Here is a 115,343-nt window from a genome sequence, read left to right on the forward strand (position 1 = left end):
TCCGACCACATCGGCCTCACAAGCGCTGGCCAGTAACGCACTGTATAGACAGCGGTTTTCCAGATACTCACCCGGTGTATCGATGGCATTGTCCTGCCAGATAATGGACTGGGTTTTCTGGTAATTGAGCGCCTCGCCCTGCAAGCGCTGAATCAGCGAGGTTTTGCCACACTGACTAGGGCCAATTAACATGATGCGCTGCATGGCATCAGGTCCGAGTCATCGGGCAAGCAGTAAACTTCATCATGTCGCCCAAAGTGTGAATCACCTGTTTGAGTGCATACTCCACCGCAGAAACATCGCCGGTAAACACTACCGCACCAGTAAAACGGTCGATAAAACCAATCTCAACTGCGCCGGATTTAGTGGCAATATCACTGGCAATAATCGAGGCTTCACTGGGGGTGATGGTCAAAATACCAATGGCGCTGCTGACATCGTTTAACCCCAATTTTTTATAAAGTGCCTTATTGGGATTGGCTATCAGATGCGCGAGGGTTATCTGTTTGCCGGGAACATATTCCTGAATTACGCGCTCGGGGGTGCTGTTCGCTTCCATCATGCCTCCTGAACTAACTGACGCCACAGCGCCTCATGGGGCCGTGGGATCACGGCGCTGTAAACCAATAATCCCTTTTCACCAGCACACTGACTGGCCACATCCACGGCGGTTTGCACATCGGCAATATCACCACTGAGCACTTGGTAGCATTTTCCGCCAATGCCAAACGCCATATGAATACGCACCAAAGTGACATTAGCCGCCTTGACTGCGCGATCGGCTGCGGTAATACAGGCCGCCACGCTCCAGGTTTCGACAACGCCTGCCGCTTGACGGTTTTCCACCGGATTCAAGCCGCTGATGGCCGGTAATACGGAGGGATGAAGGTTGGGGAGCACGATGCTATCGACTAATAAATGGCCGCTGTGTCGCTCGCCATTTTGTACTGATTGGCTGACTGCGCCGATATCACCTCCCACCATCAGCAGATACTTGCCGGGGCACAGGGTTTTGCTTACCAGCAGGTTGACGTTGGCACTTTTTAGCATCAAATCGCAGACTTCCATCCCTTTGGCGATACTGCTTAATTCAACAATTCCAATGGCTTGTGACATGCCCATTCCTCTTTAAGAAACCCGGTCAATGGTGATGGTGAGACTATTGATGGAGCTGATAACACCGCTGATACTGGCGTGTAATGGCGCACCCAAAGCACTATCTGGGATCTGCCCGATCAGTTGACCTTGCGCGACTCGTTCACCCACAGTGACAGTGGCCTCGGTGGCTGCACCGATATGCTGGCGCAGCGGCAAAATGACCTGCTGTGGCTGATAGGTATCCTCGCTAAATGGAGCGGCTTGATACCAGTCAGTCAGATCCAACCGGGCAATCAGTCGGGATGTCGGCACCATACGGTAATTGGCCATCGGGTCAGCTTCGCGCAGCTCCCCTTGATAACGAGCACCTTGTGCCCGCAACTGGGTTTTCAGCAGGCGATTAATGCGCATTGGCGAGATATCTACCGGGCAGGCATAGCTTTCACACACCCCACATTCTGAGCAGGTGAGGGCGCTGAGCAAGATATCTGGGGTTGCGACTTGTTGATAGATAATCGCCCGCACCAGCAAATGCGGCGGTAATTCATGGCCGATCAAGTGGCGTGGGCACAGCTCGGTGCACATGCGGCACTGTTCACATACCGTGCGGGCAATGGCTAACACATCTTTATCACTGCGGGCGCGGCGAGTGATGAGCAAATGGTCAGCCGGTAGCACCAGCAAGCCGCCGGTGGTTTTAGTCACGGGTTGGTCAAGGTCATGCAGGGCATGGCCCATCATTGGGCCGCCATTGATATAAGCCGGATTATTTATGGTGACGCCGCCAGCTAGCGCCAGGACTTCCCGTAGTGGTGTACCCAATGGCACCGTTAGGGTTAATGGCCGCGCCACTGCCCCATTGACTGTCAAAGTACGACGAGTGACCGGCCATTGTTGCTCAACCGCACGCGCCACATTGAGCAGGGTTTGTACATTATTGACCACCACGCCAATACTGATGGGCAGAGCCGCAGGCGGTACCCGGCGACCGGTGGCCAGCCAGATAGTAATGACTTCATCACCAGCGGGGTAAACGTCAGGCAAGATATGCAGGCGAATCTGTGCAGGCAGCAAAGGTGTCAGTGCCGCAATCGCCTCGGTATATTTGGCTTTTAGCGCAATAATACCTTCTCGTGCGCCGGTGGCGGTCATGCCATACAGCACGCCACGTACCAGCCGCGCGGCCTGGCGCGGGATCAATTGCTGGTCCACTTTCAGCATCGGCTCGCACTCAGCGGCATTGACCAGAAAAATCTCTGCTTGCGCCTGAAGTTTCACCGCCGTTGGGAACCCGGCTCCGCCGGCACCGACCACACCGGCATCACGTACCCGCTGCTGGACGGTGGCTGCGTCACATTGGGCCAGTTCTCCATAAGCGGGGGGAGCGCGCATTAAGGGGTTATCAGGCATCTGAATATCACTCATAAAGTGCCTCAATAATTGTGCGGATGTCATTACCGTCAGCCGGACGTGGATTAGTGCGCAGTGTGACGTCTGCCAGTGCGGCGGTTATCATGTCCGGAATCCGTTGCTGTAACTGGCGTTCGTCCACTTTCATCGCCGCCAATGGTTGCGGTATTCCGCACTGGCGTTTCAGCAGTTCAATTTGATGAATGAGCTGGTTGACGGCACCTCGTTCATCACCTTTTACCGGGCTGAAATGGCATATTTTCGCCAATCGGGCATAACGTTTACGTGCCCGCGTGTCGGCAGCATTAAAACGAATGACCGGCACTAACAGCAGTGCATTCGCCAAGCCGTGGGCAATGTGAAATTGCCCCCCTAACTGGTGAGCGATGGCATGATTGATGCCAAGCCCGGCTTGGCTGAATGCCATGCCAGCCAGCGTTGAGGCATTGTGCATTTTGCCGCGGGTAATCAGACAATCACCTTTGCGGCAAGCGGTGGGCAGATGACGAAACACCAATTGCACCGCTTTCTCTGCCAGTGCATCAGTAAAATCACTGGCGCGCGGCGATACATAAGCCTCTAGCGCGTGTGTCAGCACGTCCAATCCGGTATTGGCGGTGATAACCGGAGGCACGGTTGCCACCAGCGCCGGATCCAAAATGGCGATATCCGGGTAAATCTCATCGTCAAATAGGGGATATTTAATACTTTTTTCCGGGTCACTTATCACGCAGGCACTGGTGACTTCCGAGCCAGTGCCGCTAGTGGTCGGGATGGCGATACAGGTTTCTATCTCCAGACCTTGTTGGCGGCTAAACCAGACAATCGCTTTGGCCGCATCCAGCGCCGAGCCACCACCAAAACCGATGACAATATCCGGGCTTAGCGCATGCATTTGCTCGATACCCTTGACCACGGTGGCGATATTCGGGTCCGGCGTGATATCACTGAACAGGCTTATGTGATTGTCAGCGGGCAAGGCTTCTTTTAGGCGATTCAACAGAGGTGAGGTCGCCAGAAAGCCATCGCAAATTATCCAGATTTTGCGCTGATGGAAGCGTTGCAGCACTTTGAGGCTGCCTTCCCCGCTATAAATGCGGGTTTGCAGGAAAAAAGTCTTCATACGTCCTCGCTCAGCGAATAGAAAAACCGTTAGTCAGCACACAACGCCGTTGGCGCGCAAAGGTGCGAGCTGAAGTGGTGCCCTCTCCGGTTGGGGTGGCGATAGTAAAGGTGGTAAAACCTTCGCCACCGACGCCAATCCCGGCATAGGACGGGCCGTTTTTGACAAAGATTGAGGTCTGCAATAGACGCGCTGCCAGATTCAGGCGCGAAACATTTTGCGAATGCATAGTTGCCGTATGATGCAGGCCCGCTTCCACTTGCAGTGCCAGTGTCAGGCCGGCATCAAAGTCCTTTACCCGAACGACCGGTAACAGCGGCATCAATTGTTCAGTGGTGACCAGAGGATCGTCACCGGCCACTTCAACCAGTAACAGGCGCGGTGCTTTTGCCGGGCAGGTGAGTCCGGCAGCTTTCAGCAATTCAATTGGGCTCTTGCCGACCAGATTTTTATTGGCGTGGCCCTGTGGTGTCAGGCAAGCTTTGCGCAGGCTGTCGACATCTTGTGGGTTGCTGATAAGCAAGGCATCGAAAGCCTGCATTTGTTGCAATAGGCGGTCGGCGACGCTCTCCACCACAATCAGGCTTTTCTCTGCAATGCAGGGCAGGTTATTGTCGAAGGATGCACCTGCCACAATATCCTGTGCCGCCTTCACCAATTCGGCAGTTTCGTCCACTAAACAAGGTGGGTTACCGGCTCCGGCACCAATCACTTTTTTGCCGCTTTTCATGCCCATGGCAACAATGGCTGGCCCGCCAGTAATGGCTAGCAAGGCAATTTTGTCGTGCGCCATCATCTGTTGAGTGGCTTCAAAACTGGGGTCTTTCACCGTCACTACCAGGTTGCGGATGCCGCAACTGTTGAAGATTATCTCTTCAATTTGGGCAATTAAATCCAGTGATACCGCTTTGGCTCCGGGATGTGGGCTGAAATACACCGCATTACCGGCCGCCAGCATGCTGATGCTGTTGTTGATGATGGTTTCCGTCGGATTGGTGCTGGGGGCGACGGAACCAATCACGCCAAAGGGCGAGTATTCAAATAACACCATGCCACCGTCACCGGTCAGGGCTGTGGTGGACAGGTCTTCAATACCGGGGGTGTTTTCCAGTGCCGCTTTGTTTTTCAGGAATTTGTCTTCTTTATTCCCCATACCGGTTTCACTGGCACCGCGTTCAGATAAAGAGGCTAACTGCGGTTTGAGTTGCTCACGGAGAGCACTGATAATGGCGCTGCGAGTTTTCATCGGGCTTTGCTGATAGCGCAAGAATGCGCTATGGGCGGCATTGACAGCTTCATCCACGCTGGCAAAAATAGCGCTGGAGGCAGACGTAGTTGCGGGCGTCAGTTGCTCGGTGAGGATAGTGCGAATGAGAGATTCAAGGTTATTAATGTTCATTATTCATTCCTCAGATGTAAAGCCGATATGGCCGCTTCTGCTATGTGCATATCTTGTTCGACGCTACCGCCGCTAATTCCTAAACCGCCCACCAGTTGGCCACTGCGCCACAGAGGGTAGCCACCACCAAAACTCACCACTTTGCCGCCGGTGCTGGCTTCCAGTTGGAATAGGTCGGCCCCCGGCTGAATAGCCTGGCTGAGCTGGTGTGTCGCGGTTTTCATCGCCACCGCAGTCCAGGCTTTTTTCGGAGCCAGTTCACTGCTCACTAGCAGGGTATCGGGCATACGGTAGGTCATAATCATGTTGCCGTGGCGGTCAGCTAGAGCCACGACCACCGCGACGTGTAATTTCATGGCGGCATCGACAGCCAACTTAACCAGTTGATGGACATCAGCAAATCCGAGTCCGGCAGTGGTGGGCGGTGTGGTTTGCGCAGCCGCAGTCGGGGGTGCTTGCATGGCTGATACCTCAGTGGCTGCCAGATAACGGGCTACCACGGTTTGAGCGGTTTGTTGCAGTTGTTGGCGCTGGTCTTCATCACGAGCCAGTGCGTACAGGCAATCAGATAACCGGTTCAGATACTGCAATAGCACCGGGCGTACCGGCACTTGCTCTGCCAGTTCAATCAGCCGCCGCTCGCAGCGCCGCGCCAGAGTGCGGGCAAAATGCAAACGGCTGCCGGCTTCGGTATTTCCGGGCAAGATAAAACCGTGCACTGGCGGTAACTGCGCCATACAGCGGTCGACAGCTTGTTCCAGTGCATGAATGTCTTGTTCATGAATACTTTTGCGTCCAACCGGTGGCGCCTCAATCCCTTCGCTGGCCAGTTCGGCACTGAAATAAAACAGCTGATGTTGTACGGCATCGAGTAACTGAAGGTTTTCCTCACCTTGTGCCGCACGGGCACACAGACTCAGCGCAGCATTCAGTTCATCAAGGGTGCCGTAGGTTTCTACCCGTGGGTGGCTTTTTTTCACCCGTTGACCAGTGAACAGGGCTGTGGTTCCTGCATCACCGGTTTTGGTATAGATGCTCATAAAATCACCTGCTCAATCAGTAAGAACACTCATCGACGATGGCGACGATCGCCAGATCGATGGCATCATTCGGCTCGGCAAAGACCCGCCGGGCACTGGACCCTCCTGATAACAGCACCAACTCACCCTGACCCGCACCCACCGAGTCGACCGCCACTTCATCCGGCGTCTTGCTATCCGGTGGCAGTGAGCCATCACCGGCAACGCGGCGCACCAACAGCAGTTTTTTCCCAATCAATGTTGGTGATTTTTGCGTTGAGACCACGGAACCTACCACTCTGGCCAGTTGCATGATTTACTCCTGCCTTAACAGTTGAATGTGACCGGCTGACAACTGGTCTTGTGCCAGCGGTGTCACCAGTGTGTGGTGGTCAATGAGCAACCAGCCGGGGCCAAGCGTGGCAATATCGCGATAACTCAGCACCTTACCTGCATGGAGTCGCACGGCGACACCGCGGCTATCACTGAATGTCAGTGGCAACGGACGCAATGCAGCAGCGGGCAGTGCGGGTAGCAACTGGCAATGCAGGCTGATATGGACTTTCATTCCCCATGACCATGCTTCGTTCAGTGCTGCTACCGCCGGGCAACGCGTATCGGATTGCGCCAAGCGGCAGATAAATGCCAAATCCGGTAGCATCAGGTGCAGATTGGCATGTTGCACGAATACCGCGGGATCAAGCCCGGCGCGCAGCTGAGGCAGCAGCAGGGCGTGAACCCGGCGTTCGCGCTCAGCTAACCGCGTGACAATCTGGCTGACCAGTTGTTCGGTTTGCGCCTGAGTCAGATTCATGGCTGCGTTGTCCGTGGTGGCGTCAACAACGTGGCAAAAGCGGCAGGGTCGTCGGCACCAGCGGCATTGGCCTCGTCAGTATCGATATGCATTTCCAGTTTCATTTGGGGTGAAACGCGAATAGCAACATCGTCCATGATTAAGCGGCGGCCACTGCCCTGAATGGCAACCTGTACCCGGTCGCCGTGTTTTACCCGATAGATAAGGGCATCCAGTGGGGACATATGAATATGTCGCAGTGCCACAATCACGCCATGAGGCAGTTCCAGCTCGCCGTAAGGGCTAACCAGCCGGATAGCCGGGGTGTTGTCCAAGTTGCCTGACATGCGCAGGGGAGCATTGATCCCTAAAGTGCGAGCATCGGTGCGGGAGATTTCCACTTGGCTACGGCTACGTAACGGCCCAAGAATACGGACGTTTTTTAGACTGCCCTTTGGCCCGACCAAGGTTACCGTCTGTTCGGCGGCAAACTGGCCGGGTTGTAGCAGCGCTTTTTTCTCGACCAGCAACTGGTCTGGGAATAATTGTTGATAGTCCTGCACCGAAAGATGCAGGTGTCGATTGGAAACCCCAAGCGGGATCGGACGAAGACGCATTTCGTCGAGGATCTTACTGACAACGGGCTCCAGTAACGCTTTTTCCATCAGACTTTTCCTCGTTTACCCAAGTGGATACAGCGAAAGCGAGGCTCACCTTTATGGCGTCGGCAAGCCGGATCGAGGCAGAGATTGCAGCTCACACGGAGAGCTGGCTGAGTCTCACTTTCATTGGTGCTAACTGTGGGTTCGTCAACGCTAGCGGCCTGTTCGGACGCATCATCGCTGGCGATATCAGCCGGTGGCTGGGTCTCGGTTTCTTCCGTCTTCTCAACCAGTGAGAGGATTTCTACTGCCGGTTCGACAGCCATCACCTCAACTGCGGCCACGGCAGCAGTAGGAGCCAACCAATATTCCATCAGAGCGGCTGCCGGACGGGCCAGCACCGCGCGCGAGACCAAGCCATGATGCTGTTCGGCAAAGGCGGCACCGGTACTGATTGCCGCCTGAACCGAGGCCACATCACCGGTCAGGCGGATTAACATCCAGCCGGAACCGTTGGTTTTTTCTATCCCGATCAGGTTGACGGATGCCGCTTTTGCCATGGCATCCGCCGCGCCGATCGCCAGCGCTAGACCGCTAACTTCAAGTAAACCCAGTGACGTTTTCACGCTGTGCTCCTCTTCTTACCCTTAGGCAGAGGTCGGTAAAATGGCTTCTACATCGCTATGTGGGCGCGGGATCACATGGCAGGATTTAACTTCACCCACCGCGCTGGCTGCTGCAGAACCGGCATCAACCGCCGCTTTTACTGCGCCGACATCGCCGCGAACCATGACAGTGACTAAGCCGGAGCCGATTTTTTCGTATCCCACCAGCTGTACGTTGGCAGACTTGACCATGGCGTCAGCCGCTTCGATAGCCGCGACCAGGCCTTTGGTTTCAACGAGTCCGAGTGCGTTGTTCATATTTCTCTATCCTTCTAGGAGTTATGGAGTGACTTTAGGGTGAAAACTTAAACGGTAAACCTTTAACCAACCGGGCGGCGTTGTTACCGAGTCGCCGTAATTGGTCTTCGTCTTGTGCCCACACCTGCCGGAACAGCGGGTTGGCGGGCGGTAAATTACGGTAATGCACCACCACTTCGTCGGCAGAACATGCCAACCCGACCAAAAGCGGAGAGCGGGTTGCCGCCTGCCAGGCGCGCTGTATGGCATCTGCGTCATCATCTTGCTGCCATTGCCAGGGAATGCCTTCTTCCTCTATACCCAGCAATACCTGATGCCAGATGGCTTCTGGTGTTTGTGAGGTCCGGCTTATCACGATGGCGGGAGCATCATTGGTGAAATTCATCAGTAACTCTCCCGCTGATAGGCCAGAATTAGCCCGGTTGCCACTGCATTGCGCGGGCCTTCACAGGCGCGAATATTGCCGCGCCCCGCCACCAGCTTGTAGTGGGAGAGGGCATCGGTCACCAATTGAGGGATTTCAAAGTCCAGTGACGAGCCGCCGACCAGCACCACGAAGGGGATATCGCGGATATTGCCGGTTGGGCTGACTTGACGCAGGGCGCGTAGTGCATTGGTAACAAACACCCGTTCTTTCGCCGAACGGCGGATATTGCGCACTTTTTCCAGCGCGTAATCCCCGGGCAGTGGCACCAGACCTTCAGGTTTGACGACCACCAGCCGGGCAAAAACCTCGGGCGGCAGTGGCTGTGGGAAGAACTGCACACTGCCGTCTTCATGGCGCAGGTGGAACAAACTTTCCACTTTTGCCAATGGGTGTTTTTTGATGTCTTCGGCCAGATAGCGGTCTTGAAGATCCAGTTCAGAGGCAATGATCATCGTGACCATGTCTCCGGCGCCTGCCAAATGGGTCGCTACGATTTGGCCTTGGGCATTGATGATGGAGGCATCGGTGGAACCCGCGCCCAAATCGAGGATGGCGAGTGGCCGTCGCGTTCCTGGTGTGGTCAGTGCGCCGAGTATCGCCGCTTCGGCTTCCGCCCCCCCGACCTGTACATCAATATTCAGGGTTTTCTCGATTTCACTGGCAATATGCGCCATTTGCAGACGATCAGATTTCACCATGGAGGCGATACCGACTGCCTGCTCGAGTGAGAACTCGCCCGCCAGACCCCCAATGACATTGACCGGCACCGCGGTATCAACCGCTAGCAAGTCTTGAATAAAGATTTCATTGGTCGGTTTGTTGGTCAGTTCTGCCATGGTTTGACGCACGTGCTCAAGCATGCCGCCGATATTGGTGCCGGGCTCACCGCTGACATTGTCCAGATGCCGGAAGCTATTTACTGCAGTCATAATGGCTTCACTGCCGCTGGCAACATCCACGCGGACAGTCCGGCCCTCGGCAAATAGCTCCAGATGACCGGCCGGTATGGCCCGCGCTTTAACATCCCCTTCAGGCGTTTTGACCACCACCGCTGAACGAGTGCCAATCAAGGCGCGCGCGACCGGAACAATATTTTTGGTTTCTTCGGCACTGAGTTCAAATACAGTGGCAATACCATAAGGGTTAGAGAGGGTTTCAATCACCTGACCCGGCATGGCAACTTCAACTGCCGCCAACATGCCCATTGGGATGCGGTCGATATGCAGCACCTCATCAACAATTGGCAGTGGATGGTTTAGGCGGTTGCTGACCAGTACGCCATCATCCCGCTGCAAGATAATCGCCGTAATATGGTATCCGGCACCGTTAGCGGCGTTGACCACCGCAGCGGCATCAGCAAAATCAACAGCTGCGGGCACGACCAGAATGTAAGGTTGGGCAGGGTCACGTGTTACCAGCTCATCAATAGTGATGGTCAGTCCGACCCCAAGCCCCAGCCCTCCAGGGGTTTTCGGGTTGTGGCCGATCATGGTGGATTCAGTGATTATGGTTTCAGTGATGGTTTCCATCGCCACATCACCAATTACCGGGGTCGCCTCATTGATGCGGATCAGACTGATATCACTGAGAGTGATACCGGCCTTTTCCACTAACATATTCAGCGCCTTATTGATGCCGAATATGTTGCGCTGCGTCCCCTTGACTCCGGTGGTCTCCGTCAGAGTGCTGGCAACAAACTGTAACTGACCGTCAGCTGCGCATTGTGCCAATGCCACTTCTGTTGATGAGTTGCCGATGTCCACGCCTGCTATGTAACGCATTTCCCTTACCCCATACCCTTTATCTTTCAATTCGCCGATGTGTTGGCTGTCTTTACATCCCCCAGTCACTGACTTGAGTCAGTGACTGGGGATGATTTCTCGTGCCGCCTTCCTGCAACTTGACATCTATTGGGTATAATCTGATTAATTAATCGTCGCCTTTCAGCTTCTTACGCTGGACATACAAAACGGCAGCTTCGCGCACAAAAGCGGCGCAAATAGTGGCTTTGTACGTTTTTTCCAGATCATCAGCGATGGCATTTAATTCATCTTTGCTGGAACGGAATGGGCGCAGAGCGTTATAGATATCCAACACCTTGTCATCTGGCACCGCCGTCAGCTCTGCCGCACGTTCGAAGTTCATTGCCAACAGTGGGCGACCCGCATCTTTGGCTATAGAGGCCTGAATACGCAGGATTTCCGGTGTAATACGCAAATCCTGTGAGGTCACACTGCCGTTCAACACGTTAGCTAACGTCAGGTCATCCAACGTTTTATTGGTGGCGGTTTTAACCCAGTCAGGGTGTTTATTTGCCAGCGGATAGTCAGAGACTTTGGCATCACTGCGCGAACTGGCCGCCGGTGCCGGGCAAGCCGCAGCAGGCGACTGACCTTGCAAGCTGTTCATCTTGCTCAACACATCGCGAACCATGGATTCAATAGCTTCGGAATTCATTGTGTTTTCCTTTGTTAAAGCGCTACCCGGAGTTCCTGGGGATTCTTGCCAGTCACCACATACTTGGTTTCTTTAATGTGCAGAATCGCTGATTTGGCCTGATATTTTGGCCGAGCCATTTGGTCATTCAGGGTCGGAACCGGTTGTGGTGATTCCCGTTTGGCATAGCGGGCGGCGTTTTTGCCAATCAGACGGTAGGTTTCCAGCGTCAACAGTGGTGCCTGCGGGAACAACTCCAGATTGGAAAGTGGCGGCAGACCTTGCTGATGAATAACCGTTGTGCCTTTTGATTGGATACCGATAGAAATTCCGGAGCCACTCAGGCGGTTGCCTTCTACCGCAACAAAGGCCACGTCGGAGGATTTAAAGCAGCGGATAACGCGCGCTTTAATTCCTTCTTCTTCGATACCAGCAATCAGCTCGCGCAGAATGTTTTTATGCGGTATTCCAACGATGTTGGTGGTCTGTGACAAACCAAATGCCGGGCCAACCGCAATAATCACTTCATCCTGATGAGTGCCGGGGCGAGCTTCACCCACTTCAGTGAGAAAATCCCCTGACGCCGTGGTGTTAACTGCGGCTGCGGGTTGAGTCTCTTGCTTAAAGGAGACGGTATTCTGGTCTCCCTGCATTTCCTGCAATACGCCTTCAATAATCTGGCGTAACAGTTTTTCGTTAATATCGACCATCTCGTGAACCCCTTAGCCAAGCTCATTCGGATCAAGCGCGTTTGGAATATTTTTGATCTCTTCCCAACGTGCACCTTCCAGCCGGTAACCGGTCGCTGGCCCTGCGTAGTCATTGACGTCATTCACTGCCGATAACACTTGGTTGTCGCCTTTGATGATCGCCGAGGTATGCAGGTAGTCACCGGCAATCTTGGCTTTTTGGATGTTGAGCATGTCTTGCGCCACATCTTCGAAACCGCCTTGTGCCAAGGCTTTAACCACTTCCAGACCGGTGCGGTTTTTGCTGATGATCTCCTGCGCGAACTTGATGTCTTCGACGATGTTACGTTCCGGCATATCTTTTGAGCCGTGGGCATAGGTCGCCGCAATGACTTCTTCGTCAGTGATTGGTGGCAGGCCCATACCGGCGAACACGGCTTGCAGGGCGCGTGCGGCTTTATTACGAATGGCTACTACGTCTGCTTCCAACACCGGACGCAGGCCACCATCGACTTTCAGGTCGCGTTGCATCACGTTGTAATCGTCAAAGTCTTCAGCATCTTCGTTGGAGCCGGCGAACATGTTGTCGTAGTTCGGCACCGCGGAATAACCTGAGGAGATGAAGTCAGTACCCGGCAGGAACTGCATCAGCAGGCGAGCAGTACGGCGCATATCTGAGTGGGTAAAGGTCTGGTCGTTACTGGAGGCACACTCCAGATCCAGTGCTGAACAGATCAGGTTCTCTGCCAAAATAGCGCGAATACCGGATGGCACCGCCGATGGCACACCGACACAGCTAACTGAGCCGTTTTGCAGCCCCTGAACCCCGGCAGCTTTGGTGATGTAAATACAGCGCGCTTCCAGATACAGCATGGATTTGCCTTCGGCATAACCCATTTGTACTTCAGAGCCGGAACCCGAGGTAAAGCGCATTTTCAAGCCGCGTGATGCATAGGAAGAGGCCAGGAAACCTTTTGACCATGGGGTGTCATCGCCATCGGTAAACACCGGTTCAGTGCCATAAACCGAAATGGTTTCGGCGTAACAGGTGTGGCCTAGCATCCCCAGTTTCAGTTCAGTGGCTTCTTCCAGAGAGCATTGCGTCAGTACCCCCGGGCGACCCACTTGCGACCCCACTAACAGGGCGATGGCATTGAAAGGGGCGTAACGAGCTACCGCCACGGTGGTTTCTTGCTCATCGAAGCCACGGAATGCACCTTCGGCGGCGTCAGCGGCAATCTGCACCGGGTTATCTTTCACGTTAGTTACGTGGGCTTGTTGTGATGGGGTACGACGAGCGCGCATTTTCTGCATCGACATCATCATTTCCACCACGTTCATGTGGGATACCACCTCGACAATTTTGGCCGGTGTCATGGCGGTGGTCAGTGGCACAATGGTGCGGCGCGACACATTTGGGTCACACAGCATATTGGCCAGCTTGATGGAGTCCATCTTCATCACTTCTTCCGCATGCTCCAGATTGATACCGTAGCGGGCGATAAAGTGGTCGATCAGGTCGAAATTACTTTGTGGCTTGCCGTCCAGCTCGGTTACCACACCATTAACAATCTTGATGGAAGGTTTCGGATCATTCGGGCTTTCCATGGCAATAAAGCCTTCCTCGATCCACTCTTTGACAAAGCCGTCCTGATTAACCGGGCGTTTCGCCAATGCTTCAAATCTTTTCGATTTCATGAAACAGCCTCACTGTGGCGTCAGATATAAGAAGGGCGGTCGTTTTTCGGTTCAGCACCCAAGGTCGCTAATACCGTTTTGCCGATCTCACGAGCAGAAATCACTGCCTGACGAACTGCGCCAGAATCACCGGAGATAACCAGGATCACTTCGTTGCTGAAGCTGGTGCCTTGGGCTGGGGAACTGTAAGCCACCACATCAACATTGGCGGATTTAACGGCGGTATCAGCCATCAGAACGCCAATAGATGCCGGTGCACCGACGATCACACCGCAAGAGCGGCCCAGTGGGGCGCCGAATGCTTTTTCCAATGCATGACTGGCTCGGGCGCTGTACTGCAACTCAATGTGACCCGCTTCATTGGCGTAAACGTCACCGAAGGTCCGGTCTAACTCTTTCAGCGCGACTTCGACGGCGCGTTTTACATCTGAAACATCGTCACCACCGAAAATAATCAGTGAACCGTGACCCGCACCGCCTTTGGTATCGCGCGGCAATTCAATGCTGACCACTTCGGTATTGGTGGCTTTTACCGCTTCATCTGCCGCCATAATGTGTGGTCCAGCACCGGTACGTGCGCCCAAAATACCAATAGAGCGATAACGTTTTTCCAGCTTCATTGCGTCTAGTAGGGCGCTGTCGACGTTGGCGATTACCAGTCCGACCGTGTCACCGATCGCGGTACCAACAAATTCCGTTAAACTGCAAGTTTTCTCAGCCATAGCCGTATCTCGTTGTTTATAGGATGGTTGTTTATTGAATGATGGTTTATCAAATGAGGGTGAGGAAGACGCCGGAGCGTGTTCGCTGACTTTCGCTATCACCTGCGCCATGATTTGGTCGATCAGGTCATTGCTTTTCATTAGCTATTTCCCTTAGGTAAAAACTTCTCAACATCAGTGTGTGGGCGCGGAATAACATGGGTTGACTTCACTTCACCCACGTTAGCGGCTGCAATGGCGCCAGCATCAGTGGCAGCTTTAACTGCCCCCACGTCACCACGTACGATGACGGTAACCAGACCAGAGCCTATTTTTTCGTAGCCCACCAACGTCACATTGGCCGATTTCACCATGGTGTCAGCAGCCTCAATGGCAGCGGTCAGCCCTTTGGTTTCCACCATTCCTAGTGCTTCTTGTTGCATAAATACCTCGACGGAATATCAGGTGCCTTGTTCTGGCTTGAATTGTCATGTTCAGAAATAACGTTGTCAGGTTCGTGCTGGAACTGAATATACAAACAAGCAATGAAAAAGAATGGCTGTAATGAATTTACTGGCGAGAATGGTTAGTGATGAAATAACAAAATATTGTTATTAAATATGTTAACTTATTATTTTTTAAGTCTATTATTTAATTGAGGTGTAAGAATAATTAGTTATGGCATATTCAGAATTACAATTAATGCAGTGACATTGGCTATTATCTTTGGTATTTGCGCGCATGAATAAGAAAAGAGGGGTGGCTCACATTAAATGAGAAACTGCGAGCTTGATAACAATAATAGAAAGAATAAATGACAAGAAAATCATATTTATTAATTATCCGCTGAGTTGCTTATTTGTAAGGCTTTGGGTGGTTTTTTTGACCATAAAATAGCAATAATTTGTTATTGGCAGTCTAGTTTTTGTTTAGCTAATGGCAGTTTACGACAACACTTTCATTATTCGTCTCTTTATAGTGAGTAGGTCATGGGCCGTGCATTCGATACAGAACGTCATATAACTTAATTAATCACAAGCAGGGTAACCCTATGAACGACTCGCTCAAAGCTCAGTGTATTGCGGAATTCCTCGGTACCGGGCTGTTTTTATTTTTTGGTATTAGTTGTCTAGCTGCGATGAAAGTGGCGGGTGCCAGTTTTGGTCTGTGGGAAATTTGTATCGTATGGGGGCTAGGGATTTCACTGGCCGTCTATCTCACCGCCGGTATTTCTGGTGCTCATCTCAACCCCGCCATCACTGTTGCTTTATGGCTGTTCGCCTGTTTCCCTGGCCGTAAAGTTATTCCTTACAGCATTGCACAAGTCGCGGGTGCTTTTGGCGGTGCCGCTTTGTCATATATGTTGTATCACAACTTATTCACTGACTTTGAAACTGCTCATCAGATGGTGCGTGGTAGCTTGGAAAGCCTGCAACTGGCCAGTATTTTCAGTACCTTCCCATCACCGGCTATCAGTGTCTGGCAGGCCGCCTTTGTTGAAATTATTATCACCTCGATTCTGATGGGGCTGATTATGGCACTGACTGATGATGGTAATGGTGTGCCGCGTGGGGCATTAGGCCCACTATTGATTGGTATTCTGGTGGCGGTAATCGGTGCTTCTACCGGCCCGTTAACCGGGTTTGCTATGAATCCAGCACGTGATTTTGGTCCTAAATTATTTACCTTCTTTGCGGGTTGGGGAAAAATCTCGATGACTGGTGGGCGTGATATTCCTTATTTCATCATTCCTATTGTGGCACCTATTATTGGTGCGTGCCTGGGGGCGGCAGTTTATCGCGTCTTTATTGGTAAAAATCTGGCTTGTAATACTTGTAAGTTAGATGATGAAAAAACAGTGAATGAGTCATAACAATCAATGATGTCTTCCTCATCTTGGTACTGCAAACAGGTATTAAGATGAGGGAATTTCGTGATCTGTTCTAGTTAATGCACTGATTATAGTCCCCTGTTGATTATGACTCTGGTAAGGTTAATTGTTATTTCTCTCCGATGTACCGGAGAATAGACCGCCACAGGGATATTAGGTTTTCATATTGTTAATGGGAATTAAAATATAACAATGCAGTAACACATTTATCATTTCAGGGATGATTTATAGCAATATACGAAACTTAATAACAATAAATTAAAATTAACTGAGAGGTTTTATCATGATTTCTGCCAGTTCTCTAAACTCAGAGCTCATAAATAAAATCGCGCAGGATTTTGCTCAGGCAACCGGGCTGGCTGTGGTGGTGGTAAATATTCACGGCGAAGAGATTTCTGATCTATTTAATTTCACTCCGTTTTGTCAATTGATGCGCCAGGATCCGGTTAATCACCTTCGCTGTCGAATGAGTGATCGTTGCGGTGGCCTTGAGGCTTCCAAATCTAATGAACCTTGTATCTATCGCTGCCATGCCGGGCTAACAGATTTTTCTATCCCACTGGTTATTGCCAGTCACTTGGTGGGTTTTGTTTTATGCGGCCAGGTGCGGCTGCATTCAGATGTTTACCTCATTGATATCCTTAATATTGATAATAATTGGAAACAGAACCCGGTACTGTTAGATGAATACCACAATGTGCCTATTATGGATTTCTCGCGAGTGATCGCTTCGGCAGATTTACTGAAGTTGATCGTTGAGAACTGCTTGAAAAAGCATCTCAACTTTGTGGTGATTAATGACAATATGGGCAGTAAGGAACCCGGAAAAATACGCCCGGTACACCCTCATGACAGTAAAATGAAAAAAGCACTGCGCTATATTGATACTCATCTATCAGAAGAGTTGCGCCTTGAAGAGGTAGCCGCCAAGGTCTATCTCAGCCCTTACTACTTCAGCAAATTATTTAAAAAATATCAGGGCATAGGTTTTAATGCCTGGGTGAATCAGCAACGGATGGTCAATGCGAGAGAAATGTTGCAACACAGTGATTGGAGCATTGCCAGTATTGCCAAAAACCTAGGGTTTTCACAAACCAGTTATTTCTGCAAAGTATTCCGTCAAGCCTATAATGTGACGCCGCAGGTATTTCGCTCACTTTCTTCTGAACGCAACAAAATGGAATGACAGTTATTGATTTAATATCAATTGGTCATGTTTTTAATTCATATTTTCTTATTTAAAAATTAAAATAGTAATTGGTTTTAAAATTAATTAATGACAATTTTTTGTTATTAAACCAAAGGGGGAAGTTAACCTAACAAACTGTTACTAAGTGATTTTTTCAGGGTGGATGGCAATTTTTTGTTATGGTTGCACAAAAAAAATAGCAAATAAAAAATGAAATTAACCATTTTTTATTTGTGGAAAAGAGTATATTAACCTTAATCAAATTTAATAAGTCACTTGACGTTAAAACTGTGTAAATAAAGAGATAAAATCTATAACGAAATAGAAATAAAATAACAGAATCTAACATAGTGTAGTTACTGAGATGGTTATGCCAAAAGTTATTGGAGTTGCAGTTAACATCTTGCGGCTTCAAGAATAAAAGGCATGTTATGCACTAAAGCATAACTGGGAAGGGGGTGACAATCCCCCGCAGCCCCCGCTGCTGTGATGCTGACGAACCCGTAGAAACCACTGATCCACAAGATTGGGAAGGTGCGGGAGAGGATGACGCTAAGCCAGAAGACCAGCCCGCTCAGTAAAAGATTTTCAACTCCTTCGGTGGGAAGCGGGTTGTCATCAGATGCGCGCAGCGGTGACGTTGCGCAGATGCACCTTTTTGACACTGCATATCCCGCTTGAAATGGCGGGATTTTTTATGCAACGATCAGGCAAACAAGCATTTATCATCGCAGGAACCGGCAGTGGCTGCGGTAAAACCACCGTGACGCTGGGTATTTTGCGGGCGCTGATAGCGCGTGGATTGTCGGTGCAACCGTTCAAAGTCGGGCCGGATTATTTGGATACCGGCTGGCATACCGCTGTCAGTGGTGTGACGTCGCGTAACCTCGATGCTTTTATGCTGCCACCCGTTACCCTCAATGGGCTGTATAACCAACATCTGCGCCATGCCGATGTGGCAGTGATCGAAGGCGTTATGGGGCTTTATGACGGCTACGGCACAGACCCAAATTATTGCAGCAGTGCGGCCATGGCTAAACAGCTTGGTTGCCCGGTTATCTTGCTGGTAGATGGCAAGGCGGTATCGACCTCAGTGGCCGCCACGGTGATGGGGTTTTGTCAGTTTGATCCCAATCTGCAGATTGCGGGTGTCATTATTAACCGCGTCAATTCAGATAATCACTATCAGCTTATCCGTCATGCCATTGAACACTATTGTGGCATTCCAGTTTTGGGTCGTTTACCGGTGCTGGACGATGTGGCATTGCCATCGCGTCATTTAGGACTGATTCCGGCGCAAGAGCGCGGCGGGCCAATCGGCAAACAGCCGGATAATGCCCCGCGTTGGCAACGGCTGGCGCAACAGGTTGAAGAGTTTATCGATCTGGACCGATTACTGGCATTGACGCCTTGCACCAAACTTCCTGCGGGAACCTCGCCGGAGTTACCTCCTCATGCCTTAGCCCATGGTCTGACACTGGCGCTGGCCGAAGATGAAGCCTTCAATTTCTATTATCCCGACAACCTTGATCTGCTAGAGCAGGCCGGGGTGCGTATCCAACGTTTCAGTCCCTTACATGACCGCCAGCTACCTGCTTGCCAGATGGTTTATCTGGGGGGCGGCTATCCAGAAATTTACGCGGCTAAGCTGGCGGCCAATACCGCCATGCACGCGGCATTACAACAGGCACACTGTCAACAAATTCCACTGTATGGCGAATGTGGTGGTTTGATGTATCTGGGAGATGGCTTAACCGATGAAGAGGGGCAACGGCATCCAATGGTAGGGATTTTGGCTGGGGAAAGCCGAATGGGAAAACGCCTGACCCGCTTTGGTTACTGCCAGGCCGAGGCTCGCAGTGACACGCTATTAGCGGCGCAAGGTGAAATTCTGCGTGGTCATGAGTTCCATTACTCCGATTTTACCAGCCCGCTGACACCGGTATTTGATAGCAGTAAGTGGCGCGATGGCGAGGTTATTCAGCGCTGGAGCACCGGCTATCAAGTGCAACGGACACAAGCCAGTTATCTGCATATTCATTTTGCCCAGCGCCCCGGTTTATTAAATGGCTGGCTGAACGCCGCCCGGAGCCTGTTATGACTCTTGCAGCATGGTTTGTGGCTTTTCTACTTGATAGCTGGCTCGGTGACCCGCCGCACTGGCCGCATCCAGTGCGCTGGATTGGCAACTTGATCACTGTGCTGCAACGGGCTATCCGGGCAGTTTGTCGCAGTGAACGAGCGTTGAAATGGGGCGGAGCCGTATTGTGGCTGGCAGTAGTGGGTATCACTTGGCTGACCTGCTGGGGATTTTTATGGCTGATGACTGAGATTAATCCGTGGCTCGGTTGGTTGGCGCAAGTGTGGATGATTTACACCTTGCTGGCCGGGCGCTGCCTGAGTGACGCGGCACTGGCGGTGTTTGATGCACTACAGCAGGGTTCATTGGCGCAAAGTCGCGAAAAGCTGTCATGGATTGTTGGGCGTGATACTTCGCAATTGGAAAAGCCGCAAATTACTCGCGCCGTGGTGGAAACGGTGGCTGAAAACAGTGTCGATGGTGTGATTGCACCGCTGTTCTTCCTGCTGCTTGGCGGCGCACCGCTGGCGATGGCGTACAAAGCGGTTAATACCCTGGACTCGATGGTGGGCTACAAAACCCCGAAATATCGGGCTATTGGCTACGTCTCGGCACGGATGGATGATCTGGCTAATTGGCTGCCTGCCCGCCTGAGTTGGTTACTGTTGAGTGCCGCAGCCTGGTTGGTTCAAGCCGATTACCGACAGGCGCTGCGCATTGGTTGGCGTGACCGTTATCAGCACTCTAGCCCGAATTGTGCCTGGTCAGAAGCCACGGTTGCCGGTGCGCTAGGGGTACGACTTGGTGGCCCGAATGATTACTTTGGTGAGCGGGTAGAAAAGCCCTGGATGGGTGATGAACGGCGCGACGTGGTGCTCGGCGATATTCCGCGCAGCATCCATTTGATGATGATGGCGTCGTTATTAGCCCTGTTACTGTTTGCCCTGATCCATCTGCTGCTGGTTGGCATCTAACTAGGATAACCCAATGAACTATATAAAAAATCCGCAAGAAATAGAGCAAAATAGCTTTGCCATCATTGGCGATATTATTGCCCATGAACGGCCCGATTATGTGTTTGTTAGTGAGATGCACGAAGCGGTGATCAAACGGGTTATTCACACCACCGCAGATTTTGATTGGCTGGATATTCTGCATTTTTCACCGGAGGTATTGAGCCGTATTGTTGAGGCGATCAGCCGGGGTTGCACCTTGTACACCGACACCACCATGGCCATGTCCGGTATCAATAAAACACTGTTACAGCAGATGGGCTGTGAATGCCGCTGCTATATCAGTGATTCGCGAGTGGTGGAAAGTGCGCCAAAGCTGGGCATTACCCGCTCGATGGCGGCGGTGGATATCGCGCTGGCGGAGCCGGGGGAGAAACTGTTTGTGTTCGGCAATGCGCCCACTGCGTTATTCCGTTTACTGGAGCGGCAAGCCGCGCCGGTTGCCGTCATTGGAGTACCGGTCGGTTTTGTCGGGGCAGCGGAGTCCAAAGATGCACTGGTAGAAAGTGATTTGCCCTGTATTGCAGCACTGGGGCGCAAAGGCGGCAGCAATGTGGCCGCCGCGATTATTAACGCCATCCTTTATCAATTAAGGGGGGCGTGATGAGTGACAGTCTGCTCCATGCAGAGCCGGTGAGTGATGACGCGGCATTGCAAAACCAGCAATTAGACAGCATTTGGCATAACGGTAAGCAATACCGTAAAGGCTACACCACCGGCTCCTGCGCCACGGCGGCGGCTAAAGTCGCGGCGCTGATGGTATTGCGCCAGCAAGTGATTGATCAAATTTCGATTGTCACACCGTCCGGTATCACCTTGTGCCTGAATGTCGAACAACCGCTGATTGAGGGCCAGCAAGCCACTGCGGCGATTCGCAAAGATGGCGGTGATGATATCGATGCCACCCACGGCATGTTAATTTTCGCCCGAGTGACACTCACTAAGCAGACCGACATTAGCTTACGTGGCGGCGAAGGAGTAGGAACTGTCACTCGCAAGGGTATTGGTTTGCCGGTGGGCAGTTGCGCCATTAATCGTACACCTCGCCAGACAATTGAAGCCGCAGTGCGCGAAGTCATCGGTCCATTACGTGGGGCTGAAGTCGAGATTTTTGCGCCGGAAGGGGAGGATCGGGCGAAAAAGACCTATAACGGGCGGCTGGGTATTCTGGGGGGAATCTCCATTATTGGCACCACCGGCATTGTCACGCCGATGTCGGAAGAGAGCTGGAAACGCTCTTTGGCGTTGGAGCTAGAGATGAAGCGCGCTGCAGGAGAAGACCGCGTCATTCTGGTGCCAGGTAACCATGGCGAGCGCTTTGTTCGTGACCATCTGGGCCTTGATAGCCAACGGGTGGTGACCATGAGTAACTTCGTCGGTTATATGCTGCAAGAAACTGTGCGATTAGGGTTCCGCCACGTACTGTTGGTTGGGCACCCCGGTAAGTTAGTCAAAGTTGCCGCCGGTATCTTCCACACTCACAGTCACATTGCCGATGGGCGCATGGAAACTCTGGTGGCTCATCTGGCGCTGATGGGGGCTCCACACGCACTGTTACTGGCGGTCAATCAGTGTGATACCACTGAAGCGGCCATGGAACTGATTGCCGAACAGGGTTGGGAAGGGGTGTATTCCCGCATTGCCGAGCGCATCTGCCAACGTATTGCCGAGATGATGCGCTTCTCCGTTAATCCCCCTCAATGTGACGCTATTTTGTTCTCCTTTGATAATCAGGTGCTGGGCAGCAGCCGTCCACTGGCAGAAATTGTGGAGGCGCAACAATGATTACGGTTGTCGGCATTGGTCCTGGTGATACTGAATATCTTACGCCAAATGCACTGCGGGCCATTGAACAGGCTGATGTGTTGGTGGGCGGTAAACGCCATCTGGCGACATTTGCTTGCAAGATCAAAGAGTCTCGCCTGCTGGATGCAGATCTGTTGGGGCTATTAGAGTGGCTGGATAGCAACAAAAACCGTGGCATCGTGGTGCTGGCCTCCGGCGACCCTTTGCTATTCGGCATTGGCAAATTGCTGGCCGCGAACTTCAGTGCTGACGAGTTGCATATCGTCCCCGGCATCAGCGCGATTCAATATCTGTGTGCCAAAGTGGCACTGGATATGAACGACCTTTTCCTCACCAGCAGCCATGGGCGAGAGCCTGATTTTGACTGGATTTTCCAGCACGACAAAGTGGCAATGGTCACTGACGGTTTTATCGGCCCGCGCGCAATTGCCGATGCTTTGCACCAGCGCGGCCTGTCTCGCACCTTAATTATTGGCGAAAACCTCTCGCAACCTAACGAACGAATTCACCGTCTGCCTATCGAGCAGGTGGCGGCCCGCTATGACATGAATGTGGTGGTGATCCTCAATGAAAGATGAGCTGTTCTTACGCGGGCAAAAAGTCCCGATGACCAAAGAAGCGGTGCGCGTGTTGGCATTGGAACGGCTGGAGTTACCCGGTGCCAGCCATCTGATTGATGTGGGGGCAGGCACGGGCAGTGTGGCTCTAGAGGCCGCGTTGCGTTTTCCTCATCTTAGGGTGACCGCCATTGAGCGTAACCCGGCAGCCCTGGAGTTGATTACTGAAAACCGCCAACGGTTGGGATGCCACAATGTGGCGATTATTGCGGGCACCGCGCCGCTGCCACTGGCAGATAAAGCCGACGCCATTTTTATCGGCGGCAGCGGCGGTCATTTGGCTGAACTTATCGACTGGGCATTGATGACGCTAAACCCCGGTGGTCGTCTGGTATTGACCTTTATTTTGCTCAATAACCTAAATGAAGCGCTAAGTCATTTAGAAAAACTGGCTCACAGGCAGGCCGATGCCATCTGTCAGTTGGACTGCGTTCAATTGCAGCTCTCCTCTCTGACCCCCTTGGGCAGCGGACACTATTTTAAACCGAATAATCCTACTTATCTTATTTCCTGCCACAAGGAGGCGCGCAATGTCTGAGCATCCTAATACTGTTTCACCCACCGATACACCTGCATGGGATACACAAAAAGTCTGGTTTGTCGGCGCAGGGCCGGGTGATAAAGAGCTGATTACGCTCAAAGGCTACCGCTTGCTGCAACAGGCACAAATCGTCATCTATGCCGGATCACTGATTAACACCGAACTGCTGGAGTATTGCTCGCCACAGGCGCAGTGCCACGACAGCGCGAGCTTGAATCTGGAACAAATTATTCAACTGATGGTTGATGGTGTGCGGGCTGGCAAGCTGGTGGTACGGCTGCAAACCGGCGACCTCTCTTTATATGGCTCGATTCGTGAGCAGGGGGAGGTTTTAGGTGAACACGGCATTGGCTTTGTGTCGGTACCGGGGGTCAGTGCTTTTCTCGGGGCGGCGGCACAGTTAGGGGTGGAGTACACGGTACCGGAAGTGGCGCAGAGCTTGATTATCACCCGTATTGAGGGGCGCACGCCGATGCCGCCACTGGAGCAACTGGAATCTTTTGCCGCCCATCAAACCTCAATGGCCATTTTCTTATCTGTCCAAGAGATGGACCGGGTGGCTGAGCGCCTCGTCGCCGGGGGCTATCCGGCTACGACACCGGTGGCCGTCGTGTACAAAGCAACCTGGGCCGAAAGTCGCACCGTTCGCGGCACTTTGGCGGATATTGCCGAGTTGGTCCGGGCGGCGAGTATTCATAAAACCGCACTGATATTAGTGGGGGCTTTCCTGGGTGATGAATACCACTATTCCAAACTTTATGACGCGGGGTTTAGCCATGAGTATCGTCAAGCCTGAGTCGATAGCTGTTTTTTGTCTGACTCCCGGTGGGGTTAGGTTAGCGCGGCGTTTGCAAACCCACCTGCCACTGACCTGTTTTACCAGTGACAAACTGATGGAAGCGGAATTCCTGCCATTCAATGGCAGTTTTGGCGACACCCTACGTGAGGCCTTTAAACAGTACTCGGCGCTAGTGGTCGTCGGGGCCATCGGCCTAACCGTGCGGGTTATCGCGCCATTGGTTAATGACAAGATGACGGACCCTGCGGTGGTGGTAATTGATGAACGCGGGCAGCATGTCATCAGTTTGTTGTCAGGCCATGTGGGGGGGGCTAATACCCTGACGCGCTATTTGGCGGGAATTTTGGGCGCGGATCCGGTTATCACCACGGCGACTGACGTTAATGAGATGGCTGCGCTGGACACCTTAGCCACCCAATTAGATGCCGAAATGCACGATTTCCGCCACGCAGTCAAAGTGGTTAATCAAATGTTGGTCAGCGAGCAAAAAGTTGGGCTGTGGTGGGATATGCCATTGGTGGCGGAACGCGATCGCTGCGACACCCGCGGTTTTGTGCCGGTGGATTCGTTGGATGCCTTGCCACCACTGGATGCGCTGGTGTGCGTCACCCTGCGCGACACTCTGCCGTCACTGCCATTGCCGGTTTATAAATTGGTGCCGCGCCGCGTGGTCGCGGGCATTGGTTGCCGTCGGGCGACATCACTGCAAACACTGGTTGAATTGCTGCAACAGCAAATGGCCGAAAATCACTTTGATCTCATGGCGTTGCGGGCTATCGGCAGTGTCACCATCAAAAAAGATGAACCGGCGCTACATCAGTTGGCTCAATGCTGGCGGGTGCCATTCGAACTGTTCAGTGTCGGCGAACTGAGCCGCCACGAGCAACGTTTCCCTGCTTCTGATTTTGTCCGCCAAACGGTGGGAGTCGGCAGCGTTTCACAACCGGTCGCCTGGCTGATGAGCGACGGTAAATTGGTTGGCAATACTCTGCGCCAGCAGGGCGTCACCATCACTTTGGGAGTTTCGCATTAATGTTAACCGTGATTGGCATTGGGCCGGGCAGTGAATCGATGATGACACAGGAAGCTATTGCGGCAATCCGTGAGGCTGAGATTATCGTCGGTTATAAGACCTATACCCATTTGGTAAAGCCCCTGACCGGGGATAAACAGGTGATCAAAACCGGCATGTGCAAAGAGATTGAGCGCTGCCAGACAGCGATTGATCTGGCACTGGCCGGGCATAACGTGGCGCTGATCAGCAGTGGTGATGCGGGCATTTATGGTATGGCTGGATTGGTGTTGGAGTTGGTCACACAACAAAAATTAGAGTTGGAAGTGCGGTTGGTCGCCGGGATCACCGCCAGCATTGCCGCCGCCTCTTTGCTTGGCGCGCCACTGATGCATGATTTTTGCCATATCAGCCTGAGTGATTTGATGACGCCTTGGGCAGTCATTGAAAAACGGATTATCGCGGCGGCACAAGCCGACTTTGTTATCTGCTTCTATAACCCACGCAGTCGTGGCCGTGAAGGGCATTTGGCGCGTGCGTTCGAGTTAATGCAACCCTGGAAAAAAGCCGCAACACCGGTCGGGGTGGTGAAAGCAGCTGGACGCAAGAAGCAGGAAAAATGGCTCACCACCTTGGGTGACATGGATTATGAACCGGTCGATATGACCAGTTTGGTGATTGTCGGCAATCAGGCAACGTACTGCCGTGATGGGCTGATGATCACCCCGCGGGGCTACTCATTATGACGGCTTATTCACTATGAAGAGCTATCTATGATGATTAACGGCTATTCGCCCATTCATGTTTTCGGTGGTACCAGCGATGCGCGGCTAATTTGCCAATTACTGGATGCGGCCGGTGAACGCTATAGCCTGTCGGTCGCCAGTGATGCGGGTCAGCAACTGGCGGGAGATATTCAGGGCGAGGTAGTGGTCGGACGGATGGACGCGGCGGCAATGGTCGATTTTCTTATCAATCGACAAGTGCAGTGGGTGATTGATGCTTCGCACCCTTATGCCGAGCTGCTCAGTGACAATGTGGTCGCGGCCTGCGGGCAAGCGAATGTGCCACTGACTCGCTATTTGCGCCCGAGTGAAATTGAGGTGCTCAATCACCCCCTGTTGCATAAGGTGGACAGTGTCGCGGCGGCTTGCTCAGTGGCGAAAAGTCTGGGGCCACGAGTCTTACTCACCACCGGCAGCAAGCAGTTGGCTGAATATCAACAGGGGCTGATAGGTAAAACTCTGTTGGTGCGGGTGCTGCCTACCGCCGAAGTCTTGCACCAATGCGAGGCTTTAGGACTGGGAGTGGACCAGATTATCGCGTTGCGTGGGCCATTTAGCGCGCAATTCAATCAGGCGCTGTATGAGTTTTGCCAACCGGATATCGTCATCACCAAAGAGTCTGGTGCACAAGGTGGCTATCAAGAAAAAGTAGCGCCCTGTCTGGCGCTGAAGATTCCCTGCATTGTGATACGTCGCCCGGCCACCGCGCAATTAGGCAATATTGGGCAGCAAGTGACTTCATTAGATGAATTTACCCAGCATCTGATGCACTGGCAGCAACAACGAGGACAATAAAATGAAAAAAGCACTGTTGGTGATCAGTTTTGGCACCAGTTATGAACAAACCCGGCAAAAAAATATTGATACCTGTGAGCAGCAACTCGCTGCCGCCTACAGCGACCGTGATGTATTTCGCGCTTTTACCTCGGAAATGATCATCCGCAAGCTGCGCAACCGCGATGGCTTGTTGATTAATAACCCTCGAGAGGCACTAAAACTCTTGGCTGAGCAGGGTTATCAGGATGTGGCTATTCAATCCCTGCATGTGATTAATGGCGATGAATACGAGAAAGTGGCCAATGAAGTTCGTGCTTTCAGTGACTGTTTCCATCACTTGGTGTTAGGCACTCCGCTGCTGAGCAGTTTTGCCGATTACCAGCAATTGCTGGTGGCGCTGCAAGCACAAATGCCGCCGTTGGCCGTCGATGAGCGTGTGGTATTTATGGGGCACGGTGCCAGTCATTATGCCTTCTCGGCTTATGCCTGCCTTGACCATTTAATGACGTCACTGAACTTCCCGGCGCTAGTCGGGGCGGTTGAAAGCTACCCGGAAATCAGCCATATCATCACTCGGTTACAACAGCAGGGCGTGCGCAAAGTGCATTTAATGCCATTGATGCTGGTAGCGGGTGATCACGCCATCAATGACATGGCTTCTGATGAGCCGGATTCGTGGCGATCACAGCTGGAAGTCGCGGGGATTAGCGCCCAGTCATGGCTGCAAGGATTGGGTGAAAACCCATTGATTCGCCAGATGTTTGTTGAGCATTTAGACCATGCTTTACAACAAAAACAGCAGGAGGCAGCGTAATGAGCGGCAGACTTTATGCATTGGGGGTGGGTCCCGGAGCGAGTGATTTAATTACTGTGCGTGCCGCGCGGCTCGTCGCCCAACTTGATGTGCTGTATGCCCCCGCCGGGCGTAAAGGCGGTGACAGCCTGGCCTTGTCTATTGTGCGCGAGTATTTATCGCCCAACACCGAAATACGCACCTGCCATTTCCCGATGAGTGCTGATGATAGTGAAAAACAAGCGGTTTGGGATGAGGTGGCGCAGCAGTTACAGGCGGAAGTCGCTAAAGGCCGTCAGGTCGGATTTATCACCCTCGGCGATGCCATGTTATTTAGCACTTGGGTATTTTTACTGGAACGCATTGGTCGGCCCGATTGGTTGGAAATTGTACCGGGCGTGACCTCCTTTGCGGCAATAGCCTCGCGTGCAGCTTTACCGCTGGCAATGGAACAGCAATCACTGGCCATTATGTCTTGCACGGCTCCGGAAGCGGAGCTAGAGCGGGCATTGCGTGACCACGACTGCGTGGTATTGATGAAGGTTTATGGCCGCTTTGCCCAAATACAAGCGCTGTTGGCGCGGTTGAATCTGTTCCCGCATGCATTGTTGATGTCGGAAGCCTCATTACCGGGGGAAGTGTGCTGGCGACAATTAGATACCGTTGCTCCTGACCAGTCACTGCCCTATTTCTCGACTATTTTAGTGAATAAACAACAGGTTATTAGTTAAAGGCTGGGTTAATTAACTTAACAATACATTCCCAGATTAATTGGCATTGTCAACCACGAGTATATCTCGTCACGACATCAAGTAAGAAGGGGATAAGGGGTTACCGATGGAAATGGAAAAGCAGCTAAAGAAACTCTCGTTAACTGGGGTTGCCATGGCAATCTTGCTAACGCTGGCACCGAATGATGTTTTTGCTATGCATATTATGGAAGGCTTTTTACCACCGATGTGGGCACTGGCCTGGTGGATACTGTTCTTACCCTGCCTGTTTATGGGGCTGGTTCGTTTGAAACAGATTGTCGCTGAAGACAGCAATCAAAAAGTCCTGCTGGCATTGTGTGGTGCCTTTATTTTCGTGCTGTCCGCGCTAAAAATTCCTTCAGTTACCGGCAGTTGCTCTCATCCGACCGGTGTTGGGTTGGCGGTTATCCTATTTGGGCCGGTAGTAGTGGCCGTCTTGGGGGCCATTGTGCTGTTGTTCCAGGCTCTGTTACTGGCACACGGCGGGTTGACGACTCTGGGGGCGAATGGCATGTCGATGGCGGTCATTGGGCCGGTAGTCGGTTATCTGGTATGGAAAATGGCCTGCAAAGCAGGATTACGCCGTGATGTCGGGGTATTTCTGTGTGCCATGTTAGCGGATTTAACCACTTACTTTGTCACCTCGGTACAGCTAGGTTTAGCTTTCCCCGACCCGCAATTTGGTGCCAGCGGCTCAATTATTAAATTTATGGGGGTGTTCTGCATTACCCAGATCCCGATTGCCATTGCCGAAGGTTTGCTGACGGTGATGATTTACGACCAGTTAACCAAACGCAAACTTATCACCGCGGAGACTCACTAACATGAAAAAGACGCTTATTCTGCTGGCGATGGTTATCGCCCTGGTTATATTGCCATTCTTTATCAATCATGGTGGTGAATACGGCGGCTCGGACGGTGAAGCTGAAACCTTGATTCAAGTGACAGCGCCACATTATAAACCTTGGTTCCAACCCTTGTATGAACCGGCCAGTGGCGAGATTGAAAGTCTATTGTTCACCTTGCAAGGCAGTATTGGTGCGGCGGTGATCTTCTATATCTTGGGCTATTACCGGGGGAAACGCGGTGAGCATGCTGGGGATTGATAAACTAAGTTATCAAAGCCGCTGGCGGCAGGCCGACCCGATGGGAAAACTGGTGCTATATGGGGTTTTCCTACTGTTAGCCATGCTCAGCCCACCGATGTATCAGGCGCTGTTGCTGGTATTTATCGCCGGGTTGACATGCTATCTGCTGCGGGTTGGTCCACGCCGTTATCTGCGCTGGCTGGCGATACCGCTCTCTTTTCTGTTGGTAGGCTTGGTCACCATTGTGTTATCCCTCTCCCGTCAGCCGGAGAGTCTGTGGTGGGGAGTACAGATTGGTCATTGGTGGCTGGGGATTGATAGGGTTGGGTTGGAGACCGCCAACCAAACACTGTGGCGCAGCCTGGCGGCATTGGCGGCAACTTTCTGGTTTGTACTAAATACGCCATTTCCACAACTCATTCAGATACTGAAACGTTGCCATGCTCCGCGTTTGCTGACCGAGCAAATCCTACTGACCTGGCGTTTTATCTTTATCTTGCTTGAAGAGGCGGCAGCTATTCACCATGCGCAGTCTCTGCGATTTGGTTATATCTCACTGCGAACTGGCTACCACTCGCTGGCAATGCTGGTCAGCATGCTATTTACCCGGGTGATGATTCGCTATCAACAGATGGTTATCTCACTGGATATGAAACTTTATCAGGGTGATTTCCACCTGTAAGGCAGGATTTGATGTTAGCCACCCAACAGTTAGGTTTCAGCTATCAGGATGAACAGGTATTGCATGATTTGACACTGGATTTCAGTCAGCATGCAGTCACCGGCGTCTTAGGCGCTAATGGCTGTGGTAAATCGACGCTGTTTATGAACCTGACCGGCATCCTGCAACCCCAACAGGGGGCCGTGTTGTGGCAAGGTGAACCGCTCAGTTACAAAAAGCCCCATCTTCGTGAGCTACGCCAGCGGGTGACCACGGTTTTTCAGGACCCAGAACAGCAAATTTTTTATACCGATATCGACAGTGATATTGCTTTTAGCTTACGCAATCTTGGTATGCCGGAAGCCATCATCGCCGAGCGAGTTGACCGGGCGCTGACCTTGGTCGATGCGCAAAGCTTTCGCCACAAATCTATTCAACATCTGAGTCACGGGCAGAAAAAACGTGTGGCGATCGCCGGTGCGTTGGTGATGGAAGCGGAGTACCTGCTGTTGGACGAACCCACCGCCGGACTAGACCCTGCGGGGCGGCAGCACATGATTACTATTATTGAACGCATTGTCGCGGAGGGAAAACGAGTTATTCTCTCCAGCCATGATATCGATTTGATTTATAAGGTTTGTGATTATCTTTATGTCTTATCACATGGTCGTCTGATGATTGCGGGTGAAACAACCGAGGTGTTTCTGCAACAGGATAAACTGCAAGCCGCCGGGCTGGTTCAGCCGTGGTTGGTGAAAATGCACAGTGAGCTGGGTTTGCCTCTGTGCAAAACCGAAGAACAATTATTTGCGCTGATGCGTCAGCGCGAAGCGGAGGAAGTGCAATGAGTCAGTCTGCGATGAAGTTATCGATAATGGTGCAAGGCACGGCATCGGATGTCGGTAAAAGTGTGTTAGTGGCAGGGCTATGCCGCATTTTTATGCAAGATGGTTATCGCAGCGCACCCTTTAAATCGCAGAATATGGCACTCAATTCGGGTATTACGCCGCAAGGTGAAGAGATGGGGCGCGCGCAGATTTTTCAAGCGGAAGCGGCCGGAATTGTACCGGATGTCCGTATGAATCCGGTTCTTCTCAAGCCTACCAGTGACCGCAAGGCGCAAGTGGTATTGATGGGCAAAGTCGCCTGCAATATGGATGCAGTGGAATACCATCAGTATAAACCACAGTTGCAACAGCAAATCAGCGAGGTTTACCACAGCCTGGCCCGCGAGTATGACATCATGGTGCTGGAAGGGGCGGGAAGCCCGGCAGAAATTAACCTGCGCGACCGTGATATCGTCAATATGGGTATGGCTGCGCTAGCCGATGCGCCTGTTTTATTAGTGGCTGATATCGATCGCGGCGGTGTCTTTGCGTCTATCTATGGCACATTGGCACTATTACATCCTCATGAGAAAGCGCGGGTCAAAGGGGTCATCATCAACAAGTTTCGCGGGGATATCGCGCTACTGAAACCCGGTTTAGAGCAGATTGAAGCTCTGACCGATGTACCTGTTTTAGGTGTGATGCCGTGGCTGGATATTGATTTGGAAGATGAAGATGGCGTAGCGCTGCAAAATGGGAAATATCAAGGGGCGGCGGAAAAGGCACTGGATATTGCGGTGATCCGCCTGCCACATATTGCCAACTTTACCGATTTTAATGCACTGGCCGCCCAGCCAGATGTGCGCCTGCGTTATGTTTCTCACCCCTCGGCTTTGGGCCAGCCGGATCTGATTATCTTGCCGGGCAGCAAAAACACGCTGGGTGATTTGCAATGGCTGCACCATTGCGGGCTGGCGGCTGCATTGCTGGCGCAACATCAAGAAAATGTGCCAGTTATTGGTATTTGTGGCGGCTATCAAATGTTGGGTAAACGGATTATTGATGGCGTGGAGTCAGGTCTGGATCAAATGGATGGCTTGGGGTTATTGGATGTCGAAACCCAGTTTGCACAAGAGAAAGTCACCACTCGGGTGAGTGGTTATTGTCAGGCTGACTTGCCGGGAATGCTAAAGAGTTGTAATGAGCAACAACTGGAAGGTTATGAAATCCACATGGGAGTATCCCATCTGGGGGCCGGTGCCACGCCCTTTGCGCGTTTGACATTACGTAACGGGCAGGCGGAGCAGTGGGTGGATGGCGCGGTGAATACCGAGGGCTCGGTATTGGGTAGCTATATTCATGGTTTGTTCGACCGCCACCAATTTACTCGGGCACTGCTGGATAATTTGCGGCAACGTAAAGGGCTCCCTGCCTTTGACGGTGAGACGGTAGATTATGCTGAGCACAAGCAACAACAGTTTGATATTCTGGCCGAACAGATGCGGCAGCATATTGATATTGATAAGATTTTAACCTTAATGAAAACACATCAACAGGAGCGCGCACAGTGATTCTGATTACCGGAGGGGCGCGCAGTGGCAAGAGTTCTCTGGCGGAACGCCTGGCAGCGCAAGCGGGTGAACGGGTATTTTATATCGCCACTTCGGTGGTCACTGATGCTGAAATGGCTGAACGAGTGGCACTACATCGCGCTAGTCGCCCGGCACACTGGCGCACTTGGGAAGGGTATCGCCACCTCGGCGCAGTGCTAGATAAGCAAGTCGAACCCGGTGAGGTGGTCATGCTGGAGTGTATTACCACTCTTATCACCAATCTGCTGTTTGAGTTGGCGGGTGATACTCCGCCGGAGCAGATGGATTTTGCCTCGCTCGAAGTGGAGATTGGGCAACAAATTACCGATCTGCTGGCAGCTTGTGCGCGTAGCCGTGCGCCTGTTTATCTCGTCACCAATGAATTGGGGATGGGGATTGTGCCGGAGAACCGTTTGGCGCGGCACTTTCGTGATATTGCGGGCCGGGTAAATCAGCGTTTGGCGGCGGCGGCCAATGAAGTGTTTTTAGTGGTTTCTGGCATTGAGGTAAAGATTAAATGAGTCTGCGACTATTTCTCGCAACATTGCAGTTTATGACCCGCATTCCGGTGCCTGAGCGCTGGACACAAGGGCTGGCGATGGATAATTACGAGCGCGGTATTGTGGGTTTCCCCTTCATCGGCCTGATTGTCGGCGTAATCGGTGGGGGCGTATTTACCTTATTGGCACCTTGGTGTGGAGTGCCGCTGGCAGCGCTGGGTTATGTCTTGGCACTGGCTCTGATTACTGGCGCTTTTCACCTCGATGGGTTGGCAGATACCTGCGATGGAGTATTTTCGGCGCGTAAGCGTGAGCAGATGCTGGAGATCATGCGCGACAGCCGGCTCGGTACTAACGGCGGTTTAGCACTGATTTTTATCGTAGTAGCAAAAGTTTTAGTGGTCAGTGAGCTAGCGCTGCGTGATGTGTCGATGTTTGCCATGTTGACGGTGGCCTCGGTGGTCGGGCGCACGGTGATTGTCCTGCTGATGTACCGCCAGCGCTATGCCCGTGAAGGTAATGGGTTGGGCAATATTTATATCGGCAAAGTCACCGGCCGACAAACGGCAGTGACCTTGGCTGGTGGCGCGCTATTAACTCTGTTAATTGGTCACAGTGCGGCGGTATGGGCGCTGGTGATAACCATGGTGGTCGTGCTGCTATTGGCAACCTATCTGCGCCGTCGTTTAGGTGGGCAAACCGGTGACACACTGGGTGCAGCGGCTGAAATGGGTGAATTAGTGTTCTTGCTGGCGCTGTTGTAATCACTATTTATGGAGTGTGTATGCGACTTTTTTTGGTGCGCCATGGGCAAACTGAAGCCAATCTGCGCGGTGTTTTTTGCGGTCTGACTGATTTGGCTCTCACCCCACAGGGGGTGGAACAGGCCGCAGAGGTTGCGGGCAGACTAGCCAATGTGGATTTCGCACAAGGTGTCAGCAGCCAACTCTTGCGCGCCCGCCATACCGCCGATATCGTGCTGGCTGGCCATCAATTAAATGCCAGCATTGATAACCAATTGAATGAAATGCATTTTGGTGAGTGGGAGATGCGCCATCACCATGATTTACAACGTGAAGACCCTGATGCGTGGGCGGCATGGGTGGCAGACTGGCAGCAAGCCAGCCCCACCGGCGGGGAGTCTTTTTCACAATTTTCAGCCCGGGTGGAAGAGGTGGTTCAGTCTCTGCTATCCACATCGAGCAACTCACCACAACATTCAGATAATAATCAGTTACTGGTAGCCCATCAGGGAGTTTTAAGTCTGATGTTAGCGCGCTTGTTGGCTATGCCAGCGGCAGCTATGTGGCATTTCCATTTTGAACAGGGGGCATACAGCGTGTTGGATATCCATGATGGATTTGTCACGCTGCGTGCGTTTAACAGCCGGGCTGTTTGGCAGCCCGCAACCAGAGATTAAACCCATGCAAACACTTTCATCAGTCCTACGTACCATTGCACCGCTCGATAATCGAGCCATGACCCGCGCTCAACAGCGGCTCGACGGCCTGCTTAAACCCCCTGGTAGCTTAGGCCGTCTGGAGCAGCTAGCTGTCCAATTGGCGGGGATGCGTGGCCTGTACGGTCATCAAGTTGATCGTAAACAAGTCATTGTTATGGCAGCGGATCATGGCGTTTATCATGAAGGTGTAGCGGTCTCGCCACAGGTAGTGACGATGGTCCAGGCACTGAATATGGTGAAAGGCATTACCGGGGTTTGTGTGCTAGCGGCCAATGCCGGTGCCGAAGTGAAAATTGTTGATGTCGGGATCGATTGCGACGAGTTACCCGGCGTACTGAATATGAAAGTGGCGCGCGGCAGCGGCAATATTGCCCGTGAAGCGGCAATGACCCGCCAACAGGCCGAAGATTTGCTGCTAGCCAGTGCCATGCTCACATTGCGACAGGCTGCAGATGGAGTGAAAGTCTTTGCTGTGGGGGAACTGGGAATGGCAAACACCACACCTGCAGCGGCGATGGTCAGTGTGTTTACCGACAGTGACCCACAACGGGTAGTCGGTATTGGGGCTAATTTCCCTACAGATCAGCTGCATCACAAGGTGGCGGTCGTACGACGTGCCATTGAGACCAACCAGCCGGATGCGAGTGATGGCATTGACGTGTTGGCTAAAGTGGGGGGCTTTGACCTGGTGGGTATGACTGGAGTGATGCTGGGGGCTGCGGCTGCCGGGTTACCAGTTATTTTGGATGGTTTTCTCTCTTATGCATCGGCGCTGGCTGCTTGTCGCATTGCGCCGGGTGTCCGTGATTATCTGATTCCTTCGCATTTGTCGGCAGAAAAGGGCGCGGTGATTGCATTGAACCACTTACAACTTGAGCCTTACTTGCAAATGGGCATGAGATTAGGCGAGGGCAGCGGCGCGGCACTTGCCATGCATTTAGTGGATGCGGCCTGCGCGATGTACAACAATATGGGGTCGTTGGCGGAGAGTAATATTGAGTTGCCAGTATCAGGATCATAGCCCTCTTTATCCTTAAAGTTGCAGGGGTGCATTAGCTGCTCAAACCTGCAACTTTGACATATATATATTGGTTTTTACTTATTGAATTATCAGATGATGTTACTATTAAAATAATAACTCAGATTAAGTAATAAAATAATTGGATATTGGGTATGCAAAAGCTTCTTTTCTCCGGGCGCATCAATTTAAAGATGATTCGCTATTTTCTCGTTGTTTCGGAAGAACTGCACTTCGGAAAAGCCGCTGAACGTCTTCATATCTCCCAACCCCCGCTAAGCTTGCAAATTAAAGAGTTAGAAGATGCCTTAGGATTCCCTTTATTTATACGGGATAGCCGTAACGTGGTGCTAACCTTGGCTGGTGAAATGATGCAGGCAGAAATGAAAGAGGTTTTCGAGAATATAGAAAACTCATTAAGCCGTGTCTCCTATATTGCTCGTCATGAACAAAGCCACCTGAATATAGGCATCATTGGCTCAGCCCTGTGGCATCAGCTATTAGAGAAGTTCAAGAATTTTAAGCAGCTTAATCCTAATACCACCTGGTCGCTACATGAGTTTCCACCCAGTAAGCAATATGACGCATTATTAAATAAGAAGCTTGATATTGGTTTTTGGCGCTGTGCTTCTTTGGAGCAAAATTCAGCGTTGGTGTATAAACGAGTGGAAAAACAACGCGTAGCCGTCGCGGTATCTCATGAAAGTGTGTTGGCTGACCGTGCGATACTTTCTCTGAAAGAGTTATCTGGACAAAACCTGATATTCCTCACTTTCACTAACTCCGGCTACTCTAAAAGTTTATATAATAGCTGCCTGGGTGCGGGTTGTAAGCCGCAGACTATTTATCAATTTGATGAGCCTCAAACCCAGCTGGCATTTGTAAACAGTAATCTTGGTATCGCCTTGGTTCCTGAAAGTATGCAGGAAATCCCTTGGCCAAATATCAAATTTATCCCGCTGAAAGAAGAGCTCTCTGCCGATTTATTCGCTGTTTATCATCCCAGTAGCATGACTCAGGCATTAGAGCGCCTGCTCGATTTATTTTAAATGTGCGGTACTAACTAATATCACTTAGCTTTAACCAAAATAGCCATTGCGATAATCACTAACGCCGCGCCACTGGCTATTTCTTGCCAATTTATTGTCTGTCCTAACATCGCATTAGTCACAATAACTGATAATGGAATAAGATACACATAGCCTGATACTTTGGCTGGGGATAGCACAATGCAGGCTTTTTGGAACAAGAAGAAACTCAATGCAGTGGCAAAGGTGGCAAGATAGAAAATACCGCTCCATGTGATTAGACTGATATTATGCCATTTAATTTCTGGTAGTTGATAGGCGACCACACAGGTCAGTAATAACGTGGCACAAATTAAACTCCAGCCAGTCAACACCAGCGCTTGTTCACCGCGATGCAATTTTTTCACCAGGATGGGATTCAGCGCCATACCTAAGCAACCAAACAGAAAGAGATAATCAGAGGGAATTAGCGATAATTGCAATAGCTGGGATAAGTCACCTTTAAAAATGATCAATAATGCACCAAAAATACCTATTAATAGTGCAGCGAGCACGGACCATGTGGATTTTGAGTTCAATAACACCATGCTCATGATCATGCTCATTAACGGCACGGTGGTGTATAACGCGCTCGAATTTAATGCACTGGTGGTTTGAAGTGAGAATATCATACAGGCGAAATAGAGCAGAGGCGGCAGGCTAATCAGAGTATAACGGACTAAGTCGCGATAGTGGGGGAATTTCAGTAACCCCTGACTGACCAGCAATACTATAAAAAATAGGCTGGCAATCGTATATCTCAACCAGGTGATCACCATTGGCGGTAAGGTATTGCTGATGGTTTCACTGGCAATAAAAGAACCGCCAAGTAGTGCAGTAAATCCCAGCATCTGCAAATGTGCTTTAAGTATTCTAGTTGTCATGTGCATACCTATTACCATCTTGTGATCGACGATAATTACGTAGAAATACACTCTCAACCATTACATTTTAAGTATGGATAAGCGGTATTTTAGTATTGGTTGTGTAATTACCCACTACATATGATGAGTTATCCCCTTCGTACCCGAAGTCGCGGAGTACCTAGCTATGGCTTCAATAACTTTGGGTATAGATTACCGACAACTCTACTGTATTTATTATTTAACAGGTTTATTTAATCGATACTAAATTAAAATAATTAAGGGCTTTATTATGACAATCGTAAATTCAAATGTTGATACTGATTTTAGTGAATTACCCTTTCAAGCTGTCGAGTATATTCAGAAAATAAAGCCCGGATTTAAGCCTCAGGTTGCATTCATTTTAGGTTCAGGACTAGGCGACTTAGTCGCGCAAATTAGCAATGAAACCACTATTAGTTATGCAGATATTCCTGGCTTCCCGGTAAGTTCCGTCCATGGACATGCCGGTGAATTGGTATTAGGCACCTTGTTTGGTGTTCCAGTGATGTGCATGAAAGGCCGCGGCCACTTCTACGAAGGCAAAGGCATGAGTATCATGACCAATCCGGTGCGCACATTTAAGCTGATGGGCTGCGAATTTCTTTTTTGTACCAATGCCGCCGGCTCATTACGCCCAGAGGTTTTACCGGGCTCAGTGGTTATGCTGAAAGATCACATTAACACCATGCCCGGGACGCCACTGGTTGGGCCTAATGATGATCGTTTTGGTCCGCGTTTCTTTAGTTTGGCGAATGCCTATGATAAAGGTCTGCGTGCTGATATGGCCAAGATTGCCCAACAGCTTGATATTCCGCTGACCGAAGGTGTGTTTGTCTCTTATCCTGGTCCTTGTTTTGAAACCCCAGCCGAAATTCGCATGATGCAGATTATTGGCGGTGATGTGGTGGGAATGTCGGTGGTGCCAGAGGTGCTCTCTGCGGCTCATTGTGGTTTAAAAGTGATTGCACTGACTGCAATTACTAACTTGGCTGAAGGCCTTTCTGATGTAGTTCTGTCTCATGAGCAAACCTTAAAATGCGCAAAATTGGCTTCAGTGAATTTCACCAAGTTGATTGAAGCTTTTTTGAAAAGCAAAGCAGCGCATTAATCAATAGAGAATTATAAAAGTTCTTGTCAGTCCCCTATTTGCTAACGTGCGAATACTCAGCAACTAGGGGCTACCTCAGAAGAGGGAAGTACCCTACAAACTCCATAAGCAAATATATTCCCTCGACGCGTTTAGTATCACGGAGAATAAAAATGATAATAAAAAAACGGCTTAAAGTGATGTTCTTCCTACAGTTCTTTATCTGGGGAGCCTGGCTGGTTACGCTGGGAGCCTATATGATGAATACACTGAACTTCACTGGCGCACAGGTCGGGCTGGTTTATGGAGCCAAGGGTATTGCCTGTATTTTAATGCCAAGTATTGTAGGTATTATTGCTGACCGTTGGGTTAAAGCCAATATTCTCTATGCTTGCTGTCACCTGTTAGGCGCCATCGCATTGTTGATTGCGGCCAATATTACAGACCCTAATATCATGTTCCTTGTCATGCTATTTAATGCGATGGTTTATATGCCGACCATTGCATTAGCCAACACAATTTCTTATATCTGCTTAGAAAAAGCTGGATTGGATACGATTAAAGACTTCCCGGCGGTGCGAGTTTTTGGCACGATTGGTTTTATTTTTGCTATGTGGGCGATCAGTTTATCTGGGTTCGAATTAAGTAATATTCAACTCTATATTGCCTCCGGCGCGGCATTAGTGTTGGCGATGTACGCATTTTCATTACCTAGTTGCCCGACCTCTAATGTTAAAAAAGACCGCACTTGGGTTAATATGTTAGGGCTTGATGCTTTTGTATTATTTAAACAAAAGAAGATGGCTATTTTCTTCCTGTTTGCCATGTTGCTTGGTGCTTCACTACAGATTAGCCATACTTTCAGCAGCCCATTCCTGCATGATTTTGCAAAAAATCCTATCTACCATGACAGTCTGGTGGTGCAATACCCGTCAATTTTATTGTCGATGGCACAAATTGCAGAAGTGTTTTTCATTCTGACCATTCCTTTCTTCTTATCTCGCTTTGGCATTAAGCGCGTCATGATGATCAGCATGATTGCCTGGACGCTGCGCTTCACCTTATTTGCTTATGGTGACCCGTCTGCCACTGGCATTGTTTTATTACTGCTATCAATGGTGGTATATGGTTGTGCCTTTGACTTCTTTAATATTTCTGGCGCAATTTATGTTGAGAAAGAAGTAGACCGTAATATTCGAGGCAGCGCACAAGGCCTGTTTATGACAATGGTAAACGGTGTTGGGGCTTATGTCGGCGCAATAAGTAGCGGGCATGTGGTCGATTTCTTTACTGTTGATGGTGTAAAAGACTGGAACAGTATTTGGTTATCTTTTGCCGCTTATACCGTGGTTCTGGTCATCGTTTTTGTCTTCGTATTTCAATATAAACATGATCCAGCTGAACTGAAAGATCGGCAGTTATCACATTGATCCCTAACTGGCTGAATACTTTTGGTCATTCATCCAAGATACTGATAGTTGAAATAAAAAAACCGCGCTATAGGCGGTTTTTTTATTTTGCGTTGGCGTAAGAGAATAATTACTGACTTTTATCCTGCAACCCACGAGCACTCAGATTGTTATTATCTACTTGCGGCAAACCGGTGGTCGCAGAGGAGGATAACAGCCCGGTCTCAACATAGTTAAGCAGCTTCTCACGGGTATCGGTAATATCCAGATTGCGCATGGTCAACTGACCGATACGGTCATCTGGTGAGAATACGGAATCACCTTTCTCCATGGTCAGACGCTCTGGTTTATAAGTCAGATTGTTAGACACAGTATTCAGGATGGAATAATCATTACCGCGACGCAGTTCCAGTGTTACTTCACCGGTAATCTCGCTGGCAACCCAACGTTGGGCTGAATCACGCAGCATCAGCGCTTGTGGATCAAACCAACGGCCTTGATACAGCAAGCGGCCCAGAACCCGGCCATTAGCATGATATTGCTCAATGGTATCTTCGTTATGAATACCGGTCAGCAGGCGCTCGTAAGCAATGTGCAGTAAGGCCATCCCTGGGGCTTCATAAATACCACGGCTCTTAGCTTCAATAATACGGTTTTCGATTTGGTCGCTCATGCCCAGACCGTGACGGCCACCAATGCGGTTGGCTTCCATCATCAGCTCGACGCTGTCATCAAAAACGACACCATTTAAGGCCACTGGATAGCCGCGCTCAAAACGAACAGAAACTTGTTCCGCTTTCACCACGACATTTTCGTCCCAGAATTTCACGCCCATAATCGGGTTAACGATTTTGACGCTAGAGTTCAGGAATTCCAGATCTTTGGCTTCGTGAGTCGCCCCCAGCATATTGGAGTCAGTGGAATAGGCTTTCTCGGTCGACATTTTGTAATCGAAACCGGATTGAATCATAAATTCAGACATTTCATGACGGCCACCGAGTTCATCGATAAAGTCGGTATCCAGCCAAGGTTTATAAATCTTCAATTCAGCGTTGGTCAGCAGACCGTAACGATAGAAACGCTCGATATCGTTACCTTTATAAGTACTGCCATCACCCCAGATATTCACGCCATCTTCTTTCATGGCGGCAACCAACATAGTACCGGTTACGGCGCGGCCCAGTGGGGTGGTGTTGAAATAGGTGACACCGGCGGTGGTGTTATGGAATGCACCACATTGAATCGCGGCAATCCCTTCAGCAACTAGCTGTTTGCGACAATCAATCAGGCGAGCTTTCTCTGCACCATATTCCATCGCTTTACGCGGGATAGCATCGTAATCTTCTTCGTCAGGCTGACCCAAATTAGCCGTGTAGGCATAAGGAATTGCCCCTTTTTTCTGCATCCACAGCAGTGCTGCGCTGGTGTCTAAACCACCGGAAAAAGCAATACCAACACGCTGATTAATAGGAAGGTGTTTGAGAATAGTTGTCATCAATTAAATCCTGTATGAATTAGATCTGTCTGGCAAAGGTTTCAATGCCTACATTGATATCGCAAAACCCAAGTTTGGTCAAAGAGATTTTGCATATTTATGTGTATTTTATTGCATAACTATTTGATTGCTACTTTGTTGAAATAACGTTCCATTTAAATTAATTTACCGTTCTGTTATGGTGTCTATATCAACTTTTTATCGCGTATAACCCGTTAAAATTTAAAGTGGTAAATCGCCTTTGTAAATCAGCGCATAGGGATATTTCACCATAGTGGTGGAAAGCGCGGATGTATGCAAATAGACATGGTTTCAGGGACTGTTAAGTTGAAAATCTTTCGCGAAAGCGCGTGGTATAAAAAGCGAAAATCCTACCGAGTGTTGTTTTGGCGTGAAATAACACCGCTGGCTATTCCGCTGTTTATTGAAGGGTTGTGTGTGTTACTGATGGGGGTGTTTAGTACCCTGTTGGTGAGTTGGTTGGGTAAAGAAGCGATGGCTGCGGTGGGATTAGCCGACAGCTTCAATATGCTGATTGCTGCCTTTTTTAGCGCGGTTGCACTCGGAACTTCAGTGGTCGTGTCATTCAGTTTGGGGCAACGTAAACGTAAACAGGCACAAACCGCCGCCCGTGAATCCATCTCTCTGCTAGTGTTAATTTCGTTATTATTGGTATTGCTGGTGCATTTTTCCGGTGAGACCATTATCAATCTGATGGCCAGTCAGGCGGACCCCGCGGTTAAGGCGATGGCTCTGACCTACCTACATTTGACGGTCTGGAATTATCCCGCAATGGCGATAGCGCTGGTGGGCTGCGGTGCACTGCGCGGCGCCGGTAATACGCGGTTGCCGATGTTTATCAATATCGGCATGAACATTCTCAATATTGTTATCAGCAGTGTGCTGATCTACGGTCTGTTCAATTGGCAGGGCTTGGGGTTTGTGGGCGCAGGGATTGGAATCACGCTTTCCCGCTATATTGGCGCATTGGTGGTGGTTTTAGTGCTGATTTTTGGCACCAATAATACCCTGCGAATCCCCTTTAAAGCCTATTTTATGCCCTTTACTGCGGCCATCATGTTTGAGGTGTTGAGTATTGGCATTCCTGCCAGTGTTGAGTCGGTGATGTTTAGCGTTGGTAAACTGATTACTCAGCGTTTTGTTGCTGGAATGGGGACGGAAGTGATTGCCGGTAACTTTATCGCTTTCTCAATTGTCGGGCTGATTAACTTACCTGGCAATGCTCTGGGATATACCTCGACCATTATTATCGGCACCCGTTTGGGGAAAGGGCAGATTTTGCAGCCCATTCGCCAAATCAAGCATATTTTTTGGTTATCAACGCTTGGGGTCTGCTTTATTGCTTTATTATCAATTCCTAGCGCTGGTTTTCTGGCGTCGCTGTATACCAATGAGCCGGGTGTTATTGATGTTGTGAAGCATCTGATCTGGATTAATGCGCTGTTTATGCCAATTTGGACCGCAGCTTGGGTATTGCCATCCGGCTTGAAAGGGGCGAAGGATGCCAGTTACACCATGTGGGTGGCGCTGGCCGGAATGTGGGGTTGTCGTATTATCGCCGGTTATATTCTGGGGGTAACCTTGGGATTTGGTGTCACCGGTGTGTGGATGGGCATGTTCCTCGATTGGATCGTGCGCGGTGTGCTGTTTTACCGACGGATGTCCACCGGCCGCTGGTTGTGGCGTTATCGGCCCACGGCGTGATAGCGTAATATTATCCGCGCTTATAAAACGTGCGGGTTTCGTGCTCGGACGGCTGGCGGCTTTCCCTGAATGGAAAGCTGCAGGGCGTGAGATTGAAACCGGCGTACCCAATAAATAATCTGTTGTACTCCACACCCGTAATCCCTATCACTTTCTGATATCCCTTGGCATAGCCTGATGCCAGGGGATTAGATTCGAAGCAAATCACTTTTCCCTTGTTCTCTTTCCTGCCAAAAACGTCATTCCGCAATAGTTTGAACCTTATCACAAAACAACAAAACAAAATAAAACCACAAAATGGCTATTTGTAGTTTTAAATTTCTCACTATATTAATTTTAAAGAGTATTGGTTTAATTTTGTGAATTTAAAGTGTAACAGGTGGAATTAATGGCTGTCATGTTAGCCGGGCTAATCGATGTCATCATGTTGTTTTATGTTGCTTTGAATGGCTATTTCTGTGATGGTGAATTGCAGTTAAAAACATAATAACACTTTCTAACATTTCTTATCTTTTGAGGCCCGACATGAAAAATGTAGCAATTCTCGGAAGCAGCGGGGGAAATCTGTTCAATCTTGGTGGTGCATACCCTGAGAGGCTTTTACAAGAGATTTATACCCAACTTCATTCTGCCGGTTTAGCTGTCAGCGCGGTGCAATTTATTGCCGCTGAAGAGTCAATGGATGTGGCTAAACCCACTACCGCCGCCGCAGTTTATTCCCTCACCGCTGAAGAGGGGGATAAACCTCGCATCAGCTTTCAGGGGAAACTGTCAGAGGTTAATGATGCAGTAAAATCGTCAGATGCAGCCATCGCGGCACAAATTCGTGCTGGTGATATTGATGGCATCATTATCATGAGTGCAGACCCTGACCGCAGTAATAAAGAAGCCATTCTGGCCGCGATAGAAAAGAAAATCCCGATAGTGGGTACCGGCGGCACTTCAATGGCGATTATCACCTCCAAAGGGGCGAATGTGATTGCCACATCGGGCACCACAGGCACCAATAGCCGTACACGAGCTATCTCCTTTACCGCCTCATTATGCAAATACTGGCAGATAAAATATACCCCGGTACTAGGCAGCGGTGATGCCAGCGCGCCGAGTAGCGATAAAAGTCTGCTAAAAAGAATCAATATTCGCAGCATCATGATCCCGGCTTTACCCGGCTTTATTGCCATGGCAATTGTGCTGGCATTAAGCCATATCCCCGGATTGCAGTCACTGAATACTATCTTCGAACTGTTACTGAAAGGGTTACCGGTGATTGTCGCGGTTATTGCGGCAAAACAGGTTTCTGAGCTGGACGAAGTGTCGATTGTGGCCGGGGTTGTGGCTGGTGTGCTGTCGGTCGAAGGGGGATTAATTGGTGGCATATTAGGCGGGATTGGGGCCGGTATTATGGTGCGCTACCTGTTTGGCTTGTGTTTGAGATGGCAATTCCCGATGACCACCATCAACATCGTGGCTGGTGGGTTATCCGGTTTAGCTTCTGGCTTGGTGATGTATTACCTGCTCAGCCCACTGGCATTAGCCGCTGGCGATTATATTAAATTAGCTATCGAAGCGACTCTGGCCTTTAGCCCAATTCTGGCGGGATTATTGGCAGGTTTGGTTATTTGGCCTGCCATTCTGGGCGGCGTGTATCACGCGGTTATATTGCCACTGGTGTTGCTGGAAATGGAAAAATCCGGTGTCAGCTTCCTTGGTGCGGTGGATATGGTCGGCTTGGTCATGGTGGCTGCAGGAATTAACCTGGCTAACGTCATTGCCCCACGAGAAAAAAGTGAGGCGGCAGTCGCGGCTCCGGGGTTGTTAATAAACCTTGGCTTTGGGACCTTTGTCGAATCAGCTTATCCCTTCATGTTCTCCAATAAAGTGGTCTTCGCCGGCGCCATATTCTCAGCCGGTATCGGTGGCATGTTGTTGGGATGGTTAAATATTAAAGGTGTGGCTTATGTGCCTGCGTTCGCCTCACCATTCTTGTCAAATAACGCGTTTTATATGGCGGTGGTGATGGCGGTAACTTTAGTACTGACCTGCATTATCACGCTGTTAGCCAATAAGTTTGTTGCAATTAAAAAAGCAGTACCCGAATCCACAACACCAGGGATCTCGGCTAAAAGTTAACAATTAAAAAAGCAGTTTTATATAAATCAAGTAGAGGTAAATATGTTCCACGCTGATATGAGTAAGAAACGTTCCGTCGCCATGGATAAAGTACGCAATGCAATTGAGTTACATGGCGGTCAAACTATTCTCAGTACCGGAATAACTGGAGATGATGCTCGCTTAGCGAAGGCTGTATGCGATTCAGGGGTTAAATTATTGGAACCTAACCACCCGGCGTTGGCATTAGCACGTGGCCATAACGGTGTGACTAATATGCATGCCGCAGAGCGTATTCGTCATGAGATAACCATTGGTCAAATGGCTGAAGCGGTGCAGGGCGTGCGTAATGTTGTTGCCGACGATATTTTTATTACTGTCGGAATTGCTGGCGGTTTTACTGAAACTGTCCCGACGCCGGTCACTGAACAGGATATTTTACTGATAGCTCAATCAGGTGCTGATGGCTTGCATACTCATAAATCCAGCTTTGAGGATTTAAAGGAATTAGTCGATTTGGCCCATAAATATGGCCTGACAGTAGATGCTTATATTGGTCATCCCAGTGATTTACACACCTTCGGTATTGCGGCTGAAACACCGGCAGATGTTGCCGCAGTGGCAAAAAAGATGGAAGCACTGGGTGTCGATATGATTGGTTTAATGACGGGCATGAGCTATGAAGGGGTTACCGCTGGTGATATTCCAGAAGCGATTAAGCAGCGGCTTCTGGCTTTGGTGGGGGCGGTTTCAGTACCAACATTAGCTGAGGGTGGCATCAATTTGGAAAATGCGAAGGCATTTAAAGATACTGGAGTGAATATTCTGGTGGTGGGCACCGCCATTGATAATGTGGTTTGCAATGCAGCCAAGGATGTTGTCGCGCAGTTTATTACTCACTAATGGACGTCAGTAAGCAGGGAGGGAGAATACTTTCTCCCTTTTTTATTGGAGTTAAATTATGTATAAATTACTGGCTCTTGATCTTGATGGCACTTTGCTCAATAAGGAAAATAAAATATCGCCACAGAATATTAGCGCGATAAAACAGGTTATCGATGGTAATGGTATTGTCGTTCTCTGTTCAGCCCGGCCGGTTAATGCCATGGCTGCCGTGATTTGCAATACTGAATTAGAGCACCTCATTCGCTATTTTATTTCGTTTAATGGTGCATGGATATATGACTGTATTGAGAAAAAAGATCTTCGCTTTATCCCGCTATCTGGTCATGATGTGCAAGTGATTACTCCTTTATTAACAGGACGTAAATTCCCACATCACTTTTTTACCCGCGATAAAATTATCTCTTCGTCAAAAGATATCAATTACTATACAAAATATGAATCTGAACTCTTTGATATGGAAATATTGATTTCTGAGCCTGTCAATATTTCTCAGCGAGATGATATTGTTAAAGTCTCTATTGTTGGCTCAACTGATTTTATTGCTAGTGTTGCTGATAAAATAGATCAAAAATTTCATCAGCAATATTCACTCAGTAAGACCAGCAATCATTATTATGAAATAATGAGCCACGGCATCAGTAAAGGCCGTGGACTGCATTATCTGTGTCAGTACCTAAATATCAATGCTGAATCAGTGGTCAGTATGGGTGATCAGGAGAACGATATCAGCATGTTTCAGTTTTCTGAAGTCGGTGTTGCCATGGGAAATGCCAGTGATTTTGTTAAATCTTGCGCAGATAGAGTGAGTTTAGATAATAACCAGCATGGAGTGGCTTTTACCATTAATCAGCTCTGGCCATAGTGGCGGAATAGCCTTTTGTTTCAGAAAATTATTGAGTAGAATGACACACAAATGTATCGCAGCCGGGCCGCCATTACTTATGAATCAGATCAAACGTAAACAGTTTATTTTGGAGAAGCTGGATAGTCTTGGTGAGGTTTCTGTTATTGGTCTTTCCGAGGAACTGGGTGTGACGTCTGAAACGATCCGCCGAGATCTTTCCTATTTGGAGAAGAGCGGAGAGGTCACTAAAGTTCATGGCGGTGCGATAAAAGTTCAGAATATACAAGAGGGCAGTTTTGCCCAACGCATGGATTTAAATCGCCAGGAAAAAATGGTGATTGGCCAATATGCCGCATCGTTGGTAACAGAAAACGATACTTTATTTATTGACTCTTGCACTACCACGCTTATTTTTTCATCATTCTTGCCATTAGTAAAATTCACTGTTTTTACCAATTCATCATTAATTGCTGATCAAATTAAAAGTAAAAATAATATGGCCATCGTGCATGTTCTGGGCGGTGAATATAACCATACTTATAAAGCTAATTTAGGTATTCAGACAATTGAACAAATGAATGATATTCACACTGACTTCTCCTTTGTGGGCGTGGGTGGGATAGACAGTGATTTTGGTGTGATGGTGAAAAATCTGGATGAAGGGCGCATTGCCAAGAAAATGTTGGCGATGGGGCGGCAGAAAGTCATTCTGTGTGATACCAGTAAATTTGGTCAAAGTGGGTTAATGAAAATAAGCGACATCAATGACATTGATATTATTGTCACGGATAAAAAGAAAAATCCGCATAAGCGGGCGATTGAAGCCATTTATGCGGATAAAATTATTTACGCGAATTAATTTTAGCGGAACAAGATGTCTGTCGTCATTGGTTGCTTCGTTTCTTGGTCAGCCCAGCCTGCAACTTAGCTGAACGGTGTTTCGCTATTAAGAGCGACCATGGGTATTCACTAATCTCCTCTGTAAACGATGTTTGCAGGAAAAAACTATAGCAAAAAATTTTCTCTTCTTCTTGAACCGAATTATTAATCATTTCCCGCCGATTGCCGATATAGAGGTAAGTGACTCCATCGTGAGAACAAGAAAAAGGCAATGGGAAGACGTGGGATGAGGAAGCGCCGTAAATGTTAGGCTTTTCTGGTCCCGGCTGAAAGGGTGAAGCATTAATTGCCGCTGAGCAGAATGTTATTCCTTATTTTCCGAATGGCTAATATCGCCTTGTTACTGCACATCAATACTTATTTGCATCGGGGAAAGTATGGATAATTTTCAAAAAGAGATCGAGGAGAGAACTAATCTCACTTCATCAAACAGATTTGAACTGCTGCTGTTCCGTCTGGGGGAATCCCAGGAAGAACAACAATCTGAGTTGTATGGTATTAACGTATTTAAATTGCGTGAGATAGTCCCAATGCCGACGCTAACCAAGGCTGCGGGCATGGCATCACCGATGATGGGGATGGCGAATATTCGCGGAGAAATCATTCCTGTGATTGACCTCCCTGCCATTGTGGGTTGTGTGCCAAAAACCGGATTAAATATTCTGCTAGTGACTGAGTATGCCCGCAGCACTCAAGCATTTGCGGTGGAATCGGTGGATGACATTGTTCGCCTGGAGTGGAGTCAGGTATTGGCGGCTGACGCAGGGGTTAAGAGCCGCAATATCACCAGTATTGCTCGCCTTGACAATGATAAAGCCAGTAACCGGCTGGCACTGGTTTTGGATGTTGAGCAGATTTTATATGACATTATTCCCGCTAACCGCGATGTTAAAATAGATAGCGAGAAGAGCAAAGCCTTTGATCTGAAACCGGGCGCGGTGGCTATTGTGGCAGAAGATTCAAAAGTTGCCCGCTCAATGCTGGAACAAGCCATGAAGATGATGGACATTCCAGCCGTGATGCATATCACCGGCCTAGAGGCTTGGAATAAAATCAGAAAGATAGCGGATGAAGCGCGAGCCGAAGGGCGGCCTATTGCGGATAAAATCGCGTTTGTGTTAACCGATTTGGAAATGCCAGAAATGGATGGTTTTACACTTACATTGAATATTAAGCGCGATGAGTTCCTCAAGAATATCCCGGTTATTATTCACTCTTCGTTGTCTGGTAGTGCCAATGAAGATCATGTCCGTAAAGTTGGTGCAGATGCTTACGTGGCAAAATTTGAAGCCAACGAATTGGAAGCTGCCATCCACAGTGCGCTGGATTCTAAGAAAGCCATTAACTCGTAGCCGTTATGTGTTTTTCGCAGACCCGTTCCTGAGTGTTATATTGACAGGAACGGGCTTGCTATCGCAAAACTAGAAGTTATATTTAACGCCTAACATCACGGCGGTATCACTGTAGCCTTTGCCACCGATTTGTTGACCTACATTCCCCCAAATATTCAGTTGCTTATTAATTTGGCCTTCCACACCGGCCTTCAATTCGCCGATATTGCGAGCTCCGGCTTGTTTCACGGTAATGCCATCCATTTGTGTACCAAAGTCTTTGGTGTTGTGGAGCCAGTTAGCCTCAACAAAGGGCTGGAATACCCGGTCTTTGCCTTTATCACTTTCGTGGAAACCATTCATAAAGGCTTTCACCCCTAAACGGGTCTGGATATTACCCTCACCGACACCTGAAACACGGGTGCCATTAGCCTCTTGATGGTCGTCAGCTTTCACGCCCATCCAGGTGACTTGCGCTTTGGGCTGAATAAAGTAAGTGGCATTTTTAGCGGTATTTTCACCGACGTTAAAGGTATATCCACTCTCAATAGATGCTGTTACACCCTTGGATTTGTACTCTTCGGTATGCAAATACTGACCGTCAACACTGTTATTGAACCAGCTGTATTGCGCCCAACTATCGACATATAAACCTGACTTATCGGCTTCATTGGCATACCAGGTGCCGTACACTCCCAAGCTGTAGCCATCGACAGATGCACGAGCGCTATAGCCGGAAATCCGCGACTCGGTTTTACTTTTGCTCGTGCCGTAACCGCCCATCACACCTAAATGCAGTCGGTCTAAATCGTTATGACTCCACTGGGCAATATCGCCGCCCAACTGCAACACATAGCGGTTAGATTGCGTACCTAACTGGTCTCGTGCATCACGCGAGCGGTTGTGACCCCCTTCATTACGTAGCCACATGCTGGTCACCTTTTGCTCGCCAGTCAGGGCGTCGATATATTGGGTTTCTCCCAGACGGTCATGTAGCCGTGTAACAAACATATTGTTGGCTGCAGCCAGGTTGGCGCTGTAAGAGCTGGCTTCAGGCCGCTCAATCATGATTGATGGGCCGGGTACGCGCGCAACTTCTGAGTCTGGGTCAGGTTCTGTATCCGTACTGATAGTATTGGTCAGATACCAATTACTGATATTTGCTCCTGCGCCACGCACCAGAGAGTAATCAAATGCACCGGCGACGATACGGCCATTCTTAACAAATTCACCGTCAGAATTGCCATTAACTTGTACCAATTGAATGCCATTTAGGGCTGCTGCGCCGCTACCGCCGGCATTGAGCACACTGACCCATGCTGTTCCCGAGGTATTGCCGTTTACCACTAGTTTATCGGTAGCGGAATTGTCATCACCTAATACCGTGTTAAATATAATTTCTCCGTCATTGGAGTGGAGGTCTCCATCAATAGTTAGCAGGTTATTTGCCTGCGCACTGGTCACTACAGCGGTATGAAATTTGATGAGTCCAGCATTGGTTGTCGTGCCAATGGTTTGCTGATAGCCAGCTAAATCCAATATGCCGCCGCTGCTGATGTCATAAATTGAGTTGGCACTAAAGGCATTATCAATGCCTGCTTTTAATATTGCGCCATTGTGGACTTCAGTCTGTCCAGCATAAGTTTGATGATTACTAAATTGCGTCAGGCCATTATCAGCAACGACAGTACCTGTTCCACTTAATAGATGGTCAAACTGGTAATGGGTATCGTTGTGGTTAAATACCACGCGCCCCTCTCCGGCACCAAAACTAATCTGATTGGCATTGATGGTCCCAGTTGCTGTTGCCGCCTGATGTTCAGCCGAGCCAAAATTCAGTGCGCCGGTTGAACCAACAAATTCAGCAATCAACAGACTATTACCGACATTCACCACACCACCGTTAGAAACAGTTAGCGCTCCATTGCCGACACTGCCGACAGTGACATTACCGCTGTTATTCCATATTGAACCGACATCACTGACCGTTACAGTGCCGGTATAACCGGCTTTTAGCGCAATGCGACCACGAGCATTTTCAACGGTAGCGCCGTCAGAAATAATTAAATGGCCGTTAGCCAAATAACCGACAATGGCATCCTGATCCATATGCCATAAAGAGTTATTGCCCGTAACATAGGCATAAGCATCACCAATATTACTGCCGCCACCTCTACCTACTATTCCCTGTCCTTGAGTGGCAAAGTCGGTACCCGCACTATGTAAAGTATATAACTTAGCGCCATCCTCAATTCGAATAATGCCGCTTTCGACATTACTGATATCGCCATAGCTAGTAATGGTTGAACCCGTACCGCGGATAGTGAGGTTTTGTGCTGCGCCATTTTTCCCACGGCCAAAAAATATTCCGCCATAGAGTGTTAAATCACCGCCATCCTCAACAGTCACATCGGCTTCGCCGTATATCATAAATATCCCGGCCCAACCGGTATTACCTAACGAACTATTGCCCAACAGCATGGTTGAACCTGTGCCGCTGACTAAAATAGAGCCGGAAGACCCCACTTCTTGAGCCATAGAAATCCCTCTAGGAGTAATGACGCTAGCGCCATCGAGGACCGAGATTTTACCTGCTCCGTAGTTACCGATTTGTATATTAGTCTGATTACTAGAATGGGAGGCATCAGCATAAATACTGCTCCAAACTGAGTCTGCACCGCTGACAATCACTTCACCTTCAGAACCGGCTTGATCGCCTAAAATTGTTGTTGAGTTAGCGGCATAGAAGAGTTTGCCACCGTCTTTAATGGTTAGCGTAGCCTTTCCCAGTTCTCCAATATGCTGTTTAAACCCATTGGCACTGGAGCCGGATAAGGGTTTACCGAGAGTCCATTGATTCCCATTATTAACCGTGATTGAGGCGTCACTCCCTGAAGAGACTCCCATTGCCAAATTCCAACTTGCGCCGGTTGTGTCTAATATAAGATTGCCGCTCTCAACCAGAGCATTGATATTACTGTCAGGTAAAATGGCCAGGCTCCAGTTATTCGGATCACTCCATTCAGAGGAAATGGTGCCAAGCCATTCATTAGTCGCAGCATGTACATTAGACACGCCAGCATTTGCTAAAATGGCGATAGAGATCAATAACGATAACGTATTTCTTGCCGGTGATTTTGAAGAAACACCAAAATAGCTTCTCTGGTATGTCATATTAAAATTCCTTGCTACTGTTGATAGATCTATAGCGCAATAAAGTTATTTATTTATCGCCATTGAATTTATTAAGTATAAAACTTCATTTTTTTAATTATTTAATGCTTTATTTTACATATTGATAACTTTTTCTCGTTTACCAATAAGTACTGGTATTACAAAGGGATACTTTAGGTTCGGAATGAATAGCAATGTCAGTGCTATGATTTATTTCAGAAAAAATAATCTGACCCATTCAGGATTAAACCCGAAAGAGCGGCGAAATAGCATGTTTGACGGAATATGAACCTCACTGTTCTACGTTTTGTCATATAAGATTTCTACCTGGTGTTAAATTAATACTAATTAATGAAAATAATTCTTATTTAATATTTGTTATTTTTAATATGTATTATTTATATTGCAGTAATGATCTTAAAAAGTAACAGTGTGGGTGTTAATATTTCCTTATTAATGCAAGTGATTATCACTTTGTTTATTAGTGGGGCGTTCCTGTCTCAAAATACAGAATAGAAATAGGGTGGGATATAAGATAAAGAGCTAGATCAATGTAGGATATTTCCTCTATTGGCTATTATTTGCGCCATTCGAGATAATTCCGACCAGCTCGATATTAAACCGAACAAAGTATACGAGCGTGTGTAACATTCTGGGGCTAGGTGTATTGCGCTTGACTTATTTTGCTCAATTTGTATTTTAGGGACATGCGCACATTTTTGATTATCGTTCCCGATGGGGGCATGTTATTTGAAGCGGCCGGAGTCGCCGACATCCTGATGCAAGCCAACCGCTTGAGGTCTACTGATGCTCCGCTTTATCAGGTGGCAATAGCGACAACCCAATCTCATCGAGTGGTGCATGGGTCGTCAGGACTTAATTTGTTAGCTGACCACCGCCTTGTCGATCTTGACCCAGAACAGCAGCGTGACACCATTATGGTCACGGGCAGAGGGGCGACTGATGAAGAAGGTTCGTATGTCGCCAATTGGATTCGTCGTGCCGCCCCCAACGCGCGGCGTGTTGCATCCGTTTGTGGTGGTGCTCTGGTGCTGGCAGAGGCGGGTTTACTGGATGGTCGGCGGGCGACCACACATTGGCGATTGCTGGATACGTTGCAATCTCGCTTTCCTAAGGTGAAAGTCGAGAATGGGCCACTTTATGTTCAGGACGGCTCAGTCTGGAGCTCTGGTGGTGTCAGTTCGGGTTTTGATCTCACTTTGGCGCTTGTTGAAGAAGATTGTGGTTTCACTCAGGCGCGCGATGTGGCACAAGACCTTGTGATGTTTCTTCGTCGTCCCGGTGGACAGACTCAGTTCAGCCGCTATCCTTTGAATCAGGCCAAAACACTTGGCCCAATTAGCGACCTCCAGTCATGGATTCTTGAGAATCTTGCCTGTGATCTTTCTGTTGAGAAACTCGCAGAAAGAGTCGCCATGAGCCCACGTAACTTTACACGAGTATTCACCCGCGAAACGGGCATTTCTCCCGCCAAATTTGTAGAAGATGCTCGCCTGCATATGGCCAGGCAATATCTGGAACAGAGTTCGGACAGTATTGAGCAAATCGCAACCACCACCGGTTTTGGTAACAGCCTTAACCTGCGGCGAGTTTTCGAAAGAAATCTGCAACTCACCCCGACTGAATATCGCGCCCGTTTTCATTCCCGTAAGTTGGCCTAAATTGATCTATTAATGTCATTTACGCCATTTATTTCTCGCGCTAGATTTAAAGCAGAGCAAATAACTAAGGAGTAGATCATGGTCAAAGTAGGCATCAATGGATTCGGCAGAATCGGACGAAATGTTTTGCGTGCGGCGTTGGGTCGTAATGATTTTGAGGTTGTGGCGATCAATGATTTGACCGACAGCAAAACCTTGGCACATCTCCTAAAATACGATTCCCTTTCAGGGACATTAGCCGCCAACGTTGAGGCTGGTGAAAACCAATTGAGACTAGATGGCAAGCCTATTCATGTTTTCTCAGAAAGGGACCCAGGTGCGATCCCGTGGAAAAGTGTGGGTGTTGATGTGGTTATCGAAGCCACTGGCTTTTTTACCGATAAAGCTAAAGCTGAAGTACACATCACCAAAGGTGGAGCTAAGCGAGTGATTATCTCCGCGCCCGGAAAGAACGACGATATTACCATCGTGATGGGGGTCAACCATGATAAGTACGACCCTGCGATTCACAAAGTTGTCAGTAATGGCAGCTGCACCACTAACGGTCTTGCCCCTGCGGCTCAGGTTCTTCATCAAGCTTTCGGCATTGAATATGGTTTAATGAATACGACCCACGCCTACACCAACAGTCAGGCGTTACACGATCAACCCGAAAAAGATTTGCGTGGTGCTCGTGCTGCCGCGCTCTCGATTGTTCCTTATTCCAGTGGCGCTGCTAAAGCGCTTGGTAAGGTTATTCCTGAGTTGGATGGCCGCCTGACCGGTTATTCTCTGCGAGTCCCGGTTCCCGTGGTTTCTATCGTTGACTTAACCGTTACATTGAAGCGTCAAGTGACTGCGGATGAGGTGAATGCCGCTTTCCGTAAGGCTGCGGAATCGGGGGCTCTCAAGGGGATTTTGGGTTACAGCGACGAACCTTTGGTGTCTAGCGACTACAAAGGTGACCCTCGGTCATCCATTATTGATGGGCTTTCCACCTTAGTTATTGGCGGTAATTTGGTCAAAATCTTGGCATGGTATGACAACGAGTGGGGGTTCTCTAACCGTTTGGTTGATCTTGCAGTATTGATGGAAAAACGTGGATTATAGTGATTTAAGACGATAAAACTAAGCGCTCACGCCCTTTTGCTGACGGTCAGAGGTCAGCAAAAGCAAAAAGCCCGCTTAAATTTCTTTAAGCGGGCTTCTCTAATGTGGCTCCTCTGACTGGACTCGAACCAGTGACATACGGATTAACAGTCCGCCGTTCTACCGACTGAACTACAGAGGAATCGTGTGAACGAGGCGAATCATAGCGGGGGTGGTGGCGTTTGTCAAAGTAGAAAAACACTAAAAACGCGCGTTTGCTGAGGGAATGAGCTTATTGGCTTGTTTTTCAGCAAACTTGTCTATTTTCCGCAGATTTATCTCATTGACTCTGTTTCCATAGGCTAGAAATTTACTGGGTAACCAGCTGAAAATTACGTATGTTACGGCGTCACTTTTACTGATTGACTGTTTTTGACCTGATTCCCAGCATCGTCAAAATAGATGTAGCTCAATGTCAGTTCACCAGTGAGTGATGTTGGCTGTTTTTCAAATTGGTATTGCCGTTCAGAGAAGGGAGACACCATCATGTCCATCTCTTGGGCGATGGTATAGTTTTGTTGTGGATGATTTTGTAGCTGAATTTGGCCGAATGAAACATGATATGGCGAAGGGTTATTAGCGACGAGGACATATTTTTTATCTTGCTTACGCAGGGAAAAACTCACTTTTTTCATCGCTTCCTCCGGTTTAGGCATAAGGCCTGCAGGGCGATAGAAAATTTTTATCTGCGTATTCATCGCCATGGCAACTTGTGCATAGGCATTGTCGTTGCGCCGTGACTTCGGCGGGATTTCATAGAGATTAAGCCAATAGACCGATTCTCGATCGGTGGGCAGGTTGTCACCTTTGTTGATAATGCGTAGTCCCTGGGCGGCTCCCGGTTGCATTTTAAATACTGCCGGTAACACCATAAAAGGCGCTTTGGCTTGATCCGGTGTGCTATCGACATCACCATCATCAACCCAGGTTTGTACGACTACCGGGTAATCATTGGTATTTGCCAGCATCAGCGTACGTTCCCTGGATTCGGGCTGATAAATCATCCGTGTTGCTCCCGTCACCAGGCCGGCGATAGCCTGTTGATGGATGCTTAACATCAGTAAAAATAAGCTAAAGTATCTCATTGTATCTTCACCAGAACATAAGCTGTGGCATCAACCTTGCCCGCGGTAGGTGTGCCATTAGGTAGTTTTTTCAACGTGGCGGTGAAATTGTGTGAATAGTTGTTAAAGTCGGTGGCACTGCTGCCTGTGCTATTGGCACCCGTGAGTACCGGATACCAACCGGCACTGGCGCTGGAGGCACAGTCTTTGACACATCCCCCCCAGCCAACAAAGTTTATGGCGTTTCCGCTGCTATCACTCAAGCTGATACCCACGCCAGTAGCAATACGGCTGTCAGTCCCATAATGGTCAGAAAGTAAGTAACTCACTCCACCTGCAGAATTAACCAGCCCTAAACCTTGAGCTTTTAAATATCCGGGTAATGATGTTTGGATGCCGAGCGCAGTTTGCCCGCTATTAACCCCCGATTCCGTACCTGACTGGCATTCGATATCGACGGTTATGTTGGCGCTACGAGTTTGATTATCAATGAGTTCACTAACAGTAATAACCGGGAAGACGACGTAGGGTGTCACATTACGAACTACGCAGGTATTTTTACGCGTTAGGGTGGAAACGGGCGAGGTATTCATGCCGAATGCCATATAGCGACCTGTTCCCCAGGTCTGGTAATTGGTCGCAGAGTCATAACCGGTTTCAGGGACTGGCATGCCGGGGCCTTTAAAAACCACATATCCATTAGGTTGGTTACAGGTATAGCTGCCGGAATAGTTATCTGCCGCAGGCCCAGAGCAGCCCCAAGTCGCAGGGCCTGGTGTGCGATCGACTGAGCCAACTTTTTTCAGTTCGGCGCGAATCTGGCTGAAATGCTTGCCTTTAATCTGAATTTTATTGCCGACGATATCGTATTTTCGCAAGGGAACTTGTTGCCAAATGCGGGTGAATTCGATACCAGAATCAATATGAATCAGTTTCAACGCAGTATATGGGAAGAACGTCTGAAAAAAATTATCGCCCATATTGGTATAGCCACCGACATTGCTGTCACCGTTAGTGGCGAAGACTTCAAATAAACTGTCTTTATCGGCCAAGTCGCACTCATAGATAACGGCTTCAGGATCTGACCAGAAACGGGCAGGGATCAGACTAATCATGCTGGAGGCCAGAATTGAATCAACAGGCTGAATGTAATTGCTAGTTATATTGATATTGCCAAGTTGCAATGAAGCACCATAGTTATCACCACCGATATTGGCCCCTTTCCAAACACATTGTGCATAGCTGGGTAGAGCGGCAGCGAGCAATCCGAGGGTGATACATAGCCGTAACCCTCGCCAGAATCGGGGTTTGCGACGGTATAGATTAGCGTGGTGGTGACTAATAGGATTCATAATTTTTCTCTAGTTCAATGCTGGGTAACGACACACAAGGCATCGAGTCTGTATAGCTCTCTATCGTTATTAGGCTTACCTAAATCGTAATCCAAATGACAACGTTCATTGGGCGCATCCCCCCAGACCAAAAGAAGCGTCCCGCGTGTTTTTTCAGCCCGCAAATATGCCTGGCTGGCTTGGCCGACCATACCGACCTCCCGATTTTGGTGATTATCGCCATTATCGTTATCCGCTTGGCTTTCGGATCTATAAACCATGGTGCCCATCGGTAGTTGGCCACCATCAGCCAGTTTGACGGTAATTAATAGTGGATATCCACTAAGGGTGCGGAAGGTCACTTTCGTCGCGGAGCCAGCATAAGGGGCAATTTGCCGCTCACCATCCTGAAGTTCGGTGTTGAAATCCATGCCGTCGGGATCAAGGGTAATGGTGTTGTAGCGATAAGGAGTCAGTGTCGGCACCAAGGCATAACCATTGCTGTCAATTTTTGCCCCTTGCCCATACATCACTTTGGCACCACTGGCACCTTTGGCTTCTACCAGTGCAAAAGTATCACTCAGGTAGGGCCCTAACGTGATGCCACCACGATGAAATGCTACCGAACCACGGGCACTGGCTGAACCTTGCCAATAACCAGGGCTGCGCGATGCACTGCCACTTAGGCTGGTGGTTGGAAGCCGTTTTTGCAGGCTGCCGCTAAAAGTATTTTCTTTCGTTTGTTCACTACGCGCAAAATCCATACTGTAGCTGGCAGACTGGTCATCGCCCATAACACCTGATAGCGAGGTCTGATAACTGGCTCCACTGACTTTGCTGTTGACTGCGCCCGCAGAGACATAAGGTGCCTGTGGGCTCCCCCCCAATGGGAAAGAAATGGACATCTGCACCACGGTTTCATTGGTGGCGAGGATCTTTGCTCCGTTTGCTGCGGGCATGCCACTGCCGGGATCGACAAAGTAAGTTTCATTTATCCCCCCGGTTTTTTGTTGTGACACTGCCAGATTGAAACTGGTGTTATGCCACAGCGTATTGGCATAACCCAGTTGTAGCTGAGTGTCACGCTTGTGATCATTGCGGTAATCTTGCGAGGAGGCGGTTAAATACAGCGAGCCATAACTGTTGAAGTTCTGATTAAGGGATATTTCAGCCCGACTACGTTGTTTATAGGTGCCAGAGCTCCACACTTTGCCACTGTTGGCCGCCCGCATACCTAAAACATCACTTAAATCACGATAACCTTCTGTTGAATAACGATAACCCGCTACAGATAACGTGGTGTCGGTGGTTTCAAATCTGCGGCTAAACGAGGCGCGCGCCATCCAGCCATTTTGTTGTTCGTCATTGGGTAAACGAGCATCGGAATAGGTGGCATCCAGGCCCAAAGCACCAATATAGTGGGTGAATACCCCCCCCAGCATCACGGCTTGATAACCGGAGGCCAGGCGCAAACCGCTATTTGCGGTAATAGCATTGCTGATCCCACGCTGGTAGGTCAGCTCACTGAATACCTCATGGCTCGCCAGATCACGTACCTGTCCTGCTGCAAAACTATAGCGGGAATAGCCAGGGCGTAACGATTCAGGTACTGAGGCAAAGGGCACCTGAAAAGTACTTAAACTGCCATCTGCTTCCTGAATTTCAACCGTTAGATCGCCACCAAAATTGGTGGCAGACAGGTCATTAAACTCAAAGGGACCAGGTGACACGGTGCTTTGGTAAATTGACCGATTATTTTGATATACCGTGACTTTGGCATTGGTTCTGGCAATGCCCCGCACAATGGGAGCATAACCGCGCTGCGATTCCGGTAGCATACGGTCATCGGTGGCCAACGCCACACCACTAAACCCTAAGCTCGAAAAAAACTGGCCTGAGCTGAATGTTTCGCCTACCGTAATTTCACTACCAATCGTCGGTAGGGCGCGTTGGCTGTACAGCCGGTTAGAGGTCCAATTCGCTCCTCGGGTGTCGTCATAGCGCAGAGAACCTTGTTGACGAAAGCGCCACATGCCGACATTGATGCCATTGTTTAAACTCAGATAACTAGAGTTGGTTGTACGTTTAATGCCATCTTTGTTATAGCCGACATGATATTGGTTTAGGTTGTAATTACTAAAACCAATAGTTTCTCCTGCTGTGAGATTGCGCGGGTCAACATAGCCGCGCGGTACGTTTTTAACAAACAGTTGCGGGATCGACAAATCAAAACGTAACTTGGCATAATCGAAGCGGTAATCACTGGCGGGTAACAACGTTTTAAAATCCAGACAGTTATCGTTGTGATCGACTTTTTCCAGTGCATCTTCTCTAACACCTGCCTGCAACATTTGTGAAACGGACAAGCAGGGAATAACCGTGTCCCCTTTGGTGATAAACATCAGTTCGACGCGATCGACAAAGGTGTTGTTCATAAAGAGATCAACGTGGTATTTACCGGCTTCATAACTGTCTTTTTTATTAAAGCGGGAGATAGAGCCCAAGCCGAGTGATGAACCACGTAATAACGCATCCTCAAACACATACTCGTCTTGATTATTCTCCTCCGCCGCTGACACGATATGGCTGACTAACAGGCCGTGCGTCAATAGACAGAGGAAACCAGGAGAAAACCTCACTGGTTATCCCTGTGTCTGGGCACACTCTGGTTTATCATTGCGGTAACATTACAACGAGTAATTGAAGGAGATGTTGGTGCCATAGTCATTAACCACGTTCAGCGTCAACAACTCACCTTTTTTGGCTTTAACTCCTGTGGGTAAGGCCAAGTCAGTGGTTGAGTTGGGGGCGAACATCTCGCTGGTTGCAAATGAAATAGTCTTTCCATCACTTAACAGCTTGGCATCACGTAGGCTGATATAGTAATTAGTTGGGTTATGAATTTTGATTTTATCGCCGTTAGCACTATCCAGTGTGGCACGGACTTTTTCACCCAATGTATCGACATTTTCTTTTAATGCCGCGGGGCGATAAAAGACTTTCAGCCGGTTATTAACGATCAGAACCAGTTTGTTTTCAGATTGTGCGTCCGTTTTTTTTAATGCGGGGATCTGGAGGAAGTTGAGATAGAAAACGGATTCCCGATCTTTGGGTAAATTCTGCTCGATATATGACAAGCGCACTACCTGCCCACTTTTCGCTTCCATACGAAATATTTGTGGCGTCAATGTGAAAGGAACATCACTTTTTGATGGCGAGGACTGATTATTGCCATCATCCATCCATAATTGAACCAGGTTAGGGTGGTCGTCTTTATTGCTCAGTTGCAGTACTTTTTCCCTGGTGCCTTCAGGATAAATGATACGAGTTCCTGTCATGACAACACTGGCTTTCGCCCATATGGGTACGCCGCTAAGAAGCAGCAACGAGCAGGCGATAAATTTGTGGGCAGTCAGTGTCATAGCGCTTACATATCCTTGGTTTTTCTGGTTGGTATCGGCTCCGTTACCGGGTGGCCAACGTATTCATGAAACTGTTTAAATTTCACGGATAGTCAGGGATAAGTGATCGCATACTGAGCTGAAGCAATAACGCTCCCTGCAGTCGCGCGACCTTCTTCCGTAATATATTGTGCTGCCAGATCCTGGGATGCAGATGTCGCACCCGCGGCAAGCGTAATGCCCGGTACTGAAACACTGCCTCCAGACATGCGAATTGGCGCCCCGTTTGTATCAAGTAACTGAATGGCTACGTTTTGCGCTGTTCCTACATTGCCCAGATTACCTGCAGACGTCACATTCATCCCTTGAAAAACCGAGCTGATTTTGGTGTCTTGGATGGCAATATTGCAGCCGGTGAGATTGATGGTGAAATTGGTTTTACCGGCAACTGAATTCACTTGGTTCAGGTTGCTGGTAGAGACGGTTGGTAATAAAACAACTGGCGTGTTGGCTGTGCCATTGATATCAACCATACAAGTCTGTTCAGCCACTTCACCCTGAAACTTGATAGTATTATTTGAGGTCGCAGCCAACACCACACCCGGTAGGGCAAGTAGTACCAGCGCTATTAGAGTTTTTCCCATGTAATTCCCACTTAATTTTATGATTTATATTTTTGCAAACGAAGACCTATGGCATTCAACAAAATGAGCGATCATTAAGTCAAATATGATCATCCGTTATTTATATTGACTATTTGGTTTCAGGACGGGGGTAGTGTAAGTGTAAATAGAGGGGGGCAGAATGAGAGGCGTCTTTATTTTGCACGTGAAATTTCCCACAAAAGCTGTAGGAACTTATCCTAGAAAAGTGAAGTTTAATTATAAAGTCATTTTATTTCAATCTCTTAACTCATATTTAGTTAGCTAATTATACATTAGCGGTCAGAAATAAATCTTCAGAATTAAGCGGTAACCTCGCCAGAATATTCAGATGGGCTTTTGGTGAACCGGTATTTTAATGTCTATGCTCTAGGGGGCTATTTCCGCACGAGAGGCAATTAATTTCACTAATAATTGGTTGGTTTCAGTTAACAGTGTCAGATAATCGACGCCGTGCGCAATTGCGGCGTGCCTATTCTGTTCTTGCAGCAGAGATTCAAATTTAACGCCACTTTCCACTAATGCCTGGGCATCAATGAGTTGCACACCACCTTTAATGCGGTGTACCAAACTGGCCATCTCTCTATAAGTTTCTGCCGAAACAGTATTAGTCTCATCGGTGGTGAGGCGGGTATATAGCTGCGTCAACTTGGCAGTATCTTGTAAATTGCTTTCTAATAAGGATTGCAATAACTGCAATTCAACCTCGGCACTACCTCCTGATAGTGATTTTAGCTTATTTTTTGCGGCAATAAAGTCAGGAGATTGCTCACTCTCTGTCGTGCTCAACGCCATTTCTCGCTGAACAGTAACCTCTTGTGGATTAATCTTGTGGTCTTCCTGGGGATGAACCACACCGACATGACGGGCGATAATTTCCTGCCGCAGCAGTGTGGTACGCAATGTATCAATAGCCACGGGTTTAACCATACAATCATTCATCCCGGCCTCTCTGAAACGGCTGGCACTTTCTTCGCGTGCATCTGCGGTACAACCAATGATTATCATGTCTTTCATCATCGGACTATTGCGGATGTGAGCGGTTAGTTCGTATCCATTCATTAATGGCATATTATAATCTGTGATGACAGCATCAAAACTATAGTGCTGCAATATTTGCCAGGCTTCTGCACCATTTTCCGCACTCATAACCTGCTCGATACCAATAAAAGCCAGCTGCTGTTGAAGCAACTGACGGTTAGCGGGTAGATCATCCACGACCAGAATACGTAAATTTTTCAGCTGACTAAGTTGTGTTTCATCAGCATGTATAATGTTTGAATCTTGTGGCAAATCATCAGAAGTGGCAACCTCAAGCGGCAGAGTAATAAACAGGCTGGTACCTTTGCCGAGCTGGCTTTCTAATGTAATCTGCCCACCCATTTTATGAATCAATTGATGGCAGATCCACAACCCCAATCCTGAGCCACCGAAACGTGGTGATTTGCCCTCATTAGCCTGACTGAATGGCTGGAACAGGGTGGCTTGTGCCGCAGGAGAAATACCAATACCGGTATCAGTGATATCAATATTCATGATACCCCGTTTTTCATCCATTGGTTCCCAGGTGATATCCACCGAAACACCGCCATGCTCGGTAAATTTTAGTGCATTGCCCAATAGATTACCCATCACCTGACGTATGCGTAACATATCGGCCATCAGCAAATCGGGAATCTGGTCATCCATCCAACTGGTGAATCTTAACCTGCGTTCGTCAGCGATGGGTTGATAAATGGTGAACATCCGCTCCATTTCCTGACGGAAATCGACGACAGCGGGGTGAACACTTAATTGTCCCGCTTCAATTTTGGCAGAATCGATAATGTCATCAAGCAATAGCATTAAAGACTGGGCGGTCTTGGAAACCGTGACTAGCGTATTTTTATCGACCGGTTGCTCGTTGCGAATTTCGAGCTCAAGTAAGCCCATAATGGCATACATTGGTGTACGCAGCTCATGGCTGATAGTCGCGAGGAAAGTGCTCTTGGTGCGGTTGGCACTTTCTGCTTCAACACGTGCCGCTTCCAACTCCCGTTCGACGGTTTTGCGTTGACTGATATCCAGCCAGCCACCAAGCAGACTGCGTTCAGCATTATTTAAAGGAATAATCCACAGGAAGATATCACGCAACTCACCATTGATTTCGAGGGATAAGTCGACCATCTGTGGTTTTCTATCCAGTAATACATAGCGACAGTATTTATCTATTTCGCGATCCAGCGGACTGGTCATTGGCCAGTTGGCTTGCTCAATATTCTGATTGAGCATGTCGTTCAGTTTATCTTGATGCGCATCGGCAAAGTGGTTGTTATAAACTGCCAGTTCGCCATTTTTAGTACGAATAAATACTGCGAATGGCAATGCATTAATGATCGACTCTTGTTGCTGTAAGCGGGTATGTAATAATTTGGCCTGACGTCGCTTGTTAAATACCAGGTAACAAAGGTATAAACCGAAGACCAATAATATCCCTGAGCTTATTTTTAACGCCAACATCAGCCATTCATTCTCTGATGATCTGTCATCAAAGCTGGCGGGGTTAGGTTTGAATGTACTCCATTCGCTAATCAGATTGTCTAACTCTTCTGGCGGAATAGACTCAATCACTTTATCAATAATGGCTTTTAATTCTGGCAGGCGCGGGCTAATGCCAAATGCCATCATCAGTGGCTCTTCACCGGCCACTGCAACAGTTTTAATATTCGGTGTAAAGTTCTGGGCAGACAGATAGTTAGCGGTCATCATATTTTTGATGACGGCATCAACTTTCCCTTGTTGCAGCCAGCGTACCAAAGTCATGGTATCGGGGGCTTCAGTAAAAGTAATTTTCTGGGCTAAAAGTGGATTGCCAATTAGCCCACTGGACGTGCTGCCTGCTTGTATACCAACTCGTTTTCCTGCCAGATCGGCCACATTATTAATATCAACGCGATCTTCGCGAGTCATTATGCCCCACAAGGATTGGGCGACAGGGGAAGAATAAAGATTATTACCGTACTGGCCATTACGTACCGCTACTATCGGCAGCATATCTATTTTCCCGGCGATAAAGTTACGCACGGATTCACCCGTATCTCTGGTATAAATCGGTTTAAATTTAATGCCGGTTCGACGTGAAATAATATCGATAAGATCGACGGAGAAACCCGCCATCTCACCTGTTTGGCGATCACGGAAAATCAATGGTGCTAAATCAAGTGGGGCAACATAGCTGACCTCTGGATGACTCTGAATCCAGCTTACCTCTTGTTCTGTAAGCAGCAATTTGGCATCAATATTATAATGGTGTTTGCTACCAAACCAACGCTGTTGAATATCGCCGGTTGCGCGGGTAGGTAATAACTCTAGAATCTGATTAATGTAATCAATTAGTTTTTGATTTTTTGCTAATGCCAGGAATGTATAGGGCGCTGGGTGATAAGGAGCAAAATTGCGAATTTGCAGTGTCAGTAGCTGCAACTGATCAATTAAATAGTTGGCTGAGGTGGCATTAGCCACAAATACATCGGCATTACCATAGGCGACAGCCAGTAATCCTTGTAATTGGTTAGGGTAAGCAACAATTTTATCGGCATGATAATTAAATAAAAACTCAGGGGAGAGTGGCTCATTATTAACGATGGCCACGGTTTCTGGATGTGTACGTTTAGTTGGGTCCCAATTTTTGGTGCGTACTTCGACATGCCGGTTAGTGAAGAAAGCATGGGAAGTAATCAATCCCGGTTGCGCAGGCATTGGTGTACCCGCCATTAAATCAATCTGACCATTTTCTAATGCATTTAATACCAAGCCATAATCACAATAACCAAACATTTGGAACGAAATTTGGCTGGCATCACTAATGATTTTCAAGTAATCCGCCACGATCCCTTCAATGGAATTATCATCGCGGTTGACTACAAAAGGGGTATTAGCATCAATAACCACACCCACTTTCACGGTTCGTCTGCTTGACTGGCGAGTGTCAGTGGATGGGGTAAGTAATAAGTCTTCACTGTAACTATTTGCAATGCTGTGTAACGTTAACGGCTGGCCTGTATCACATCCCTGACGACCTGTTACCAAGGCAGCATTAAGCTGTCCGCTAAGTAATAGCAAACAGCACAGTAGAATGCGTAAAGAAAACCAACTACGTAAAGATAACCCAGTACGCCATAAATCAGATTTGGCTGAACTACACCAAATTATGGGTATGCGCATAATCAGCCAGTTCAATTACAGAGCTTAGTCCTAATTTGGTTAGGATTCGCGTTTTATAGGTACTGACCGTTTTGTTACTGATAAACATTTCGTCGGCGATCTGTTTATTCGACAAGCCATTCACCAAATAACGCAAAACATTAATTTCTCGCTCTGACAACAAACGAGCCCGATTGACAGGATCATGGCTTGAAGGTTGGCCCGCTAATTGGGTCAAAGTTTCAGATGGGAAGAAAGAATACCCACGTAATACGTTCTGTGCGGCAAAAAGAATTTCACTAATATCTTTATTTTTACTAATGAAGCCGTTAGCACCGGCCTGTAACGCCCGCACAGCAAAAACTTGCTCATTCTTGGCTGACAAGAATAATGATTTACCGGTAAAACCACGTTGTTGCAGTTTTTTCAGTAATGAGAAACCATCAAAGTTAGGTAACTCAATATCGATAATAACCAGATCAACAGGATTATTTTTTAATGTTTCTAACGCTTCACTGCCATCAACTGATTCATAAATAGTTGAGAATTCGCTGCTTTGCGATAGCAATGCACGAATGGCGACACGAATTGCCGGGTGGTCATCAACTATCATCACTGATTTTGTCATGTTATCTCCGTAAACCGTTATATCTTGGGATTCGCAGAGTTTATTCACTGCTCCTCGCTCGCACCGATCGACTTCAAATGATTACCCAAGACGAGATAAACAAGAACCGCTACTGCCGATGCCCAAAGTACTATTTCGGTGATTTTAATCTCTAATTATAGATTATCAAGAAAAGATTCTTGCTTATGTATAGACCACTTAACCAGATTTATCCTATAAGATTTATATTGCTTAGTGATTTGATTATAAACGAATTAGGAATTTTTTTATTAAAATTAGAATAGATTATTCAGAAAAAAGATTAGAAATAGTTAAGTTATAATTCTAAATGTAAATATATCCGATTTTTCAGATCTATACGTAGGAAACTTCTCCTGCCTAGTGCATGGATTATTCCGGTATAAATATCAGGGAGATAGAGATTGATTTGATAATGATTTACTCAACAATAAACGGATGGAAATTAATAATATTGCATTAAGAATCATAATACAACTGCAAAACGTGGCATGCTAACAAACGCAAAAAACCCGCTTAGTTGCCTAAGCGAGTTTTTCTAATTTGGCTCCTCTGACTGGACTCGAACCAGTGACATACGGATTAACAGTCCGCCGTTCTACCGACTGAACTACAGAGGAATCGTGTGAACGAGGCGAATAATAGCGGGGTATGGGGAACATGTCAAAGGGGAAACAGTAAATTTGGATTTGTTTGCTTACACTTTGTGCAACTTATTGAGTTTTTTGGTTTTTAGCTTAACATTTGCCCGAAAAAATAGGGATTTTCACTCTGAGCAGGCGAGCAGCGATGAGAATGCGCTGCTCGCCTGAGTGCTTACTGTGGTGTATCTGTCAGTACAAACATGCCGTACGGATGAATTTGCAGGTAATAGCTATCGCCTGGCGCAGGTTGCAGTTGTGTGGCGTTCACTTGCAGTAATAATGATTGCCCCTGCCAATCCACCAAGACTTCATATTGTGGGCCCATATAGGCCACTTTACTAATGGTGCATCGTTGGCTCGGCTCACCTTGATGGCTCAGGGTAATGGCCTCTGGCCGTACACCGACTGTCGATTGTTGGTAACCTGCCGCAAATCCTTGCGGCCTGGGGATGTGATAACCAAAGATTTCCACATTATCACTGTTGATTTTTGCTGGGAAGACGTTGGCATCTCCCATAAAACTGGCCATAAAATGAGACGCTGGTTGGCGATATAATGTCTGCGGCGCACCAATTTGCATGATTTTGCCTTTATTCATCACCAGCACGGTATCAGAAACGGCAAAGGCTTCACTTTGGTCGTGGGTCACATACAGCGAAGTAATATTAAACTGCTGCTGCAATTCACGAATTTTATCGCGCATACTGCGGCGCAAGTTGGCATCCAGGTTACTGAGTGGTTCATCAAAAAGTAGCACTTTAGGTTTAAGAATTAATGCTCTTGCCAGTGCTACGCGCTGCTGTTGACCACCAGAAATCTGATCAACAAAACGGTCAGCAAACCCCTCTAAATCGACCAGCGACAGGGCTTCTTGCACGCGTTCGCGAATTTCATCTTTAGGACGCCCCAACATCTTCAGGCCATAACCAATGTTTTCGCCGAGCGACATATGTGGGAATAAGGCATAGGACTGAAATACCATACAGATATCACGATGCTGGATGGATCTATCAGTAACATCTTCACCATCAATAAAGATGTGTCCGCTGCTGGGTTTCTCTAACCCGGCAACCAGCCGCAATACCGTAGTTTTCCCGCAACCTGATGGCCCAAGCAGAGTCACCATTTCCCCTTTGGGAATGGCCAAATTTAACTCATCAATGACGGTATTGGTGCCAAAACGCTTGGTTATATGCTTGAGTTCGACAAAATGTTTTTTATCAGCCCCGTTATCTTTATTAGAACCCTGTTTTTCTACAGACTCATGATTTTCTACAGACATAGTATTCAGCCTTATCAGTGCGCCGTTATTGGGCATTACTGGCTTTCGAGCGGGCAATACGCGCTTCGCCGACCAGATAGTCAAATAGGAAGATAATGGCAAGCATCACCACAATCAGAATTGAGCCATAAGCAATCGCAATACCGTATTCACCGTCTTCGACCCGATTAAGGATGTAAGAGGTGGCGACACGGGTGTCTGGCGTCACCAGGAAAACAATGGCGCTGACGGTGGTCATGGCCCGCACGAAGCTGTAAATCAGTGCCGATAAAATCGCTGGACGTAGTAAGGGCAGCAAAATATAAATTACGGTTCGCAGCGAACCGGCTCGTAAGCTCAGCGAGGCTTCATCGAGCGATTTATCTAATTGCCCCAGCCCGGCAATGCCGGCACGTATTCCCACTGGCACATTGCGCATCACCATAGAGATAATCACGATGGCAGCCGTACCCGTCAGGTAGACCGGAGCACTGTTAAAGGCGAGAATATAGGAGACACCGGCCACCGTTCCGGGGACCGCGAAACACAGCATCGTGCTGAATTCGATGGTTTTTTTACCGCGAAATTGCTGGCGCACCACAATATAGGCAATCAGCAAACCAAAGGCGGCGGTGATAGGGGCGGCAATCCCGGCATAGAGTAGGGTATCAAGCAGTGAAGGCCATGCGCCGTCACTGAACCCTTGCCCGAATAGCTGGTTAAAGTTATTCAGTGTCAGGGTGTAATCGACTCCCCAGTTGACGGTGAAGCTGCCGTAGAAAATGCTGCCGTACAGCAACACGTTAAAGGCAATCCACACATATAGCATGGCGGTGGTCCCCCACACTAATGAGACCGGTAATGGTTGGACATCGCCGCGTGAGGATTTTCCGGAAATGGTGACGTAGGAGCGTTTACCTATCCACATATACTGGATGCAGAAGATAAACAGCGAGAACATCAGCAAAATGACACCTAAGGTAGATGCTGCCGGATAATCAAGCTGTGCGCCCGTAATATAGAAGTAGATTTGCGTAGCGAGCACATCAAAGTTCCCGCCCAATACCAACGGGTTACTAAAATCAGCCAGCGATTGCACGATAACTATCAAGAATGAGTTAGCCAGCGCCGGTTTTAGCAGCGGCAGGAACACTTGCATAAAGGTCTGCCAGCGACTGGCGCGCAAGGTATAAGAGGCTTCTTCCAATGATGGGTGGATCGTTTTTATCGCGCCATCGAGGATCATAAATGACATTGGCGTAAAGGCCAGAACCTGTGCCAGCCAGATCCCTGTAAAACCATACAGCCAGTTCGTGTTTGTTAGGCCAAACCAAGTGACCATTAATTCGGTGACATAACCGGATCGGCCCATCATCAGAGTGACGCCCAGCCCGACAACAAAAGGCGGGGTGACGATAGGTAGAATCGAGAAGATTCGCCCCAGTAACGCCGAGCGTTTGGCAATTCTAGTGGTGTAAATCGCCAGCACCATGCCGAAGAAAGTACAGCCAATCCCTACGGCAACCGACAATAGGAACGAGTTCCAGATAACTTGCAGAATATGTGCCTGTCCGAGGATGGCCATAAATTGCCATGGCGCAAAAGCACCACTTTCATCGGTAAATACCGGAATAAAAATAGCAATGCTGGGAAACAGGATAAAAACGGTGATCAGCGCAATAATGGTGACCAACGACCCGAGAACAAAACGGTCGCCGCCCAGCCATTCAAGGCGCGCTAATGCCAGTGTTATCACTGCGCCCAAAGCAATAAATAGCCCGATAGTGGCAAATCCCAGCCCACGACCCAACCAGGCTGAGGTGATCACCACGAATAAGGCGCAGCACAGGGCATAGCCCGCATCAAATAAATGGCGAGCACGGTGTTCACGACTTTGTGGAGACAGAGGTCTGAAAAGCAGCACTAATGGCAGGGTAAACCATAAAGTGCTGATGTTTAGCCCAGACCAGCCATAAGCGGCTAACAGCTCAGAACGGCTCGCTTCAAGCAAGCCGTAATCCAGGCTGAAAGCGGGTAATAAGGCAAAAGCAGCCACGGCAAAAGCCAGCCAAAAGAAGATAGCATCCCGTGTCTGCGGGAGCCGCAGAGTATGTGTCATGGTGTTCCCTAGATAACCACCCTTTGTCTTTGGCGCTACAGCATTGTTACTAACCTTGCTGCAGCGCCAATGACCTTGGGTAGAGAAGTGGTCGATAAGTTATTAATATTTATACTTGGCGGTTATTGACCCATCTTGACGTCATTGACCCACTTGGTGATCAGCTTCTTACGCATTTCGGTGGCACCATAAGTGTCCATGTCGTAGTTAATCAGCTTCAGATCTTCAAGCTTGAGTGAGTTAGGGGAGGTTGCTGCGGTGGTATTGGTCAGAATCTGGTAAGACTGGCCTTTCTGCCATGCCAGTTCTTGGGCATCTTTTGACAGCACCCAGTCAACGAATAACTTGGCATTATCCAAATTACGCGCGCCTTTCAGAATGCTGACGCCACCAATTTCATAACCAGAACCTTCACAAGGTGAAATCAGTTTTAGTGGTGCGCCTTTCTCTTTCTCTAGCGAATAGTCGTGCAGGAAGCCAATGCCGATAGTGGTTTCACCACGGGCAGCGTTACGGGCAGGGGCGATGCCGGATTTAGTGTATTGCGATACGTTGGCATTAAGTTTTTTCAGGTAGTCAAAGGCGGCATCTTCGCCCCACAGCTGTGAGAAGGTTGCCAGCGCAGTGTAAGCGGTACCGGAACTTTGCGGATCGGCAATCTGAATTTCACCTTTGTAGACCGGGTTGGTCAGGTCTTTCCAGCACTTGGGTTCTGGCAAACCTTTTTCTTTTAGACGGTCAGTATTGACCCCCATGCCCAGAATGCCGATATAAACCGCCGAGGAGTAATTGCCTTTGCGTTTAGCCGGATCACGGAATTGCGGCATGATTTGCGCCAGATTAGGCGACTGGTAAGGATAGAGCAAATCCATTTCACCGGCCTGGGATTGTGGATCCAGAGTGCCGCCATACCAGACATCTGCCTGTGGGTTCTTTTTCTCAGCATCCACTTTGGCCAGTGTGCTGCCGGAGCCATTACGGATAAAGCTGGTTTTGACATCATATTTTTCGCCGAATGCTTTGGCTTCTTCTTCACACATCGCATTGGTCGCACTGCAATAAATCACTAAACGGCCTTCCGCTTTGGCGACGGTGGTAAAGGCGCTCAGTGTGAGGCCCGCAGCAATCAATACACAGAGTGGTGCAAGTTTCATAACATTATCCTTTTTATACCCTGATGCCCCCAGAATCGAGTCACAAACAGAGCTGTAGTGGTAGTAGAGAGGTATTTTTATCCCCTTGGTACTTGAAACTGCAGGGGGTGACTTGCGAGCCACTTATCTGCAACTTCAATGACTTTGGGTCTCGTTTTTACTTGCTGGAATAAATCTCTTTCCTGTCGGTTCGAACCCTAATCGATTAATACCGGTCATCAGTAGCGGCATTAATAACAATCCTACACAGGCGGCTGCCAGCGTTAGCAGTGCAAAAAAACCTTGCCAGCCATAATGTTGCAATACTTGTGCTAAAGGCCATCCGGCTAAAGCTGCACCGAGATAGGCAAATAAGCCTAGAAACCCAGTGACTGTGCCGGCGGCATCTTTATGGGTATATTCGGTGGCCGCCAAGCCAATCAACATTTGTGGTCCAAAGACAAAAAAACCGATACTGAAAAATGTTACTGAGAGCAGCGGATAGTTATGCACCGGCGCTAGCCACAAAGCGGTCATGGTCAGAAATAAACCGAGTGCGAATAACAAAATCATCGGTGCACGCTGACCGCGAAACAGTAGATCTGAACCCCATCCGGCAAACAGTGCGCCAAATAATCCCCCCAACTCAAACAGCGATAAAGTGGCATTGGCGCTGAGTAAATTGACGCCATGACTTTCTGCCAGCCAGATATTGCCCCAGTCGTTGAGGGCGATGCGGATCAGATAGATCAGCACATAAGAGACCCCCAGTAGCCAGATGGTGCGGTTGCGCAAAATAGCATCGCGAAAAATGCGCCCCATCGGCATCGGTGGGCTTTGCTGCTCTTGCCACTGGTCCTGCGGGTCACGCCGCCATTGGCCGATAGTCGGCAAACCTTGCTGCTGCGGCTTATCACACAGTTGCCAGCACAACCAAATACCTAAAACGATGCCAATCGCACCGGGGACCAACAACGCAGCCTGCCAACCATAATGTGAGGCCAGAAAAGCGGATAGCAGGGGAACCGCGGCCCCACCGATGCTGATGGACGTGTTCCAACAGCCCCACCAACTGCCACGTTCATTGCGCGAATACCATGTGCTGAGCAACTTGGCACAAGGCGGCCATCCCCACCCTTGAAAGAACCCATTAAGTGTCCAAACCACCAACAAGGCGGGCAGGGAGTGGCATAAGGTAAAAACGATATTTAGCACCCCGGTCATCATCAGGCCGATGCCCATGATCCAGCGGGCTTGGGTGCGGTCACTGACAATACCGGAAACAAATTTGGAGCCGCCGTAGGCCAGATAAAACAGCGTACCCAGTAAGCCGATATCCCCTTTATCTAAGCCCAATTCCAGTTGCATCACCGGCATGGCGTAGTTGACACTTTTGCGTGTCAGATAAAAGGCGGCATATCCCATCACCATGGCAGCCATCAGGCGCGGTCGCCAGTAGCGATAACGCGCATTCACCTGTTCCGGCGTCAAAGGCTCAGGGGGTAAAGTCTTCGACGACAAGGACGATGCTGGCATAGATTTCTCCGGTAATTGAAATGAGTGTAAGGAAGGCAAAAGTAAAAGAGATGAGACAAGGTTGTAGACGACTAGGAATAATGCTTATTTATGAGGGCTTTTGATGCAGTTCTGTGGACAGGCTCACAGAGTCATTAGTCCGAACATGGGTCGGCAGGTTCACGACCACGCGGGTGCCCAAACGGCGTTGTAAAAGCCAGTCACCGCCGAGTGCTCGCACTCGCTCTTCAATTCCGCGTAGGCCAAACCCGCCACCGGGTGATTGTGCGGCGATCCCCGTGCCGTCATCACGTACATCCAGGGTAATAATATTGTCGGTTTGACGCAGACTGACTTGAACATTGCGGGCATTAGCATGTTTATTGATGTTATTGAGTAACTCTTGCACCAGACGATAGAGGGTAAAGATCACTACATCTTCAGCGGGGGTCGGTGGCAGAGCATAGTCCAACTGGAAGTTAATCCCTTGCTCAGCAAAAGCAAACTCTTCCGCCAGATGGTGTAGCGCCTGATCCAGTGGCATCTCATCCAGCACCGGTGGGCGCAGTTGACGTAATAATTGACGAGTCGTTTGGTGAATACGTTGTGACAGACTGCTAATTTGATTGGCGGCTGACTGCGCTGCCGGAGAGGGCGCACTGCGGTTAACCAGCATCGCCTGAATTTGGATGGCAGTGATATTCTGACCTATTTCATCGTGTAACTCGCGGGCAATCTCTTTACGGACATCTTCTTCGGTATGCACCAATCTTTTCATTAACTTGCGACGAGTTTGTAACTCTTGTTCCAACTGATTGCGATAGCGGTGCAGGTGTTGCGCGAGTTGCTGCTGACGGCTAATGGCTATCCCCAGTGTCATTCCCAGTAATGCTTGAGTCGAGAGGAACAACTCCAGTTCGGCCAGATCATGAAATGCACCACTGGCCTGCCGGGTTACAGTGATCATCAGGCTACCTAAGACTGCCGCTAAAACCCCACCTTGCCAGCCGAATTTGTAGGCCATAAACACATTAGGCAGGAAGACAAAAATCAGTAGCAGACGCTCCATATTGGGGGCTATGGTCATTTGTACACAAACCCCAATGGCGAAAATCAGCGAGCACCACACCAGCAGCGATGTGCGCAACGGTGGGTCAGGCATCTGCTGAGAAAACAGGTTTCGGATATGTTGCTGCTTTAAATATTCGTAGATTAGATAAGTAAAGGGCACCAGCAGAATGCCACCGGTAAAGGTGGCCAGCAGTGTTTGAGTTAGCGGCAAAGGTAGCCAAAAGCCCAGTACCAGCCCGTGCAGCAGGCTGTTGGCGGTGACGGCGGTAAGCAGTAATAACAACCGCTGCCAATAAAGTGTGTAGTGATGCCAAAAATGCTGGGTCAATCCGGCGGGGAGTAGACTCAGTAAAGGGGACAACATAATCCATGCGGTGGGTTGCAATGCTTCACTGTGAAGCCACCATAATGCTGCGCACTCGGTCAACAATAATACCGACCAATAGCGGCGTGGTAGCAGAATCATCAAAGCCAGTCGCAGACCTTGTGGCAAGAGCAGCACGGCGTGCAAACCATCATCACTGAGGTAAAAGCTGATAGTCCAGAGTGCCAACCAACTCAGGGAGAAGAAGATCACCAAAAACAGCGACAGCCCTACTGAGCGCAGTTGCCACATCAGTTACCTGCCAATAACTGGTGTTGCAGAGCGAAATGCACTAGCTCGACGGTGGTTTCGCAATTCAATTTACCCAGAATATTGGCGCGATGGACATGGACAGTTTTATGGCTGAGAAAGAGTTGCTCGGCAATGGATTTGACACTGATTCCATTGATCAGTAGTTGGAAAACTTCTTTTTCCCGTGGTGTGAGAACGGCCAGTTGTTGCGGTTGTTGTGGCATGTGGCGCAATGCCCGCAGAGCATCGGCACACAGATAAAAGCCGCCACCACTGACAGTACGGAGTGCTTGTACCAATTCATCCGGGCCACAACGTTTGGTCAGATAGCCACTGGCACCTGCATCCATCGCGCTTTGTACAAATGCGGTGGTGTCATAGATGCTCAGAATTATGGCGCGGAAATGGGGGATTTTCTGGCGCAGACGTTTGAGCAAACTTAATCCACTTTCGTCTGGCATTGAAATATCCATGACGGCGACATGCACATCAATATTGGGCAAATCGGCCCAAGCCTCAGCCGCTGAACCATATTCGCCAACAATACGAATATCTTTTTCCAGCGATAACAACTGCGCAAAACCCGAGCGGACGACAATATGGTCATCTATCAATGCGACGTTAATCATGATTCTTCATTATTGCGGAACACAGTCTGCATGATGCTCATCAATCATTAGCGTGGCAATAATTGTTATCAGAAATGTAAGAGGCTTAACATATGCAAGATAAATCCGACCAAGGAATAGGCATTTGTTACTGAAAAATGTGGCGCTCCACAGGAGGGTGTGGAGCGCCGGTGGTGGGGGATTGAGCTATTACAGCGGTTTTTTGCTGCGATAAATACGTTGTGGGCGACCAACCTTGCCATAAATAATCTCGGCTTGCAGGGCTTGATTAGCGGCGCAGAACTCCAGATAACGGCGGGCGGTAGTCCGGCTTAATCCGAGTGCTTGTGCAACATTTTCCGCGGTGTACTCATCGGCATTATTACTGAATAGAGTCTGGATTTTGTCCAGCGTCATTTGGTCAATCCCCAATGGCAATGTCACTTTCTGCTCGCCACGGGCATAGGTGTTATACATTTCATCAATTTGGCGCTGATTGACCTTAGTACCGTCCTGCAACACTTGATGGCGGTGACTGTAGCGGGCTAATGACTGTTCTAGCCGCTCATAAGCCACCGGTTTTATCAGGTAATCAAAAACCCCATAACGAATCGCTTCTGATACGGTTTCGCTATCACTGGCCGCAGTGACGAAAATAATGCCACCAGAAAACCCCTGTAGCGTCAATTCACGTAATAATTACAAACCTCTTCCATCCGGCAGATAGTTATCCAGCAGAATCAAATCAGGATGAAAACGAGCCACCATACTGCGGGCTTGTTGCAAATTACCCGCCAGCCAAACTTCACGGCAATAACTGCTCTGCTTGATGAATTCTGCGTGCATTTCTGCCAGTGGAGTTTCGTCTTCTACCACTAAAATATTAAGCCATTCCATAGGATCTCCCCGTCTTTGAGATCAATGCGTCTTCGGAATAAAGACTGTAAATAAGGTGCCGCGCGGCGGATTCTCTTCTATCGTAATGGTGCCGCCACTTTGCTGAACATAAGTCGCGACCAAATACAGGCCAATACCATGATCATCGGAATTTTTGGAACTGATACCGCGTTCGAACAAACTGTCCTGTAGTTGCGGGTCAATACCGCAACCATGGTCAGCGACCTCTAAAATTAGGTCATCGCCCTCATCAGACAGGTAAATTTCAACCTGCTTATCACCCTCTGGGTTTTTCAAGCTGGCTTCAAAAGCATTATCCAGCAAGTTTCCCATAATGGCGGCCAATTCATTTTCGCCAATATTGGGCGGCAGATTAGCTAACTGGCAACCCGGAACAAAGTTTAACGTCAACCCTAACTCCCGTGCCCGGTGGTATTTACCAAACAGTAACGCCGCAATCTGTCGGTTATTGAAGGCAGTACGTAACATATCAATCAGCGCCTGATGGGAGGATGACTCGGTTTTTACCATCTCTAAAGCCCGGTCAAACTCTTTCATCTGCAATAAGCCACTCATGGTCGACATCCAATTCAAATGCTCGTGGCGTACTGTGCGCAGATTCTCGACATATTGCTTAATCTGACTGAGTTGAGCACTGAGAGTATGGATATCATCCTGACTACGGAAACTCACCACCCAGCCTTGAAACACTCCCTCCTCTGACCAAATACCGGCACGGTTAGCGATGGCATTCAAGCCATTGAAAGTACAAAGTTCATCTTGGCGATTATCACCGGCTTGATCGTGAAAGAAATGGTCAGGAGAAACCACTTCACTAACTTTTCGACCAATCAACTGCTGTGGCGTGGCAGATATGTGCAGCATTTTACGCGCATTTTGATTGATTGCAGTGATCCTTCCCTCAGGATCTACGGCTAATAGCCCTTCAAATACCGCCCCGAACAGAGCCTCTTGCTGGCGTAAAACTCGGGCTATCTCTTTAGGTTCCATCCCCATCATTTGGCGGCGAATATGGTTGGCAAATTGCCATGACAGCAGCAGTAATACCGCCAGAACAATGAGAAAAGAGTGGGTGAGTGGCAGGAGGTAAACCAGTCGCCAGTGGTCTATTTTGCTGATCAGATAACCCAGAGAAACCACCCCGATAATTTTTCCCTGTTCATCACGAATTGGGGTTTTGGCGCGCATAGCTTCACCCATCGAGCCTTTGCCGAAAATAATATAGCTCTCACCGCGTTCCAACGCACCGGGCTTAGTCCACTGCATCGGGTAACCAATCTTCTCCGGATTAGGGTGATAAAGGCGAATCGACTGGGTGTCACCTATCACGAGGTAATCAAGATCTGAGGTATTGCCGAGCTTGCCGACAATGTTTGCCAACTGGGCTTTATCACGATGTTTCACGGCATTGACTACAGAATCCATCGACGCAATTATTTTGGCCTGATTCATTGCGGTCTTACTGACTTGATCCAGCAGGTATTGTTCAAAATTGTGGCTGAGAAACCGATCCAATGCCCCGGTCAACAGGATTGAAACAGTTAATAGCAGGAGGAATATACGTAGCGGGAAGGCCATATTTTTCAATCGGCTCCATATTCGGCCACGCCATGTTAATTTTCCTACTGTGCAAGGAATCGACAAGCTACTCACCTTAATTAACAAATATCCTTCGTTCTTGAGGTTGCAGATTTGCTGACTGTCTATCTGTAGCCCTAAATTTTCGAGATATTAGAATCTATGGCATTAACATAAGTTAATTTAAGAAATAATTAAATAGCTAAGAGAAATAAAAATACATATTAATAATTAAGAAAATTAAAACCATTAAATAACTTATATTTACTCTCTTATATGTGAAATAGGTCAATTAACCGCGCTATTTTTATGTTTAGCATGTGCTCGCTATTTAATTAAAATTAAAAATCAGTCTGTTTTGATTTATTTTAAATTGTTGTTTTTATGTGAATATTTTATTTAAAGAGTCTGTTTTTATTTATTTTATTCTCAATATTTTAACTTGTTCTTTATTTGTTATGTAAACGTTATGGTAGAGAGTGAATTATGGACACGGTATTTAATCGAATTAATCGTTCAGACCACCAACAGATTGCAGAAATAACGCGATTCTTGCGGGCTAATGATCTGAATATAGATACCACTGTTGAGGTGTTTATTACCGTAAGCCGTAATGAGACGCTTGTAGCTTGTGGGGGTATTGCCGGAAATATTATCAAATGTGTGGCAATTAGCGAGCAAGTCAGAGGTGAAGGGTTGGCATTAACACTGGCAACAGAGTTGGTCAATTTGGCTTACGAACGTCATCACAGCCACCTGTTTATTTATACCAAAACTAGAAATGAAAGCTTATTTAAAGCCTGTGGCTTTTATCCTATCGCAAGTGTCCCCGGTATTGTGGTGCTGATGGAAAATAGTGACTGCCGCTTGCAGCGCTATGCCAAACAATTGAGTCAATTACGCCAGCCAGGACAAAAAATTGGCAGCATCGTAATGAATGCCAATCCATTTACCCGCGGACACCAATATTTAGTTCGCCAGGCTGCGGCACAGTGTGATTGGTTACATCTATTTTTGGTGAAAGAAGATAATTCCCGTTTTCCTTATGAAGACCGGCTGCAATTAGTCCTTGAGGGCACACAAGATATCACTAATCTCACCGTGCACCCCGGTTCGGAATATATGATTTCTCGAGCCACCTTCCCGTGTTATTTCATTAAAGATCAAGGCGTGGCAGACGACTGCTATACCGAAATTGACTTAAAAATATTCCGCCAATATTTGGCTCCGGCACTAGGGGTGACTCACCGTTTTGTTGGTACCGAACCATTTTGTACTGTGACCGCCAAATATAACCGCGACATGGGCTTCTGGTTAGAAACGCCGTCATTGCCATATCCGCCAATTTTACTGGTAGAGATTGAGCGCCTTAAATACCACAACACCGCAATTTCCGCCTCTTGGGTACGCAAATTATTGGCGCAGGGGGACGGTGAAACCATTCGTAAATTAGTCCCGCCTGCCACTTGCCACTATCTACAGCGGTTGTTGGCACAACGTGCACAAAAAACGGTGAGTGCGGAGAAGCTCGGCACACCAGCAAAGAATCCAGCCCTGTTTTAGTCGACTAAAGCAGGGCGCAAAGATAGGGACTGATACGTAAGTCAGCAACCACGAAATTGAAGACAAGTTAATCAGGTGAAAAATGAAAATTATCAGAGAGGCCGTCGCTGGAACGCTGGAGTCAAGCGACGTCATGGTGCGAATTGCGCCATTGAATCCACCCGAAGTAGACCTGCAAATTCACAGCAGTGTGGATAAGCAGTTTGGTGAAGCCATTCGATACAGCGTATTGGCGTTACTGGAACAGTATCGGGTTAGCGGAGTGCAACTGATTATTGACGATAAAGGTGCACTGGATTGCGTTTTGCAAGCTCGGTTAGAGACTGCTCTGCTCAGGGCCTGTGATGAAAAAATTCTGCCATGGAGAGCTTCACTGTGAAACCTGAAATGAAAAACAGAATGCGCCGCAGCATGTTGTTTGTTCCCGGTGCTAATGCCGCAATGGTCAGTAATGCTTTTATTTATCAGGCTGATGCATTGATGTTTGATCTGGAAGACTCCGTCATCCTGCGTGAAAAAGATGCCGCCCGACGTTTGGTTTATCACGCCCTCCAACATCCGCTTTACCAAGATGTGGAAACCATCGTGCGTGTCAATGCATTGGACTCAGCTTACGGTTTGGCAGATTTGGAAGCTGTGGTGCGTGGTGGCGCGGATATCGTGCGTTTACCTAAAACAGATAACGCGAAAGATGTGGAAGATATGGCGCAAGAAATCAACCGTATCGAGGCGGAGTGTGGTCGTGAAGTGGGGAGCACCGGCTTGTTAGCCGCGATTGAGTCGGCGCAGGGCATTACTCAGGCATTGGCTATTGCACAAGCCTCTCCGCGTTTGATGGGGATCGCTTTGGGTGCAGAGGACTATGTTCGCAACTTGCGCACCGAACGTTCACCGGAGGGTATTGAACTGCTGTTTGCGCGCTGCTCAATTTTACAGGCCGCTCGCGCTGTCGGCATCCAAGCCTTCGATACCGTGTATTCCGATGCCAATAACGAAGCGGGTTTCTTGCAGGAAGCCGCCCTCATCAAGCAATTGGGATTTGATGGCAAATCACTGATTAACCCCCGCCAAATCGAGCTGTTACACAACCTCTATGCCCCGACCGAAAAAGAAGTTCGCCATGCACAAGCAGTTGTCGATGCCGCCGCAGCAGCAGAGGCCGAAGGGCGAGGTGTGGTTTCCCTGAACGGCAAGATGGTGGATAGCCCAGTGATTGAGCGGGCGCGGTTGGTTTTACAACGTGCGGTCAGTGGCCTGCGTGAGGAATAAGAGATGAATAGGCAACAACGAGTAGAAAGTCTAAGTCATTGTCAGGATAACAGCCCGGCATATCACCTGTATCAGAACACTTCTAAAGCCAATTTACAGGCGCAGAAACCTCGCAACATCAAGATTTGTGATTCTTTGGAAAGCGCAATCCGCCGCTCTGGATTGCAAGATGGTATGACCATCTCGTTTCACCATGCTTTCCGGGCTGGTGATTTAACCTTGAATTTGGTGATGAATGCCATTGCTGCTATGGGATTCAAAAATCTGCGGTTGGCTTCCAGTTCCCTCAGCGATTGCCACTCGCCGTTAGTTGAGCATATCCGAAATGGTGTGGTGAGTGAGATTTATACCTCTGGTATGCGCGGGCCTCTGGCTGAGGAAGTGTCACGCGGGTTATTGGCGAAACCGGTTCAGGTTCATTCCCACGGCGGTCGCGTTAATTTAATCGAGTCTGGTGAGTTGACCATTGATGTCGCCTTTATTGGGGTGCCAGCTTGTGACGAGTTCGGAAATACCAATGGTTTCAGTGGTAATGCCTGCTGCGGTTCTCTGGGCTATGCCCGGGTCGATGCTGAATATGCCGATTGTGTGGTGCTGCTGACTGAAGCGCTGGTGGCCTATCCTCATCACCCGGCCAGCATCACTCAGGATCAGGTTGACTTGATTGTTCAAGTGGAGCAGGTGGGTGATGCCGACAAGATTGGCGCTGATACCACCCGTATGACCTCCAATCCCCGCGAGTTACTGATTGCTCGGCGTGCGGCTGACGTGATTGCCGGGTCAGGATACTTTGTCGATGGTTTTTCATTACAGACCGGCACCGGCGGGGCGTCGTTGGCAGTGACACGTTTCCTTGAGGACAAAATGTTACGGCGTAATATTACCGCCGCTTTTGCCCTCGGTGGTATCACCTCAACCATGGTGGAACTGCATGAAAAAGGGCTAATCACCAAGCTGCTGGATGTACAAAGTTTTGACCGGCAGGCCGCGTCCTCTCTGGCACGAAACCCACGTCATATTGAAATTAGTGCGAATCAATACGCCAACTTCAGTTCGAAAGGTGCATCTGTTGACCGGTTGGATGTGGTGGTGCTCAGTGCCTTGGAAATTGACACCGGTTTTAACGTCAATGTGCTGACCGGTTCGGACGGGGTATTGCGCGGCGCTTCTGGTGGTCATTGCGATACCGCAGTTGCTGCCCGGTTGTCGATCATTGTCGCGCCATTGGTGCGTGGACGTATTCCAACCTTGGTCAATGAAGTGACAACCTGTGTGACGCCGGGTTCCAGTGTGGACATTCTTGTGACCGATCACGGGATTGCAGTAAATCCAGCACGACCAGAATTGGCCGAGCGCTTGCAACAAGCCGGTTTGCCGGTGGTGACCATTGATTGGCTCTATCAACGGGCTTTGATTCTGACTGGTGCGCCAAAACCCATCAAATTTACTGATCGTGTGGTGGCGGTAGTGCGTTACCGCGACGGTTCGGTGATTGACGTTGTTCATCAGATTCAGGAGTAGATGATGAATACTCTTTCCCCCACATTAGCGGCCAACCGGCCCATCAGTTTACCGGAGCTGCTTACCAGCCGTGAATCCCGTCAAACCAGACAACAACTCTGGCTGGCCCGCCATCAGGTTACGTTAATTTCACTCACGCTGGTGGCCCCCGGTGCGGTGAAAGATAACCCCTTGACCCGCAAGTTATTTGCTCTGGCGTGGCATGCCATTACGGCACTGAGCCAACAGCAATGTTGGCCGGTTATACAGCAAGAAGTTTTCCCGCTACCAACCGGTTGTGAGGGGCTGATTGCGGTCGATTTGCCCGCCGAGCAAGTGAAAGATGCCGCGTTGTTACTTGAGTTAAAGCACCCACAGGGCCGGTTATGGGATATCGATGTGCTTGATATTTCTGGGCGAATTTTATCGCGCCGTGATGTGGGTTTGGCACCACGCCGCTGTTTGCTGTGCCACCGTCCAGCCAATGTTTGTGCTCGGGCGCAAACCCACAGCATTGATGAATTACTGGCTCAGATGGAGTTGATGCTCAATGCCACAACTGCAACCCACTGACTACAGCGTGGCTCAACAGCCACTGGCTTGGTCTGAGCCCGCCATCGCACCGGATTTTGCGCAACAATCTGACTTTATACAACATTATGGCGCATTGGCTTACCGGGCGATGCTGGCTGAAGTGAATTTGACACCGAAACCGGGCCTGGTTGACCGGGTTAACTGTGGCGCACATCAGGATATGGCGCTGCTCGATTTTTACCACAGCGCTGAGGCGATCGCTCCGTGGCTGCCACGTTTTATCGAGCACGGCATTCACCAGTGTGATTTATCCGGACAGGCGGCACTGAACAGCTTGCGACCGCTGGGGCTAGCTTGCGAAAACAGCATGTTTAATGCCACTGGCGGGGTAAATACCCATAAAGGCAGCGTTTTTTCTTTGGGATTAATTTGCTGTGCACTTGGGCGGTTGAAAGCGCGTGCTGAGCCGATAAGCGCTGAAGCCATTTGTCAGGAAGCTGCCACATTATGCCGAGGGTTAACTGAGCGCGAACTGCGCCAATCAAATCCTCAACAAACGGCGGGTCAGCGTCTGTTTTATCACCATGGTTTGAGTGGTGCCCGTGGTGAGGCTGAATCCGGTTTCGCCACCGTATTGACCCATGCTTTACCCGCGTACCGGCGCTTATTAGCCGACGGGGCGCAACCCGACCATGCCTTATTGCATACCTTGCTGATTTTGATGTCCGTCAATCGAGATACCAATGTGGTTTCCCGTGGCGGAATGGCCGGGTTGCGATGGCTACAACAACAGGCGGCAGAGATTCTGTCTTCACTCTCACCGGCAGGGATGCGTGAGCCTCTCAGCCAGTGGCGGGTGCGAGTGTTTGACGCCCAATGCATCGCCCGCAACCTGAGCCCCGGCGGCAGTGCTGACCTGCTGATCCTGACCTGGTTTCTGGCGCAGTTCCCTCATCATCTCCCTCACAAAAATAATAACGGTGTTATAGGAGTGTCTTTATGTTGAAGTCGCAAGAGAAATTATGGAAAGCGCTCGCGCCTTTTGTGGTGCTGGCTGTTCTGCTGTTAATCCCGACTCCGGAAGGGATGCCACCTCAAGCCTGGCGCTATTTTGCGATTTTTGTCGCCATGATTGTCGGGATGATTTTAGAGCCGATTCCGGCGACGGCGATAAGCTTTATTGCCGTGACGATTTGCGTATTGAGCTCTGACTGGGTGTTATTCAGTGCCGCAGAAGTGGCTGATACCAGCTTTAATGGCGGCAAAGAATCACTGAAATGGGGGCTGGCTGGATTCTCCAGTACCACGGTCTGGCTGGTCTTCGGGGCATTCATTTTTGCACTCGGCTATGAAGCCACCGGCTTGGGGCGTCGAATTGCTTTGTTCATGGTGAAGTTCATGGGCAAACGCACACTGACACTGGGTTATGCCATTGTTATCATTGATATTCTATTAGCGCCTTTTACACCGTCAAATACGGCACGTACCGGTGGTACGGTATTCCCGGTGGTCAAAAACTTGCCTCCTCTGTTTGATTCATTCCCCAACGACCCATCATCACGGCGTATTGGCGGTTATTTGATGTGGATGATGGTGATCGGCACCAGTATCAGCTCCTCGATGTTTGTTACTGGCGCGGCTCCTAACGTGCTGGGTATTGAATTCGTCAATAAAATTGCTGGCGTTCATATCGGCTGGATGCAGTGGTTCCTGGCGTTTCTGCCCGTGGGTTTAATTTTGCTGATTGTCGCGCCTTGGCTCTCTTATGTGCTGTATAAACCCGGTGTCACCAAAAGTGATGAAGTGGCGGCATGGGCGCAAACGGCCCTCACCGAGATGGGGGGACTGACTCGTAAAGAAGCTATCTTGATTGGTTTAGTGCTGTTGAGCTTGTGTCTATGGGTATTTGGCGGCAAGTTTATTGATGCGACCGCGGTAGGTTTGCTGGCGGTATCTCTGATGCTGGCTCTGCATGTGGTGTCATGGCGGGATATCACCAAATACTCCAGCGCCTGGAACACATTGGTCAATCTGGCTACCTTGGTGGTGATGGCTAATGGACTGACTCGCTCCGGCTTTATTGATTGGTTCGCCACCACTATGAGCACCCATCTTGATGGCTTCTCACCGAATATGACGGTGGTGGCATTGGTGCTGGTGTTCTATTTCTCTCACTATTTGTTCGCCAGTTTGTCTGCCCATACGGCGACCATGCTGCCGGTTATTTTGGCAGTAGGTAAAGGATTGACTGGTGTCCCGATGGAGCATTTATCTATGCTGTTGGTGTTGTCCATTGGGATAATGGGAGTTCTGACACCTTATGCTACAGGCCCTGGGGTGATTATCTATGGCTGCGGTTATGTGAAATCAAAAGATTACTGGCGACTGGGTGGAATCATGGGGGTGTTCTACATCTCCATGCTGCTGCTGGTGGGCTGGCCAATCATGAGCATGTGGTATTGATTTAAACGTTTGACTTTAATTGTTATGAGGCGGGCCAGTCAGCGGCCCGCTTTCGTTAACTGCGTATCAACCGTTGTGAACGCCAAAGACTCTAGGCAACCACAGCGAAATCTCCGGAACATAAGTGACCAGCATCAACACCAGAAGCAGCGCGCCGTAAAACGGCAGCATTGCCTTCACCACCTGCTCGATTTTCTGTTTACTCACCGCGCTGGCAACAAACAGCACTGAACCGACTGGTGGTGTTATCAAGCCAATCCCCAGATTGATCAGCATAATCATGCCGAAGTGCACCGGATCAATACCTAATGAATTCGTTACCGGCATCAATACTGGCGTCAGGATTAAAATCAGCGGTGCCATGTCCATCAAGGTGCCAATCATCAGCAACATGATATTGATGCACATCAGAATGACATATTTATTATCCGAAACTGAGGTAAAGAATTCAGTGATACGTTCCGGTAATTGCATGTAGGTCATGATGGCACCAAAACTGGCAGCAAAACCGATCAAAATCATCACGATAGTGACGGTTTTTACCGTGCGATACATCAGTTTTGGCAATTCTGACCATTTATAATCGCGGTAGATAAACATGGTGACAAAAAATGACCATAAACACGCAATAGCAGCAGATTCCGTGGCAGTAAACACCCCTGAAAGAATGCCGCCCATGATGATGACTACCGTCATCAGTCCCCACAGAGTATCGAGAAAGATTTTGAGCGCTTGCCGAAACGGTACCCGCTCACCTTTAGGATAACCGCGCTTATAGGCGAAGCCGACACACATTAACATCAAGGTAAAACTGAGCAGCAAGCCCGGCAGAATGCCGGCGATAAACAGGGCCGCAATAGAGACTGTGCCGCCGGTTGCCAGTGAGTAAATCACCGAGTTATGGCTGGGAGGCGTCAATATTGCCTGCACCGAACCACTCGCCGTCACGGCCGCAGCAAAATCACGTGGATAACCTTTTTTATCCATTTCCGGGATCATTACTGAACCAATCGAGGCGGTATCTGCCACTGATGAACCCGAGATTGCGCCAAAAAATGTTGAGGCCACAATATTGACCAGGGACAGGCCACCGCGAATAAAACCGACGAAGATATAGGCGAAATTCACCAGCCGCCGTGCTATTCCGCCTTCCGCCATAATGGCGCCAGCCAGAATAAAGAATGGGATAGCCAATAATGAAAATTTGTTTACCCCGCTGGTGATTTGGATCATTACCGCTTCCAGTGGTAAATCAATCCAAAATGCGCCGGCTATGGCGCTCAGACCCACGGCATAGGCAACCGGTACACCAATTGCCAACAAAATTGCCAGGGTAAAAACTAGAATAAATGCATCCATAAGGCAAAATTCCCCAAATTATGAATTACCAATCATGACGACCGGGCGGTGGGTCTGCGGGCCAAAAAATAGGCGCTCAAGAATAAAGCACAGGGTAATAGCAGAGCCGATAGGCAGTGGGAGATAAGTTTGCCCGGCGGTTAATAATGGGAACTCAGCCACCGGTTGTGACCAAAGCTCGCTACATAAGATGTAGCTATACATCAGAATAAACAGGCTGATGACTATCATCAGTAAATCGACCATGAACAGACAAACTTTTTTACCTGTTACTGAAAGGCGATCGGTAACCATACTGACTGCAATATGTGAACCCGAGCGATAACTGGCAGCAGCGCCAACAAAGGTAAATGTCACCATGCATAAAATAGCGACAGGTTCAGGCCAAGATAAGCCATCGTTTTGAATATAACGGGCGAATATCCCCATAGGGATAACTGCAACCATAATAATTAAAGCAATACCAGCTACCCAGATTGACAGGCGATATAAAGCATCCATCGTTGATAGATAAAAGCGAGCCATAGCGGTGACCTCAGTTTACCCTTGATCCTTGACGTTGCAGCACTATGAGCTGCACTGGCTGCAACGTCAGTGATTTTGGGTATATATGTCAGCGGTATTAACGTCATTAATACCGCCAGAATAGTGTTATTCGACAGCGCTGATTTGTTTTATGAGGTCCTGATAATCTTTGCCAAACTCATCGCGTACCGGCTGGGTGGCCTTGTAATAATAATCACGGTCAATCTCATGATATTGCACACCACCGGCTTTCATCTTGTCATGCGATTGCTGTACGTAGGCTTGCCATAATACGCGCTGTTCGGCCTGCGCTTCTTTGGCCAGTTTTAGAATGGTTTGTTGATCTTCGGGGGATAATTTATCCCACTTGGTTTTAGAATAAAGGAACAGTTCCGGAATAATAAAGTGGCCACTCAAGGTATAGTTTTTCACGACGGGCAGATAATTATGAGCAACAAAGGTCGGTTCGTTATTTTCAGTACCATCAATAACCCCAGTTTGCATGCCACTGAACACTTCACTCACTCCCATGCTCAGAGAGTTCGCCCCCATTGCTTTTAACGTAGCCAGTGCAATTGGGCTGCCCTGAACACGAATTTTCATGCCCTTGAGGTCTTCCGGTTTAATTACAGGTTGCTTGGTTATCAGGTTACGGGTCCCGGAATCCATCCAGCCAAGGAAGACTAATTTTGAGTCTTTGTTGTTAGTGATTTTATCACCAATTTCCTGGCCAACTTTGCCATCAAGCACTTTATGTAAGTGATCTTCATCGCGGAACATATAAGGCAGGGTAAAGACACTGATCTCCGGTAAAATAGAGGCCACCGGCGTCATCGAAACACGAATAATATCAATAGCTCCCATTTGAGCCTGTTCGATCATTTGTTTCTCATCACCCAATACCCCTCCAGGGAAGGTTTTAATTTCCAAACGCCCATCAGTGGCCGTCTTAAGTTTGTCGCCCATATTCTTAACCGCGACAACATTGGGGTAATCCTTGGGATGAACATCGGCGGCTTTAATTTGTTGTGCAGATGCTATTTGGCTAAATAATATGGCAGAGATAGCTAGACACAGTGTTGGCAAAGGCTTAGGGAATTTCATTCAATCATCTCCAGAAGTCACTATACCCTCGTTACTTGAAGCTGCAGCGTTGTTAGCTGAAACTTCAACTATCTGGGTATAGCAAATAGATAAAAGGCATCATTTCTAATAGTGGAATCGCTATATCAATGTATATAAAAGGGTTATTCCTTTATCCCTATGACATTCAACCTAGCGGTTTATATTCGCTATTAAATTGACCATTATCACAGAAAAAGAAATGTCAGGAACCGCGTTTCAATAATTGTGAAGTGGCATTTCATTGGTGGTTAAAACTCAGTGAAAATGTGATTAATGGCAGACTTTGCAGGTACTCAATAGGGAATAACCGGTTGCTGCTAAAAAGGGAGGGATACAGATATTGTGGCAATGCGGGTTAACAACTACTATAAATGCCCATGAATTAATATGATTAGGATAGCGCGTGACGTCGGTATTTATTCGTAACTTTACCTTTACCGCACTGCCAGCCAGCGGTTTGAATGGGCAGCCACTGTTTCACGGACTTTTGGCTAAATGTGATTTTGATGTCAATGAATACCGGGATGAGCTATTTGCTGTTTATGGCATTGCGTTTCCAGGTAATCTGCAAAAAGCAGTCGCTAAACGGCGTGCTGAATATTTGGCAGGTCGCTTTGTCGCCCGACAAGTACTCAATATGCTGGAAATCCGTGACTATCCATTGGCAAATGGGATCGACCGTGCGCCACAGTGGCCAACCGGGTTGATTGGGAGTATCAGCCATAATAATCAACGTGCTTTATGCACAGCGCAAATAATAACGCCTGTAGTGGAACTTACAGCAGTAAAGCACCGTATTCATGGTGTTGGTTTGGATATCGAAAGTTTAATTTCTGCCGAAAGAGCCGAAAACTTATGGCCGGGTATTCTCAGTGAAGAAGAGCGTCATTATTTTCAAGCCAGCCCATTGCCCTTCAATCAGTTGCTCACATTAGCTTTTTCAGCCAAAGAGAGTTTATTTAAGGCCGTTTTCCCCCAGTTAGGGCGCTATTTTGATTTTCTTGAAGCTCGATTGCTAAGTTATTCATTAGAGACGGGGCGTTTCGAATTACAATTATTACGCCAACTCAGTGATGATTTTCCTGAAGGACGTCGTTTTATTGGATGTTTTACACTCAATGACACTGATATCCAAACATTTATTGCTTACTAATCACCCTGTTGCTGATCGTCGTAATGATTTTTAATCTTTTTAAGTTGGAAAATTTGGTTGAGATAGACTAAATATTTAGCAACCAGCCATATTTATTGATAGGACATCATGAAATATATAGTGTTATTGGTCTTTATCTTGTGTATAGCCTATGTGCATTTTCGCGGAAAGGTTCGTTATAAATTCTGGCGTCAACTTTCAGATCATTCGACATTCGTCTCGCCAATCAATGTTTTCATGTACTTATTTTCGCGGGTACCGACAACACCTTATTTAAAGCAGGATTTGTTCCCCGAACTGGTCGTTTTGCGCGATAACTGGTTACAAATTAAGGAGGAGGGCAAAGCATTAATGGCCATCCAGCAAATAAAAGCGTCGGATAAATATAATGATGCCGGTTTTAACTCTTTCTTTAAAACGGGTTGGAAGCGTTTTTATTTGAAATGGTATGAAGACAGTCATCCATCGGCAATGACACTGTGCCCCTATACCACCTCACTATTACGGGGACTGCCTTCAGTGAAAGCCGCCATGTTTGCTGAATTACCGGACGGCAGCCGTTTACCTCGTCACCGCGATCCTTATGCGGGCTCTTTGCGTTATCACTTGGGTTTAATAACGCCGAATGACGATCGCTGTTTTATTGACGTGGATGGCACCACTTACAGCTGGCGCGATGGCGAAGGAATATTATTTGATGAAACCTATATTCACTACGCTGAAAATCAAAGCGGGCAGAACCGACTTATTTTGTTTTGCGACATTGAGCGACCAATGCGTTATCGCTGGGCGCAATGGATTAATCATTGGTTGGGGCGTAATCTGATGACTGCAGCCACGGCACCTAATGAAGAAGGGGATCGTACCGGGGGTGTTAATAGAGCATTTAAATATATTTATGCGGTGCGCAAAGTCGGTAAACGGCTGAAAGCCTGGAATCGCAGAGTTTACTATCTGATCAAATGGCTATTATTTGGCGGTATTGCCGTATTGATTTTCTATGCATTGTAGCTTTTACACGTAATTATTGGGCCTGACTGAATTGCAACAGGCTTCTCTAATATGGCTTCCCTGACTGGAGTCGCCTTATCTCGTGACAGCGGCAGACATGATTAACGGAACGTTGAGAGCCGGCCACGCTAGACGCTGATCGATCCCGTTAAATTCATGCCACACAGTTATCAGGGCCTGCAACCTAGTGCAGCCTCAAAAATTACAGGTATAATCCTACAAATTATTCAACTGGTTTAGAAACGAAGATGACAAAACTCACCTTACAAGAGCAGATGTTAAAAGCTGGATTAGTGACCAGCAAAAAAATGGCTAAAGTGCAAAGAACGGCTAAGAAATCACGAGTGCAGGCTCGTGAGGCAAGAGAGGCGGTGGAAGAAAATAAAAAGGCTCAACTTGAGCGTGATAAACAGCTAAGTGAACAACAAAAACAAGCCGCTCTATCTAAAGAGTATAAAGCTCAGGTGAAGCAGCTCATTGAAATGAACAGAATCGACATTTCAAAAGGCGATATTGGTTTTAATTTTACAGATAATAATTTAATTAAAAAAATAATGGTGGATAAGCTGACTCAAGCTCAATTGATTAGTGGTCGTCTCGCCATTGCTCGTTTGGTTGCTGATAACAGTGGCGAAAGTGCATACGCTATTATCCCCGCGAGTGTCGCTGATAAAATTGCGCAGCGAGATGCGAATAGTATTGTATTAAATAGTGCGCTTAGTCAGAAAGAGCAAGATGAAGAAGATCCGTATGCCGATTTTAAAGTGCCTGACGATTTGATGTGGTAATTATCGTTTTGCAGATATTTATATATGAAAAGTCCCTCAGGGCTTTTCATATATATTTTATGCTCAACCTGTTCAGGGAAAAACATTAGCGTAGTCACCCATTTGGGCTGATCACCATAGTTTAAAAATAAATCGTTCGCTTTCAGAACGGGCAGGTACTACGGGCGTTGATCCACTCTTTGCTGATGGGATGAACAAAATGTAACTCACTGGCGTGCAGCATCAGCCGCGGCGTCAGTTCGGTACCTGGCAGCAGGCGACCGCCATACAGGTCGCAGCCCCAAATAGGGTGGCCCAACTGTTGGCAGTGGATGCGCAGTTGATGGGTGCGCCCGGTCTCTGGGGTTAGCTGCACCCGTGTCAACGGCTGTAACGTCTTATCTTCCAACTCGTGATAGAAGCGCTCAACCACCTGATAACGGGAGCGAGCGGGCTTGCCGTGGATGGCGCAAATTGACATCAACGGAAACAGCGCCGGGTCTTTGGCTATCGCAGCGTCTATTACCCCTTCGTTGTCGTCCAGATGCCCGCAGAGCACTGCGCTGTATACTTTGGTTACTGTGCGCTGGCTGAACTGCTGGCAGAGGGCGGCATTGATAGCCTTATTGCGGGCAATCACCATTAGCCCGGAAGTACCGAAATCAAGGCGGTGGACCAAGGTGCAGCCGGGGAATATCTGTACCAATCGATGGTGCACTGAATCAAGATTTTGCGGATTTTTCCCTGAGAGGCTGAGCAACCCGGTGGGTTTATTGATAAGCACCAGATGATCGTCTTGATAGAGCGTCTCTATCTTGTCATGGCAGGGCGGGGCAATAAAGGTATCGAAAATCGTAGACATCAGGCTGCCCGGAGGGAGGGTGGGAGCGGATAATAACGAATTTTCAGCCAACTGGCGAATTTGGCTGAGCGAGGTATCAACCTTTATTGAAATGGTTGGAGTAATGAGAACAAATCTTACATGCCTGTTTGTGTTGTTAGGGGAGCCGTTAATGGTGCATCGGCAAAACTATGTGGTGTAAATATTAAAAAATTGATTTAGTGCTGAGACTTTCAGTTTATCAGTGCTAATGAACGCGTCATATTCGAGCTTTCTTGCTGAAGATATAATTTCAAAGAGAGCTCATAGATAGTTCCTATGAGCCTACAAAGAATAAAATCAACAAAAAACTCTACACACCACGCCTGTTGTGGTCAGTGTCCAGTCGTTGGTGGATGCTGGCACGAAAACGGATTGGCCGGTTTTCAGCCGTAGTTTCTCGCCAGTGAAATGTTGCAAGGTTGCGTTCCCGTCAACAACCAGCAAAATTTCTGCACTGGTGGTTTGAACGCGATAGTCGTCTACGGTAGTGAAGATACTGAACTGAAAATCATCAACCGGGACGGGATAATGCCCTTGTCCATCTTGCCACTTGGGTGACATCAAAAGAGTTTCATTGCCAGTAGATTCAAACCTTGTGCAGGAGATTAACTCCTTAAGGTTGATTTTTTTGTTGGTCAGCCCGGCACGTAAAACGTTATCTGAACTTGCCATTACCTCTACAGCCGTACCCTGAACATAGGCGTGAAGCGTTCCAGGATAAAGAAACATGGCTTCGCCGGGTTGCAGCGTTATGCAATTCAGGTAAAGCGGGGCTAATACACCGATATCATTTGGATAATGCTGTTGAAGGCGTTGAGTAATATCAACTATCGACTTGTCAAACAAAGAGGCACCGTCTTTGACAAGGCGCAGGATTGCTTGCTTTTTGCTTGCTGGTGAAATTTGCATCAGCGTAACAAAAAAGTCCTTTAGTCCGTTGTTATCAGGATGAAGTATTAACTTATCAACAGCTTCATTGAGTGCAGGAATATCCAGAGACTTAAAATTATCCACAATGCTATTCATAGTGCGAAAACCATTCATTGCGATAAAGGGTGTAATGGCATACACCAGCTCTGGTTTATGGTTTGCATCGTTATAGTCAGGTGCGTCAGAAATCGAGTTTTCGTTGCTCGCAAACCCCTTTTCAGCTTGAGCTTTTTGGGGGTGAACCTGAATTGATAGAGCACTCTTTGCCGCAAGGATTTTAAGCAGATACGGCAATTCGCCAAAGCGTTCAACTGTCGAGTTGCCGAGCATAGCGTTTTTATCCCTGGCAATTAGTTCAGATAGCGCCATTGGCGCACCCTGATAGTTAACCTGGGAAATACCCGCAGGATGAACCCCCATCCATAATTCTGCCTGCGGCTGATCGTCCGGATTTACAATATGAAAGCGCTGATTGAGTGAGCTATGACTACCCCAAGGGTAGTTCTTGACCACATTGGCTAGCGGATAAAAATGATTCTGACTCATAATGGGTTTACCTCATAGGTAAACTGGTTGTCCTGTGCTAACGCTTTGAACCACAGACCATTGCGTTTTATCTGTCGTTCTCCCGTGCTAAGGTCGAGACGATAAAAACCGTAGCGACGTTTGAACGAATTGATCCATGACCAGTTATCAATAAACGTCCAATGATGCAAACCGAAGCAGTTGGCACCATCGGTAATTGCGCGATGTAATTCAACCAAATGCTCTTTCATCAGGCTAATGCGGAAACTATCGTCAATAATGCCATCTGGCTGAACGGGTCCTTCTGAATCTAAATCCATAGCGATGCCAATCTCTGCTAGATACCATTTAATATTGCCGTAGTTATCGCGGATATTTGCGGCAATGTCATAGATAGCCTGCGGGAGGATTTCGTTATTATCACGGTAAGGATTAAAGCGCCCATCTGGGTCGATATAGTTTTCGAAATAGAATTCTGGAGTGAAATAATCAAGTGTATATTGTGCTTCACGGGCTTTGACCCGTCGGGGTACGTAGTAATTTACACCGAGGAAATCTACCCGCGAGTCAGTAATCAGCGAGACGTCAGCTTGGGTTATTTCAGGTAAACAGTTATGGGTTGCCAATAACTTGCACAATTCTTTGGGGAATTGATGCTTAACCAGTGGATCAAGGAAGCTCCGGTTAAACAATAAATCAGCATACCAAGCCGCTTTTTGGTCTTCTGGCGAATCGTTGCGGGTGTAGGTTGGTGTCAGGTTTAGCACCACACCAATCTCACCGGATAAATTTAGCTCCCGATAACATTTTACAGCTTTAGCATGGGCCAACATGATGTTAAAACCCACCTGTGCGGCAAGCTTTCCGTCTTTTTTACACGGATAGTGGAAGTCATAAAGATAACCGCCTTCCACCGGCACAATAGGCTCATTAAAGGTTATCCAGTACTTTACTTTATGGCCGAAAAGCTCGAAAGCCGTTTTGGCGAAGAGGGCGAAAAGGTCGGTGACATGGTTTGATTCGAATCCACCATATTGATTTTGCAGGGTTTCAGGCATATCAAAATGATAGAGATTTATCATCGGTTCGATGCCATGAGCGATCATTTCGTCAAAATAATCATGATAAAAACGCACCGCTTCTGCGTTTGGTTTTCCAGTTTCAAAATCTTCAATCAACCGTGACCACTGAATAGACGTGCGAAACGAGTTAAAGCCGATATTCTTCATCAGCGAAACGTCTTCTTTATACCTGTGCAGTGTTTCGCATACTTTCTCCGGGCCGATGCCCTGGAAAAAACGCTCAGGCTGGTTGGCATGCCAGCTGTCCCAAATTGATCGATGTAATTTGTAGTCTGTACCTTCTGTTTGTGGGCCGGAAGCTGCCGCACCCCATAAAAAATGTTCTGGGAACGTGTACGTTGTCATTTAACCTCCTTAATATTTCAGGTGCCGATTGCACCCAAAAAAAACTGCGCCGGTAAGGGCGCAGCAAAACACTACTTTGCAGTAACCTGGATAGATTTGATGAAAATATATCCCCAGTCGCCTGAGAACTTCCCTAAATTAAGGGTGTTTTTCCCCTGCTTTAATTGCACAGGAATTGTCAGTTCCTGACCTTTATCATCGGTTTGTGGAAACTCAATTTGCAGCGGTTTTTCGCTGTTAACTTGTACTGAGTTTTTCTTGCTACCCAACTTAGCATTGAAGTTGAGATGCAACTGATATTCGCCCTCCCACGGTGCGTTAACGTTCCAGCTCACTTTGTCCCCATCATTTGCGAAAGGACCGAGGAAGCCGTCTTCACCTATTGCCAAATGATTTTCAGCACTCTTGGCTACGGTTATATTGCCTTGCTTTAGCAGCAGCGGTTTACTGTCGAACTTGCAGAAGTCGCTTGGTATTTTGCCTGTGGCTTTCGCTACGGTGATATCTATGGTTTTGCTGTTTTTCAGCAGACCGTCATCGACAGTGAAATTCAGTTGGTACTTCCCAGGTTTAGAGAACCATGCGCGGGTGGATGGCTTTTCGGCATCACAGAAATTTGCCTGATTATCACCGATACTGGTCCATTTCACGCTAACGTCACGGCCTGAAAGATTGTCATCCTTCCATTGCGCATTAAGGCCGATACCTTTGTTCTGCGTGGTTGATGCAAAAGGGGCCAGCTCAATGACTGGAGCCTGGTTTTCCTGGCTGTGGATGACGCTAATCACGTTTGAAGGAGCAGATTTACCTGACTCATTTTTAGCGATAACGCGGTAGAAATAAGTTTTCCCCAGTTTGAGTGCGGAATAATCATCGCGGAACAAATCCATTTTGACGGGATTCCATTCCTGCACGCCGTCAGAGATATCCTTACCGACAACGACCCAGGGCCCATCTTTGGATTCTGCACGTTCAATATCGTAACTACGGCCCACGGCGGCACCCATCCAGTTGATGGCAAAAGGTGATTTAGTTTCGCGTAGTTTTGGCGCTTCAGGCGCAGGGAGCGGAGGCGCTTTATCGAGCCCATCCATCTGTGCTGAGGCATGGCGTACCAGGTTGACAATATCCATTTCCTGGTTTGCTTGACCTTCCACAGGGAAGCCCGGTAAGTGGTAACTGTAGTGACCGGTATACTCTTTGTGCCAGTAGAAGCCACCATCATGGCGATGACCACGAAAGCCCCAGATAAAGCCACCGGCAGCTTTCGCACCATTCACTTCGGTGTGAACAATCGACTGCATAATGTCGTTGAGTTCTTTGCTATCCAACAGTCCGAACTCACCCACCAGATAGACTTTTTTACCGCCAATCGCCTGAAGATCCTTCTTCACCTGATCCGGATGGTTGTTCCCGGCATTGGTGTAGTAATGGTTGCTGACGATATCAACGTTAGGATCGTTTAATGAGAAGTCATTGACCTTCTTGTAAGTCCCATCAACCACTAACTGATGCGGGGCCCACTTTTTTATCCACGCGGCGGTTTCTGTAAGGAAAGCGGCATTGGTGTCTTCCAGTTCATTACCTGTTTCCCATGCCATAATCGCTTTTTCATCGTAATAAGGTCGGCCCGTAATGGTGTTAGTACGGGTAATCACCTGACGAATGACGTCTTGATATGCTTTATATGTTTTGCTGCTGGTATTATAAAAATCTTCTGGTTTCTCATGGTAGAAAGCAGCTAACTGCTCGCGTCCCCCCCACCACCACCACTGATCAATAAAGGGTAGAATCAATCTCAGGCCCTGTTTATCGGCTTCGGCAATCATATTGTCGTAAACCGTCATCGCTTTTTCGTTCAGTGTTGGCATGCCATCGGGTATCGTCGGAGCCAGAATATGTGTTTCACGCTCACATTCTTTATCATTTTCTTGCTGAACAGACAGAACATAGACGCGCTGCGCTTTAGCCCCCGTTTGGACGATAGCTTTGATCCAGTTTTCCTGCTCTTCTGCTGTCGGCCATGCAAAATATTGTCCCCAGCCGCGTGGATCAGCTTTACAGACACCACGCGCGTCATTTTCAATTCGGTGTAATTCTGGAGCATGAATACCGGCAAAGCGGAATTCTTTGCTGCCGTCCATTAATTGAGCTCCCTGACGGGTAATATAATTCTCAAAATGGGATTGCTCTACTGCCATGGCACCGGAGCTTGCCAGCGCCGACAGTAAGGACAACAACAGGGCTTTTCTGATTGGTAATTTCATCGTGTCTCTCCCTAGAACCACACTTCAGCCTGAATACCAAAATTCAGCGTGTCTGTCTCACCACTGCGGCTGTAACCCCCAGCACCGATGGTATTGGTGTTCCAGTCGTAGTTGCCATCAAGCGCATCAGAAACACCTTTGTCCCATTTGGCATAGGTAGCAAATACACGGAGTTGCGGACGGCTCCAGTAGCCTGAATCGAAGGTCAGTGTCGGTGCGATGGTGATTTTGGTTAAACCACCTTTCCCTTTGCCATCCACCCCTTTGTAGTTATTGTCATCGAGATATTCATACCCAACTTCATACTGCATGGCGAAATTTTTGGTTATCTGCTGATAAGGGCGAATACCGGCAACCCAACTGGTGCGGCCCCAACCATCTTTATCGCTGCTCCACCAGCGGTAGTTTTTGTCTTTTTGGTAATAGGCAAAAGTGGATATTTCCCAACCGTCACCCACTGAAGCCAGGCCATCCAGAATGACTCGCCAGGATTGGGTGTCGTCCAGATTCGCCCAACCCCAGCCATTTTTACCCAATGAATCACCTGCTGCTAAACCGTGACCATACTGGACAACAAATTTTGAGTAGCCACCAGATAGGCCATAGAAACCGTCAAAGTTATAAACGCCGGTTAAGCCGTAACCTTTTTCAGCCGCACCAAGGTGTTTTTCGTTGTTATTCATATGGTGGCCGACTAATTGCAGATCGACAGGCGAACCGCCTATTTTCTTGAACCATAGATTGAGGGAATAATCGTCAGGATATCCTTGTTCATTCTTATCAACAGGGAAGGCTTTGGTTTCATCAGTTGGTGAGAAGGCATAGATTCCGGCATCGAAATGCGCAAAACCTAAATCAAGGTTATCGAAACCGCCGCCGGTACCGTTGTATTGAATGTATTCCCAATCAAATTGATGACTTGAGGTGTTAGAACTGCTGTAACGTTTACCGGCCCAGAAGGCAACATCGGGAGCAAAATCGAGATTAGATAATTCAGCGTATCCTTCACGGAATTGTACACTTTTGCCGTCATCGTCCAGACAATTCCAGTCAGAAGTACATTTGCTTTGATGAGTTATATTGGCTTGGATCTTCGCAATAACACCGGAGGCTGATTTCAGTGTCACCTGCGGGATCAGCTCGATTTTCGTATCATCTTCGTTACCCAGGCGAAACTTTCCGTCTGGCATCAGGCCGACTGAATCAACGCGATTCCCATCACTATTTGCAAGGATTCCGGAGCGGATATAACCATGCATTATGAAGTCATAGTCATCTATTTTGTCTGCTTGGGCGAGGCCACTAACCGCCAGGTTAATCAGTAAAGACAGAGGTATTAATCGGTTAAAGCGTTTCATATTTTCCCTTTTTCTTTTTTGGTGAAAGAGCGTGTTTATGACGCGAGGGGAAATCTACGGATTAATACTGGAAATGTACATCCATAAATGGAAAGCGCTTTCCGTAATTGCAGGGTAATATCACATATCGAAGAATAATGCGGGTAATTTCGTGATGTAGATCACTAAAAAAGACGTGTGAACAATAAAAGGCCAGCGACGAATGGCGCTGGCCGATGAAAAGAGACGAATCTATATACTTATTTATTTTCTAATTCAGATAGTTGCCGTTCATATACCTTGAAGAATGGGCGATATATCATCCATGAGTTAAAGATGGCAAACAGACACATAAACAAGTTTTTCCAACTGCCATTAGCCGCCCATGCAGCCCCCAGTGGCGAGGGCATCGACCATGGCAACATTGCCACCACGCGGTCAAGCACGCCTAAATGTGTCAAATACCAGGCGATGCAGGCATTAATCATGGGAACTCCGATAAATGGCAATAAAAACACTGGATTAAGTATTATCGGGAATCCAAATAGAATCGGCTCATTGATGTTAAATAGGGAGGGGATAAGCCCAATTTTCCCGACACTTTTCAGTTGCCTTGAGCGGCTGCGAAGCGCCATAAAGATCAGAGGGAGTGTAGATCCAATCCCTCCAATCAGCAGATAAAAATCCCAGAATCCCTGTAAATAAATATGCGGAAGTGGAGTGATACCCTCTGCTAAGGCTTGTTGATTTTCAAACAGATAGGTCATCCAGAAAGGATTCATTATGCCTGTGACTATCAGCGCGCCATGAATACCGACAAACCAAAGTAAGTGACAGATAAGCAACGATATAAGTAAAGCTGTCAGGGTATCTGAGGCAATAATCAATGGCCGCAATGCTTCGCTAATCAAATTGGGTAAGATCATACCCGTAGCCATCTTCAGCCAAGCGTTAATAGCGGTGATTGATAACATTATGACCAACAATGGTACCAAAAGTTGGAAGCTATTACGTGTCATGACCGGCACCTCTTCTGGTAGCCGGATACACCATCCTTTTCGATAGAAAAATCGCATGATTTCTATGGTGTAAAAACTTGAAATTAAAGCACTAAAAATCCCCATCCCGCCTAAAAAAACATTGGTGCCTGCGCTTTCTTTGAATCCAATAAACATCAAAAAAGCCAGACATCCAGTCAGGCCAGATAGCCTTTCTGGCAATCGGTACTGCTTGGCCAGACTGGCGCTGGCACCAAAGGCAATAATCAGTGCGACAAGCCCAATAGTTAGTTCGAAAGTTGGTAATAACAACGGTCTAATTACTTGATATCCCAAGCCAAACCAGGAAAGAGGGTTGATAGTAAATGGGGGGAATAGTAGCGGAACCATCAAACTTCCGATGATAACAAACGGCATTGCCAGGGCAAAACTGTCGCGCATCGCGGTGATGTGTTGGCTACGTGTAAGCATGTTAGCGAAGGGGGTCAAACGCTGCTCAATAAGCGTTACAGCCACATTCATGAACTGAATGTTCATGGCGAAACCTATAAGAAATCGATGAATGCCGTGATGATCTACTACATATGTTGAAAGGGAAAGTCTCTATCTGGTGATCATGCTCACATTTAACGGATTCATCAATGGAAAGCGCTTTCCGTTTTGAATCCGTGTGATTATAGTCCGCTCATTGTTATTGCCCAATCAGGAGTTACCAATGAAAAAAATCATGCTTTGTTGTTCTGCCGGAATGTCGACCAGCCTGTTGGTTAAAAAGATGGTGGAAGAGGCGGATAAACGCGGTCTGGAAGCGGATATTAAGGCATTTGGTGTTGCGGAATTTGAACAAGTTGTTGGGAATTATCAGGTTGTTTTGCTGGGGCCACAGGTTAAATACATGCAAAAAGATCTGCAAAAAAAAGCTAGCGTTTATGGCATCAAAGTCGAACCCATTAACATGATGGATTACGGCATGCAAAAGGGTGCAGCTGTATTAGATTTTGCCCTTTCCTTAATTGAAAATAATAAATAAAGGATAAAAGATGAGCTCTCTGTACTCTAAATTAATCCGTGTGATTGAAGAAAAGATCACACCGCTGGCTGGGGCTGTTGGTCAGCAAAAATATGTAACATCGATTCGCGACGGTTTTATTCTTGCGCTGCCGTTTATGATTGTCGGCTCCTTTATGCTGGTATTTATCTTCCCTCCATTTTCCCCAGATACCCATTGGGGATTTGCGCGTGCCTGGCTGCAATTTTCGGTAGATCATCGCGAAAGTTTGATGCTACCGTTTAACTTCAGCATGGGCATCATGACATTATTTATTTCCGTTGGTGTTGCCGCCAGTCTGGCTCGTCATCACTCGCTAGACCCTCTGACATCTGGCATGTTGTCACTGATGGGCTTTCTTCTGGTTGCCGCACCTTTAAAGGACGGGCATATTTCAGTTGCCTATTTTTCCGGCCAAGGAATTTTTACCGCACTATTGGTGGCTATTTATACCACTGAACTCTATGCCTTCCTGAAACGTAACAATATTACTATTCGCCTACCACCCGAAGTGCCAACCGGTGTTGCGCGCTCATTTGAAATTTTGATCCCGGTACTGGCCGTGGTACTGACACTGCATCCACTAAATCTGTTTATTGAAGCTCAGCTTGGCATGATTATTCCTGAAGCCATTATGTCTTTGGTTAAACCGCTGGTGGCAGCATCAGATACATTACCCGCCATTCTACTGTCCGTATTGGTGTGCCAGATTTTGTGGTTTGCAGGTATCCACGGTGCTCTCATTGTTACGGGGATAATGAACCCATTCTGGATGGCAAACCTGTCTGTAAACCAGGCGGCGATGGCCGCCGGAAGCGCAATTCCGCATATTTATGTTCAAGGATTTTGGGATCACTACCTACTCATCGGTGGTGTTGGTTCAACTCTGCCACTGGCATTTTTACTCATGCGTAGTAAAGCCGTGCATCTGCGTACCATTGGCCGTATGGGAGTGGTTCCGGGTCTGTTCAATATTAATGAACCGATTCTGTTTGGCGCCCCTATTATCATGAATCCACTGTTCTTTATTCCGTTCGTATTAGTTCCATTGGTGAACGCATCAATGGCCTATTTTGCTCTTGATTTTGGTCTGGTAGCGCGTGTCGTATCAATGACCCCATGGACGACTCCAGCGCCAATAGGTGCATCATGGGCTGCAAACTGGGCACTAAGCCCAATCATCATGTGCTTGATTTGTATGGTAACCGCCGCCGTCATGTACTACCCGTTCCTGAAAGCATATGAGAAGCAGTTACTGGAACAGGATGCAGGGAATGCCGATAAGCAAATTGCGACTTCGCAGTCAGAAACAGCATAATTTTTTATCTCAGACACTTAGAGGTTGCCATGGAATTAGAAGAACAGGTTATGGGCATCATTATTAATGCTGGCCAGTCGCGGAGCCTATGTTATGAAGCACTGCAGAGTGCGAAAGAGGGGAACTTCGCAGATGCCGACGAAAAAATGAAGGAAGCCCAGCATTATGCTCGTGAAGCTCATCTGGTCCAGACCCAGTTAATTGAAGCTGATGAAGGGGAGGGGAAAACCAAAATGACACTCGTGATGGTACATGCGCAAGATCATTTGATGACGTCTATCCTGGCGAAAGAGTTAGTGACTGAATTAATTGATATTTACAGAACGCGTCACTGAGTTTTGCACTCTTTAAGAGAGGCTTTGCCTCTCTTCTTTTTCATGAGGATAAACATGTTTCATCTTGGCTTGGATATTGGCGGAACGAAAATAGAGGCGGTGCTACTGGATGCGAAGGGAAAGGTTCACTTGCGCGAGCGTCGCCCTACATATAAAGAAAGCTATCAGGTTTTTTTGGATAACCTGCTGGCAATGATTGATGACATTAAAACAGTGGCAAAAACAGAATTTACAATAGGGATCGGCTTACCGGGAGCGATTGACCCGAAAAGTGGGCTTATCAAAAACTGTAATTGTCTAGTGCTTAATGGTGAAGACTTAAAAGGTGACCTTTCTCATTTGCTTAAACAACCTGTATTTTTGGCGAATGATGCGGATTGTTTCGCACTTTCAGAGGCTGTTGACGGAGCAGGTGCGGGTTATGGCACGGTATTTGGTGTTATCGCCGGGACCGGTTGTGGTGGTGGTGTCGTGGTTAATGGGCAGTTGATTAGTGGGCCAAATGCTATTGCTGGTGAGTGGGGGCATAATCCCTTACCGGCATGGGATCAGCGAAATGATGGCGCGGCACAGCATTGTTATTGTGGTAAAGAAAACTGCGTTGAGAGTTTTATCTCAGGGACTGGCTTTGCTCGTCGTTTTAATGAAACGCACGGTACGTTGTTGAATGCAGAAACAATCATGGTTGCTGTAAATGAAAATGACCCTTTCGCGTTAACGCACTATCAGCATTTTATTGATGCGTTCGCCCGCAGTCTGGCTGGTGTTATCAACATCCTCGACCCTCATGCGATAGTGATTGGTGGTGGATTATCAAACGTCGATCGTATCTATAAAGATCTTCCTGTGGCCATAGAAAACTACATTTTTTCATCGTCCTGTCATACCGCAATTATGAAAGCGAAGTTTGGCGATTCTAGTGGTGTTCGGGGCGCGGCATGGCTGCCGACATTATGAGTTACATCTTAAATATAAGGAGTTAGCGAATGGCCGTGAGGCTAATAATCGTGCGCATTTATGTTATTATAAGGGGAAAACCGTAATACAGATGAAACCATGCCTACTATCGATGATGTTTCAAAGTTAGCCAACGTTTCCCGGGCCACTGTTTCACGAGTGTTGACCGGAACACGTGGTGTTCGTGAAGAGAGCCGTGAAGCCGTATTACGGGCGGTAGAAGAGCTTAACTACCATCCCAGCTTTGCCGCTCAGAGCCTTGCGAGCAATACGTCCAATTATATCGGTATGGTGTTGCCGGCAAACGAAATTGGCTTAAGTGCAACGTTATTGCCTCAGCTTTCACTCGCGGTGAAGTCATTGAATAAGTCGCTGATGATTCAGTATGTTAATGATCCAGTCGAGCAGAAAACGGCAGTAGAGAGCTTACGTCGGCAATGTATTGCTGTGGTGGTGCTGGGTAAAAACAGTGCAAACGATGCAAGTAATGTTATCGCATTCGATGAATTTTCCATTAACGGTAGCGCAAGTCAGGGCTATAACTACGCATTTGCAACCGAAAGCGCCTGTCGTTATGTGTTGGGAAAAGGCCATCGTAATATCGCGCTGCTTATAGACAGTGAGGATGACATTGGCAGCAAACAGATGCTGGAAGGGTATCGGAACGTACTGCAAAATTACTCCTTACCTTTCAATAGACAATTGATGGTGACTGCGAACAATAATATTGAGCAAGCGCTACTGACACTGATTAACAGTTTTACAAAATATACTGTGATTATTGCGAAACGTGATCACTATGCGGCGGAAGCGATGAGGTTATTGCGAGAGTTTAACATTGCTATTCCGCAAGAAGTGTCCCTCATCAGTCTTGAAGACTCGCCCCTGGCACCGCTGCTTTACCCACCATTAACCTGTATTTCTTATCCTGTTGAGCAATTGCTTGACCACTGTGTGCAGCGAATTCGGGCGCTTATAGATGGTCATTCGATATTTGTGCCTGAGGGGCGTGCATTCACAGGCCGTCTCGTTGCTCGAGGTTCAGTATCCGATATTAGTTAATCAAGAAAGAAGTATTCGCTTGAACCTTAATGCCGCTGTTTTCTTGATATGCAACATGCCATAAATTTCTATTTTCCAGCGTGTCACGATGAAAGTAGCAGCGACCAGCACCGGTACTGCTTTGGCTATATTACTGGGGGAGAGGCGGGGGCATGACCGTTTTTTCTGCTGCTATATGCTCCGCTTTATGGATATATACTAACAGCACGCGGTTACGTCCTTGGCGGCTCATCTGTCGTTCAATTGCATCTTGTGGTCGCCGTTGTTCGGACTCCATCAATGCACTGCAGACCATTGTGCAGAATCTATGTTGTCTGCGATACATTGAGGCGCAGGATTGATATTCGATGCCAGCAATTTATGTATACCGTCACGCTGCTGACAAGTATCGGCCATAGCTATACATCAAATTTTCAATGTATCAATAACCACTCTCAGAGCAGGTGACACGTTACGATGAGGATAATAAAGGAATGAACCTTCCAGACGCTGGCTGTAACGCTGCAAAACTCTGATAAGAACACCTCGTTCTAAATCGTCAGCAACCAGCTCCTCAGGGACATAAGCCAGTCCCAGGCCTAACCTGGCTGCTTCTGCTTCCATATAGCTGTCAGAAAATGCCCATTGCCCTTGTGGTCGGTGCGTTATCTTTTTATCGTCCTGATTGAGCTCCCATTGATATAGGCTGCCGTCAGCGAATTGATAGACAATACAAGGATGTATGACTAGATCAGCGGGTGTCTGAGGAAAATCGTAGCGCCGAAAATGTTCGGGTGTGGCAACAATCGCCATCTCCATATCAGGTGTAATACGCACTGCAACCATGCCATTGCCTACCTCCGGCCCCAGGCGCACACCGGCATCAAATCTCTCAGCGATAATATCAACAAACCTGCTTTCACTGATCAGTTCCAGCCGGATATCAGGATAACGTTGTTTAAATACCGCGAGCTTTGGCAGTAAAAGCTTATCAATAGCATGCTGGCTGGCATTAATACGCACTGTACCTGATGGGGTATGGCGGTAATGTGCCAGTGTGGTAAGCCCCATATCTAAAGCATTAAATCCGGACTCCACGGTCTGGTAGAGCTGCTCACCGGCCTGTGTTAACGATAATTTCCGCGTCGTACGGGCCAGAAGTTGGATTCCCAATCTTTCTTCAAGTTCGCGGATTGAACGGCTAACCCCTGATTGTGCTAGCCCAAGCCGCCGCGCCGCCGCGGTAAAACTGCCTTCCCGCGCCACCTGCATAAACAAGTAGAGATCATTATAGTTTTCCCGTTTTGCCATCAAAATATCCTCAGGGCTGACTCACCACTGGCAGCATTCATGCCCACCGAGGTAAGTCTATTTATAACAAGATGATATTAATTCTAGCAGTTATCCCCCTCTAATCATCACTATTTATGCTAACTATAATGAGCGCATTGAAACAGAACACAGCAGTTTGTCCATATGAAACCTGTACCTACATCTTTTTTCAGGGGGATTTTTCATGAATGTTCTTACCAAGAAACTGACAGCCGCTATGCCTGCCATGCTGCTATGCGCATCCTTAAGTGGAGTCACAACAATGAGTCATGCTGATACAACTAATCCGAATGCGCCCGTTTCGAGGGTAGAGAAATGGGATAAAACCTTTGTCGAAAGCAATACGGTCGAACATCGTAAGGTGACATTTCAGAACCGGTACGGGATTACCTTAGTCGGGGACCTTTATATTCCAAAAAATCGGGGAGAACGAAAACTTGCTGCTATCGCATTAAGTGGTCCTTTTGGTGCAGTCAAAGAGCAGTCCAGTGGTCTGTATGCACAGACTTTGGCTGAACAAGGATTTGTTACACTGGCATTCGATCCCTCTTACACCGGTGAAAGTGGTGGCCGCCCTCGCAATGTTGCCTCTCCAGATATTAACACCGAGGACTTTAGTGCCGCGGTGGATTTCCTCGGATTACAAAAAGAGGTGGACCGTAACCGTATTGGCTTACTCGGCATCTGCGGATGGGGTGGTATGGCACTGAATGCGGCAGCAATGGATACACGCGTTAAGGCGGTTGCCACCAGTGTGATGTACGACATGAGCCGGGCTATGGGTCATGGCGTTGGAAACGGCAAAGACCGCTACTCAATAGCAGATCGACGCGCCGTGTTGAGATATCTGAATGAACAGCGTTGGAAAGATGCTGAAAGCGGCACTATCGCACGCGCCAATCACGATATTTATGTGGACAATAATGGTAGCGTCAGTGCAGCGGAGCGTACTTTGCCGGAAACATTACCCGCGAACCCCAACCCGGTACTGAAAGAGTTTTTTGATTATTACAAAATGCCGCGTGGCTTTCATGAGCGCTCAATTAACTCTAACGGTGCCTGGAATACCACAATGCCCTTGTCGTTTATGAATATGCCATTATTGAGTTATGCAAACGAAATCACTATTCCTACGTTGATAGTTACCGGTGAAAATGCACACTCGCGCTATTTTACTGAAGACGCTTATAGAGCGATCGGCAGCAAAGCGAAGGAACTGGTAATTGTTCCGGGAGCTAATCATGTTGATTTATATGACAATGCTAACAGTAAGATACCTTTTGCTAAATTTGAACAGTTCTTTAAAACCCACTTAAGGTAAGCATCTAAGTCCGACATGCCACCAGTGACTCATTGGTGGCAATAACTCTCTGGCATTACCCCGTTGTCTGTGAAATAGAAAACTACCTCAACGTTTATATTGACTGGTTATATCTGGGGTAAATCAGGGTAAAGGTAAGCCAGCATGACTTATACCGGACTTCATTCTTTACACACATTTTTAGTCGTTATTTCCATGAATAACGTTCGCCCCGGTTTTGCCTGAACTGGTCGGGGCGTTCTTGAGAGATACTGATAATGTCCACACTGAACCGTAAAACACCACACGATAAAGAACGCACTTACTGGAGCGGTGTTTTTGCCATGACATTATGCGTTTTTGTGCTAATCGCATCGGAATTTATGCCGGTCAGCTTGCTGACGCCAGTTGCCAGGGATTTGGGTGTCACTGAGGGGCTGGCAGGTCAAGGGATTGCCATCTCTGGGGCGCTGGCGGTCCTGACCAGTCTGACAATCTCTACCGTTGCCGGGAACCTAAATCGTAAATACCTTCTACTGGGGATGACGGTTCTGATGGCACTATCAGGGATAATTATCGCATTGGCTTCAAGTTATCTGGTTTATATGGTGGGACGAGCCCTGATTGGTGTTGCTATTGGCGGATTCTGGTCAATGTCCGCTGCAACGGCTATTCGCTTGGTACCGCAGCATCAGGTGCCCCGTGCATTAGCCATTTTTAACGGAGGTAACGCACTGGCGACTGTTGTGGCAGCCCCGCTTGGTAGTTACCTTGGGGCAACCATCGGCTGGCGTGGGGCCTTCTTGTGCCTGGTGCCTGTTGCGATAGCAGCTTTCATCTGGCAGTGTTTCAGCCTGCCGACAATGGAAGCCAATAAAGACAGACCGTCGCGTGGTACAGTTTTCCGTCTGCTTAGTCGCCCCGTCGTTTCAACGGGCTTGCTGGCCTGTGGATTATTTTTTATGGGGCAGTTTGCGTTATTTACCTACATTCGCCCATTCCTGGAGACCGTGTCGCGAGTCGATATCACCACCTTATCACTCATTCTGCTTACCATTGGCGTGACGGGGTTTATTGGCACTCTGGTCATCGGCGCATTTTTGAAAGCAGGATTTTATCAAACTCTGATCGTCATCCCTTTGCTCATGGCTACCATTGCCGGGATGTTAATACTGACAGGGCACCGCGTTTGGATTGTCGCACTGCTACTGGGGTTCTGGGGGCTGATTTCAACTGCTGCGCCAACCGGATGGTGGACATGGATCGCACGTACGTTGCCGGATGATGCAGAAGCTGGTGGTGGATTGATGGTGGCCGTTATCCAGCTTTCTATCGCGCTTGGTTCAACGGCTGGAGGTTTCGTGTTTGATCACCGTGGCTGGCAAAGCACATTTGCCTTGAGTAGCGGGTTGCTTCTTAGCGCGGCTGTACTGACATATCTTACATCACATCAAAAACGCAGCATGTATTAGGCGGTTAACGTAATGAGAAAGATGGTTATTGTGTCAGGGTTGCTAGTCAGTTCACTCTCAGTTATTGCGGCCGACATACCGAAAAATGCTGACAACTTCGACAATTTGATGGCCAATAGCATACTTCCTGTTTACGCCAGTAAAGCAGGCCAGGCAGCGGGGGATATCCAGATGATCATCAAAATGACCATTCACCAGCAGACATATGAAATCTTGCTTGCGGATAACCCGACTGCAAAGTCTTTTGTTGAACAACTTCCTCTGACGCTGATAATGAAGGAGCTGAACGGGAATGAGAAATTCGCAGATCTTCCCCATGCCTTACCTGCCCGCCAGATCAAGCCTGGTATCCTTCAGGAAGGGGAGCTTATGTTATATGGTCGCCAGACTCTGGTGCTTTTCTATGAAGCATTTCAGACGTCTTACAGCTACACGTCAATTGGTAAGGTAATCGCGCCAGAGAATCTGATAAGAGTTGTCGGTGACAAGAATATTGAGGTGCATTTTAGTCAGTAATGAGAGGTTAAATCTGGGCAATCAGGGTGAAGCTGGCCTTGAAAAACCTCTCCGAGAGACCTGATAACGCTACATTTTTTAATACTTAATTCTGATCCGATATAAGAAAGAGTGAATGCTCAAATGCTACTTTTGTTTCTGAGGTGTCAACGTGCCCTTAGCCACCGCTCAGAAATGACAGAAAGCAAAAAGCCCGCTTAAGTTTCCTTAAGCGGGCTTTTCTAATTCGGCTCTCTGACTGGGATCGCCTTAGCCAGTAACTGACTAATAAACAAGCTAAATATGAGTTCCCACTCTGTCAAGACCACCAGAATGACTACCAATAGTTACTGGTTATTTAAAGCAGGTTTAAACACTTCGCTTCATGTGTTGATCGTTCTACGATGTTCTTTGCAAAGGAAGGATAGCTAGAACGAGCATCAAAAAGTCGGCTCGAAGCGAGATTCTGTCCAAAGACCTCGAACAGTCAGCTCAGTGCCAGAAGCGGACGTAACTAACCTCACGCTACGTTTATTTATAAGGTGCATATCAAGTCAGACTAACAATTTATTCCTTGATGCCGATATCTTTATTTCTTAATCAATATATGAAGGAACATGTATGTACTACGTACGCCCTTTAATGCGCCCACTTTTTTTTCTGTCTTTCTTGCCATTTTCTTTCGTTCAGGCTGCAGATAATCCTGCATTGATAGGTGGTGGCACTAACCCTTTGTCTGTAACCAGAATCCACGATCGTGTGAATTACATGGTGTCGTTAAACTTCAATAACGGAAAAACAGCTCAGCAATGGCGTTCCGTTGATTGTAAACAGGGCAAGGCACAGCTTCTGTACAAGGATTTACTGAATGAGGAAGGGTTTACCATAGCTCGCTTTTACGGCAACAGTTACCTCCGTTATGCGCCTGCACAGGATGATAAGCAGATGACGGCAGAGGATATCCGTAAGGTTTGCCAGCTACCGATAAAAGATGCACGGTGGGAAAGATTATCAGCCTCGTCTACAGTCGGCATTACCGATCTTGTAGATGTTAATAGCATTCAGCGCATTGGCGACATTTTATCGGTACGCATGGGATATGACTTTGCAGATATCATCTGGGAACCGCCTTACGACGCGCCGCTTGAATTAAAGATTGAGCACTACTTATATAACTGTAAAACCCATCAGGATGACGCTGTCGCTGCAATGAACTTCGACAGCGAGGGGCGCGTTACGGACTCACTAATCACTGCTGATATTGTTCGCCGCAAGAGTAGTTTCAAAATTAAAACTCAACTGGCACAACGCTTCGAGCAGCTCTGCCAGTTGCCAGCAGGAAAAACGTTCGTAGCCGAAGGGCTTTTTATACCCGCCGCTAACAAGCTAGTATCAACGTTGATGGGGCCATCAATGCCCGATCTGAGTAATAATAATCCGCAGTGGCTGAATAAATTCCCCCTTTCTGCTGCAATTGAGCGCCAGGCTCAGTCATTGATCAAACCATGGGCGCTTCCGCGCTTTAAACAAGTTCGTTATACCGAAGTAAGTGCGCTCGGTAAGGTCAAAGTACAGTTGGATGCACAACCGGATGGTTATATACGCAAGCTGGAAGATTATGGTATCTGGACGGTGCAACGCTTAACGCTGGCTAATCAGCTACAGCTGAAGTTCACCATGTCCATCAGTAGTAGTTTCTCACTGCTCAATAAACTACAGACGGATCTGCGTTTCCCGTTAGTGACTGGTCAACGATATCAGGTGCAATGGGACAATATTGGTTCCGATAAAAAAGTTACTACTTCAGCGTTACGCTGTGATGTAACGGGAGAAGGGGATGCACATAGCATTGCACCTGAGTTTAGTGGGAAATATCTATTAGTTGAGTGCCATGCAACTAATGAAGAGCAACAGGGTAGCAGTGACAAACTAGGTTGGCTGCAAGATCTCAACGTCTTTGTCCCGATCGCTCAGCAAGTGGGTGATAAACCTGAACGTCTGGTGAAACTGGAAAATGTTAGTGTGATACGTTAATAAGCAAGCAGGCTCCCGGTTTTAGCCGGTGAGCCTTTTATGGCCAGCTCACCGTTGATTAACATACTGCAATGTTAATAATGTACCCTCGGCGGTGAGAACAATTTCGTCCTTCCACCTTTCGCTCAAAGCTGCCCGGGGCTATTTTGCTACTGGCGGCTTTATGCCAAAAGCAAAAGTACATAGGGCTGGTTGAAATACCCTCAGAGTCATCTTGATGCAAAATGGGAATCGAAAATGGTAAATCTTGCCAACACTAAAGGCAACAACACCACAGGTGTACATATGCTTCAGCGCGATAAAAATGGCGGATTCCGTATCCGTACCAGCCCAGATAGTCTAAAGCGCTTCACTTCAGTTGATGTGCGCCCAGAACATCGTGGTAGGTTCAAAGGGAAAAATGAAATTTACGGTTCGGAGCCTTACAACACGATTGAAGAAGGTGCCGCAGCTCTTTGTGTTTTCATCGAAAAGGTTTGCGGCATTACATGTGTTTGGGAACCGAACAAAGAATGCAGTACTCCTACCTGAATTGGGGTAGATCAATTATGTCAACTTTTTGCTCAAAGTGGACTTCTGTGCCTCACCATTAGGTAAAGGATGAAATACCCATAATCCACTAGCTATTAGGATGGTCTTTACTATGGAGTGGCGTTGCTTACAAATAAAACGGGTGCTGCAGGAACAATGACGTTGTTATTGGGAGATAGGAAGGGACAGAGATCCAATAATTAGGCTAATGCAACGGGGATCACGTTTAGGGCGCTAATGTCGGTGCGGTTGTTTTCTGCCACAAATTAAAGTTGCTACTATCATCACTGTAAATGGACGTCATGCGCTCACAGTGAGGCATTTCGTAACGAAAAATAGAGAGCACAACGCTAAAACTATGTCTGAAATCTCCACCAAAACCTTTCCAGCGCGCCACGGAGCTCCGTGGAGCAAAGAAGAGTTTCAGCAACTGATCCTGGCAATAGAGCAGGGCCTCACGTTAAGTGAGCTTGCCGAACGTCATCAGCGTACGTCTGGAGGCATACACGGCGCGATTAAGCGTTTGCTCCCCTCTGAATTTTGCCAGAACAACAATGTTAGTTCAGTGAGTGATCTGGCGCGCTATTTCAACGAAACACGAAGTCAAGAACGGGCATGTCTTATCAAGGCCTTGCGTCCGTCTGCTGCAACAGAAAAAGGCTCGGAAAAAAAACAGGAAACAGGGATACCACAGAGGGTTGGCGAGCAAGCTGTTTCGTCATCGGCAGCGATGCCGGGGGCTAGCGGTAAAACGCCAGACGAAAAGCAAATAACAGATTTCGTCCCAAATACGGAATTTCTGGATTATGTAGCCAGTGAATCCGATGTCATCATGCTGGTCAGTGCTGCTGTGGAGAGTTTATCTAAGGAGCGCGATCGTGATATTCTTCTGATGCGTCTCGGCATGGATGAACATCCCCATACACTCGCTGAGATCGCCATCAAATTGGGCATTTCCCGTGAGAGAGTCAGACAAATTCAGGAACGGGCCTTCAGGCGGCTAGCGGCTAAGTCTCGCTATGAGGGAACCCCTGGCGCCGCTCTTAAAAAGCTCATTATCGCAGTCAGCGATTCCTCGTATGAAATAGCGATATGCGCGCATCGTATCGCTCACCGTGATTTTATGACGTCGCCTGGAATGGCCGCGAAGTTCATTCTCTGCACTGCTGGTTTTTTGAAGGTTAAGAGAGTGGAAATTGTGGGATTCTTCTCTACTCTTTCACGACTACAAAAGGCAAAGTTGCGCGAGCTGGACCGGAGTCGAGCCGCAAAAGAGAGAGTTGAATCTGTGCTCAGCGGTTGGTTAAATAATACAGACTGGCCCTCAGTCATTGCTGCGCCACCACCGGCAGCGCAGCTCGCTTCTCAGCGAGTAGTCAATGATTCGGATATCGCCGGTCATTTTTATTCACAGAAGCTCGAACGCACCGTCCAGTACGAGTCTGGACTTGAGCTAGATATCATGACGCTGTTGGAGCGCAGTGACCAGGTTTCCTTTTATCAGGAACAACCCGTTGCTATCCAGTACAGTTTTAAAGGAAAACTCCGAAAGTACTATCCGGATCTGCTCGTTGCGACCGTTGATGGCCGGTGCCTGCTTGTTGAAGTTAAGCCGACAGACAGCATGACCTTAAGCATCAACTGTGCAAAAGCCAATGCAGGTCGGGCATGGGCGCATGCGCGAGGGTGGGGATGGCTGGTTGTCAGCGATCGACATACGTTACGGCAACTGGAAGAACACGTCATCCCTGCGGCTAAATGGATGCTGATAGAAAACGAACTGAACGCATCTGGGGTTCTAACCTGGCGCGACATGATGGGGTTGCGCACGCGACATGAACTTACACGGTTCGATCTGACGGCGTATATCATTCAGTCCGGTGCAGAGGTAGACAGAACCTACCGCATTACTGCGCGAAATGCCCATGACTCCGGGTTGGCTATACTGGACTGAGTCCGTGAGCTTCCTAAAATGGGTCTATTTATAGAAACATTATCCGTTAAGCTCTGTAAATACCTAGCTTGGTCAGCATGACGTACCGTCCATTGACCGGACATAAAGTGGTGCTACTGGAGCAATAGTGAGGATACAGGGGAGGGGGAGTAGCAACGATGTGATTAATCTTCGCGACTGAGGATACATGGCCGCTTATGCCAATAACAGGCATTGCTAATATACAGATTTATTAATCAATGGGAGCAGGTCAGAAGCGCTGAAACCCTATGCTAGTAGCGTAAAAAGCTTGTCGAATGGCTCAGGGCGTAAAGTGGACGTTACAATCATCATGGCCTGCGAATCAACGGAAGTGGGTCAAAGTTTGCCTTTAACTCCGCTGTAGACGTTGCCCCAGCGCAGCCCAACCTTGCTCAGCAGAAAGTTAAACAACGGAGAATAATCCAGCCGGAGTTGCTGTTTAACGTACGTGGATTCACGCTGCGGCAAAATATTGGTCGTATCTCTTTTTTTTATTTCCTTGCTGGCGATACTCATCGCCCGGGTTGTCCGAATAGTAGCGTGTGGTCGTATTGACTCTGCGATAGAGCTTTTTGGCTTTGTTATCCTGATGACTCGCAATGTTATCCATTCTGAGTGGATGCCAATTTAAGTGTAAGCGGGCGCACCAGAGAAGCGCCCTGTTTGCAGATAGCCCGCAGGCCATCTGCTTCAGCGTGGACCGTCGGGTTCCGATTAATGCTAATTAATCCAGTAGCGGCTTGCGGTTTTCTTTCACTGGCTCTGGCTTGAGTTTTTCAACGGGAATACTGCACATGGTTTCAGCTATTATCCCAAAAAGAGAGTCTTTCGGGAAGGTTTCCCATTGCCCCACATCCAGCTCCGCATGTATAAGATCGCCTTCCGCAAAGGGTTTGGAAAAAAGCGTACGTCCCATAATTGCACGCTGGTTTTTGTCGCAGTTAATCACATCTATTGCCCGGGAACTGGAAACGTAGACGGGTGGGTTTTTTATAATCAGTGTCTGCTTCGCGTAGTTATTGATGAAATAAAACCGGCGCAAGTGGCTGTTACCCTGGTAAGTTGAAATCACCCTGAAATCGACATACGAAGTCACTCTATCATCTGCAAGAATTTTTATTAGACCAGCCGGTGCTTGGGCGGGCACTTGCGGCTGTGGTTTACTGATCCCAGTACAGCCCGCCAGCATAAGTAATGCCAGCCATATCAGCTTTTTCATTTCGCTACCCCGCCGGTTAAATCAGGTCGTAATGTCGCGAGCATATCAGGTGTTACATTTCCCTGAACGGAACAGAGCAATAATGTCCCTTCTTTACCTTTGCTGAGCATTAACAGCTTTTCGGTGCTTTCTTTTGCCGGAGCAATACCTGACACCGCTTGCGCATTTTCTCTCCAGGCACTGTTGGGGTCTACTTTAATCATCGCCTGAGAGAGATAATCATCTCCGGCCTTGTCCCAGGTTAAATGATCAAGCTTGGACATGACCTCTTCAGGCGATTCTTTGAAAATCAGCCCCCAGTAATAGTACTTACCATAATTGATTTCATTGAGGTTGCTGGTTTGCAGAAAATATCCCGATAGCGTCAGATTTAATTCATGTAGAGGTTGGACAAACCAGACGATGCCATTACCGTCAACCGGCGTTTTGAACCAGGCGTGAAATTGCTGGTCAACCGTTAAAGGTGCTACGCGGCTGAGTGTGGTTCGCTGATGATAAATCTCACTGAAAAAGGTTGTGTCGCAACGCGTCAGGCTTTGCGTCAACGTATTGGCATAAACAGGTAACGTAGCCCCTGTCATTCCTAGCATGAGCACAATGGAGCAGATAATTTTATGC

At 48.2% G+C, this 115,343-nt stretch carries 104 protein-coding genes, 2 tRNA genes, 1 pseudogene and 1 riboswitch (2 of these 108 running past the window's edge); of the genes and pseudogenes, 55 read left to right on the top strand and 52 right to left on the bottom strand.

All coding sequences use genetic code 11. The features are described from left to right. The 19 genes from DJ58_RS01640 to pduA all read right to left on the bottom strand — a co-directional run. Positions 1–204 carry the start of a EutP/PduV family microcompartment system protein gene (locus DJ58_RS01640; protein WP_004711158.1) on the bottom strand. It extends 249 nt beyond the left edge of the window, so only the first 204 of its 453 coding nucleotides appear in the window; it begins with the start codon at positions 202–204; the stop codon falls past the left edge of the window. A gap of 4 nt (positions 205–208) precedes the next feature. Beyond that, on the bottom strand, positions 209–559 hold the full coding sequence (pduU, locus tag DJ58_RS01635; protein WP_005157716.1) for a propanediol utilization microcompartment protein PduU: 351 nt from the start codon (positions 557–559) through the stop codon (positions 209–211). Further along, positions 559–1,116 carry a BMC domain-containing protein gene (locus DJ58_RS01630; RefSeq protein WP_032911605.1) on the bottom strand — a complete coding sequence of 186 codons (558 nt, stop codon included), beginning with the start codon at positions 1,114–1,116 and terminating at the stop codon, positions 559–561. Before DJ58_RS01630 ends, pduU begins: the two co-directional genes overlap by 1 nt. A gap of 12 nt (positions 1,117–1,128) precedes the next feature. Beyond that, positions 1,129–2,523 carry a 4Fe-4S dicluster domain-containing protein gene (locus tag DJ58_RS01625; protein ID WP_032911606.1) on the bottom strand — a complete coding sequence of 465 codons (1,395 nt, stop codon included), beginning with the start codon at positions 2,521–2,523 and terminating at the stop codon, positions 1,129–1,131. Beyond that, positions 2,516–3,631, bottom strand: coding sequence for a 1-propanol dehydrogenase PduQ (locus DJ58_RS01620; protein WP_004711164.1), 1,116 nt, complete (start codon positions 3,629–3,631; stop codon positions 2,516–2,518). Before DJ58_RS01620 ends, DJ58_RS01625 begins: the two co-directional genes overlap by 8 nt. Positions 3,632–3,641: 10 nt before the next feature. After that, positions 3,642–5,030: an aldehyde dehydrogenase family protein gene (locus tag DJ58_RS01615; protein WP_032913283.1), complete on the bottom strand. Its 1,389-nt coding sequence runs from the start codon at positions 5,028–5,030 to the stop codon at positions 3,642–3,644. After that, positions 5,030–6,070, bottom strand: coding sequence for a cob(I)yrinic acid a,c-diamide adenosyltransferase (locus DJ58_RS01610; protein ID WP_004710231.1), 1,041 nt, complete (start codon positions 6,068–6,070; stop codon positions 5,030–5,032). Before DJ58_RS01610 ends, DJ58_RS01615 begins: the two co-directional genes overlap by 1 nt. Positions 6,071–6,086: 16 nt before the next feature. After that, the gene (locus DJ58_RS01605; protein ID WP_004710233.1) at positions 6,087–6,362 is read right to left on the bottom strand and encodes a EutN/CcmL family microcompartment protein; all 276 of its coding nucleotides are present in this window, start codon (positions 6,360–6,362) and stop codon (positions 6,087–6,089) included. Positions 6,363–6,365: 3 nt separating this feature from the next. Then, positions 6,366–6,863 carry a microcompartment protein PduM gene (pduM, locus tag DJ58_RS01600; RefSeq protein WP_032911398.1) on the bottom strand — a complete coding sequence of 166 codons (498 nt, stop codon included), beginning with the start codon at positions 6,861–6,863 and terminating at the stop codon, positions 6,366–6,368. Next, a complete protein-coding gene (locus tag DJ58_RS01595) occupies positions 6,860–7,507 on the bottom strand; it encodes a phosphate propanoyltransferase (protein WP_004710237.1) in 648 nt (215 codons plus the stop codon). Before DJ58_RS01595 ends, pduM begins: the two co-directional genes overlap by 4 nt. After that, positions 7,507–8,070: a BMC domain-containing protein gene (locus tag DJ58_RS01590; RefSeq protein WP_032911400.1), complete on the bottom strand. Its 564-nt coding sequence runs from the start codon at positions 8,068–8,070 to the stop codon at positions 7,507–7,509. Before DJ58_RS01590 ends, DJ58_RS01595 begins: the two co-directional genes overlap by 1 nt. 21 nt (positions 8,071–8,091) lie before the next feature. Continuing rightward, positions 8,092–8,367 carry a propanediol utilization microcompartment protein PduJ gene (gene pduJ / locus DJ58_RS01585; RefSeq protein ID WP_004090424.1) on the bottom strand — a complete coding sequence of 92 codons (276 nt, stop codon included), beginning with the start codon at positions 8,365–8,367 and terminating at the stop codon, positions 8,092–8,094. A gap of 34 nt (positions 8,368–8,401) precedes the next feature. Continuing rightward, positions 8,402–8,752 (bottom strand): glycerol dehydratase reactivase beta/small subunit family protein, encoded by a 351-nt coding sequence (locus DJ58_RS01580; protein ID WP_032911401.1) that lies wholly within the window; start codon positions 8,750–8,752, stop codon positions 8,402–8,404. Beyond that, positions 8,752–10,575 (bottom strand): diol dehydratase reactivase subunit alpha, encoded by a 1,824-nt coding sequence (locus DJ58_RS01575; RefSeq protein ID WP_032911403.1) that lies wholly within the window; start codon positions 10,573–10,575, stop codon positions 8,752–8,754. Before DJ58_RS01575 ends, DJ58_RS01580 begins: the two co-directional genes overlap by 1 nt. Positions 10,576–10,723: 148 nt before the next feature. Beyond that, positions 10,724–11,251: a propanediol dehydratase small subunit PduE gene (pduE, locus tag DJ58_RS01570; protein WP_004710241.1), complete on the bottom strand. Its 528-nt coding sequence runs from the start codon at positions 11,249–11,251 to the stop codon at positions 10,724–10,726. A 14-nt stretch (positions 11,252–11,265) separates the two neighbouring features. Beyond that, on the bottom strand, positions 11,266–11,940 hold the full coding sequence (locus DJ58_RS01565; RefSeq protein WP_004710243.1) for a propanediol/glycerol family dehydratase medium subunit: 675 nt from the start codon (positions 11,938–11,940) through the stop codon (positions 11,266–11,268). Positions 11,941–11,952: 12 nt separating this feature from the next. After that, on the bottom strand, positions 11,953–13,617 hold the full coding sequence (pduC, locus tag DJ58_RS01560) for a propanediol dehydratase large subunit PduC (protein ID WP_004710245.1): 1,665 nt from the start codon (positions 13,615–13,617) through the stop codon (positions 11,953–11,955). 20 nt (positions 13,618–13,637) lie between these two features. Beyond that, positions 13,638–14,480 (bottom strand): propanediol utilization microcompartment protein PduB, encoded by an 843-nt coding sequence (pduB, locus tag DJ58_RS01555; RefSeq protein WP_004710247.1) that lies wholly within the window; start codon positions 14,478–14,480, stop codon positions 13,638–13,640. After that, a complete protein-coding gene (gene pduA, locus DJ58_RS01550) occupies positions 14,480–14,761 on the bottom strand; it encodes a propanediol utilization microcompartment protein PduA (protein ID WP_032911406.1) in 282 nt (93 codons plus the stop codon). Before pduA ends, pduB begins: the two co-directional genes overlap by 1 nt. A 608-nt stretch (positions 14,762–15,369) precedes the next feature. Between pduA and pduF the strand changes: the two genes are divergently transcribed. The 24 genes from pduF to DJ58_RS01430 all read left to right on the top strand — a co-directional run bounded on the left by pduF (position 15,370) and on the right by DJ58_RS01430 (position 36,570). Continuing rightward, on the top strand, positions 15,370–16,191 hold the full coding sequence (gene pduF / locus DJ58_RS01545; protein ID WP_004710248.1) for a propanediol diffusion facilitator PduF: 822 nt from the start codon (positions 15,370–15,372) through the stop codon (positions 16,189–16,191). 301 nt (positions 16,192–16,492) lie between these two features. Continuing rightward, positions 16,493–17,395 carry a transcriptional regulator PocR gene (pocR, locus tag DJ58_RS01540; RefSeq protein ID WP_004710250.1) on the top strand — a complete coding sequence of 301 codons (903 nt, stop codon included), beginning with the start codon at positions 16,493–16,495 and terminating at the stop codon, positions 17,393–17,395. Between the two features lie 412 nt (positions 17,396–17,807). Beyond that, a riboswitch (cobalamin riboswitch) is annotated at positions 17,808–17,986 on the top strand. A 109-nt stretch (positions 17,987–18,095) separates the two neighbouring features. Then, the gene (locus DJ58_RS01535; RefSeq protein WP_032911448.1) at positions 18,096–19,499 is read left to right on the top strand and encodes a cobyrinic acid a,c-diamide synthase CobB; all 1,404 of its coding nucleotides are present in this window, start codon (positions 18,096–18,098) and stop codon (positions 19,497–19,499) included. Next, complete coding sequence (gene cbiB, locus DJ58_RS01530) at positions 19,496–20,452, top strand: adenosylcobinamide-phosphate synthase CbiB (protein ID WP_032911408.1); 957 nt, start codon at positions 19,496–19,498, stop codon at positions 20,450–20,452. The genes DJ58_RS01535 and cbiB overlap by 4 nt, the downstream gene beginning before the upstream one ends. Positions 20,453–20,465: 13 nt before the next feature. Then, entirely contained in the window at positions 20,466–21,095 is a 630-nt protein-coding gene (locus DJ58_RS01525; protein ID WP_032911409.1) for a cobalt-precorrin-8 methylmutase, read from the top strand. Continuing rightward, positions 21,095–22,276, top strand: a complete 1,182-nt coding sequence (gene cbiD, locus DJ58_RS01520) for a cobalt-precorrin-5B (C(1))-methyltransferase CbiD (protein WP_004710257.1) — start codon at positions 21,095–21,097, stop codon at positions 22,274–22,276. The genes DJ58_RS01525 and cbiD overlap by 1 nt, the downstream gene beginning before the upstream one ends. After that, a complete protein-coding gene (locus DJ58_RS01515; RefSeq protein ID WP_032911410.1) occupies positions 22,273–22,875 on the top strand; it encodes a cobalt-precorrin-7 (C(5))-methyltransferase in 603 nt (200 codons plus the stop codon). The genes cbiD and DJ58_RS01515 overlap by 4 nt, the downstream gene beginning before the upstream one ends. After that, positions 22,865–23,452 (top strand): decarboxylating cobalt-precorrin-6B (C(15))-methyltransferase, encoded by a 588-nt coding sequence (locus DJ58_RS01510; protein WP_032911411.1) that lies wholly within the window; start codon positions 22,865–22,867, stop codon positions 23,450–23,452. Before DJ58_RS01515 ends, DJ58_RS01510 begins: the two co-directional genes overlap by 11 nt. Further along, a complete protein-coding gene (locus DJ58_RS01505; protein WP_032911412.1) occupies positions 23,445–24,251 on the top strand; it encodes a cobalt-precorrin-4 methyltransferase in 807 nt (268 codons plus the stop codon). The genes DJ58_RS01510 and DJ58_RS01505 overlap by 8 nt, the downstream gene beginning before the upstream one ends. Then, positions 24,232–25,287, top strand: coding sequence for a cobalt-precorrin 5A hydrolase (cbiG, locus tag DJ58_RS01500; RefSeq protein WP_032911413.1), 1,056 nt, complete (start codon positions 24,232–24,234; stop codon positions 25,285–25,287). The genes DJ58_RS01505 and cbiG overlap by 20 nt, the downstream gene beginning before the upstream one ends. Beyond that, a complete protein-coding gene (locus tag DJ58_RS01495) occupies positions 25,287–26,012 on the top strand; it encodes a precorrin-3B C(17)-methyltransferase (RefSeq protein ID WP_032911414.1) in 726 nt (241 codons plus the stop codon). The genes cbiG and DJ58_RS01495 overlap by 1 nt, the downstream gene beginning before the upstream one ends. A 30-nt stretch (positions 26,013–26,042) precedes the next feature. After that, positions 26,043–26,846, top strand: a complete 804-nt coding sequence (locus DJ58_RS01490) for a cobalt-precorrin-6A reductase (RefSeq protein WP_032911449.1) — start codon at positions 26,043–26,045, stop codon at positions 26,844–26,846. Between the two features lies 1 nt (position 26,847). Beyond that, positions 26,848–27,642, top strand: a complete 795-nt coding sequence (gene cbiK / locus DJ58_RS01485; protein WP_004710269.1) for a sirohydrochlorin cobaltochelatase — start codon at positions 26,848–26,850, stop codon at positions 27,640–27,642. Then, complete coding sequence (locus DJ58_RS01480) at positions 27,642–28,352, top strand: cobalt-factor II C(20)-methyltransferase (protein WP_032911415.1); 711 nt, start codon at positions 27,642–27,644, stop codon at positions 28,350–28,352. Before cbiK ends, DJ58_RS01480 begins: the two co-directional genes overlap by 1 nt. A 106-nt stretch (positions 28,353–28,458) precedes the next feature. After that, positions 28,459–29,196 carry a cobalt ECF transporter S component CbiM gene (gene cbiM / locus DJ58_RS01475; protein ID WP_004710270.1) on the top strand — a complete coding sequence of 246 codons (738 nt, stop codon included), beginning with the start codon at positions 28,459–28,461 and terminating at the stop codon, positions 29,194–29,196. 1 nt (position 29,197) lies between these two features. Next, entirely contained in the window at positions 29,198–29,479 is a 282-nt protein-coding gene (locus tag DJ58_RS01470; protein ID WP_004710272.1) for an energy-coupling factor ABC transporter substrate-binding protein, read from the top strand. Beyond that, entirely contained in the window at positions 29,466–30,143 is a 678-nt protein-coding gene (locus DJ58_RS01465; protein ID WP_032911416.1) for an energy-coupling factor ABC transporter transmembrane protein, read from the top strand. The genes DJ58_RS01470 and DJ58_RS01465 overlap by 14 nt, the downstream gene beginning before the upstream one ends. 11 nt (positions 30,144–30,154) lie before the next feature. Continuing rightward, on the top strand, positions 30,155–30,970 hold the full coding sequence (locus tag DJ58_RS01460; protein WP_004710276.1) for an ATP-binding cassette domain-containing protein: 816 nt from the start codon (positions 30,155–30,157) through the stop codon (positions 30,968–30,970). 11 nt (positions 30,971–30,981) lie between these two features. Further along, entirely contained in the window at positions 30,982–32,520 is a 1,539-nt protein-coding gene (locus DJ58_RS01455; protein ID WP_032911450.1) for a cobyric acid synthase, read from the top strand. Further along, positions 32,517–33,062: a bifunctional adenosylcobinamide kinase/adenosylcobinamide-phosphate guanylyltransferase gene (gene cobU, locus DJ58_RS01450; protein ID WP_032911417.1), complete on the top strand. Its 546-nt coding sequence runs from the start codon at positions 32,517–32,519 to the stop codon at positions 33,060–33,062. The genes DJ58_RS01455 and cobU overlap by 4 nt, the downstream gene beginning before the upstream one ends. Next, positions 33,059–33,805 (top strand): adenosylcobinamide-GDP ribazoletransferase, encoded by a 747-nt coding sequence (gene cobS, locus DJ58_RS01445; protein ID WP_032911418.1) that lies wholly within the window; start codon positions 33,059–33,061, stop codon positions 33,803–33,805. The genes cobU and cobS overlap by 4 nt, the downstream gene beginning before the upstream one ends. Positions 33,806–33,825: 20 nt before the next feature. After that, complete coding sequence (locus DJ58_RS01440) at positions 33,826–34,461, top strand: adenosylcobalamin/alpha-ribazole phosphatase (protein WP_004710283.1); 636 nt, start codon at positions 33,826–33,828, stop codon at positions 34,459–34,461. A gap of 4 nt (positions 34,462–34,465) precedes the next feature. Continuing rightward, positions 34,466–35,524 carry a nicotinate-nucleotide--dimethylbenzimidazole phosphoribosyltransferase gene (cobT, locus tag DJ58_RS01435; RefSeq protein ID WP_032911419.1) on the top strand — a complete coding sequence of 353 codons (1,059 nt, stop codon included), beginning with the start codon at positions 34,466–34,468 and terminating at the stop codon, positions 35,522–35,524. A 152-nt stretch (positions 35,525–35,676) separates the two neighbouring features. Then, positions 35,677–36,570, top strand: a complete 894-nt coding sequence (locus DJ58_RS01430; protein ID WP_032911420.1) for a LysR family transcriptional regulator — start codon at positions 35,677–35,679, stop codon at positions 36,568–36,570. 20 nt (positions 36,571–36,590) lie between these two features. Here the strand turns inward: DJ58_RS01430 and DJ58_RS01425 are convergent, their stop codons facing one another. After that, positions 36,591–37,439, bottom strand: coding sequence for a DMT family transporter (locus tag DJ58_RS01425; protein ID WP_004710287.1), 849 nt, complete (start codon positions 37,437–37,439; stop codon positions 36,591–36,593). Positions 37,440–37,743: 304 nt separating this feature from the next. Here DJ58_RS01425 and xapA point away from each other — a divergent pair, with 304 nt between their 5' ends. Together xapA and DJ58_RS01415 are read left to right on the top strand one after the other, a co-directional pair. Beyond that, on the top strand, positions 37,744–38,601 hold the full coding sequence (gene xapA, locus DJ58_RS01420; protein ID WP_004710289.1) for a xanthosine phosphorylase: 858 nt from the start codon (positions 37,744–37,746) through the stop codon (positions 38,599–38,601). 146 nt (positions 38,602–38,747) lie between these two features. Next, positions 38,748–40,010 (top strand): nucleoside permease, encoded by a 1,263-nt coding sequence (locus tag DJ58_RS01415; RefSeq protein ID WP_331462895.1) that lies wholly within the window; start codon positions 38,748–38,750, stop codon positions 40,008–40,010. A gap of 109 nt (positions 40,011–40,119) precedes the next feature. Here the strand turns inward: DJ58_RS01415 and argG are convergent, their stop codons facing one another. Then, complete coding sequence (gene argG, locus DJ58_RS01410) at positions 40,120–41,484, bottom strand: argininosuccinate synthase (protein ID WP_004710293.1); 1,365 nt, start codon at positions 41,482–41,484, stop codon at positions 40,120–40,122. 327 nt (positions 41,485–41,811) lie between these two features. Between argG and DJ58_RS01405 the strand changes: the two genes are divergently transcribed. The 6 genes from DJ58_RS01405 (at position 41,812) to DJ58_RS01380 (ending at position 49,320) form a co-directional block, all read left to right on the top strand. Next, complete coding sequence (locus DJ58_RS01405; RefSeq protein ID WP_050413903.1) at positions 41,812–43,209, top strand: EmmdR/YeeO family multidrug/toxin efflux MATE transporter; 1,398 nt, start codon at positions 41,812–41,814, stop codon at positions 43,207–43,209. A 525-nt stretch (positions 43,210–43,734) separates the two neighbouring features. Continuing rightward, positions 43,735–45,339 (top strand): hypothetical protein, encoded by a 1,605-nt coding sequence (locus DJ58_RS01400; RefSeq protein WP_004710295.1) that lies wholly within the window; start codon positions 43,735–43,737, stop codon positions 45,337–45,339. 42 nt (positions 45,340–45,381) lie between these two features. Beyond that, on the top strand, positions 45,382–46,221 hold the full coding sequence (locus DJ58_RS01395; RefSeq protein WP_004710297.1) for a hypothetical protein: 840 nt from the start codon (positions 45,382–45,384) through the stop codon (positions 46,219–46,221). 58 nt (positions 46,222–46,279) lie between these two features. Next, positions 46,280–47,086, top strand: a complete 807-nt coding sequence (locus DJ58_RS01390) for a Cof-type HAD-IIB family hydrolase (protein ID WP_004710299.1) — start codon at positions 46,280–46,282, stop codon at positions 47,084–47,086. A 79-nt stretch (positions 47,087–47,165) separates the two neighbouring features. Further along, entirely contained in the window at positions 47,166–47,927 is a 762-nt protein-coding gene (locus tag DJ58_RS01385) for a DeoR/GlpR family DNA-binding transcription regulator (RefSeq protein WP_004710301.1), read from the top strand. 418 nt (positions 47,928–48,345) lie between these two features. After that, positions 48,346–49,320 carry a chemotaxis protein gene (locus DJ58_RS01380; RefSeq protein ID WP_004710303.1) on the top strand — a complete coding sequence of 325 codons (975 nt, stop codon included), beginning with the start codon at positions 48,346–48,348 and terminating at the stop codon, positions 49,318–49,320. Positions 49,321–49,389: 69 nt separating this feature from the next. Here the strand turns inward: DJ58_RS01380 and DJ58_RS01375 are convergent, their stop codons facing one another. Beyond that, entirely contained in the window at positions 49,390–52,473 is a 3,084-nt protein-coding gene (locus DJ58_RS01375; protein ID WP_004710305.1) for an autotransporter outer membrane beta-barrel domain-containing protein, read from the bottom strand. 707 nt (positions 52,474–53,180) lie between these two features. Between DJ58_RS01375 and DJ58_RS01370 the strand changes: the two genes are divergently transcribed. Together DJ58_RS01370 and gap are read left to right on the top strand one after the other, a co-directional pair. Further along, positions 53,181–54,155, top strand: a complete 975-nt coding sequence (locus DJ58_RS01370; protein WP_004710306.1) for a GlxA family transcriptional regulator — start codon at positions 53,181–53,183, stop codon at positions 54,153–54,155. Between the two features lie 78 nt (positions 54,156–54,233). Next, complete coding sequence (gene gap / locus DJ58_RS01365) at positions 54,234–55,244, top strand: type I glyceraldehyde-3-phosphate dehydrogenase (RefSeq protein ID WP_032911422.1); 1,011 nt, start codon at positions 54,234–54,236, stop codon at positions 55,242–55,244. A gap of 105 nt (positions 55,245–55,349) precedes the next feature. Here gap and DJ58_RS01360 read toward each other — a convergent pair. The 17 genes and pseudogenes from DJ58_RS01360 to dpiB all read right to left on the bottom strand — a co-directional run bounded on the left by DJ58_RS01360 (position 55,350) and on the right by dpiB (position 78,098). After that, positions 55,350–55,425 (bottom strand) — tRNA-Asn (locus tag DJ58_RS01360). A gap of 199 nt (positions 55,426–55,624) precedes the next feature. Beyond that, positions 55,625–56,368, bottom strand: coding sequence for a fimbrial biogenesis chaperone (locus DJ58_RS01355; protein WP_032913284.1), 744 nt, complete (start codon positions 56,366–56,368; stop codon positions 55,625–55,627). Then, positions 56,365–57,699 carry a fimbrial protein gene (locus DJ58_RS01350; RefSeq protein WP_032911423.1) on the bottom strand — a complete coding sequence of 445 codons (1,335 nt, stop codon included), beginning with the start codon at positions 57,697–57,699 and terminating at the stop codon, positions 56,365–56,367. The genes DJ58_RS01355 and DJ58_RS01350 overlap by 4 nt, the downstream gene beginning before the upstream one ends. A gap of 14 nt (positions 57,700–57,713) precedes the next feature. After that, a complete protein-coding gene (locus DJ58_RS01345; protein ID WP_032911424.1) occupies positions 57,714–60,317 on the bottom strand; it encodes a fimbria/pilus outer membrane usher protein in 2,604 nt (867 codons plus the stop codon). Positions 60,318–60,365: 48 nt separating this feature from the next. Next, on the bottom strand, positions 60,366–61,100 hold the full coding sequence (locus DJ58_RS01340) for a fimbrial biogenesis chaperone (RefSeq protein WP_004710312.1): 735 nt from the start codon (positions 61,098–61,100) through the stop codon (positions 60,366–60,368). Positions 61,101–61,192: 92 nt separating this feature from the next. Continuing rightward, positions 61,193–61,723: a fimbrial protein gene (locus tag DJ58_RS01335; protein WP_004710313.1), complete on the bottom strand. Its 531-nt coding sequence runs from the start codon at positions 61,721–61,723 to the stop codon at positions 61,193–61,195. A gap of 387 nt (positions 61,724–62,110) precedes the next feature. After that, positions 62,111–65,944 (bottom strand): response regulator, encoded by a 3,834-nt coding sequence (locus DJ58_RS01330; protein WP_080544650.1) that lies wholly within the window; start codon positions 65,942–65,944, stop codon positions 62,111–62,113. Next, positions 65,919–66,551: a response regulator transcription factor gene (locus tag DJ58_RS01325; RefSeq protein ID WP_004710318.1), complete on the bottom strand. Its 633-nt coding sequence runs from the start codon at positions 66,549–66,551 to the stop codon at positions 65,919–65,921. Before DJ58_RS01325 ends, DJ58_RS01330 begins: the two co-directional genes overlap by 26 nt. 562 nt (positions 66,552–67,113) lie before the next feature. Further along, positions 67,114–67,189 (bottom strand) — tRNA-Asn (locus DJ58_RS01320). Positions 67,190–67,385: 196 nt separating this feature from the next. Then, positions 67,386–68,495, bottom strand: a complete 1,110-nt coding sequence (gene fbpC, locus DJ58_RS01315) for a ferric ABC transporter ATP-binding protein (RefSeq protein ID WP_004710319.1) — start codon at positions 68,493–68,495, stop codon at positions 67,386–67,388. Positions 68,496–68,520: 25 nt separating this feature from the next. Further along, positions 68,521–70,593, bottom strand: a complete 2,073-nt coding sequence (locus DJ58_RS01310; RefSeq protein ID WP_004710322.1) for an ABC transporter permease — start codon at positions 70,591–70,593, stop codon at positions 68,521–68,523. A 122-nt stretch (positions 70,594–70,715) separates the two neighbouring features. Beyond that, a complete protein-coding gene (locus tag DJ58_RS01305) occupies positions 70,716–71,747 on the bottom strand; it encodes an ABC transporter substrate-binding protein (protein ID WP_004710324.1) in 1,032 nt (343 codons plus the stop codon). Between the two features lie 135 nt (positions 71,748–71,882). Next, positions 71,883–73,262: an MFS transporter family glucose-6-phosphate receptor UhpC gene (gene uhpC, locus DJ58_RS01300; protein ID WP_032911425.1), complete on the bottom strand. Its 1,380-nt coding sequence runs from the start codon at positions 73,260–73,262 to the stop codon at positions 71,883–71,885. An 88-nt stretch (positions 73,263–73,350) separates the two neighbouring features. After that, positions 73,351–74,928: an MASE1 domain-containing sensor histidine kinase gene (locus tag DJ58_RS01295; RefSeq protein WP_004710328.1), complete on the bottom strand. Its 1,578-nt coding sequence runs from the start codon at positions 74,926–74,928 to the stop codon at positions 73,351–73,353. Next, positions 74,928–75,557 carry a response regulator transcription factor gene (locus tag DJ58_RS01290; protein ID WP_032911427.1) on the bottom strand — a complete coding sequence of 210 codons (630 nt, stop codon included), beginning with the start codon at positions 75,555–75,557 and terminating at the stop codon, positions 74,928–74,930. The genes DJ58_RS01295 and DJ58_RS01290 overlap by 1 nt, the downstream gene beginning before the upstream one ends. Positions 75,558–75,746: 189 nt before the next feature. After that, positions 75,747–76,433 (bottom strand): annotated as a pseudogene (gene dpiA, locus DJ58_RS0122045) (two-component response regulator DpiA). Positions 76,434–76,454: 21 nt separating this feature from the next. Continuing rightward, entirely contained in the window at positions 76,455–78,098 is a 1,644-nt protein-coding gene (gene dpiB, locus DJ58_RS01285) for a sensor histidine kinase DpiB (protein WP_425273833.1), read from the bottom strand. 420 nt (positions 78,099–78,518) lie between these two features. Between dpiB and citC the strand changes: the two genes are divergently transcribed. The 7 genes from citC to DJ58_RS01250 all read left to right on the top strand — a co-directional run bounded on the left by citC (position 78,519) and on the right by DJ58_RS01250 (position 85,361). Further along, the gene (gene citC / locus DJ58_RS01280; RefSeq protein WP_004710336.1) at positions 78,519–79,595 is read left to right on the top strand and encodes a [citrate (pro-3S)-lyase] ligase; all 1,077 of its coding nucleotides are present in this window, start codon (positions 78,519–78,521) and stop codon (positions 79,593–79,595) included. Positions 79,596–79,677: 82 nt separating this feature from the next. Further along, positions 79,678–79,974: a citrate lyase acyl carrier protein gene (gene citD / locus DJ58_RS01275; protein WP_004710338.1), complete on the top strand. Its 297-nt coding sequence runs from the start codon at positions 79,678–79,680 to the stop codon at positions 79,972–79,974. Between the two features lie 8 nt (positions 79,975–79,982). Continuing rightward, positions 79,983–80,864 (top strand): aldolase/citrate lyase family protein, encoded by an 882-nt coding sequence (locus DJ58_RS01270; RefSeq protein WP_004710339.1) that lies wholly within the window; start codon positions 79,983–79,985, stop codon positions 80,862–80,864. Positions 80,865–80,867: 3 nt separating this feature from the next. Then, a complete protein-coding gene (gene citF / locus DJ58_RS01265) occupies positions 80,868–82,385 on the top strand; it encodes a citrate lyase subunit alpha (protein WP_004710341.1) in 1,518 nt (505 codons plus the stop codon). Positions 82,386–82,388: 3 nt separating this feature from the next. After that, a complete protein-coding gene (citX, locus tag DJ58_RS01260) occupies positions 82,389–82,937 on the top strand; it encodes a citrate lyase holo-[acyl-carrier protein] synthase (protein ID WP_032911429.1) in 549 nt (182 codons plus the stop codon). After that, positions 82,915–83,904 carry a triphosphoribosyl-dephospho-CoA synthase CitG gene (gene citG, locus DJ58_RS01255; RefSeq protein ID WP_080544653.1) on the top strand — a complete coding sequence of 330 codons (990 nt, stop codon included), beginning with the start codon at positions 82,915–82,917 and terminating at the stop codon, positions 83,902–83,904. The genes citX and citG overlap by 23 nt, the downstream gene beginning before the upstream one ends. Beyond that, complete coding sequence (locus DJ58_RS01250) at positions 83,898–85,361, top strand: anion permease (protein WP_032911431.1); 1,464 nt, start codon at positions 83,898–83,900, stop codon at positions 85,359–85,361. The genes citG and DJ58_RS01250 overlap by 7 nt, the downstream gene beginning before the upstream one ends. Before the next feature lie 66 nt (positions 85,362–85,427). Here DJ58_RS01250 and DJ58_RS01245 read toward each other — a convergent pair whose 3' ends face one another. The 3 genes from DJ58_RS01245 to DJ58_RS01235 all read right to left on the bottom strand — a co-directional run bounded on the left by DJ58_RS01245 (position 85,428) and on the right by DJ58_RS01235 (position 88,349). Next, entirely contained in the window at positions 85,428–86,720 is a 1,293-nt protein-coding gene (locus DJ58_RS01245; RefSeq protein WP_004710348.1) for a TRAP transporter large permease, read from the bottom strand. 18 nt (positions 86,721–86,738) lie between these two features. Further along, on the bottom strand, positions 86,739–87,245 hold the full coding sequence (locus DJ58_RS01240) for a TRAP transporter small permease (RefSeq protein ID WP_004710350.1): 507 nt from the start codon (positions 87,243–87,245) through the stop codon (positions 86,739–86,741). Between the two features lie 126 nt (positions 87,246–87,371). After that, positions 87,372–88,349 (bottom strand): TRAP transporter substrate-binding protein, encoded by a 978-nt coding sequence (locus DJ58_RS01235; RefSeq protein WP_004710351.1) that lies wholly within the window; start codon positions 88,347–88,349, stop codon positions 87,372–87,374. Between the two features lie 424 nt (positions 88,350–88,773). On the opposite strand from DJ58_RS01235, the gene DJ58_RS01230 reads away from it, so the two are divergent. The 3 genes from DJ58_RS01230 to DJ58_RS01220 all read left to right on the top strand — a co-directional run bounded on the left by DJ58_RS01230 (position 88,774) and on the right by DJ58_RS01220 (position 91,322). Beyond that, a complete protein-coding gene (locus DJ58_RS01230) occupies positions 88,774–89,523 on the top strand; it encodes a 4'-phosphopantetheinyl transferase family protein (RefSeq protein ID WP_004710353.1) in 750 nt (249 codons plus the stop codon). Positions 89,524–89,631: 108 nt separating this feature from the next. After that, a complete protein-coding gene (gene lpxO, locus DJ58_RS01225; RefSeq protein ID WP_032911433.1) occupies positions 89,632–90,534 on the top strand; it encodes a lipid A hydroxylase LpxO in 903 nt (300 codons plus the stop codon). Positions 90,535–90,782: 248 nt separating this feature from the next. Next, on the top strand, positions 90,783–91,322 hold the full coding sequence (locus DJ58_RS01220) for a DUF2058 domain-containing protein (protein ID WP_032913285.1): 540 nt from the start codon (positions 90,783–90,785) through the stop codon (positions 91,320–91,322). 142 nt (positions 91,323–91,464) lie between these two features. Here DJ58_RS01220 and DJ58_RS01215 read toward each other — a convergent pair whose 3' ends face one another. From DJ58_RS01215 to DJ58_RS01190, 6 genes are all read right to left on the bottom strand, one after another. Then, positions 91,465–92,163, bottom strand: coding sequence for an RluA family pseudouridine synthase (locus DJ58_RS01215; protein WP_032911435.1), 699 nt, complete (start codon positions 92,161–92,163; stop codon positions 91,465–91,467). A 318-nt stretch (positions 92,164–92,481) separates the two neighbouring features. Beyond that, positions 92,482–93,660: a mannose-6-phosphate isomerase, class I gene (gene manA, locus DJ58_RS01210; RefSeq protein ID WP_032911439.1), complete on the bottom strand. Its 1,179-nt coding sequence runs from the start codon at positions 93,658–93,660 to the stop codon at positions 92,482–92,484. Next, entirely contained in the window at positions 93,657–95,066 is a 1,410-nt protein-coding gene (locus tag DJ58_RS01205) for a glycoside hydrolase family 1 protein (RefSeq protein WP_004710364.1), read from the bottom strand. Before DJ58_RS01205 ends, manA begins: the two co-directional genes overlap by 4 nt. A gap of 71 nt (positions 95,067–95,137) precedes the next feature. Continuing rightward, complete coding sequence (locus tag DJ58_RS01200) at positions 95,138–97,333, bottom strand: CBM35 domain-containing protein (protein ID WP_004710366.1); 2,196 nt, start codon at positions 97,331–97,333, stop codon at positions 95,138–95,140. An 11-nt stretch (positions 97,334–97,344) separates the two neighbouring features. Then, positions 97,345–98,691, bottom strand: a complete 1,347-nt coding sequence (locus tag DJ58_RS01195) for a maltoporin (protein ID WP_004710369.1) — start codon at positions 98,689–98,691, stop codon at positions 97,345–97,347. Positions 98,692–98,930: 239 nt separating this feature from the next. Beyond that, a complete protein-coding gene (locus DJ58_RS01190) occupies positions 98,931–100,205 on the bottom strand; it encodes a PTS cellobiose transporter subunit IIC (RefSeq protein ID WP_004710371.1) in 1,275 nt (424 codons plus the stop codon). Between the two features lie 178 nt (positions 100,206–100,383). Here DJ58_RS01190 and DJ58_RS01185 point away from each other — a divergent pair, with 178 nt between their 5' ends. The 5 genes from DJ58_RS01185 to DJ58_RS01165 all read left to right on the top strand — a co-directional run bounded on the left by DJ58_RS01185 (position 100,384) and on the right by DJ58_RS01165 (position 104,388). Continuing rightward, entirely contained in the window at positions 100,384–100,698 is a 315-nt protein-coding gene (locus tag DJ58_RS01185) for a PTS sugar transporter subunit IIB (protein ID WP_032911442.1), read from the top strand. Between the two features lie 10 nt (positions 100,699–100,708). Continuing rightward, on the top strand, positions 100,709–102,034 hold the full coding sequence (locus DJ58_RS01180) for a PTS sugar transporter subunit IIC (protein WP_032911444.1): 1,326 nt from the start codon (positions 100,709–100,711) through the stop codon (positions 102,032–102,034). Positions 102,035–102,063: 29 nt separating this feature from the next. Continuing rightward, positions 102,064–102,369: a PTS lactose/cellobiose transporter subunit IIA gene (locus DJ58_RS01175; protein ID WP_004710375.1), complete on the top strand. Its 306-nt coding sequence runs from the start codon at positions 102,064–102,066 to the stop codon at positions 102,367–102,369. A gap of 54 nt (positions 102,370–102,423) precedes the next feature. Continuing rightward, positions 102,424–103,326, top strand: a complete 903-nt coding sequence (locus DJ58_RS01170; protein ID WP_004710376.1) for an ROK family protein — start codon at positions 102,424–102,426, stop codon at positions 103,324–103,326. Positions 103,327–103,425: 99 nt separating this feature from the next. Continuing rightward, the gene (locus DJ58_RS01165) at positions 103,426–104,388 is read left to right on the top strand and encodes a LacI family DNA-binding transcriptional regulator (RefSeq protein ID WP_004710378.1); all 963 of its coding nucleotides are present in this window, start codon (positions 103,426–103,428) and stop codon (positions 104,386–104,388) included. Between the two features lie 405 nt (positions 104,389–104,793). Here the strand turns inward: DJ58_RS01165 and DJ58_RS01160 are convergent, their stop codons facing one another. Beyond that, positions 104,794–105,678, bottom strand: a complete 885-nt coding sequence (locus DJ58_RS01160) for a LysR family transcriptional regulator (protein WP_004710380.1) — start codon at positions 105,676–105,678, stop codon at positions 104,794–104,796. 205 nt (positions 105,679–105,883) lie between these two features. Between DJ58_RS01160 and DJ58_RS01155 the strand changes: the two genes are divergently transcribed. The 6 genes from DJ58_RS01155 to DJ58_RS01130 all read left to right on the top strand — a co-directional run bounded on the left by DJ58_RS01155 (position 105,884) and on the right by DJ58_RS01130 (position 113,485). Next, positions 105,884–107,020 carry an alpha/beta hydrolase gene (locus DJ58_RS01155; protein WP_004710382.1) on the top strand — a complete coding sequence of 379 codons (1,137 nt, stop codon included), beginning with the start codon at positions 105,884–105,886 and terminating at the stop codon, positions 107,018–107,020. Between the two features lie 257 nt (positions 107,021–107,277). After that, complete coding sequence (locus tag DJ58_RS01150) at positions 107,278–108,471, top strand: MFS transporter (protein WP_004710383.1); 1,194 nt, start codon at positions 107,278–107,280, stop codon at positions 108,469–108,471. Between the two features lie 12 nt (positions 108,472–108,483). Beyond that, the gene (locus tag DJ58_RS01145; RefSeq protein WP_226977634.1) at positions 108,484–108,987 is read left to right on the top strand and encodes a cyclophilin-like fold protein; all 504 of its coding nucleotides are present in this window, start codon (positions 108,484–108,486) and stop codon (positions 108,985–108,987) included. A 600-nt stretch (positions 108,988–109,587) separates the two neighbouring features. Further along, the gene (locus tag DJ58_RS01140; RefSeq protein WP_032911445.1) at positions 109,588–111,000 is read left to right on the top strand and encodes a hypothetical protein; all 1,413 of its coding nucleotides are present in this window, start codon (positions 109,588–109,590) and stop codon (positions 110,998–111,000) included. 237 nt (positions 111,001–111,237) lie between these two features. Then, complete coding sequence (locus DJ58_RS01135) at positions 111,238–111,531, top strand: hypothetical protein (RefSeq protein WP_032911447.1); 294 nt, start codon at positions 111,238–111,240, stop codon at positions 111,529–111,531. Positions 111,532–111,889: 358 nt separating this feature from the next. Further along, positions 111,890–113,485, top strand: coding sequence for a sigma factor-like helix-turn-helix DNA-binding protein (locus tag DJ58_RS01130; RefSeq protein WP_004710392.1), 1,596 nt, complete (start codon positions 111,890–111,892; stop codon positions 113,483–113,485). Between the two features lie 357 nt (positions 113,486–113,842). Here the strand turns inward: DJ58_RS01130 and DJ58_RS22260 are convergent, their stop codons facing one another. The 3 genes from DJ58_RS22260 to DJ58_RS01120 form a co-directional block, all read right to left on the bottom strand. Further along, positions 113,843–114,022: a hypothetical protein gene (locus DJ58_RS22260; protein ID WP_004710396.1), complete on the bottom strand. Its 180-nt coding sequence runs from the start codon at positions 114,020–114,022 to the stop codon at positions 113,843–113,845. Positions 114,023–114,230: 208 nt separating this feature from the next. Then, positions 114,231–114,725, bottom strand: coding sequence for a surface-adhesin E family protein (locus DJ58_RS01125; protein WP_226977633.1), 495 nt, complete (start codon positions 114,723–114,725; stop codon positions 114,231–114,233). Beyond that, a protein-coding gene (locus DJ58_RS01120; protein WP_004710401.1) for a hypothetical protein crosses the window boundary here: on the bottom strand, positions 114,722–115,343 show its 3' portion. It continues 2 nt past the right edge of the window; 622 of the gene's 624 nt are visible here — the last part of the coding sequence; its start codon straddles the right edge of the window (only 1 of its three bases is visible, at position 115,343); its stop codon occupies positions 114,722–114,724. The genes DJ58_RS01125 and DJ58_RS01120 overlap by 4 nt, the downstream gene beginning before the upstream one ends.

It is taken from the genome of Yersinia frederiksenii ATCC 33641, from assembly GCF_000754805.1.
In the GTDB taxonomy this organism is placed as follows: domain Bacteria; phylum Pseudomonadota; class Gammaproteobacteria; order Enterobacterales; family Enterobacteriaceae; genus Yersinia; species Yersinia frederiksenii.

Coding starts and splice junctions, on each gene's coding strand:
- DJ58_RS01150 (WP_004710383.1), top strand. CDS start 107,278: ATGTCCACACTGAACCGTAAAACACCACACGATAAAGAACGCACTTAC.
- DJ58_RS01350 (WP_032911423.1), bottom strand. CDS start 57,699: ATGAATCCTATTAGTCACCACCACGCTAATCTATACCGTCGCAAACCC.
- DJ58_RS22260 (WP_004710396.1), bottom strand. CDS start 114,022: ATGAGTATCGCCAGCAAGGAAATAAAAAAAAGAGATACGACCAATATT.
- DJ58_RS01615 (WP_032913283.1), bottom strand. CDS start 5,030: ATGAACATTAATAACCTTGAATCTCTCATTCGCACTATCCTCACCGAG.
- pduB (WP_004710247.1), bottom strand. CDS start 14,480: ATGAAAAGCAATGACCTGATCGACCAAATCATGGCGCAGGTGATAGCG.
- pduJ (WP_004090424.1), bottom strand. CDS start 8,367: ATGAACAACGCACTCGGACTCGTTGAAACCAAAGGCCTGGTCGCGGCT.
- pocR (WP_004710250.1), top strand. CDS start 16,493: ATGATTTCTGCCAGTTCTCTAAACTCAGAGCTCATAAATAAAATCGCG.
- DJ58_RS01355 (WP_032913284.1), bottom strand. CDS start 56,368: ATGAGATACTTTAGCTTATTTTTACTGATGTTAAGCATCCATCAACAG.
- DJ58_RS01515 (WP_032911410.1), top strand. CDS start 22,273: ATGATTACGGTTGTCGGCATTGGTCCTGGTGATACTGAATATCTTACG.
- DJ58_RS01430 (WP_032911420.1), top strand. CDS start 35,677: ATGCAAAAGCTTCTTTTCTCCGGGCGCATCAATTTAAAGATGATTCGC.
- DJ58_RS01290 (WP_032911427.1), bottom strand. CDS start 75,557: ATGATTAACGTCGCATTGATAGATGACCATATTGTCGTCCGCTCGGGT.
- uhpC (WP_032911425.1), bottom strand. CDS start 73,262: ATGCCAGCATCGTCCTTGTCGTCGAAGACTTTACCCCCTGAGCCTTTG.
- DJ58_RS01195 (WP_004710369.1), bottom strand. CDS start 98,691: ATGAAACGCTTTAACCGATTAATACCTCTGTCTTTACTGATTAACCTG.
- cobT (WP_032911419.1), top strand. CDS start 34,466: ATGCAAACACTTTCATCAGTCCTACGTACCATTGCACCGCTCGATAAT.
- manA (WP_032911439.1), bottom strand. CDS start 93,660: ATGAGTCAGAATCATTTTTATCCGCTAGCCAATGTGGTCAAGAACTAC.
- DJ58_RS01325 (WP_004710318.1), bottom strand. CDS start 66,551: ATGACAAAATCAGTGATGATAGTTGATGACCACCCGGCAATTCGTGTC.
- cbiB (WP_032911408.1), top strand. CDS start 19,496: ATGACTCTTGCAGCATGGTTTGTGGCTTTTCTACTTGATAGCTGGCTC.
- DJ58_RS01625 (WP_032911606.1), bottom strand. CDS start 2,523: ATGAGTGATATTCAGATGCCTGATAACCCCTTAATGCGCGCTCCCCCC.
- DJ58_RS01380 (WP_004710303.1), top strand. CDS start 48,346: ATGGATAATTTTCAAAAAGAGATCGAGGAGAGAACTAATCTCACTTCA.
- pduM (WP_032911398.1), bottom strand. CDS start 6,863: ATGAATCTGACTCAGGCGCAAACCGAACAACTGGTCAGCCAGATTGTC.
- DJ58_RS01620 (WP_004711164.1), bottom strand. CDS start 3,631: ATGAAGACTTTTTTCCTGCAAACCCGCATTTATAGCGGGGAAGGCAGC.
- DJ58_RS01240 (WP_004710350.1), bottom strand. CDS start 87,245: ATGGCTCGCTTTTATCTATCAACGATGGATGCTTTATATCGCCTGTCA.
- DJ58_RS01565 (WP_004710243.1), bottom strand. CDS start 11,940: ATGGTCGATATTAACGAAAAACTGTTACGCCAGATTATTGAAGGCGTA.
- DJ58_RS01175 (WP_004710375.1), top strand. CDS start 102,064: ATGGAATTAGAAGAACAGGTTATGGGCATCATTATTAATGCTGGCCAG.
- citC (WP_004710336.1), top strand. CDS start 78,519: ATGGACACGGTATTTAATCGAATTAATCGTTCAGACCACCAACAGATT.
- DJ58_RS01185 (WP_032911442.1), top strand. CDS start 100,384: ATGAAAAAAATCATGCTTTGTTGTTCTGCCGGAATGTCGACCAGCCTG.
- cbiD (WP_004710257.1), top strand. CDS start 21,095: ATGAGTGACAGTCTGCTCCATGCAGAGCCGGTGAGTGATGACGCGGCA.
- pduF (WP_004710248.1), top strand. CDS start 15,370: ATGAACGACTCGCTCAAAGCTCAGTGTATTGCGGAATTCCTCGGTACC.
- DJ58_RS01440 (WP_004710283.1), top strand. CDS start 33,826: ATGCGACTTTTTTTGGTGCGCCATGGGCAAACTGAAGCCAATCTGCGC.
- citX (WP_032911429.1), top strand. CDS start 82,389: ATGAATACTCTTTCCCCCACATTAGCGGCCAACCGGCCCATCAGTTTA.
- gap (WP_032911422.1), top strand. CDS start 54,234: ATGGTCAAAGTAGGCATCAATGGATTCGGCAGAATCGGACGAAATGTT.
- DJ58_RS01140 (WP_032911445.1), top strand. CDS start 109,588: ATGTACTACGTACGCCCTTTAATGCGCCCACTTTTTTTTCTGTCTTTC.
- DJ58_RS01305 (WP_004710324.1), bottom strand. CDS start 71,747: ATGAAACTTGCACCACTCTGTGTATTGATTGCTGCGGGCCTCACACTG.
- DJ58_RS01330 (WP_080544650.1), bottom strand. CDS start 65,944: ATGCGCATACCCATAATTTGGTGTAGTTCAGCCAAATCTGATTTATGG.
- DJ58_RS01125 (WP_226977633.1), bottom strand. CDS start 114,725: ATGAAAAAGCTGATATGGCTGGCATTACTTATGCTGGCGGGCTGTACT.
- DJ58_RS01250 (WP_032911431.1), top strand. CDS start 83,898: ATGTTGAAGTCGCAAGAGAAATTATGGAAAGCGCTCGCGCCTTTTGTG.
- cbiG (WP_032911413.1), top strand. CDS start 24,232: ATGAGTATCGTCAAGCCTGAGTCGATAGCTGTTTTTTGTCTGACTCCC.
- DJ58_RS01460 (WP_004710276.1), top strand. CDS start 30,155: ATGTTAGCCACCCAACAGTTAGGTTTCAGCTATCAGGATGAACAGGTA.
- DJ58_RS01595 (WP_004710237.1), bottom strand. CDS start 7,507: ATGGAAAAAGCGTTACTGGAGCCCGTTGTCAGTAAGATCCTCGACGAA.
- lpxO (WP_032911433.1), top strand. CDS start 89,632: ATGAAATATATAGTGTTATTGGTCTTTATCTTGTGTATAGCCTATGTG.
- DJ58_RS01575 (WP_032911403.1), bottom strand. CDS start 10,575: ATGCGTTACATAGCAGGCGTGGACATCGGCAACTCATCAACAGAAGTG.
- DJ58_RS01395 (WP_004710297.1), top strand. CDS start 45,382: ATGTTCCACGCTGATATGAGTAAGAAACGTTCCGTCGCCATGGATAAA.
- fbpC (WP_004710319.1), bottom strand. CDS start 68,495: ATGTCTGTAGAAAATCATGAGTCTGTAGAAAAACAGGGTTCTAATAAA.
- DJ58_RS01310 (WP_004710322.1), bottom strand. CDS start 70,593: ATGACACATACTCTGCGGCTCCCGCAGACACGGGATGCTATCTTCTTT.
- DJ58_RS01470 (WP_004710272.1), top strand. CDS start 29,198: ATGAAAAAGACGCTTATTCTGCTGGCGATGGTTATCGCCCTGGTTATA.
- DJ58_RS01605 (WP_004710233.1), bottom strand. CDS start 6,362: ATGCAACTGGCCAGAGTGGTAGGTTCCGTGGTCTCAACGCAAAAATCA.
- pduE (WP_004710241.1), bottom strand. CDS start 11,251: ATGAATTCCGAAGCTATTGAATCCATGGTTCGCGATGTGTTGAGCAAG.
- DJ58_RS01390 (WP_004710299.1), top strand. CDS start 46,280: ATGTATAAATTACTGGCTCTTGATCTTGATGGCACTTTGCTCAATAAG.
- pduU (WP_005157716.1), bottom strand. CDS start 559: ATGGAAGCGAACAGCACCCCCGAGCGCGTAATTCAGGAATATGTTCCC.
- cbiM (WP_004710270.1), top strand. CDS start 28,459: ATGGAAATGGAAAAGCAGCTAAAGAAACTCTCGTTAACTGGGGTTGCC.
- xapA (WP_004710289.1), top strand. CDS start 37,744: ATGACAATCGTAAATTCAAATGTTGATACTGATTTTAGTGAATTACCC.
- DJ58_RS01145 (WP_226977634.1), top strand. CDS start 108,484: ATGAGAAAGATGGTTATTGTGTCAGGGTTGCTAGTCAGTTCACTCTCA.
- DJ58_RS01425 (WP_004710287.1), bottom strand. CDS start 37,439: ATGCTGGGATTTACTGCACTACTTGGCGGTTCTTTTATTGCCAGTGAA.
- DJ58_RS01130 (WP_004710392.1), top strand. CDS start 111,890: ATGTCTGAAATCTCCACCAAAACCTTTCCAGCGCGCCACGGAGCTCCG.
- pduA (WP_032911406.1), bottom strand. CDS start 14,761: ATGCAACAAGAAGCACTAGGAATGGTGGAAACCAAAGGGCTGACCGCT.
- DJ58_RS01190 (WP_004710371.1), bottom strand. CDS start 100,205: ATGAACATTCAGTTCATGAATGTGGCTGTAACGCTTATTGAGCAGCGT.
- DJ58_RS01535 (WP_032911448.1), top strand. CDS start 18,096: ATGCAACGATCAGGCAAACAAGCATTTATCATCGCAGGAACCGGCAGT.
- DJ58_RS01480 (WP_032911415.1), top strand. CDS start 27,642: ATGAGCGGCAGACTTTATGCATTGGGGGTGGGTCCCGGAGCGAGTGAT.
- DJ58_RS01180 (WP_032911444.1), top strand. CDS start 100,709: ATGAGCTCTCTGTACTCTAAATTAATCCGTGTGATTGAAGAAAAGATC.
- DJ58_RS01165 (WP_004710378.1), top strand. CDS start 103,426: ATGCCTACTATCGATGATGTTTCAAAGTTAGCCAACGTTTCCCGGGCC.
- DJ58_RS01400 (WP_004710295.1), top strand. CDS start 43,735: ATGAAAAATGTAGCAATTCTCGGAAGCAGCGGGGGAAATCTGTTCAAT.
- DJ58_RS01465 (WP_032911416.1), top strand. CDS start 29,466: ATGCTGGGGATTGATAAACTAAGTTATCAAAGCCGCTGGCGGCAGGCC.
- cbiK (WP_004710269.1), top strand. CDS start 26,848: ATGAAAAAAGCACTGTTGGTGATCAGTTTTGGCACCAGTTATGAACAA.
- DJ58_RS01135 (WP_032911447.1), top strand. CDS start 111,238: ATGGTAAATCTTGCCAACACTAAAGGCAACAACACCACAGGTGTACAT.
- DJ58_RS01580 (WP_032911401.1), bottom strand. CDS start 8,752: ATGAATTTCACCAATGATGCTCCCGCCATCGTGATAAGCCGGACCTCA.
- DJ58_RS01245 (WP_004710348.1), bottom strand. CDS start 86,720: ATGGATGCATTTATTCTAGTTTTTACCCTGGCAATTTTGTTGGCAATT.
- citF (WP_004710341.1), top strand. CDS start 80,868: ATGAATAGGCAACAACGAGTAGAAAGTCTAAGTCATTGTCAGGATAAC.
- DJ58_RS01295 (WP_004710328.1), bottom strand. CDS start 74,928: ATGTGGCAACTGCGCTCAGTAGGGCTGTCGCTGTTTTTGGTGATCTTC.
- DJ58_RS01610 (WP_004710231.1), bottom strand. CDS start 6,070: ATGAGCATCTATACCAAAACCGGTGATGCAGGAACCACAGCCCTGTTC.
- DJ58_RS01160 (WP_004710380.1), bottom strand. CDS start 105,678: ATGGCAAAACGGGAAAACTATAATGATCTCTACTTGTTTATGCAGGTG.
- DJ58_RS01205 (WP_004710364.1), bottom strand. CDS start 95,066: ATGACAACGTACACGTTCCCAGAACATTTTTTATGGGGTGCGGCAGCT.
- DJ58_RS01155 (WP_004710382.1), top strand. CDS start 105,884: ATGAATGTTCTTACCAAGAAACTGACAGCCGCTATGCCTGCCATGCTG.
- DJ58_RS01220 (WP_032913285.1), top strand. CDS start 90,783: ATGACAAAACTCACCTTACAAGAGCAGATGTTAAAAGCTGGATTAGTG.
- cobS (WP_032911418.1), top strand. CDS start 33,059: ATGAGTCTGCGACTATTTCTCGCAACATTGCAGTTTATGACCCGCATT.
- citD (WP_004710338.1), top strand. CDS start 79,678: ATGAAAATTATCAGAGAGGCCGTCGCTGGAACGCTGGAGTCAAGCGAC.
- DJ58_RS01455 (WP_032911450.1), top strand. CDS start 30,982: ATGAAGTTATCGATAATGGTGCAAGGCACGGCATCGGATGTCGGTAAA.
- DJ58_RS01170 (WP_004710376.1), top strand. CDS start 102,424: ATGTTTCATCTTGGCTTGGATATTGGCGGAACGAAAATAGAGGCGGTG.
- DJ58_RS01370 (WP_004710306.1), top strand. CDS start 53,181: ATGCGCACATTTTTGATTATCGTTCCCGATGGGGGCATGTTATTTGAA.
- DJ58_RS01235 (WP_004710351.1), bottom strand. CDS start 88,349: ATGAAATTCCCTAAGCCTTTGCCAACACTGTGTCTAGCTATCTCTGCC.
- pduC (WP_004710245.1), bottom strand. CDS start 13,617: ATGAAATCGAAAAGATTTGAAGCATTGGCGAAACGCCCGGTTAATCAG.
- argG (WP_004710293.1), bottom strand. CDS start 41,484: ATGACAACTATTCTCAAACACCTTCCTATTAATCAGCGTGTTGGTATT.
- DJ58_RS01215 (WP_032911435.1), bottom strand. CDS start 92,163: ATGTCTACGATTTTCGATACCTTTATTGCCCCGCCCTGCCATGACAAG.
- DJ58_RS01525 (WP_032911409.1), top strand. CDS start 20,466: ATGAACTATATAAAAAATCCGCAAGAAATAGAGCAAAATAGCTTTGCC.
- DJ58_RS01385 (WP_004710301.1), top strand. CDS start 47,166: ATGAATCAGATCAAACGTAAACAGTTTATTTTGGAGAAGCTGGATAGT.
- DJ58_RS01510 (WP_032911411.1), top strand. CDS start 22,865: ATGAAAGATGAGCTGTTCTTACGCGGGCAAAAAGTCCCGATGACCAAA.
- DJ58_RS01270 (WP_004710339.1), top strand. CDS start 79,983: ATGAAAAACAGAATGCGCCGCAGCATGTTGTTTGTTCCCGGTGCTAAT.
- DJ58_RS01495 (WP_032911414.1), top strand. CDS start 25,287: ATGTTAACCGTGATTGGCATTGGGCCGGGCAGTGAATCGATGATGACA.
- DJ58_RS01630 (WP_032911605.1), bottom strand. CDS start 1,116: ATGTCACAAGCCATTGGAATTGTTGAATTAAGCAGTATCGCCAAAGGG.
- DJ58_RS01375 (WP_004710305.1), bottom strand. CDS start 52,473: ATGACATACCAGAGAAGCTATTTTGGTGTTTCTTCAAAATCACCGGCA.
- DJ58_RS01490 (WP_032911449.1), top strand. CDS start 26,043: ATGATTAACGGCTATTCGCCCATTCATGTTTTCGGTGGTACCAGCGAT.
- citG (WP_080544653.1), top strand. CDS start 82,915: ATGCCACAACTGCAACCCACTGACTACAGCGTGGCTCAACAGCCACTG.
- DJ58_RS01340 (WP_004710312.1), bottom strand. CDS start 61,100: ATGACACTGACTGCCCACAAATTTATCGCCTGCTCGTTGCTGCTTCTT.
- DJ58_RS01200 (WP_004710366.1), bottom strand. CDS start 97,333: ATGAAATTACCAATCAGAAAAGCCCTGTTGTTGTCCTTACTGTCGGCG.
- DJ58_RS01505 (WP_032911412.1), top strand. CDS start 23,445: ATGTCTGAGCATCCTAATACTGTTTCACCCACCGATACACCTGCATGG.
- DJ58_RS01335 (WP_004710313.1), bottom strand. CDS start 61,723: ATGGGAAAAACTCTAATAGCGCTGGTACTACTTGCCCTACCGGGTGTG.